The following is a 115,343-nucleotide window of genomic DNA, read 5'->3' on the forward strand; positions in this document are numbered from 1 at the left end:
CCCCGGTGCCACCGGTGACCAGCGCGCGTTTGCCGACTAGCGGAGGGATGACCATCCCGACTCCTGACTGAACGTTCATTCAATACGACGCCCTCAGGTAAGCACCGCTCACCCAAACTTGTCAAATGAACGTTCACTCAATACGCTGGGCACATGGCACCCCGAGACCCCGAGGCGAAGCGCCGCGCCCTGCTGGAGGCCGCACTGGCCGAGTTCGCCGAACACGGCATCGCCGGCGCGCGGGTCGACCGCCTCGCGGGCCGCGCCGGCTGCAGCGCAGGCCTCGTCTACACCTACTTCGGCAGCAAGGAAGAGCTCTTCGACGCCGTGTTCGACGAGGTCGTCGTGCGGACGACCGAGCAGGCCCCGATCACCCCGCACGACCTGCCGGAGTACGCGGGTGCCCTCTTCGACGGCCAGACCGCCCATCCCGAGGTGATGCGGCTCGCCACCTGGCACCGGCTGGAGCAGCAGGGAGGCCGGCCCGCGATCGAGGCCGTCACGCGGGCCAACCAGGCGAAGATCGACGCGATCCGGCAGGCCCAGGAGGAAGGCAGGCTCTCCACCCGCTTCACCGCCCCGGAGCTGCTGATGCTCACCATCAACACCGCCTCGATGTGGGCCCTGCAGAACCAGGAGATCAGCGACCTGGGCCCAAGCGACCACGCCGCCAGGCGGGCGACGGTCGTCGAAGCCGTGCGCCGGCTGGTCGAGCCGTAGCCGGACGCGTCGCTCACAAACCCAGGGCACTCACCAGCAGGGCGGCGACGGCGGCGCGGTGCTCGGGGCTGGTGCGCCACCGCAAGCGGCGTCCGGCCTCGACCACGACACCGAAACCGGCGTGCACCAGCACCCGCGCCTGGCGCGCGTCGAGATCCGGCCGCGCCTGCCGCAGGTACTGCTCCCACACGGCGATGTGCTCGCGCTGCGCGACGACCAGCGGACGGCGCAGGCCGGCCGGCAGCCCGACGATCTCGGCGTCGGCCACGCTGGTGAGAGCGTTGTGTTCGAAGCTGTACGCGACGTAGGTCGCCGTCAGCGCGGTCAAGGCGTCGTGCGGATCGGTCACGCCGCGGAGGTTGTGCTCGACCGCCTGGGCCAGCAGGCCCGCGGCCTGCAGGCACGCCGCGGCCAGGATGTCGGCCTTGCCCGGGAAGTACCGGTAGAGCCCGGACGGCGCCAGCCCCACGGCGTCGGCGATCATGCCGTTCGTCACGGCGGTGAACCCGTCGCGTTCGAACAGCGGGATGGCCGCCGCGAGGATTTCCGACCGCCGGGTGCGGGGTTGCGGCCGCGCGGGCAGTTCGACGACGCGTGCGTCCGCGACTGCGGCGGCGGGATCGGCCGCGGCCACGCGCAGAGCGGACGCCCGCAGCAGGTCCTCGACCCGGCGGCGGGCGATCGAGTTGTGGTGCATCGTGATCGAACCGATCGCGCCCAAGGCGGCCACGGCACGCAGGTGCTCGTCCGGCCACGGGTGTTCGCGCCGCGCCACTTCCGCCACCCGATCGACGACCTGCGCGAACTTCCCCTTGAGCACCCGGCGGTCCTCGCGGTTGAGATAGCGAGCCTCCCACCGGTACACACCGCCGGCCGTGCGGTGGGCCACGGTGACTCGCGTGACGGCGGCGAGGACCTCGGCCAGTGCCGCGCCGGGAGGCACCTCGCCGAGCGCCGCGACGAGCCGGTCGACCATGACGTTCGCGCACTCGGCGAACAGGGCGTACTTGTTCGGGAAGTGCCGGTACAGCGCGGCCGCGGTGATGCCCACGCCGGCCGCGATCTCCTCCATCGACGCCGCGTGGTACCCGCGCTCGCTGAAGACGGTGGCGCCCGCTTCGACGATGAGCTGCCTGCGGTTGCGCGGCCGGACGGCCGCGGCCGGCCCGGCGGTCACCGCGGCCGCCGGGAGGGGGTGCGCGGGAGCAAGGCCATGCGTGCCAGTCAACCACGAAGCGAGCCGGGGACTCGCGCGGCCGCGGCGGACCGATTCAGCCCGCCGAGCCCCTTGCCGACCCGCGACCGGCCTCGCTATGTTAATGAGGAATCTCCTCTTGCCCCTGCTCGGCTCATGCCTGATCGCCCGGTCCAAGCGTTGCTGTGACCAGGCCGATGCCTACCAAGGAAGCTAGGTAAGTAAATGAGCAATCTCAGTCGGAGGAACGTCCTTTCCCTGGGTGTCGCGCTGGGCCTGGCGAGCGCGACGGGTGTCGTCCCGGCCTGGGCGTCGACGGGCGCTGGCGCCGCCGGCACGGATCCCTGGTGGGTCTGGGACGACGAAGTCGACCGCCTGATGGCAGGCATCCTCGACACCGGTGGAGTCCCCGCGGTCAACACCGCGCTGCGGCCGTGGGTGAACAACGACGATGTGCTGCCGGCCGGCCTGCCCGCCGACCTCGCCGCGTACCTCCGGCAGGCCAACCGGCTGCCCTCCTGGGCCGACCCGGTCAAGCTGCGCCGCGCCGCGGACTTCAACCGGCGCAAGGACACCTACCTGTTCATGCTCTACGGCCTGGGCAGCGGCATCATGAGCACGGTGATCCCGCGGGAGGCCAAGTCGGTCTACTGGTCCGCGGGCGGGGCGAACATGCAGGACCGCGCGGCCAAGACGTTCACCTTCGGCTACGACCTGAGCGACCTGAACGCGTTCGAGCCGACGGGTCAGTTCGTCGTCACGGCCAACAAGACGAGGCTGGTGCACGCGGCGGTGCGCCACCTGCTGCCGCAGTCACCGCACTGGCGGGCGGTCGCCGACGAGCAGCTCCCGATCAGCAACGGCGACATCCTGGTGACGTTCCACAGCCTCGGCACGTTCGTCCACCGCAAGCTGCTCGAGTGGCGCGTCCCGATGTCGGCCGCGGACGAAGCGGCCTTCCTGCACCAGTGGCAGGTCGCCATCCACCTGCTCGGCGTGCGCGACGAGTTCATCCCCCAGACGTGGGCCGCGGCCGACGCGCAGTCGACGCAGGTCCTCACCCCGCTCCTGTCCCCCACGACCGAGGGCAAGGAACTGGCCGAGGACCTGCTCGGCCTGACCGCCCAGATCGACCTGGGCGTCACCCGAGGCTTCCTCAACGAGTTCGTCCGCTACGTCCTGAGCGACGCAATCGGCGACTGGCTCCGCTTGCCCCGGGATTACGCGGCCGCGGCCCTCGTCCGCACGGGCTGGCCCGCGTACATCGCATTCCGCGAGGGGCTTTTGCCGATAGCACCGGCGGGCTTCTACATGTTCGACCAGTTCGTGCGCGCGATCGCGATGCTGTTCCTCAACAAGGTCACGTCCCCGACGAGCACCCCGATCACGATCCCGACGGGGAACCGCCCTGGAGCCTGACCCTGCCGGTCGGCGCGGCGACACGCAAGCGGGTCGCCGCGCCACCGGGACCAGAGCCGCTAGTTGCGCGTCCAGCCGGCCGCGCCGACCCACAGCGTCTGGTTGTTGCGAGTGGGTACGACGTCGTCCCGGAAGACGTACCGGTAGTAGCCCGGCCCCTTGTTGCAGTAGACCGTGGCGTTGACGTGGTTGCGCTGACCGAGAGCGACCTTTCCGTAGACGAGGTCGTCACCCCAGTCCCAGTTGGTCGACCAGTAGTCGGTCGCCGCGACGATTCCGGTGACCTTGCCGCCGCTTTCGCAGTTGCCCAGCCACGTCGGGAACGAGATGTAGACCCAGCCGAACGTCGTCGCCTGCGCGGCACTTTGGCCGCCGAGCATGCCACCCAGCAGCATCACCAGTGCCGCACCGAAAACCGAGAGTCTTCGTTTCACATCAGATCCCTTCGCCGATTGCACACCCCACCAAAGACGACTGACCTGCCCCGGCTGTTACCGGCAAAGTTAATCAGTTCGAGTGATCGAGATATCGACTCAGCTGCAATTCGCCGTCCGTTGGCAAATTCGGAAAGCGGTTGACACGACAGAACGGTCGCGACACGTCTGCTGAGGCAGAAATGAGATCGGCCGTGCTTCTGATTCTCGCGCACGGCAGATTCACCGCAGTTCGCGAAGCTACTGAGCCGAGCGCCTCGCCGGGGACTCCCCGGAGGGGCAACCCGCCTCCGGGCGTGCGGACAACCCGTGGGCCACGGACGACAGCTTCTCCGGCTTGGCCACGATCCGCAGACCGGCGATCCGGCCGTTCTCGATCTCCACCGCCACCACGGCCAGCAGTGTTCCACCGGCCAGCGCGAGGATCGCCGTACCCGCGTTGACCTCGGCGAACCCGAACCTGACCGGCACCGCGATCCGCCGGAAGGCCGCGACGAGGAAACGGGCCACCTCCGCCCTTCCCGCGACCGGACGAGGCGCGGTGGCGACACGGCGGACACCATCCGCCCAGAGTGTGACGTCCTGCGCCAAAACCGCTTCGAGCGCACCCAGCTCCCCGGCTCTGATTGCGGCGAGGAACCGCCCGGACAGCCGCACGCGCTCGCCGCGGTCCGGTTGGCGGGGCGGCCTCCGGCTCGCCAGGTGCTGCGTCGTGCGGTGGTAGAGCTGGCGGCAGTTCCCCGGGGAGAGCTCCAGGATCTCCGCGATGGCGCGATACCGGTACCCGAAAGCGGTGCGCAGCACGAACACCGCGCGCTCGTGCGGCGTCCGGCGTTCGAGCAAGACCAGCACCGCGAGGGAGACCGAGTCCCGCTGCTCGGCCGTGGGCAGCGGGCCGAGCGCGTCGGTCAGGACCGGCGCAGGCAGCCACGGACCGCAGTAGCCTTCACGGCCGGCCCGGACGGCGCGCAGCCGGACGAGGCAGAGCCGCGTGACGACCGCCGTCAGCGATTCTCGCGCGTACGCAGTCACCTCGGAGCCCGGTCGTTTCCAGGACCGGTACGCGTCTTCGACCGCATCCTCGGCCTCGTCCGCGGCTCCCAGCAGCCGGTAGGCCAGGCCGAACAGCTGCTGTCGTCCCGCTCCGAGCTCCACGGCTGGGGTCACCCCGCGAGTATGGCGCACCGAGCCTGCCTCCTGGCCCTCCACCGGACCTGCCATCACTCGGGAGCGCCGGCGATCTCGGCGGTCAACTCCCGCACCGCGGCCGCGTCGAGGTTCCGCACGTGCGTGGCTTCGAGGTCGAACGCCGAGCCGTCCGCACGGGTGCCGGTGATCTTCACCGAGCCCGTCCGGTGCCGGATCCAGGTGACGAGCACCGTCGCGACCGCGGTCGCGACGCCGCCCGGCGCGAGCGCCACGGCCAGCGCCTCCGGAAGCCCGCCGGCGAGGGTGCCCGGCTCGCCGGCCGCGGCGAGCACGTGGACGCGGCCGCGGAGGTCCTCGTCGGCGGACAGCCAGTCGTTCAGGGAACCGAGTTCCGCGACGGCGTCGTCGGCGGTGATCCGGATGGTCAGGTCCACTTGGGCTCCTACTCTGTGTGGGCGACGTCGATCGTTTGCGGCGGCTTCCCGTCGGCGTACCGGACGATCCCGACCGCCTTGCGCGCCGGGACGCCGTGCGGGCCGAAGTCGAGGTCCTCTTCGGCTCCCGGCACCGACAACGGGCCGTGGAGGTTGCTCAGCTGGGCGGTCACGGCCGCCGGGCTCGCCGGTCCGGCCGGCCGCGTCGCGTAGACCGCGGTGACCAGCGTCATCAGGGCGTCGTGCGTCGACACGGCCTCTGCGGCCGCGGCGCCCGCCGGGTCGAACCCGGCCTCGGCGAAGTCGTCCCGGTACCGCTGATAGCGCGCCGGGTTCTCGGGTGCCGGCCCGGACGGCGCTGCCCACCCCGCCGGGATGAACGCGGTGACGGCGACACCCGCAGCCGCAAGCCGGGCGCGCCGGTCCCTGTCGAGGAGTACGTCTCCGGGTTCCACGGCGACCACTTCGATCGGGCCGCAGTCGAACGCCGCGACCGTGTCGAGGAAACCGGCGAGATCGCCCTGACTCCCGGTGAAGAACACCAGCTCGGGGCGAGTGTCGCAAAAGCCGCGCACGACATTGGGAAAGGTGGCCGACCTCGAGCCGTGCGAGCCGACGTAGCCGTGGACGGTCATCGACTCCACGGTGGGGCCGACCCGGTCCTTGAGGTCTTGCCGAAGCGACTGGGCGTAGAGGTTGCCGGAGTCGGTGTCGCCGACCAGCACGGCCTTGCCCCTGAAGTTCCGGTCCCGGATGTACCGGGCGATGACGGCGGCCAGCTGAGCGTTGGGCGGCCGGACCCGGAGCAGGTTCAACGGTTCCTCGTCGAAGTCGTCAGCCGTGACGAGCGAGGCCACCACGGGCACGCCCTTGCCCCCGAGCGCGCGGACACCCTGCAGGGTCTCCGGCGAGCTGACGCCCATGCCGATCACGCCCACCAGCGGCGCCGCGCCGGACGTCATCCCCGCCAGCCGGCCGGCCACCGGTTCCCACGCGCCTTCCGACGCGCCTTCGTTGGCCAGCACCAGCCGGACCTCAGGGGTGAGCCGATTGGCGGCCACCTGCGCGGCGTAGGCACCTTCCAGCTGGTGCCGGATCGAATCGAGGGAGAACACGCTGTTCCCGTTGCCCACCGGGAACGGGGCCATGAGGGCCACCGTGACCGCCGGGCCACCGCCGGACTCGACACGGGCGTTCTCCTCGGCGATCCGGTGCTCGACCGCGGCCAGCTCCGGCCGGAACACGTAGCTCCCGGCCGTCACGCCGACGCATTCGTCGCCGAAGGTGACACTGCTGGAGGACTGCAGGCCGGACGGACATCCCTCGCCGCGCACGGCAATTCCGTAGACCACCACCGAAGTGACGACGAGAACGGCCGCGGCGAGCGCGGACACCCGGCGGGACCGGCGCCGGCGGGCCGTGCTCGCCTCGAGGAACGCCCGTGACCGCGCGGGCAGCGGCGTGTCCCCCTGCTCGGCCAGCTCGGCGGCGACGGTCAGCTGGGTGCCCCGGTACAGCAGGCGCTGCCGCTGGTGCTCGTCGTGCCAGCGCTCGGCCGCCGTGGCCAGCCGGCGGCGCACCAGCAGCGACTGGCGGCTGTCCTCCAGCCACGTCCGCAGCCGCGGCCACGCCCGCAGGACGGCGGAATGCGCCAGGCCGACCGCGTCCCCGTCGGTCACGACCAGTCCGCTCGCGACCAGCGCGTCCAGGATGCCTTCGGCGACAGGCCGGGTGTCCGGCGCGACGTCGTCGACCAGCGTGTCCCGGGCCACCAGCTGGCGGGTGATGGCCATGCCCTGCTGCACCGCGGCCAGCCGCAGCGCGAGCGCGCGGAGCACCACGCGGCCCGGCTCGTCGAGGGCGTCGTGCACGCGCTCGGCCGAGGTCTCCACCGCGCGGGCGACCCGGCCGGAGTTCGCGTACCCGGTGACGGTCAGCAGGCTGCCCTGGCGGCGTTCCCACGTTTCCCGCAGTGCGTGCGAGAGCAGCGGAAGCACCTCGCCCTGCTGCAGGTCGAGCTCCGTGCCCTTGTCCGCCGCGAGGGCCTCGGCCTGGTCGTGCACGTCCTGGAGCACGATCTGCACCAGCCCGGCCTGCAGGGTCAGCCCGGCGGCCGCGGCGGGCGCCTGGACCGCGGTCGCGAGCTCGGCGCCGGAGAGCGGGCCGAGCAGTACCTGGCCGGTCTCCAGCGCGCGGCGCAGCCCGGAGTAGGTCAGGCAGTGGCGGTAGAAGTCCGCCCGCAGGCCGAGCAGTACGACGGCGTCGCCCAGCAGCCCCTCGCCCTCCGGCCCGGCGGTGAGGGCCGCGACGAAGCTGTCGCGTTCCTGGCGGTCGGCGCATTCGGTGAAGATCTCCTCGAGCTGGTCGACGACCAGCAGGATCGGCCCCGTTCCGCGGTCGGCCAAGGCTTCGTACAGAGCGCTCAGCGGCCGCGGCCCCGGGGTGAACACGATCGGGAGACGCGGTTCCACGGCGTGGGCGGCGCCGAACGCGACGCCGGCGCGCAGCAGCGAGGACTTGCCCACGCCCGACGGGCCGACCAGGGTGAGCGGCGGGTCGCCCGGTCGCGCCTTCGCGACCCGGTCGAGCAACGTGCGCGTCTCGTCGGCCCGGCCGAAGAACCACGCCGAGTCCCCGGTGTCGAACGCGGCGAGCCCGCGGTAGGGGCAGCTGTCCTCGCCGCCGGTGCCGGCCGGTTCGGTCCCGAGGTCGGCGTCGGTGAGCCGGAACGCCGGGTTGATCGCGAGGACGAACCCGTCGGCCGCCTCGGTCGCCAGGCGGCGAGGCCGCGGAAAGCCGCGCGCGGGCAGCATTTCCCGCAGGTGGGCGTACGCGTGCTGCAGGGTCAGCTCCCGCGGGCCGTCCGGGTCGCCTTCGGTCAGCAGCCGGATCAGCGCGCCGCCGAACGCGGTGTGCCGGTCCCCCGGCGGTGCGAGCGCGGCCTCGTTCGCGCCGGCGGCGGTCAGCACGTACCCGCCGTGGATGCGCGAGAGGCCGGTCGCCTCGGGCCCGGCCGTGTCCCCCAGCGTCGCGAAGGCGCGCCCGGAGTAGCAGCAGTCCAGGATGACGATCTTGACGCGCGCCGGGCTTTCCAGCACGGCGTCACGCACCTGCGCGTAGGCGACGGCGGTGTGCGTCAGGTACCCGGGACGGCTGTCAGTGGCGGCGGTGGCCAGGTAGAGGTTGCCGTCGAGGCTGACCAGCCCGTGACCGCAGAAGTAGATCAGCAGCGCGTCTTCCGCGCGCCGCGTCTCCTCGGCCAGCGCTTCCCCGACACCGAACGGCAGAGCCGGATCGAGGACGACCCGGACGTTGCCGGCGGTCATCCCGCACCGGTCGACGAGCGTGGTGGCGAGGTCGGTGACCGTCGCCGCAACGGCCGGGACACCGGCGAGGCCGGCCGCACCGGAACCCCCGGTCGCGCACCCGGTACCGATGAGAACCGCCCGCGAACCCGCCGCGCGCAGATCGGTCACGGCAGCTCACTGGGGGCAGGGCCGGTTTCGCTCACGGGCTTGAGTATCTGTAGCTCGGAAGCGGGCGTTACAGAGAACCGTCGATCGAGGCGGCTCATTGCCGCCCGCGCTCATTCGCGGGGTGCCTTGTCCGGTGATTCCTCGGGCGCATAGGTCAGCGAAACCTCAGGCTCGGCCTGATCCGCCGGTTCGTTCTGGAGCAGCAGCATCAACTTCGCGTTCCTGCGACGCTCCTGGTGGGTGGTTTGCGGCCGGCTCAGTCCGAGGTGCCGATACAACGCGAGCCGGTCGAGATCGATGATCGTCGACACGGCGGTCATGAACTCATCGGCTGCCGAGACCGCCGCACGATAGGCGACGTAAGCGAGCGTGTAAGGGATGAGTGCGAGCAAGAGCCACAACCCGTCCGTGAGCACGGCCGGCACCGTGATGACCGTGGCCAGCAGCGACACCGAGCACAGCCGGACCGCGAGATCGAGCTGCTCCCGCGAGTCCTGCAGGTACGCGACGTGGCTCTCGGGCGCGATGAGCGCGAGGTGCGGTGCCACGGTGATCGCGTCCAACCCGTACTGACGCCCCGCCCTGTCCTCCACGGCCCGCAATGCGTTCCCGAGCCGCGTCGGCATCATGCGGGCTCGTCCCGGGAACCGGCTCTTCGCCTTGGCGTAGACGTCCTCGGCGAGGGCGTGCGACAAAGCCTCTTCGTCTGCCTCCTCGAGGAGGTATTTGTCCATCTCGCGCTGCCACTCGTCGGTACTGAGTTTGTCGGCTCCCGCTCCGAGGTGGTCGATCAGCTTGTCCTGGAGACCGTCCCCGTGCTCCTCGAGCCGGTTTTCGATCCTCTGTGCCTTGCCCCGGTAATGCGCCGTGCGTAGTTTCACGGCGGCGCGAGCCAGCCGCGATGGACCCCAGTACCCTTCGAGCAGCTGCACCGTCGGGAACTGGAGCGGGTGGATGAACAGCCCCACCAGGACCGTGGCGAGCACCAGCCAGGCGGCTCCGGCCAGGGACCAGCCGGCGAAGGCGTCACGTAGCTTGCCGAGACTCGGCTCGTGGGTCCAGGCGCCGCTCGCGTACAGGGCGTAGACCCACAGGGTGAAGTACAGCGACGGCACCACGGTCACAACACTGAAGTTCCGGCCGATTTTGCCCGCGACACCGAGCGCCGCGTCAGGCAGCGAAGGTGTCGGCATTCACGCTCTCTTCGTTTCCGAGTAGTCGAGCACGCTGCCGCACTGGCGGCAGAGGAACTTGCCCTTCTCCTGGCCGGTCCGGGTGACGATGGAGTCGTCGTACCGGCAGCGGCGGGGCTTTCTCCGGACCCTTCCGGAGCCGGGAACACGACGTGAGCCGCCTCGGGTCATGTCACCACCCCTCCCCGTGGCCGAACCAACCATGGTAGGAGTGTCGATCGTTCCAGTCGATGGGAGATTGATGGGCACGCTGCGCCGGGCTGCCCGGTCGGTACTGGCGGTGGCGCTGCGGCGGCCGTGGTTGCCGCCCGGTTTCGCGGTCATGGTGGTCGCGGTCGGTGGTCAACTCGGCCGTGGCTGGCTGTACGTGGCCCTCGGCCTGGTGGTCGTCGGCGGATTGGGGCTGGTCGGCGGATTGTTGTGGGTGGGACGCGAGAACTCGTGATCCGGCGCGTGACCAACTGCTGACGAAGATCAAGTTTCCCGTGGAGCCACGGCGTCGTCGCGGGCTCGGCGCGACGGCACCCGCTGCCTTCTCCCCTAGCCTGTTGACATGGTGTCGAAGGCGTGGGCCGTCCAGGTCGTGGAGCGCCATCTGGCCGGGTGGCCGGCTGCGGGCGGGCCGAAGATGGTGGTCACGCACGTCGACCCACACCGGCTTGGCTGGGTGGTCAGCAGCCAAAGCGAGCGTTACGTGCGCACCCGGGCATTCCTCGACATGGTGGTGGGCCACGGGCCCTTCCTGGTCGATGGGGTGGACGGCAGCCTGCACATGGTGCACGCGACCATCGATCTCGAGGACGGCGAGTGGATCGAGGACTACCTCGAGCAGGTTCGCGGGCTCGATCGCGATGACCCGCTGCGGTCTCGGGTCGCCGAACTGCTCGATTCCGGTCATCGCCTCGACGCGCTCCGGCTGGTGCGGGCGGCCGCGCCCGATCTCGGAGCGCAAGGGGCCAAGGAGTACGTCGAGGCCGTAGCAGCCGGAGCGCCGGTTCCCGAGGGCGTACGCGCTCGCTTACCGCGACCGCCGGTCGGGCGCCGAGTGTGGCGGCGTCTGTCGGACTCGAACCCGGAGCCATGACTGCCCGGTCTGCGACAGGAGAGCGCGTTCGGGGTGGACCGGCGCTGGGCCTTCACGCGCCGCCGCCGTGGTCGACCGTCTTCAGTGCCAGCCGAGCTCGGCCAGGCGGCTCTCGGTTTGGCCCGGGGGCCAGACCGTCACCTTGTCCAGCCGGCCCGACGCCGTGCGGAATCCGAAAGCTCGGCCGAACGGGGCGCGCACCCACCACAGGCCGGTCACCTCGGCGCGGGCGATGCGGATCGGTTCGGCGCCGCGGACGCGCAGCTCGGCCTGGCCGCGGCTGACCAGCAGGCTGGCGTACGGCGACTTCACGTTGAGGAGGTTCACCTTGGCTCCGCACCGCAGGACGAGGTCGTAGTCCTCGTCCTGCAGCGCAGCGAACTGGCTTGCGTGGGCCGGGTCCGGCGGCGGGACCCGGCCGATGCGGGCGAACTTCTCGCGCCACCGGAACCTGATGAACACCATCACGACGCCGAGAGCCCCGAACACCATCAGGGCGATCCCCTCGCCAGGTCTCATCGACGTCCCTCCCCCATCACCGGCGAAGTATCCCACTCGAACGGGCCCGGCGGCCGGGGTTCCGGCGACTTTGCGTCGAGAACGGCGAGGTCGTGCCGCCGCAACCGGTCGCCGTGCATGGCATCGGAACGGACCGAGCGGCGCATCGAAGCCGCTCATTTACAGTGCCGTCATGACTTCATCGAACGACTCCGGCAGCCCGTCCCGGGTGAGCAAGTCTCCGAGCCGGGGGTCGCAGCCGCGAGAACGCCATTTTGGCGATCGCGCTGGAGCTGATCGGTGAGGTCGGTTTCGATCGCCTGAGTGTCGACGCGATCGCGGCCAGGGCTCGGGCTTCGAAGGAGACCATCTACAGCCGCCGGCGGTCCAAGGACGAGATCGTCGCCGAGGCCCTGCGGCGCCAGAACAACGGCGACGCGGCGGGACCGAATCTGCCACTCAGTGGCGAACGAAGGCTTCGGCCTCCTCCTTTTTCCACACGTCGAACCAGGCGAGCCAGTCCGGACTGCAGTTCAGCGTCGCGGCGAACCGGATGACGCAGGCTCCCAGCTCGTCACGACTCAGCGTCAGCTGCCCGGCCTTGTCCACTCGGGTGAGAGGGATCATGAGATCGCTGAACCCGGGTAAGCGAGAGCCGATCATGTGCCACGTGCCTGACCGGCTCTCACCGAGCCACGGGGCACGTTCGTAGGCGGCGAGCATCGTCGCCAGGAAGAGCAGGTAGAACCCGGTCGACGACGGGGAAGGTCCCGTCCGATCGGGAACTGGCGGCGCACGGCTGCCGGCTCGAACGGCGCCCGCTGCTCAAGCGCTGCGGGAGTCGTCTCGTCCGACACCTCGTCCGAGGCGAGCAGCTCGGCCAGCGCCGACTTGTCGTCGAACATGGGGCGCATCTCGGCCGACAGCGGGGTGATCTCGGATTCGGGCTCGCCGTGCCCGAACGATCCGGAGAGCGCGGATGCCTCGGACAGCCTGCCGATGTCGGCAAGCTCCATCAACACGAGCCAGCGGAGCGGGAGCACGTAGGCTGGCGACTCGGCGATCCGCGCGAGCATGTCATGGAGATCCGGATCGAGCTCACCGGCAGAGAAGAATCGCCGGAGCAGGTCCACCAGCGGACCTGGTGTCTCATCGGGCGTGCCGTGCAGCTGCACCGACAACAGCCCACGAGCTCCCATGGCTTCGACGTACCGCTCCATCGGCAACAGGTCACGACGGCACAGCTCAACGACCACGCCCGGATGGGAAGAGGCGATCCTCGGTGCGAGGCCGACCACGGTCCCGGCCAGCGCGTCCGGCTGGGACTCCAGGCGGCGAGCCAGTTCGGCGGGCACCGCTCCGTCGGCGACCACCTGGAACAACTCGTCGACGATGGCGGCGCCGCACTCGGCGTTCACGGCGACGTTCCCGGTCAGGATCGCCCGGCAACTCCGCCGAGCTGTCGGGAAGGTGTCCGGCGGACAGGAGAGCAGCAGCGCCAGCAGCTGGGTGTCCCTGGTTCTGGTGTAGAGCAGAATCGCGGCCGTGTAGAGCCGATCGAGCACTCTCGGGCTCGAGCGCATGAACCGCAGCGAACGCAGAGCGAACTCGACCTGGACGCGACGGTCGGCATCCGGCCGGTCGAGCACGAGCATCTCCAGACAGTCGTCGATGCCGTCGGCGCGTCGTGCGTCGAACTGCTGGATCGCAATCTGGGGCACCACTTCGCTGGTGTTGAACTGGATCAGCGGCCGGATCATGCCGATGATGTCGCGTGCACTGTTGCAGTGGCGGACGATGAAACACGCGGCGAAGTACTCGAGGAAAGTGCGGTGGGTGAATCCAAAGAGCCGTTCCCCGCGTTCGGAGGTTCCGGTCTGTGCCAGCAGCCAAGCCCGCCCGGCGCAGAAGTCCAGGAAGTCTTGAGCCTGTAGGGAAGCGGACTCGGCGTCGTCGACGACGTTGCGCTCGAAGTAGTCCTTGATGTTCTGTTTCAGCCTTCCTTCGGGAAGTCCGCTCTGCACGCTTCCCTGGTTGAAGAAGTTGTACGCGAGCTCTTGGATCAAGTACCGCGTCTTGGTGTTCGACTTGAACGAAATAGGTACGCGGCGCATCCGGTCCCATCGTTCGAAGAGCAGCTCGGCGCATTCTTCATACACCTGCGGCCGGTTTTCCGGGATGAATCCGTCGTACTCGTAGATCATGCACAGCAGCGACAACATCAGCGGGTTGGTCCGCAGGTCCTCGACGTGCACGCTGTCCTCGAGGAAGTTCCGCACCCGGTCGCCGGGCTCGAAGTGCCTCGGCTGAGCGACGATCCGAAACCAGCGCTGAACGTACAGTTCCAACTGCTCGTCCGTGAAGTCGGGGAGGTAGTAGACCGGGAAGAGCGCCGGGTCGAGACGGGCGCGGAGGTAGCCCTCCTCGCGGGAAGTCACCACTACCGTGACGAGCGGATAGCGTCGGCAGAACTCCTCGATCCCGGCGACCGTCGAACGCCGCATGTCGATGTCGGCGATCTCGTCGAGGCCGTCGAAAACGATCACGCCGAGTCCCAGGAAAAGGATGTCCCGGATGGTGTCGGCACCGAACTCGGCCTGCGCCACGACGCGCAGGGTGTCGGCCAAGATGGTGAGGTACGAGGTGGTCGGCGCCTGATGGTCCTTGAGTTCGACGACCATCGGCGCGATCGGCGTCTCGTCATCCTGGCGCGAGGCGACACGATGGAGCAGGTTGCGGATGAAGGTGCTCTTGCCGGCCCCGGGGTGGCCGACGACGACGAAACGCCGGTCTGCCATCTCGGACTCCGCCAGCGGCGCCAGGTCCTTCGCAGCTGCGGCCGCGAAGTCCTCGACGGCCTCTGCCGGGCCGCCGGTATCCGATCGTTCGTCTGCGCCGGGGCGCGCTCGACGGGACTTGACCATTCGGAAGTGGGGTCGCGGATTCAGCAAGCGGGCGACGTAGATCTGCTCGATGGGGACTCGGTGGTCATCACGCGAGTGCGGCATCACCATCATGGCGTATCGCGTTCGCATCGCCTGGCGGATCACGCGAACGGCGGCATGGGCAGCGGAAGCCCGTTGCCGCTGGCCCGAAAGAGCCCATCGCTCGGATACCGCGGACGCCAGTGAGGACTCGGCGGGCGGGCTCCCGCCGAGGTTGCGAAGGCTTGTCGCGTAGAGGAAATCATCGAAGGTGAAGACATTCTCTTCACGCAGTTCCTCGAGCTGCAGGCGCACGCAAGCGCACAGCTCAGACCAGAGCGAATCGGCGATCCGTTTTCCCTGCGCATCGGGAAGATCGAGCTTGTCCACGAGCTCCCGGACGAAGCTCTCCCCCAGCCGGGTGCACTCTTCCGCCGTGTCCGGGCCTTCTCCGGTCATCTCCAGATAGGCAAATATCTCCAGCAGGCCGGTGCACAGACGTCCTTGCAGGTACGTGGAGATCGCGGCCTGCTGGGCGCGCACGAGCTTGACATCTCGCCAGCTCACCGACTGCCTGACCGGCGCCGGAGCGGGACGGAGCCCCTTCGCCGCAGCTTTCCACGCGGGTGCCGACGCTCGGACCGCCATGCCGCCGACGGCTTTGGCTGCGGATTGCGCGATGAGAGTTGCCAGCACCGCCGAAGACATGTCCGCGATACTACCGGCTGGACAAGCCGGACACCGGGGATCGCACAGCGCTGTCCAGATCGACGACGCGTTGCTTCTTCACCGGCGGTACGAAACCTCCGACCCGGCAAGAATGAGAAGCGTCATATTGTGAACGATACTGCATCGAATGCGGCTGAATCCTGGTTTGACTGCCGAGTGGCGTGATAGCAGTCGTCGCCTCGGTAGCGGTATGGATGGATCTGAGGTAGCCGGGATCAATCGGATCCGACGGTGAAGCCATCATCGCGAACGGGACCTGAGTGACAGTCTCGATAGAATCGGCCGCACGGACCGCTTGACCGGCGACCCGCGACCTCGGTATCGCTTCGGCCACCGCAGTACTGGCCGGTTTGCCACAGAAGGGCGACGACCAACTCATGCCCATTGGACCTGGTCTACCGGCCAACGGCGCCCAGACCGGCGACGACAGGGGCCCCGCACAGGCACCGAAGGCGTTCATCTCCTACGCCCACGACTCGGAGGACCACAAAGACGCGGTGCTCACGCTGGCAGAACTACTCACCAGGAAGGGTATCGATGTCATCCTCGACCAGTGGGCCGACCCCGTCCGCAAGGACTGGGGCTCCTGGGCGCTCGGGCACATCATGAACAGCGACTTCGTGATCATCGTCGCGTCGCTCGACTACCAGCGGGTCGGCGATGGCCTGATCGCCACGACGAACAACCCGGGCGCGCAGTCCGAGGTCGTGGTGATCCGCGACCAGCTTCACCACGACCGCCCTGCCTGGACTCGCAAGCTGCTGCCTGTGGTGCTCCCCGGCCACAACATCGGCGAGATCCCCCTCTTCTTGCAGCCCTTCAGCGCCGACCACTACGTCATCAGCGAGTTGACCGACGTAGGCATCGACGATCTGCTGCGGACGCTTACCAGACAACCCCGCCGAGTCCGGCCGCCACTCGGCGCCGTGCCGAACCTTCCGCCGCTGCCATCCACGCTGCCGCCCTCGGCGTTCGCTCGGGCCGCCGAGCCGCCTGTGCCATCACCACACTGGTCGGTGTTGCCGCAGCCGATCGCCGTGACCTGGCGTGCGACCCTGCTCGGCGATCGTTGGGGCGCGCAGCGTGCCGCGATGGTGGAACTCCACATCGTGCCCGATGGTGGCGACCCGTTGCCGGCCGGCCGGCTCCGCCGAGTCGCCACCACACTGGCTTCGCTGGGCCGCGGCCACGGCCTGTTCGCCGACACCGACGGGGTGACTCCTCGATCGGACCAGACCGCAGTCGTTGCAACCACAGATGGCCTAGCGGGTTCTGGCGTAGCGGTACTCCGCAGCGGCCAATGCAGCGCATGGCTACCGTTGCCGAAAGCCAAGATCGGCTACGTCCTGGACGCGAACGACGCCGCAGGCCGCGTTACCGGATTGCTGGCCCTCCTCGCCGAATTGGACATACCCCACCCGCCGTACGTAGTGCCGACGATCGGTATCGAGCCGGCCACATTGGTCTGGGAAGGCTCCATTGGTGACACAAACCGCACCAGCGTGCAGACGTCGCCACACCAGCGGGATCGGATCCGGCTCCCGGCGGACGAACGGCTGCGCTGGGACGAGGTCGTCGGGCACCCCGACGTGGTCGCCGAGGAGCTGACGATCCGATTGCTCGAGGTCTTCCGCAACGGAAACCGCTGAACCGGACAGGTGCACACTGCGGCTCGGCGGGATCGTGCCAGGGGCTTTGGGCAGCTGCAGTCCGCGGCGGAAGTCCGGGGTCCCGCCCGACCCCATGCGGCGGCACTAGAATCGGTCGACGTGCCGCCCACGCGATGTCCCCGGGTGTTCGTCTCGTACGCCGGTGACTCTGGCGGACACACCGACACTTTCGTTCGGTTCGCTGAACAACTGCGCGGCGAACTGGGCATCGACGTGCGCCTGGATCTTTGGGAGCGCGATCAGCGGCGGGACTGGCTCGAATGGGCGGTGGACCAGATCGAGCACGGCGACTTCGTGCTCGCGATCGGCTCGCCCGAGTACAAGCGGTTGGCCACATCGGAGGACGGTCCGCACGACCACGCCCGGTTCCAACTCGCGATGCTGCGCGAGCACCTGGCCGCGGACCGGGCTCAGTGGCTGGCCAAGATCCTTCCGGTCGTACTACCCGGCTGCTCCGCTGACGACCTGCCGGCCTTCCTCCAGCCCTATTCCGCGACCCGATACGCAGTCCCTGAGCAACTCGACGAGTTGCTGCGGGTGCTGACCGGGCAGCCCCGCCGCATCCAGCCGGAACTGGGACCACTCGCCGATCCGGCGATCACGGAACGAGACGGGCTGTTCCGCTCGGCGGTGCTGAGCGCGGACCTGAGCCGAGTACTGGTCGAGGCCGCGGAGGGCCTCGCGGGCGCGGTCGCCGACTTGTGGCGAGGTGAGTCCAGGCGGCTCGGCCTGGACGACCCGCGCCCGCTCGCCGCCCGATGGCGCGCTGATGACGGCGAATTCGATCGGCTCGGACCGTTCTTCCGCCGGGACGTGCCGTCCCGGCGGCTGCTCGTGCTCGACCGCCCAGGATCCGGCAAGAGCGTATCGGCGATCCGGCTCGTGTCCGATCTGCTGGGCGGGCGGACCAGGGGCGACCCGGTGCCGGTGCTGGTCCCGGTCACCGACTGGCACCCAGGCGAGCTGCACGCGTTCGACTGGCTCGCTCGCCGACGGGCCCGCGACCACCGGCTGGGCCGGACCGTGCGTTGGGTCGACGGGACGCGCATCACGCTGGCGTCCGCGCTGCTGGAGGTGGGCCTGGTGCTGCCCGTCCTCGACGGCCTGGAGACGATCGCGGAGGACCTGAGGGCCGAGGCGATCGCGGCGCTCAACCGTCTCGGGTCGTCGATTCCGCTGATCGTCACGTGCGGCTTGGCCAAGTACCGCGAACTGGACACAGCGGGTATCGGGCTGGCGCGCGCCACCCATGCCGAACTGCTGCCGCTCGACCGCGAGGATGTCGAAGAGTACCTGGCCGAGACCGTGCCCCATGGCTCGTCCCGCTTGGCCCCGCTGTTCGCCCGGCTGCGTGCGGAGCCCGCACCGACACCGCTCGTGGTGTGGCTGATCCGCGTGATCCACCAGGAACTCGGCCGCGATCCCGGTGACCTGTGGGACCGGATGCGCTTCCCGGACTTGGACTCGATCGAGGCTCACTTGATGCAGCACCTCGTCCGCGGGGTCTATCCGGACTACCCCGGTCGCCGCCCCCACGTGGCCTTCGCCCGAGTGCACCACAGCACCGTGCAGCGCTGGCTGGAGCACCTCGCCCACACCCTCGCGTCGACCGGGGCAGCGGACATCGCATGGTGGCAGCTCGATCGTTCCCTCCCGTGGGTCGCTCCCACCTGTCGGGTCGTGGCGGGCGCCGTGCTGGGCTTCGGGCTGCTCAGCGCAGTCGGCGTCGTGCCCGGGTTGGCGGCCGCCGCTGCGGTCGGGCTGGTCGCCGGCAACTCGTGGTACCTGGCCTACTTCAACGTGGCCGACATCGAAACCCCGCACGCGTTCGACAGCTCAGCGCACAAGGTGCGCGCCGAATTGCGCGACTTCGTGAAAATGCTGGGGAGCACGCTCTTGCTCGTGGTCGGCGTACTCGCGCTGCTGATCGCCGGCCGGAGCATCGCGACCGGACTCGTGCTCAACCTCCGCGCGGCACTGACGCTGACGACGCTCGTACTCGGCGGCGGGTTTCTGGTCTGGTGGTCCGGACGCAGGCTGTGGCACCGGCAACGCCACGGCCGCAGCGACGGCATGGTGGTGCTCGCTGATCTCAAGCGTCCGACGAGCCCCGGCGGAACCTTCCACGCGGACCGGAAGGTGGTCCTGGCCGGGACCGGAACCATGCTCGCGATCGCGGCGGTGTTCGCCGTGCTGGGCTTCGCCTAAGCGGTCCGGATCGCCCTCGGTTATGCCGCCGCGTGGATGTTGTTCAGCGCGTACGCCAGATTCACCGTCACCCGGCTCGTGCTTGCCGCACGCGGCGAGCTGCCGTGGCGGCTGTTCAGGTTCCTGGACGATGCCCGCGACCGCGGCGTGCTGCCAGTACGGAGCGGTCTACCAGTTCCGGCACCAGCACCTGCAACGGAACCTGAACGACCCGGCGTAGCCGGCACCGCCCGTTCCTGGACACCACCTGCGTCCTTCCGCCCGCGAGTCTACCGAGCGTCACCGGGGGGAGGAACCGGCAAAGCCGCCGAAATCGCCCGGCGCCGGACGGTGCGCTCGAGGATTCCGAGCGTGGCCTTCAGCGCCGACTCGGGGACCACCGGGAAGGTGATGCGCTCCTTCCACTCCTCGCTGATTTCCGACCAGTCGTAGTACGACGTGACCAAGGTGCCGGTCTCGGCCGGCTCCAGCCGGTAGCCGTAGACGTGCCGGGCGTGCGGCCGGACGCGGCCTTCGACGGTCCAGGCGATCTCCTCGTCCGGAACGAGCTTGGTGATGACCACTTCGACGTCGTACTTGCCCAGGGGGACGTCGCCGAGGGCTTCCCGGTCCATGTGGACCAGGAACCGGTCGCCGGGCTGCTCGACCCGCTCCCCTTCGGCGTCGATGAGCATGCCCGACGCGTCGATGTCGACGTGGCCCTTGGGGTCCGTCAGCACCGCGAAGACGGCGTCGGCGGGAGCGGGGATGAGCCGGGAAACCTCGATCCGTTCGCGGTTTTCTTCCGTGCGAGGCGTTTCCGCCGTGGCGGTCAAGACCGCGCGGCCGAGGGTGTGCGAGGACATCGTGAAGCCGAGGAACGCCGGCGTGGCGTCGCGCGGGACCTCGACGGACTCGACGTCGAGGGCGTGCACCACGACGAAGTAGCGGTGCGGGCCGTGCCCGGCCGGCGGGGCGGCGCCGATGAAGCGGGCCGCGCGGGCGTCGTTGGGCAACTGGAAGGCACCCTCGGGCAGGCCCGAGCCGGTGTCGTCGCCGGCACCCTCGGGCAGTTCGGTGACGGTGGCGGGGATGCCGGCGACCGCCCAGTGCCAGAACCCGGATCCGGTGGGGGCGTCGGGGTCGTAGACGGTGACGGCGTAGCTCTTGGTGCCTTCCGGGGCGCCGCTCCAGGACAGCTGCGGGGAGGTGTCCTGCCCGCCGGGGACGCCGAAGATGCCGGAGAACTGCTCGGGTGGCCAAGCGGCGCCGTCGGTGACGGTCTTGCTGGTGACCGCGAAGGATGCCACCTCGGGGAGGCGGGCGAACGGGTCGTTGGCGCTCATCGCGTGCTTCCTTTCAAGCCGATCTGACAGATCGACGATAACATAGATAATCGATTATCTTCTCGATCGTCTATGCTGACACCATGCCCGAGCCGGCCCGCACCTCCCCCTCGTCGAAGAAGCAGATGCTCTCCGAGCAGGTCTACGAGCACCTGAAGGACGCGATCATGCGCGGCGACCACGAACCCGGCGAGGCGCTCAAACCGCAGGACCTCGCCGGGCGGCAGGGCGTGAGCCTGGCTGTCGTGCGCGAGGCGCTCGTGCGGATGGTCGGCGACGGCCTCGCCGACCGGCTGCCCAACCGCGGCTTCGCCGTCCCGGCCTTCTCCGACCGCCGGTGGCAGGAGGTCATGGAGGCGCGCCGGACCATCGAACCGGTCCTGCTGCGCCTGTCCGTCGACCGCGGCGACATCGACTGGGAAGCCCGCGTCCGCGCGGCCCACCACCGCCTGGCCCGCACTCCGCCGGTCGAGCCGGGCGAGGGCGCGTACTACAGCGCGGCCTGGTCGGAAGCCCACCGGGTCTTCCACCGCACGCTGCTGGAAGGGTGCGGCAACCCGGTCCTGCTGGAGACCTTCGACCGGATGTGGACCGCGAGCGAGCTGGCCCGCCGCTGGTCGGCGCACCGCACGCCCGGCCGCGACCACGCGGGCGAGCACCGCCGGCTGGAGGAAGCGGCGCTGGCCCGCGACGCCGACGCCGCGGCCGAGGCCCTGGTGCGGCACCTGACCCTGACCGCGGCCGGACTCACCCGGCACGAACCCTGAGGCCCCGCCCGCCGACCGGGCGAGTCAGCGGTCCGCGGCATCCGGGAACACGTAGTGGGTGCCGGAACCCCGCTCGAACAGGCGCCATTGCTCGATCGGACCACCGCAGGCCGGAAAGACCTCGATCACGACGGAACCGGTGAGCGTCAGCGTCACCATCCCTGCGCGCCCCAAGGTCGCCGTTTCGACGACGTACGCCACGGACCGGAAACGCTCGCTGACCTGACGCGCGCGTTTGTCGAACATCGTCTCGTTGGTCCGGTAGGCCTCGTCCGGATCGGCATCGGCCGTCGCGGGGTAAGCCATGTCCACCGTGCCGAACCAGGTCGCCTCGCCGCGGGTCACCCGGAACGGGCACTGCGCGTGCAGCCAGGTTTCGACGCCGTCGCGGGTGAAGCCGACTTCGGCGATGTTCACCGTCCTGCTGAAGGCCGTCACCCTGGCCGACACCAGCCCGGCGAGCCCGGCCTCCAGCTCATCGACCGTCGACATCGGACCGGCTCCCCCTTATTCGAACACTCCGTACCCCTCGACAGCGTGGGCCCGGACGCCGTCCATGTCGAGCTCCACCCCGATGCCGGGAGTGTCGGGGAGCGTGATGTACCCGTCCTTCACGATCGAGCCGCTGCCGTCGGGGGCGTGGACGTAGCTGTCCCACACCTCGCGCTCCTCGAGGGCGTGCCATTCCTGGACGAGGAAGTTGGGGATCGCTCCACATTGGTGTGAGGTGGCCATCGTGCCCAGTGGTGTCGACACCAGGTGTGGTGCGAACGGAATGTAGTGCAGCTCCGCGAGGTTGGCGATCTTTTTGGCCTCCGCGAGGCCACCGCACTTCGGCACGTCCGGCTCGATGACGTCCACCGCGCCGCGTTCGAGCAGCTCGCGGAATCCCCAGCGCAGGTAGAGGTTCTCGCCCGCGCAGATCGGCGTGCGGGTCTGCTCCCGCACCCGCACCAGCGCGTCCACGTTCTCCGCCGGCAGCGGTTCTTCCAGCCACATCAGGTGGAACGGCTCGAGCTCCTGCGCAATCCGGCACGCGCTCGGCACGTCGTAGCGGGCGTGCAGGTCGATGGCCAGGTCGACGTCCGGCCCGATCGCCTCCCGGACGGCGGCCACGCGCTCGACCATCGAACGCAGCTCCGCGGCGTTGATCGTGTGGTTGAAATCGTCGAACTTGGCCGGGTGGCGCAGGTTGTCGATGTCGAACTTGATGGCGGTGAAGCCTTCGGCGACCATCCGCTGGGCCCGGTCGACGCACCCGGCGATCGAGCCCGCCGGGTCGTCGCCGTCACCGCAGTCGGCGTAGAGGCGGATCCGGTCGCGGAACTTCCCGCCCAGCAACCGGTACACCGGCTGGCCCGCGGCCTTGCCCGCGAGGTCCCACAGCGCGAGCTCGATCCCGGACAGCGCGATCACGAACACGCCGCTCTGCGCACCCGCGAAGACCTTGCTGCGGCGCAGTTTCTCCCAGCACCGCTCGACGTTGCGCGGGTCTTCGCCGATCAGGAGCGGCGTCAGGGAGTCGATCATCCCGACGACGGCGCCCGCGCCGGCGTCGGGATTCGCTTCCCCGAACCCGCTGAGGCCCTCGTCGGTGTCGATCCGCACCAGCGTGGCCTGACCGTGGTAGGCCACCACCGCCGTCGTGACGTTCACGATCCGCATTGCTCTCCTGCCGCTGCGTAGTGCCGAAGAACGGGGTCTGTCGCGATGTCGAACTTGTCCTATAAGCTGATGACATGCCAAGGAGACAAGAGTCTCCGGACGCTGTCAAGGTCCGGACTCTTCCGGTGCAGGTGGCGGCCCACCTGACCCGGCGCATCGTCAACGGCGAAATCGAAGACGGCCGGGCGCCGTCGGAGCTCGAGATCTCCCAGGAGTTCGGCGTTTCCCGCGTGGTGGCGCGGGAAACGCTCAAGATCCTCGCCTCGCTCGACATCGTCGACGTCGCGCAGGGCCGCCGCGTCGTCGTGCGCCCCCGCGCGGAATGGGACTACCTGAACCCGTTGCTGATCGAGTGGCTGCCCACGGAGATCGTCGACGAGCTGCTGCAGGAACTGCACCAGATGCGCGTACTGCTCGAGCCCGAACTCGCCGCGATGGCCGCCACCGGCATCACCGACGAAACGCTGGCCCGGCTGGGGAAAGAGATCGAGCGGATGTCGGCGCTCGAGGCGGATCCCGAGGCCTACCTCGAGGTCGACCACGAGTTCCACATGGAGATCTGCCGGGCGGCCGACAACCGCATCCTCGACCGGATCATGTACTCCGCGCGCTGGCTGGGCACGGCGAGCCGGCGCCTCACCAACGAGGCCCCGGCCGGGTTGCACCGCGCCACCGCCCAGCACACGGAGATCTACGAAGCGCTCGTGGCGCGCGACCCTTCGGGCGCCCGCGCGGCGATGCGCAAGCACTTGAGCAACAACTACTCCACGCTCCTCGCGGAGAAGGAGCAGCGAAGCAAGCGGGCCGCCAAGCGGCGTTAGTACCTCCTGCACGACCGAGCTCCGGAACCGATGACGAGGACGGACGAGGCATGGCAGCATCCGCGATCCCGCCGATCCGGCTGGGGCTGATCGGCACCGGGCTCGCGGTGGAAAAGCTGCACTGGCCGGCGTTGCGCACGCTCACCGACCGGTTCACGGTCACCGCGTTCACCGACTCCGCCGCCGAGCAGAGCGCGAGGTTCGCCCGCTACAGCGGGACCGATCCGGCCCGGGCCGCCGCCGACCGGGCCGCGCTGCTGGCCCGCGACGACGTCGATGCCGTGCTGATTTCGGTGCCGATCCCGCACCTGTACGAGGTGGCGCGCGACGCGCTCGCGGCAGGCAAGGACGTGCTCTGCGAGAAGCCGGCCGGCGGCGACGCGGAGCAGGCCGCGGCCTTCCTCGCCCTGGCGGCCGGGCATCCGGACCGCACCTTCGTGATGGGTGAGAACTACTTCTACCGCGACGACCTGCGCTACGCCCGCGCCTTGCTCGACAGCGGTGCGATCGGCCGCCCGCACCTGATGGCGTGGCGGCACGCCGGCCGGGTGGTGCCCCGCGAGGGCGGGTTCAGCGGCACGCCGTGGCGGCACCGGCCGCAGTACCGCGGCGGGGTGCACCTCGACTTCGGCGTGCACCACATCGCCCAGATCCGGCTGCTCTGCGGCGACATCGCGCGGGTGCACGGCGCCGTGCAGACGGCCAACAGCACGATCGACGCACCGTCGGACCTCGCGCTCAACCTCGTCTTCACCGGAGGCGCCATCGGCAACTACACCGCGTCCTACCCCGAAATCCCGCTCCCGCCCGAACCCAACGACATGCGGCTGTACGGCACCGAGGGCGTCCTCGTGCTCGCCGGATCCGAGTCGGAGCGCAGCGTGACGCGCAGCGGTTCCGACGCCACCGCCCACACGACGGTCTTCCGCGGCAGCGACAACGGCTACCGCGCGGAGCTCGTCGACTTCGCCGATGCCGTGCAGTTCGGAGCGCGGCCGGTCGGCAGCGTCGCCCAGAGCGTGGCCAACGCGATGGTCGTCCAGCGGGCGCTCGACTCCGCGGAACGGGCGGCCGCACTGGCGCTCGACCCCGTGCCCGGCGCGGGCCCGGTACCGCTGTGGCGGCCCCGCGGCGCGACCGGGCTGTTCGACGGGCTGCCAGGCCAACGCATCAGCAGTACGGCGTCCTTCGCCGCATGAACGACCCGCAGCGTGGCACTCGCTTCGCTGTCCCCGCCGGTTGCACCGTCGCCCCGTCGGTACGAGGAGTTTGTCATGGAAGAGAAAACTGACCTGTCGAGGCGCACGTTCCTCGGGATGAGCGCGGGGGTGAGCGCGCTGGGCGTGCTCGGTCTCGCCGGGTGCGGGAGCGGCCCCGCACCGGCACCGCAGGTCGACGTCCAGGTGCCCAAGGCGTTGCTCGACCAGGCAGCCGCGCTCCGCGGCGGGTCGGCGGGGATGCTCTCGCAGAAGCTGTACTCGGAGGCCGCCAACAAGGCACTGGACAAGTCGCTGCAGGTGTTCGCGCAGGCCACCGGCACCACGATCCGCAACGACCTGGTCTCCGGCGACGCCGGGGACATGGTCGCGAAGATGGACGCCGAGGTGAAGGCGGGCACCAACCGCGATCTGGCGTTCCTGAGCGACCGGCGGTTCGTCGGCCAGCTCCACAACCTCGGCGCCCTGACCGACGTCACCGACGTCGTCAACGACATGAAAGCGCTTTACGGGGACCCCGCGACGGAGGCGAACAACTACTGCGTGTTCGACGGCCGCTGGTTCGCGATCCCCTACCACTTCATCGCGACCGGGATGTACCTGCGCAAGGACTGGTACCAGGAAAAAGGCCTCCCGCTCAAGCCGTACTACTCGTGGGAAGAGCTGCGCGACAACGCATTGGCGGTCTCCGACCCGGCGAAGCGGCGCTTCGGCTGGGGGCTCACGGTGAACCGCTCCGGCGACGCCAACGGCTTCATCACGAACGTCATCAACACCTACGGCGGGGCGATCGCGGACAACACCGGCACGAAGGTGACGTTCAACTCGCCGGAGACCGTCGAAGCCGTCGCGTTCATCGGCGACATCTACACGAACCCGAAGTACGCGCCGATGCTGCCACCCGGGATCGGCAGCTGGACCGACTCGAGCAACAACGAGAACTGGCTGGCCCAGATCCTCGGGCTCACGCTCAACCAGTTCAGCGTCTACGCCGACTCGAAGACCAAGAAGAACCCGGTCTACGCCAACACGCACGTGTTCAACGGCGCCAGCGGGCCGGCGCTCGAGCGGCCGCTCGCGTACGGCGAGTCCAACTCGTTCGTCGTGTTCAAGGGGGCGAAGAACCCCGACCTCGCCAAGCTGGTGGCGAAGTTCATGGCCGGCGGGACCGCGCTGCTCGGGGTCGCGAAGGAAGCCCCGTGCCTGGTCAATCCCTCGTGGGACAAGGTGTGGGACTCCGATCCGTACTACACCACCGGTGATCCGGCCTTCGCCGCGCTGCGCGAGCAGACCCGCGCGGTGCTCCCGGTGAAGACCAAGACCGGCTTCGCGTTCCCCCAGGCCCCGAGCCCCGGCGAGCAGGCCGCCGTCGCCGCCTACCTGCTGACCGACATGATGCAGTCGGTCATCCAGGGCACCAAGCCGGCCGAGGCCGTCGCCACGACCCACGCCCGGATCGTGCAGATCTTCGAGCAACAGGGCTACCGGCAATGACCGTCCTGCGTCCGAAGACGACACCGACGGCGCCGGCCCGCCCGGCGCCGGGCGGGTCGTCCTCGCTCACGCGCACGCAGCGGCGGCTCGGGCGCGACTGGCGCCTCGCCGCGCTGTTCATCGGGCCGACGCTGCTGCTGGTCGCCGGCCTGATCCTGGTCCCGATCATCAGCTCGATCTTCACCAGCGCCACCGAACGCCACGGCGCGGACACGGTCTTCGCCGGGCTGGGCAACTACACCGCGCTCATCGGCGACGCCCTGTTCCACAAGGGCGTGCTCAACTCGTTCGTCTTCACCGCGTACGCCGAGATCTTCAAGGTGGTCCTCGGGCTCATCGCGGCGTTGATGCTGCACCACATGCGCCGCGGCCGGGCGATCCTCGCCGGGATCATCCTGCTGCCGTGGGTGATCCCGACGGTCGTCACGGCGTTCACGTGGCGGTCGCTGCTCGACCCGATCTTCGGCAGCGTCAACGTCCTGCTCACCGACTCCGGGATCGGTCCGTTCCTCGCCACGATCGGGCTCGTCGACAAGTGGCCCGCGGAATGGCTGTCCGATCCCGCGCTCGCCATGCCGGCGGTCATCCTGGTCAACGTCTGGAAGGGCGTCCCGTTCTTCACGGTGACGTTCCTCGCCGGGCTCAAGGCCATCGACAGCGGGCTCCACGAGGCGGCGATGGTGGACGGCGCCTCGCCGTGGCAGCGCTTCGTGCACATCACGCTGCCGGGGCTGCGGCCGGTCATGATCGTGACGGTGCTGCTGTCGTCGATCTGGACGTTCAACAACTTCGACCTGATCTGGCTGATGACCCAGGGCGGGCCGGGGGACGCCACCGCCCCGTACGTGATGGTGGCCTACTCGAAGGCCATCCAGCAGCTGCAGCCGGGTGCGGGCGCCGCGGTCACGCTGGTGATGCTGCCGATCATCGCGATCCTCGTGGTGATCCTCGTGCGGATGATGCGGCGCAGCGACCAGCCGGGCGCCGCGGACCTGGGGCGTCGGCGGCTGACTCCCGCCCAGCGCCGGGCGATGCCGTGGGTGATCGTCGCGGGCTCGGTGCTCGTGCTGGTCTGGGCGTCACCGCACATCGTTTGGAAGGCCGCGCTCGTGCTGGGCGTGTTCGTGGTGCTCGCGGCCGTCGTCGGCCGGGTCGTCTCGGTGCTCGCCATCCGGGGCAACCGGCTGGCCGCCCGCGTGGTCGGCGCCACCGGCTCGGGGGTCGCGCTCGTGGCCCTGCTGGGCTTCGTGCTCGCCCCGCTCTACTGGATGACGGTCACGGCCTTCAAGTCCGACGACCAGATCGTCGCGCGCACCGACGACCTCTGGCCGACGCCCTGGAGCACCGAGCAGTTCACCAACCTGTTCGAGGGACGGGCGTTCGGCACCTGGTACGTAAACACGATCCTGGTGTCGGTGGCGTCCACCGTGATCGCCCTGGTCTGCGCGGCGCTGGCCGGCTACGCGCTGGCACGGCTGAAGTTCCGGGGTTCGGAAAGCTTCACGGTGACGATCCTGCTCACCTACGTGATGCCGGGCGCGCTGCTGTTCATCCCGCTGTACCAGCTGATGAGCGGGATCGGGCTCAACGACTCGCTCTGGTCGCTCGTGCTCGCCTACCCGACGTTCACCCTGCCCTTCGCGACGTGGCTGCTCGTCGGCTACTTCAAGTCGATCCCCGCCGACCTCGAGGAGGCCGCACTGGTCGACGGCTGCACGCGGTTCGGGGCGTTCCGCCGGATCGTGCTGCCGCTGGCCAAGCCGGGCCTGCTCGCGGTCGCGCTGTTCACGCTCACCAACGCGTGGAACGAGTTCCTGTTCGCCTTCGTGTTCATCACCAAGGACGAGTACAAGACGCTGCCCGTCGGCATGCAGTCGATGATCTTCGGTGACGTCGTGCCGCAGGGGCAGCTGGCCGCGGCCTCGCTGCTGGTCAGCATCCCGGTCGTGCTCATGTACGGGTTCGGGCAGCGGTTCCTGACCGAGGGCCTCACCGCGGGGGCGGTGAAGGGATGAGCGAGATCACGGAGGAGTACGTCGAGACGGCCTCGCGGCCGAGCAAGCTGCTCATCACCGACCTGCGGGTGGCCACCCTGGCCGGCGTGCCGTTCCGCTCGTCGCTCATCCGGATCGACACCAACCAGGGACTCGTCGGCTACGGGGAGGTGCGGGACGGGGCCAGCGCCACTTACGCGCTGATGCTCAAGAGCAGGCTGGTCGGCGAAAATCCGTGCAACCTCGACAAGATCTTCCGCAAGATCAAGCAGTTCGGGTTCCACGGCCGGCAGGGCGGCGGGGTCTCCGGTGTCGAGATGGCGTTGATGGACCTGGCCGGCAAGGCGTACGGCGTGCCCGCGTACGCGCTGATCGGAGGCCGGTTCCGGGACGAGATCCGCTGCTACGCCGACACGCCGTCGCTGCCGGACCCGCACGCGATGGGTGCTCGGCTGCTCGAGCGCAAGCAGCGCGGGTTCACGATGCTGAAGATGGACGTGGGCGTCGACCTGCTGTGGGACGTGCCGGGGGCGCTGATCGCGCCGCCGGGTGCCCGCGAGGACGTGACGACGATGCACCCGTTCACCGGCATCCAGGTCACCGCCAGGGGTGTCGACCACCTGGTGTCCTATGTGGACATCGTGCGCTCGGTCGTCGGCTACGACGTCGCGCTCGCCGCCGACCACTTCGGCCACATCGCCCTCGACTCGGGCATCCGGATCGGCCGCGCGCTGGAACCGTTCACCCTGGCGTGGATCGAGGACCTGATCCCCTGGCAGCTGACCGACCAGTGGCGGCGGCTCACCGAGGCCGTCGCCGTCCCGACGTGCACGGGCGAGGACATCTACCTGCTCGACGGCTTCCGGCCGCTGCTGGACGCCGGCGCCATCAGCGTCGTGCACCCCGACCCGGCGACGGCGGGCGGGATCGCGGAGACCAAGCGGCTCGGCGACTACGCGCAGGAGCGCGGGATCGCGATGGCACTGCACCTGGCGGCGTCACCGATCGCGACGATGGCGTGCGTGCACCTGGCCGCCGCCACGGAGAACTTCCTCGCCCTCGAACACCACGCGGCCGACGTGGAGTTCTGGAGCGACCTCGTCACCGCCCCGCTGATCCGGGACGGCCACATCACGGTGCCGGACACACCGGGCCTCGGGTTCGGGGAGGTCAACGAGGAGCTGCTGCGCCGCCACCTCGACCCGCGCGATCCCGCGTTCTTCGCCGAAACGACGCACTGGGACCGGGAGTCGAGCCACGACCGGCTGTGGAGCTGAAAGCGCTGTCAGGCGCGGTCCTGTTCCGCCCGCCACCGCTCGTACTCGGGCCGGGCCTCGTCCGACAGCGGGTAGTACCGCCGCAGGTCGCCGCCCTCGCTCAACCGGAGCCGGGAGAACTCCTCCCATTCCGCGTGTTCCCGGGCGTGCGCCACCAGGGCCGGGGCGAGCTTGACCGGCACCACGACCGCCCCGTCGTCGTCGGCGACGACGATGTCGCCGGGCTCGACGAGCGTGCCGCCGCACGCCACCGGCACGTTGACGGCGGCCGGGACGATGTCGGTCTGGACGTGGAAGTTCGGGGTGGCGCCGCGGATCCACAGCCCGAGGCCGAGCTGCTTGGCCTCGGCGGTGTCGCGCAGGCAGCCGTCGACCACCACACCGAGGCCGCCGCGGCCCTTGAAGTAGGTCAGCATCATCTCGCCGAACACCCCGCTGCCCATGTCGCCGCGCGCGTCGACGACGATCATGTCGCCGGGCTGGGCGTGGTACATGACGTGGCGGTGCAGCTGCTTTTCCGGTTCTTCGTATTCGTCGACGGGGTAGAGGTCTTCCCGCTTCGGCAGGAACTGCAGCGTCAGCGCCGGGCCGGCCACGCGCACGCCGGGCGTCACCGAAACCGGGCCGCGGATGAAGGCGCTGCGGATGCCCATGCGGCTGAGCTCGCCGCTGGCGGTCGCGCTGCCGACGGCCGCGAGAGCCGCGCTGAGTTCGGCAGGCGGGCGAACGATGTCGTGCGTCTCGACCACGTCGATGGCTCCCTGGGGTCCGCGCTGACCGTGAACTTCGATCTCGGTCCGAGCCTACCCGGACAAGCGGGCGCCGGTAACCATTGCGAGATCGAAGACGACTCACCGATGTGAGGAGGCCTCCATGCCGGACTCGGCCCTGGTGCCCGCGGCAGCCCCGGATTCGGTGCGCGAGCTGACCGTCGGTGCCCTGCTCCGCGAAGCAGCCGAGCGGGCGCCGTCGGCGACCGCGCTCGTTGAAGGCGTCCCCGATCCGCGGGCCCGGCGGCGCTGGACGTACGCGGATCTGCTGACCGAAGCGGAAGCCGCGGCCCGGGCCCTGCTCGGCCGGTTCCGGCCGGGCGAGCGCGTTGCCGTGTGGGCCCACAACATTCCGGAATGGGTGGTGCTGGAGCTGGCGGCCGCGCTCGCCGGGGTGACGCTGGTGACGGTGAACCCCGCCCTGCGGGAGAGCGAGCTCCGGCACGTCCTGAGCCAGTCGCGGGCCGCCGGGGTCTTCCTGGTGGCGGAGTACCGCGGCAGCCCGATGGCGGACCTGCTCGCCCGGGTGCGTCCCGGCCTCCCGCACCTGCGCGAGACGGTGCTGTTCGGAGACTGGCCGGCGTTCCGCGGATCCGGCTCCCCCACCGAGGTACTGCCGGCGGTGCGCCCGGACGACCCGGCGCAGATCCAGTACACCTCCGGCACGACCGGCACGCCCAAGGGCGCGGTCCTGCACCACCGCGGCATCACCAACAACGCGCTGCTGTCCTACGTGCGGACGCTGGACATGCGGCCCGGCGAGAGTTTCGTCAACCCGATGCCGCTGTTCCACACCGCGGGCTGCGTGCTGGCCACCCTGGCGCCGATCGCCTCGCTGGGCACCCAGGTCCTGCTGCCGTGGTTCGACCCCGGCCTGCAGCTGGAGCTGATCGAATCGGAACGCGGCGCCGTGTTCGGCGGGGTCCCCACCATGCTGCTGGCCCTGCTGGGCCACCCGCGGTTCCCCCGGACCGACCTCTCGTCGGTCCGCTACGCCCTCGCCGGCGGCGCGACGGTCCCGCCCGAGCTGGTCAGGCGCGTCGAGTCGGCACTGGGGGTGCCGATGAGCATCATCTACGCGCAGACGGAGGCCTCCCCCGGGATCACGATGACCCGCCTGGACGACAGTCCCGAAGACCGGGCGGAAACACTCGGGCGGCCGTTGCCCGCCTGCGCCGTCAAGATCACCGACCCCGCCACCGGCGCCGTGCGTGCCCGCGGGGAGATCGGCGAGGTGTGCACCCGCGGGTACCACGTGATGACCGGCTACTTCGACCGTCCCGACCAGACGGCCGAAGCGATCGACCCGGAGGGCTGGCTGCACACGGGCGACCTCGCGAGCATGGACGAGCGCGGCTACCTCCGCATCGAGGGGCGCGTCAAGGAGCTGATCATCCGCGGCGGCGAGAACATCTACCCCCGCGAGATCGAGCACGTCCTGCTCGACCACCCGGCCGTCCACGAGGTCGCGGTGGTCGGCGTCCCCGACCCGGACTGGGGCGAACAAGTGGCGGCCTTCGTCCGGCTCACGCCCGGCGAGACCGTGGGCGAAGCGGAACTCTTCGCCCACGTGCGCGAGAAACTCGCACCCCACAAGACACCGCGGGTCTGGCGCTTCGTCACCGAATTCCCGTTGACCGGCTCGGGGAAGATCAAGAAGCACGTGCTCCGGGACTCGCTGGCCGTTCCCTGAGGTTTCGTCGTGCTCCGCCGGAACGGCTCACGGCCACAGCAGAGCAGCACCGTGCCAGACAGCCCAGCCGATGAGTGCGGCCCAGGAAGCGATCCAGACGAAGCCGGGGATGAAGGTGAGTGCCGCCAGGCCGGCCGCGTCATCCTTCAGCTCGCCAGCGCTCTGCCGGGCGACGACGAGGTGAGCGAGCCCAGCGGCCTCGCTGGTCAGCAACAGCCACGCCTCCGCGGTCCCGACCCAGGTTTGCAGCCGGCCCGGCGCCCACAACAACGTCGCGAAGGCAACCACCCCGACCGCGAGTACCGCCACCGCGGTGATCGGGTCCCACGCCAGCAAGAGGATCATCAGCATCACGATCACCGTGCTGGCCAGGACCGCCGGCGAGTGGCCACGGCCGACCAGCGACGCGGCCGCGAGACCCGCCAGGGGCAGGGCAGCGTAGCCGGCCGCGGTCGTCGCCACGGCGGAGAACCATCCGCGGATGTCGCTCCGGGTCACCCCGGACTCGGCGGTATCGATCTCGATGACGAACACGCCACCGCCGGTGAGCACGCACACCGCGGCGTGCCCGGCCTCGTGGATCGCGGTCCCCAGCACGTTGAGGTTGACCAGGAAACTCCGAGACCCGGCGACCAGCAGCGCGAACGAAGACGCGCTCACCGCGAGCGCGAGCAGTCCGCTGGCGGTCACCAGCCATCCCGACGCAACCGGGCTGGTCGCGGTGACCAGCCCGCCCAGTCCTCCCAGCCGCATGACTCGAACCAAGCACAGCGGCCTTCGCCGGGGCAGCCGCTGCTCGTGTGATGCTCACGACCGGTTCAAGCCCCACACCCGCATCGAGCGGCCCCTCGGGTACTTGACGCAACCCTGACGAGCACCCCGGCGTTTTTGACGAAATCCCTACGCCACGCCCCGGATCTTGATGTTTTCCCTACGCCGCACCCGGGGTGCCCGGGAGACGCTTCCGTACGTGCCGGCACCCACCTCTTCGCTCAAACGGCTGGTAGTCGGCCGGCCGTTCCGCAGCGACACCCTCGGCGAGACCCTGCTGCCCAAGTGGCTCGCCCTGCCCGTCTTCGCCAGCGATCCGCTGTCCTCGGTCGCCTACGCGACCCAGGAGATCCTGCTCATCCTCAGCATCGGCGGCCTGGCCTACCTCACGCTGGCGCCGTGGATCGGGCTGGCCGTCGCGGTGCTGCTGACCGTCGTGGTCGTGTCCTACCGGCAGGTGGTGCGGGCCTATCCCAGCGGCGGCGGCTCGTACGAGGTGGCGTCGAAGAACCTGGGCAGCTCCGCCGGGCTCGTCGTCGCCGGGGCGCTGATGGTCGACTACATCATGACCGTCGCGGTCTCGGTCGCCTCCGGCGTCGACAACATCATCTCCGCCGTGCCCCAGCTCAACGGCCACCGCATCGGCCTCGACATCGGCTTCATCGTGCTGCTGACGGCGATGAACCTGCGCGGCATCCGCGAGTCCGGCCGCACGTTCGCGATCCCGACCTACCTGTTCATCGGCGGGGTCATGCTGATGATCGTGCTCGGGTTCGGGCAGCTCGCCGCCGGGCACGCCCCGGTCGCCGAGAGCGCCGGCTACGACGTCCGGCCCGAACAGGCCGGGCTGACCGGCCTGGCGCTGGTCTTCCTGCTGCTGCGGTCCTTCTCCTCCGGCTGCACCGCCCTCACCGGCGTCGAGGCCATCTCCAACGGCGTCCCCGCGTTCCGCAAACCCAAGAGCGCCAACGCCGCCCGGACGATGACCGCGATGGGCGCCATCGCCGTCGTCATGTTCGGCGGCATCACCGCGCTCGCGATGGTCTCCGGGGTCAAGATCGCCGAGAACACCTGCGACCTCACCGGTTTCCGCGGCAACTGCGCCAGTGCCCCGCAGCGGACCGTGATCAGCCAGATCGCCGCGGCCGTCTTCGGCGGCGACCACGCCGTCCTGTTCTACTTCCTGCAGGCCACCACCGCGCTGATCCTCATCCTGGCGGCCAACACCGCGTTCAACGGGTTCCCGTTGCTGGCCTCGATCCTCGCCCAGGACCGCTTCCTGCCCCGCCAGCTGCACACCCGCGGCGACCGGCTCGCGTTCTCCAACGGCATCATCGCCCTCGCGCTGGTCGCCGGGATCCTGATCTTCGCCTTCGACGGCTCGACGACCCGGCTGATCCAGCTCTACATCCTCGGCGTGTTCACCTCGTTCACGCTCTGCCAGGCGGGCATGGTCCGGCACTGGAACCGCGAGCTGGCCACCGCGGCCGAAGCCCGGCAGCGCCGGTTGATCCGGCGGTCCCGGCTGATCAACGCCCTCGGCGCGGTGCTCACCGCGATCGTCCTGGTCGTCGTCCTGATCACGAAGTTCACCCACGGCGCCTACCTGGTCGTCATCGCGATCCCGGTGCTGTGGGTGATGATGCGCGCGATCCACCGCCACTACCGCCACGTCCGCGAAGAGCTCCAGGCCGACGACGAGAGCGAGCTGCTGCCCAGCCGCGTCCACGCCGTCGTGCTGGTGTCCACTTTGCACAAACCCGGCCAGCGGGCGATCGCGTTCGCCCGCGCCACCCGGCCCGACACCCTGGCCGCGATCACGGTGAACGTCGACGACGCCGACACCCGGGCCCTGCAACGGCAGTGGGAGCAGCGGGACATGAAGATCCCGCTCAAGGTGCTCGAGTCCCCGTACCGCGAGATCACCCGGCCCGTGGTGGCCCACGTCAAGAACCTGCGGCGCGCCGGCCCCCGCGACGTCGTGTGCGTCTACATCCCCGAGTACGTCGTCGGGCGCTGGTGGGAGAACCTCCTGCACAACCAGAGCTCCCTGCGGCTGAAGGGCCGGCTGCTGTTCGAACCCGGCGTGATGGTCACCAGCGTCCCCTGGCAGCTGCACTCGACCGGCCGCCGCGACCTCCAGCGCGTCCGCCCGCTCCCGGGCGACACCCGCCGCGGCATCACTCGAGGCCGGCGTGCTCCAGATCCAGCAGACGCTGGATGCGGCGGCGAGTTCCGTCGGTGATCTCACCGGCTTCGAAGAGCCGGGTCAGCTCGGCGGCTTCGACGTCGATCAGCTCCCGGCGCAGTGACCGGTAGTCGATCCTCCTCTTCAGGTCCGTGGTGGCTTCGGCGGCGTCGTTCTCGATGCGCTCGAGCCGCGCCTGCCAGCCCGTCCGCAGCTGGTCGACGACGAACTCCGGCGCCGATTCCGTTTCGGACAGGTGCTGCAGGTGGCTCAGCCCGGCCTCGGCGAGCTTCCGGCGGGCCGCGCTGTACTCGGTGCGCAGGTCGGCCGGGTCCAGCGCGATCCCGGCGCGCCGGACCAGCGGCGCGAGCGTGAACCCCTGCACCACCAGCGTCAGCACGATCACCGCGGTCGTCAGCAGCAGCACCAGATCCCGCGCCGGCAGCGCGGAGCCGTCCAGGGTGAGCACCGGCAGCGACAGCGCCGCGGCCAGCGGCACCACCCCGCGCGCGCCGGCCCAGGAGACGACCGCGGGCACCTGCCAGGAGATCCGCTCGCCGCCGCGGCGCTGCCGGATCGCCGAAAGCACGAACACGAGCACCAGCCGGGCCAGGACCAGCGTCGCGGCGATGGCCAGCGCCTGCAGCAGCCACCACGCCCCGCTCCCGGCGAGGCGCCGCACCAGGGCGGGCAGCTGCAGGCCGATCAGGCCGAACACGACGCTTTCCAGCAGGAACACCACGGTCTGGTACACCGCGCCGACCTGCAGCCGGATCCGCGCGGTCGTCAGCCGTTCGGCCTGGGTCCCCAGGAGCACGCTCGCCACGACGACCGCCGTCACGCCCGACCCACCCACCGATTCGGCCACGACGTAGCCGGCGTAGGGCGTGACGAGCGAGATCACCGTCTCCAGGATCGGGTCTTCGGTGCGCCGCCGGATCAGGAACGCGCCGAGCGCCGTCAGCACGCCGACCGCGAGGCCGCCGCCGGCCAGCACCGCGAACTCCCCCAAGGTCCGGCCCCACGACGCCGCTCCGCCCGCGACGGCCAGGAACAGCGCCACCCGGAACAGCAGCAAGCTGGTCGCGTCGTTGAACAGGCTCTCCGCCTGGATCAGCGCCTGCACCCGCGGCGGGAGCGCCAGCCTCCGCGCCAGCGCCGTCACCGCGACCGGGTCCGTGCTGGCCAGGATCGCGCCGAGCACGAAGGCCATCCCGGCCGGCAGCGGCGTCACGAGGACAGCCGTCCCGATCACCGCGGCGGCCGAGAGCAGCACCAGCCCGACCGAGAGCACGGCGACCGGCCGCCCGACGGCACGCAGGTCCCGCCAGGGCAGCTCCTCCCCCGCGGCGAACAACAGCGGCGGCAGCACGACCAGGCTGATCACTTCGGGCGTCACCTGCACCGCGGCGACCCCGGGCAGCAGCCCGACGGCGACCCCGGCCACGACCAGGAGAGACGGCGCGGGCACCCGCAGCCGATTCGCGAAGGTGGCGACGACGGTCGCGACGATCACCAGGAACAGTACGGTTTCGACGCCGCGCATCGGCCGGTCCTCCCCATCCCGAATCCGGATGCCGACCAGACTTCCCGGCGCGCCGCGGTCAGCCTACGCGACGCGCCCGCCCGCCGGGGGTGAACAGCTCCCGCTCGCCCCGGGTCCCGATAATCTGAGGTCCGTGACCGTCGAGCTGACCCTGCTGACCCGGGTCGCCTTCCGCGGCCGGGAGCTCACCGGCGCCCGGCCGGGGTCGCTGCTGGCCCTGCTCGCGGACAGCCTGCGCACGGGGTGCGGAGCGGAACGGCTGATCGCCGGGCTGTGGCCGGGCGAACGGCCCGAGCATCCCGCGAAGGCGTTGCAGATCCTGGTGTCGCGGACCCGGGCGCGGCTCGGCCCGGACGTCATCGTGACCACCCCCACCGGCTACCGCCTCGCGCTGGCCGAAGAGCAGGTCGACACGTCCGCCGTCCTGCTCCACGCGGCGGCGGCCGAGCGAGCCGCCCGCGCCGGCGACCACGCGGGCGCCCTCGAGCACGCCGAAGCGGGGCTGACGCTTTACAACGGCCCCGCGGACACCGCCCTCGACGACCCGCTGTCCGCCCTGCGGGCCGCCCGCGCCACGACCTACCGGAGCCTGACCCGCTCCCGGGCACTCGCCCTGGCCCGGCTCGGCCGGTACGCCGAGGCCGCCATCCCCCTCGGCGAAGCCCGGCAGGACCGGCCGGCGGACGAAGAAGTCCTGCTGGAACTGCTGCGCTGCGAGGCTTCGACCGCCGGCCCGGCCGCGGCCCTGACCCGCTACGAGGACTACCGGCGGACCCTGCGCGACGACCTGGGCAGCGACCCCGGACCCGCGCTCCGGGCACTGCACCGCGAACTGCTGCTCGGCGACGCCCCCGCGCGGCGGCACGGCGTCCACCACGAACCGAACCCGTTGCTGGGCCGGGAGCAGGACATCGCCGCGGTGACCGCGCTGCTGCGCACCTCGCGGGTCGTGTCGATCACCGGCCCCGGCGGCCTGGGCAAGACCCGGCTCGCGCACGCCGTCGGCCGCCGGGCCGGCCAGCGGGTCGTGCACTTCATCGAACTGGCCGCGCTCACCGCGGACAGCGACGTCGCGGCGGCGGTCGCGGCCGAGTTCGGCGTGCGCGGCCCCGCGGCACTCGCCGACGTCGTCGAAGCCATCGGCACGGACCCCGTGCTGCTGGTGCTGGACAACTGCGAGCACGTCGTCCGGGGCGCGGCGGACCTGGCGCACGGCCTGGTGTCGCTGAGCGGCGGACTGCGGGTGCTCACCACCAGCCGCGCCCCGCTCGGCGTCTCTTCCGAAGCCGTTTACGCACTTCCCGAGCTGGACCTGCCGACGGCCGCCGAGCTGTTCACCCAGCGGGCCCGGGCGGCCCGGCCCGGCGCCGACCTGCCGGCTGAAGCCGTCCGGAACCTCTGCGAGCGGCTGGACGGGCTGCCGCTCGCCGTCGAGCTCGCCGCGGCCCGGATCCGCGTCCTGTCCGTCGCCGAGATCGCCGCCCGGCTGGCGGATCGGTTCGCCGTGCTGCGCGGGCCCACCCGCGACGCGCCCGACCGGCACCGGACGCTGCACGCCGTCATCGACTGGAGCTGGCACCTGCTCGACGACCGCGGCCAGGCCGCCATGCGCACGCTCTCGGTGTTCCCCGGCGGCTTCACCGCCGACGCCGCCCGCCGGCTGCTCGGGGACGACGGCGTTCTCGAGCAGCTGGTCGACCAGTCGCTGCTCAAACCGGCCGACGCCATCGCGGGCACCCGGTTCCGGATGCTGGAGACCGTGCGCGAGTTCAGCGGAGCACGCCGCGACGAGATCGACGGCGAAACCGACCGGGTGATCGGGGATTTTCTTTCCTGGGCCCGGGATTTCGGGATGGCGCACCACGACTCGGTGGTCGGTCCCGACCTCGTCCAGGCGGTCGGCCGGATCCGGGTCGAGGAGGACAACCTGGCGCTGGCCCTGCACCACGGGCTCGAGCGCGAAGACGGGGCGGCCGTCGCCGCGATCGCGGCGGTCCTGGGCAGCCTGTGGGTCACCGAGTCGGACTTCACGCGGCTCACCGCACTGGCCGAGGACACCGCCTGGCTGCTGTCGCACTACCGCCCGGCACCCGGTCTTCTCGAAGCCACCCGCACCGCGGCCGTGCTGGGTGCGCTGATCAGCCTGCTCATGCGCACCGCGTCGGCCCGCCGCACGCTGGTCACCCTGCGCCGGCTGCCCGCCGCGCCGCCGGACGACCCCGTCCGGGCCATCCAGGCGGCGCTGTGCGCCCCCGACGGTGCCGCGCTGCACCGGCTCTGCGACAGCGACCGGCCGATCCTCGCCGGCATGGCCTGCTACATCGCCAGCTACGCCAGGGAAAGCGCCAACGATCTCGAAGGCGCGCTGCGGGCGGCCCGCCGGATGCTCGCGCGGCTCGAGCACGACGGCACGCCGCTGCCGGTGGCGCTCGCGCACGCCCGCGTCGGCGAGCTGTGCCTGCAGGTGGATCCCGGCGACGAAGCCCTCCGGCACATCGACGTCGCCCTGTCGCTGCTCGAAGAGCTCGGTGCGCGCTCCACGTCCACCCGGGCCCGCTGGGCCAAGGTGCTGGCCAACCTGCAGCGCGGCGCGTTCGACGAGGCCGAACGGGGCCTGCAGCCGGCGGCCGAAGACGACGAGACGATCGCCCTGCCGATGTTCGACGTCTGCTCCCGCGCCGAGATCCTGCTCAGCCGCGGTGACGTCGACGGTGGCCTGCGCCGGTGGCGGCAGGCCGCCGAGCACCTCCGGACGACGGCCGGCACCGGGCTCTGGAAGTGGGAGGTGCAGGCCGTCGCCGTGGTCACCCACGCCCGCCACGGCCGGACGGACCTCGTCGCAGACCTCGTCGAGACCCTGCCGGGACCACTGTCCACAATGGTCGCCTCGGCGCCGGTCGTGGAATTCCCGGCCTGCGGGTCACTCCTGGTGGCCTTGGCCGTCTCCGACCTCGACCGCGGGCTCGCGGCGCCGGGTGCGCGGCTGATCGCCCTGGCGGAACGGTTCGGGCTGCAGCGGTCGTTCCAGCCGGCGATGTCGCTCACGCGGTTGCGGGACGTGGCAAGGCAAGCCGACCCGGTGGCGTACGCCGAGGCCGTCTCGGCGTACGCCGGCCTGGACCACGACGGCCTTCGCGCCGCGGCATCGGCCGAGCTGGGCTCCCGGGCTCAGCTCGGGTCTCGCTTGAACAGTGCCCGCGCCCAGAAGTAGCCGGCCAGCGCGAGACCCGCGCACCAGCCGACGGCGAGCAGGCCGTACCCGGTCACCGGGGTGCCCAGCAGCAGGCCGCGCACGGCGTCGGTGATCGGGGTGAACGGCTCGTGCGCCGCGAACCAGCGGACCGCGCCCGACATCGCGTCCGGGGACACGAACGCGCTGCTGAGGAACGGCAGCAGCTGGACGGCGAAGGTGAACGGCGCGATGCCCTCGGCGGTCTTGGCGGCCAGCCCGACCGCGACGCCGAGCCAGGTGAGGGCCAGCGTGAGCAGGGCGACGATCCCGAAGGCACCCAGCCACCGCAGCGGATCCCCGCCCGGCCGGAACCCCAGCAGCAGCGCGACCGCGACCACGAGGACGGCGCTGACCAGAGTGCGGACGGTCGAGCCGACGACGTGGCCGGTCAGCACCGACGCGCGGGAGATCGCCATCGTGCGGAACCGGGCGATGATGCCCGCGGTCATGTCCCGGTTGACCGCCATCGCCGTCGTGGTGGCGCCGTAGCCGACGGTCATCAGGAGGATCCCGGCGACGAGGTAGTCGAGGTAGCCGCGCCCCTGCGTCGCCGTCCCGAGTCCGGTGGTCAGCGCGCCGCCGAACACGCCGACGAACAACAGCAGGAGCACGACCGGGAGCGCGATCGTCATGATCATCGCCCCCGGGTTGCGGAGCGTGTGGCGGAAGTTCCGCCGCACCATGGTCGTCGCGTCGCTCATCGGGCCGTCTCCTTCGCGGTGGTCGAGTGGCCGGTGAGGGCGAAGAAGACGTCGTCGAGGTCGGGCGTGTGCACGGACAGCTCCTCGGGCTCGATCCCGGCGTCTTCCAGGCGGTCCAGCACGGCCCGCAGCGCGCGGACACCGCCGTCGCCCGGGACCTGGAGGGCCACGGTCTCCTCGTCCCGGCGCCCTTCGCCGAACGCCTGCGCGGCCGCGTCGAGGTCGGCGGCGTCGCGGAACTGCAGGCGCACGTGACCGCCGGGGACGCTGCGCTTGAGCTCCTTCGCGGTCCCGGCCGCCATGATCCCGCCGCGGTCGAGGACCGCGATCCGGTCGGCCAGCTCGTCGGCCTCGTCCAGGTACTGCGTGGTGAGGAAGATCGTGACGCCGCCGGCCACCAGCTCCCGGATGATCTGCCACATCGTGCGGCGGCTGCGCGGGTCGAGCCCGGTCGTCGGCTCGTCCAGGAAGATCACCCGCGGGTCGCCCACCAGCGTCATCGCCAGGTCGAGGCGCCGGCGCATGCCCCCGGAGTACGTCGAAGCGAGCTTCGCGGACGCGCCGGTGAGATCGAAGCGGGCGAGCAGGCCGGTGACCCGGCGTCGTCCTTCCGCGCGGCCGAGGTGGTGCAGGTCCGCCATCAGGACCAGGTTCTCCTCGCCGGTCAGCAGATCGTCCACCGCCGAGAACTGGCCGGTGACCCCGATCGCCGCCCGGACCGCGTCCGGTTCGGCGGCGAGGTCGTGCCCGGCGATCCGGGCCTGCCCGCCGTCCGCGCGGATCAGGGTGGAGAGGATCCGGACCGCGGTGGTCTTCCCGGCCCCGTTCGGCCCCAGCAGCGCGAACGTGGTCCCGGCCGGCACGTCGAGGTCGATGCCGTCGAGCACGACCTGGTCACCGAACGACTTGCGCAGCCCGGTCACCGCGATCGCGGATGCAGCGCTGTCCATGCGCCCCCTTCCGTCGGCGTGGCCCGGTCGGCCACGACACGAAGAGGATGCGGGCGGCGGGATTCACGACGGTTTCACCGCGGTTTCCGCCGGTCTCACCACTACTTCGTGCTACCGTGTAGTGGTACTCGGTATGACTTAGTACCCGGAGAGGATCCGCGATGGACGATCTGACGGAAATGCTGAAGGGCACGCTCGAGGGCTGCGTGCTGGAAATCATCGGCAGCGAGGAGACCTACGGGTACGCCATCACCCGCCGGCTCAACGAACTCGGCTTCGCCGACGTCGTCGAGGGGACGGTGTACACCATCCTGCTGCGGCTGGAGAAGAACGGGCTCGTGCAGGTGACGAAACGACCGTCCGGACAAGGCCCGCCACGCAAGTTCTACGCGCTCAACGACGCCGGACGCGCCGAGCTCGCGACGTTCTGGGCGAAATGGGAGTACGTCACGGCACGGATCGACAAGCTCAAGGAGGGCGGGAGATGAACTTCCGGGAGACCATCACGGGCAGCGATCTCACCAGGGAATTCAAGGTGTTCGAAGGCCGGGCCGCGGCATTGCCCGCCGATTACCGCGCGGCGTGGGAAGAGATCAAGGGCCACCTCTTTCCCTACAGTGACTTCACCGGCCGGAACCTGATGCCGATTCTCGACGGTGTGCTGGGGCTGCTCGAAGAGACGGCGGCCGACGGGCAGAGCGTGCGCGAGGTGCTGGGGGACGACATCCGGGGTTTCTGCGCGGCGCTGGCCGGCGAAGAAGGGGCGCGGAGCCACCGCGACCGGTGGCGTGAGCAGCTGAACCGGAACGTCGCGAGAAAACTGGCCCGGCTGGGAGACTGACGTGGGTATTCAAGACATCATCGAGGGCAAGAAGCAGTGGCGGGCGCACGTGGCGCGGGTCAAGGCGCTCCCACCCGACTACGAGATCGTCTACAAGGAGATTCAGCGGTACCTCTTCAAGGTCGGGCCGATCGACCTGGCCGACGGGTCCCTGCTCGCCGGGATCGTCGATTTCTTCGAGGAGGGCGTCGCGGCCGGAAAGGGAGTCCTGCAGCTCATCGGTGACGACGTCGCCGCGTTCTGCGACGAGCTGATCAAGGACTCACGCACCTACGCGGACGCCTATCAGGAGTCCCTCGGCGGGGAACGCGGCACGGCCGGGAAGTAACACGGCAGGGTGCCGAGTCCGGTGGCCCGTCCCGGCTCGGCACCCCGGGAATTCCCCTCGGCTACTCCGAACAGACCAGGCCGAAAGCGCTTCCGGGCAAAAAATCGCGGCCGCGCGTGCAACTTGCAGATTCGCGTTGCCGCCTGGCACCATTCCCGGATTCACCGTGGCTTCTTCCCCGCGGATCCGATTCATCTCAGACACACAGGACAGCAGCTCATTTGATCCGAGCTGCAACCGGGAGGGAGAAATTTCCCTGCGAAGACCGGCGTGTATACACTCCACAGAGGAGCGCGGAATTCATGCGCTCACATACTGGTACATACCGCCTCAAGGAGCAGGAATGGCCCAGAAGGTCCTCGTCGAGATGCTCGACGACATCGACGGAACCCCCGCCGCCCACACCATCCCGTTTTCCCTCGACGGCGTCACCTACGAGATCGATCTCTCCGAAGAGAACGCGGCATCCCTGCGCGACGGGCTCGCCCGCTACATCGGCGCCGGCCGCCGCACCGGTGGCCGCAAGGTCCGCGTCGCCACCGGCCAGCCGACCACGACGGCGTCCGACCGCGAACGCAACCAGCAGATCCGCGCCTGGGCCAACGCCAACGGCTACGAAGTCTCCGAACGCGGCCGGCTCTCCTCCGAAGTGATCGCCGCCTTCGACGCCGCCCAGGCGCAGGAAGCCGAGCCCGCCAAGGCGACCCGCAAGCGCACGCCCCGCAAGAAAGTCGCCGCCGCCCGGAAGTGACCCACGACCGTTGAGCGGTACGCGCCACCGCACGCGTGCCGCACGATGAGGCGGTGGAGGTCCAGCCTGTTCCCTACCCCTTCGCGCCCGCGGTGGCGCTGCGGCTCCACCCGCGGTTCGCCGAGCTGCGCAGGTCCGAAGCACCGGTCCGCGTCACGATGCCCTACGGCGGCGACGCCTGGCTGGTGACGCGGTACGAGCAGGCGCGGTTCGTGCTGTCGGACCCCCGGTTCTCGCGCGCCGCCGCGGCCGGGGCGGACGTGCCGCGCGGACGTCCCGGCTTCGAACCGGCGGGCAACCTGCTGGCCATGGACCCGCCCGAGCACAACGGATCCGGGCGCTGGTGGCCAAGGCGTTCACCGTCCGCCGGGTGGAGCTGCTCCAGCCCCGGATCCAGGAGATCGTCGACGCGCTCCTCGACGGCATCGCCCCGCCCGCCGACTTCGCCTCGGCGGTGGCGTGGGAGCTGCCCGTGCAGGTGATCGGCGAGCTGCTCGGCGTGCCGCCGGAGGAGCGCCGGATGGTGCGCGAGTGCACCGAAACGCTGGTCGCCTCGGGCGGAACCGTCACCGCCGCGGACGTCGCCGAAGCACGCGGAAAGCTGGCGGGCGCGCTGAACACGCTGATCGCGCAGCGCCGGGCGGAGCCTGCCGACGACCTGCTGACCGCGCTCGTCGCGGCCCGCGACGACGGAGACCGCCTGACGGACAACGAACTGCTCATGCTCGGCGTGGCACTGCTGGCCGGCGGGCACGAGACCACGGCGAACCTGACCGGCAGCTTCCTGGTGGAGCTGCTGGCCGACCGCGAACGGTGGACGGCGCTCGTCGCGCGTCCCGGGCTGATCCCGTCGGCGGTGGAGGAGCTGTTGCGGTTCGTGCCACTGGTGACGGTCGCGGATCTCGCGCGGATCGCCCAGGAGGACCTCGAGATCGGCGGTCAGGCCATCCGGGCCGGCGACGCGGTCCTGGTCCAGCTGGACTCGGCCAACCGCGACGAATCGGTGTTCGCCTCCGCCGGGGAGCTGGACTTCGGCCGCGAGGTCAACCACCACGTCGCGTTCGGCTTCGGCGTGCACCACTGCGTCGGTGCGCCACTGGCGAGGCTGGAGCTGCGTGTCCTGCTGACGACGCTGGTCCGCCGCCTGCCGGACCTGCGCCTCGCGGTCTCCGCGAAGGACCTCGAATGGCGCCGCGGCGGATTGATGCGTGGCGTCACGAGCCTGCCCGTCACCTGGTAGCGGGCCTCTGGGCGAGGAGTGCGTGACACGCCTGCGAGGCCAGCCAGGCGCCGGCTCGTTCCCAGGACCAGCCACGCGCGCGGAGGTCGCGCCACGGGCGGAACCCGAAATGGAACCAGAGGATGTCCGACGCGGTCGCGACGTCGATCCCGTCGCGGAGCTCGCCCAACGCCGCCACGCGGGCCGCGGCTTCGGCGAGCCGGTCCGCGTACGCGGCCTCGGCGTTTTCGACTGCCTCCGTGAGCAGCGGTTCGGTGCCCGCGTTGTCGTACAGCGCACCGAGTAGCCAGGCGCGGTCCCGGAACACCGCCGCGGTGCCCTGCGCGACTTCGGCGACGACCTCTCGCCCGGACCGGGCGGAGTTCACCTTCCGCAGCGAGTCGTCGATCTGGTCGTTGTTCGCGGCTTCACGGATCAGCTCGATCAGCAGCTGCGGCTTCCCGCCGACGCTCGTGTAGACGGTGTTGACCGCCACCTCCGCGCGCGTGGCGATCTCCGCCAGCGTCGCCCCGACGTAACCCCGCTCTTCGAAGAGAGCGAGCGCGGCCGCGAGCACCGCACGGCGGGTTTCCGCCGCCGCGGACGTCCGCCGGACGGACTTGTAGGGGCGCGTCACGTCGCTCAGCGTACTTCATCGTCACGCATCACATTGACAGTAATGCATTACTATCATTATATGGAGATACGCCGGATCCAGTGCGGTCCGGTCCGAGGAGGGAACCGTGAACACCAGCACCGAGCTGCAGTCCGCGATCGACGTCTTCCAGGTCCTGGTGACCGGCGACCCCGAGCTCGCGCGATCGGTGGCCGCACCGACGTTCACCAACCGGGAGGCCGCGGTCGCCCCGCCCGCCTGCGCGGTCCCCGGGCCGGGCGGCCTGCTCGCCTCGAGCGCCTGGATGCGCGCCGCCTTCGACGACCTGCGGTTCCCGGTGATCGACGCGGGGTACGACAGCGGAGTCGCCTGGGTCCGGCTGCGGATGCAGGGGGTGCAGAACCGGCCGTTCGTCCGGTTCCGGGACGGCAAGCCCGACAAGATCCTGCCGGCCACCGGCCGGGCCATCGACTTCGAGCAGATCCACGTACTGCGCGTCGGCACCGACGGCGTGACGACCCACGAGGCGGTGCGCGACGACGTGACGATGCTCGGCCAGCTCGGCGCGTTCCCGCCGAAGCCGGCGGTGCTCTTGGCAATGGCGCGCGGGAAGCTGACGGGTTCGTCCCGCCGCGCGGCGGATTCGGTGACCCGCGCCGCGGCGGAAGCCGCCCGGCTGGCCTGAGGTCACCGCGAGAAGCCGGACGGGCAGATCCGCGGACGCGTGCCCGCACCGCCCTGCGAATCACCGCCCGGTCAGCCGGATGCGTGCCCGCTGCGCTTCTTCCGTTACGTCGAGCCAACTCCGCCGCCGGGTGGTGGCGGCGGAATTCTCACCGACCATGTCCGCCACCTCGAACCCGTCCCGCAGGATCCGGAACCGACCGCCGAAGTGAATCGGTTCCTGTCCCCGGCCGACCACGCGTAGCCGGCCACCAGCTCACGGAGCGCCGCTCAAGCGTCGAAGCGCAAGTACAGCGTCCGGTGGTGATCCCCCGCGCCGGTGTTCGGGCGGCTCTCCGGGCCCAGCGACGCGACTCCGTGGAACTTGTTGCCGATCGGCGCTATGCCGTCCAGGAAGGAGATCCCGCCGGCCGGGTAGGTGACCACCGCGTTCTGCGGATCGGGCCCCACCGCCGGGGTGAACAGCCGCAGGTACAAGCCCTCTTCCGCGGCCACCACCGTGACCGCGCCTTCGGTCGTTTCCAGCACCGCCCAGCACGTCCGCGCGTGGTAGCCCTTGAACTCCGGGTAGGCGAACGCGCTCGCCCCGGTCGCCGTGTCGTTGTACGGCTTGCTCCAGACGTCGGGAGACACGCCGCGCAGCCGGTTCTTGTAGACGCGGTACGGCCCGTCGCCGAGCCACGTCAGGCCCCGGACGTTCGCCTCCGGGTAGTCGAAGTTCACCCCGAGGTGGTCGTGGTCGCCGGTGGCGCGGTAGCGGTACTCCAGCCGCAGCCAGCCGTTGGCGTCCAGGCGCCAGCGCACGGACGTCAGATCTCCGCTGTAGTCGCACTGCACGACCCAGCCGGTGCCGTCGCGGAAGTGGCTGAACGCCGTGAGCGTCGCCGTCCCGCCGGCCGGCGTGGGCCCGTTGGCCAGCGACACCGGGGCGCCGCCGCGGCGCACGCCGATCAGCCGTCCGTCGGATTTGCCGATGGTGACCCGGGTGGCGCCGGCGACGAGCGTGACGTCGGTGGCGGTCTCGGCCGCGGTGACACTGCCCGTGGTCGCCGGCTTCACCAGCCGGGCGGCGAAGTCCGGTGCCTTGCGGATGCGCCACGTCCAGCCGGCGACCTCCCGGCCGGTCGGGTCGGTCACGCTCAGCCGCAGCGCGTCGGCGCCGGTCCAGTCGGCGGGCAGGCCGAGCGTCACCGCGCCGGTGGCCCCCGGCGCGACGTCCGGCGCGCCGGCTTGCCCCTGAGACAGGACCTGGTGGCCGGTTTCCGCGCCCGGCAACGGGAAAGCCAGCAGCTGCCAGGCGAACCGGCACTCCCGAAGGTTCGTGAAGTCGTACCGGTTGACCAGCTTCACGGTCTTGTCGAACGACGCCGGGAAAACCGAGTCGTAGTAGCCGGGACTGGCCAGCTGGACCGGTGACCAGATGTCCTTGATCGTGAAGAAGCTGCCTTCCTTTTCGCGGTACGGCCCGAGGATCCCGTCGGGCGCCCGGCTGCCGTTGGTGTCGAGGGCGCCGCCGCGGTCGTCGCGCGCGACGCTTTCGTCGACCAGCGCCCAGATGAACCCGCCCGCCGAGCGCTGCGCGCCGCCCATGAGCTTCCAGTAGTCGTTCAGGCCGGCCCCGGCGCCGCCGTCGTAGAGCCCGTGCAGGAACTCGGTCGGCATGAAGATCGTGGTACCGGCGGCCTTGCTCGCCGTGCTGCTGTAGGTCTGGTAGTGGCTGGTGTCGATGCCGCCGAACGTCGTCCACGGGTGCAGCACCGCGCGCCGCTGGGGGTCGTACCGCCCGAAGTCGTCGTCCAGCGCGGTGTTCCAGCCGCCTTCGTTCCCGTTGTCCCAGAACAGGATCGACGGGTGGTTGACGTCGCGCTGCACCAGCGCCTCGACCAGCGGGGCGCCGACGCCCTCGTCGTAGTGGCGCTGCCAGCCGGTCAGCTCGTCCAGGACGTAGAGCCCGAGCTCGTCGCACAGGTCGAGGAAGAACGCGTCCGGCGGGTAGTGCGACATCCGGACGGCGTTCATGTTCATGTCCTTCATCAGCCCGATGTCCAGCCGGGCGAGGCGCGGACTGGACGCCCGGCCGGACGTCGGCCAGAAGGTGTGCCGGTTCGCTCCTTTGAGGACGATCCGCTTCCCGTTGACGTAGACGCCGTCACCGGTCCGGACCTCGATCGTGCGGAAGCCGAAGCGTTCGGCGGTGCTGTGCCAGGGCACGCCGGCGGCACTCGCGAGGGTCAGCTCGACCCGGTACAGGTTCGGCGTTTCGGCCGTCCACAGCAAGGGTTGTGCCGCGGTGGTGGTCAAGGTCGCGCCGGTGGCGCCGCTCGCCACGGCGACCGAAAAGGCCCCGCCGACGGCCGTGCCGTCGAGCCGGCGCAGCTGCGCGGTCAGCCGGGCCGCCGCGGTCAGCCCCGCGAGCGTGACCTGGGCGGTGAAAGTCCCGTCCGCGCGGGCGTCGATCGCGACTCGGTCGATCCGGGCGGCCGGGTACGCCGCCAGCGACACCGGCCGGAAGAGCCCGCCGAAGTTCCAGAAGTCGCCGCGGCGCTCGGCGTCGTTCACCGAATCGTCCGCCGATTCCTTGCTGACGGTCACTTCGAGCAGGTTCGGCTCACCAAGCCGCAGCAAGGCCGTGACGTCGTAGCGGAAGCGGTAGAAGCCACCCTGGTGCACCGGGCCCGCCGAGACGCTGTTGACCCGCACGTCGGCGTCGGTCATGGCGGCCTCGAACACCAGGAAGATCCGGCGCCCGGCCCAGGACGCGGGCGGCGTGAACGTGTGGCGGTAGTGGCCTTTCTCCGCCGGGACGAGGTCGCCGCCGTAGTGGTAGCTGCCGAAGCCGTGGCACTCCCAGTTCGACGGCGTAGGGATCGTCGCCTGCTCCCCCGCGCGCCGGCCGGCCGTGACCTGGAAGTCCCAGTCGACGGTGTGGTCGGCGTCGGCGCCGGTGAGCAGCACGGTCTCGGTCACCGGCCCGGTTCCGGCCGCCGCAGCGATTCCAGGCGCCGGCAGTCCGGCGGCGGCGACCCCGGCCGCGCTGATCGCCAGCGCCTGACGACGGGTGAGTTCCACCAGGCCTCCCGAGGTCCAATCTGATATATGACACACCGTACAACGACAATCGCCGACCAACCGGACAAGCAGGCGGACAAGTCTTGACGTCCCGGTCGCGGGCCCACGACAGTGGTGCGGCACTCCGCCCCCTCGCCGCGGTCTCCGGCCGATCCACCGTGAAAGGTGGGAGAATGCTCCCCTCGAACCTCCGTCGCAGACTGCGCCTCGGCGTCCTGACCGCGGTGGTCGCCGCCGCCGCACTGGTCGCGCCCACGGCCACCACCGCGACCGCCGCCACCGGCTCGACCGTGGTCGGCGTGGCCTCCGGGCGCTGCTTGGACGTCGTCGGCAACAGCACGGCGTCGAAGACACGCGTGAACATCTACGACTGCATCGGGCAGGCCAACCAGGCGTGGACGTTCACCGCGGCGGGCGAACTGCGGGTGTACGACGGCACGATGTGCCTCGACGTCGCGGGCGCGAGCACCACCTCCCCGGCCGACGCGCAGATCTACCCGTGCAACGGCGGCGGCAACCAGAAGTGGCGGATCACCGCCGACGGCACGATCGTCGGCGTGCAGTCGGGACTCTGCCTGGACGTCACCGGGGCGGGCACCGCGAACAGCACCCTGGTCGGCTTGTACACCTGCACCGGCGCGGGCAACCAGAAGTGGCGCACCGCCCTCGGCGACGCCCAGCCGCCGAGCGTGCCGGGCAACCCGCGGGTGAGCGACCTCGTCTGCGACGCCGTGACGTTCTCGTGGAACGCCGCCACCGACAACGTGGGTGTCGCGTTCTACGACGTCTACCACGACGGCCAGCTGATGAAGTCGGTGAGCGGGAGCACGCTGTCGACGAGCCTCACCGTGGTCGGCGGCGTCACCTGGGGCCTGTACGTCAACGCGCGGGACGCCGCGGGCAACGTCTCGCAGGCCAGTGCAACGGTGCCGGTCACGCCGCCGCAGTGCCAGCCGGACACCCAGGCACCGAGCGCGCCCACCGGGCTCACCGGCAGCGCGTCCGGCACCACGGTGACCCTGAACTGGACCGCGGCGACGGACAACATCGGCGTGCGGGCGTACGACGTCTACCGCGGCGGCGCCAAGGTCGGGTCGGTCACCGGGACCGCGACCGCGCCGCCCGCGACGACGTTCGTGGACAGCGGGCTGGCGCCGAACACGAGCTACTCGTACTACGTGGTGGCCCGTGACGCGCAGGCGAACGTGTCGCCGCCCAGCGCGTCGAAGACCGTGATCACCGGCGCGGCCTGCGGCGACTCGGTGTGCGCGGTGACGCAGATCGCCCGCGACACCGACATCCCGTGGGGCCTGGTGACGCTGCCGGACGGCACGATCCTCTACAACCGGCGCGACGCCCACGACATCGTCCACCTGAACCCCGCCACCGGAGCCAAGACGAGCGTGGGCACGGTCCCCGGCGTGGACAACACCGACGGCGAAGGCGGGCTGCTCGGCCTGGCCATCGCGAGCAGTTTCGCCGGCGACCACTGGCTCTACATCATGCACACGTCGCCGTCGGACAACCGGATCGTGCGGATCAAGCTGGCGAACGACAAGCTCGACACGGCGTCGGAGCAGGTCCTGCTCAGCGGGTTGCTGCGCAACAAGTTCCACAACGGCGGGCGGTTGCGCTTCGGGCCCGACGGCAAGCTCTACGCGAGCACCGGCGACGCCCAGAACGGCGACAACGCGCAGAACAAGACCAGCCTCAACGGCAAGATCCTGCGGATCAACCCCGACGGCAGCGTGCCTTCGGACAACCCGTTCGGCAACCAGGTGTGGAGCTACGGCCACCGCAACCCGCAGGGCCTGGCGTTCGACTCGCAGGGCCGGTTGTGGGAGCAGGAGTTCGGCAACGCGGTGATGGACGAGACCAACCTGATCACCAAGGGCGGCAACTACGGCTGGCCGGCGTGCGAAGGCACGTCCGGGACGTGCGGCACCGCGGGTTTCCTCGCGCCCAAGCGAACGTATTCGACGGCGGAAGGGTCCTGTTCCGGCATCGCCATCGTCCGCGACGTGCTGTACGTCGCTTGCGAACGCGGAACCCGGATGTACCGCGAAGTGATCAGCGGCAGCGAACTGACCGACGTCCAGGCGTACTTCAACGGCACGTACGGCCGCCTGCGCACGGTGGAACCCGCCCCCGACGGAGGCCTGTGGCTGACGACGACCAACAACGGGGACAAGGACAGCATCCCGGACAACAGCGACGAGAAGATCTTCCACGTGGCGCTGGGCGGGTGACGCGGGCGTTCCCGGGCTGACCACCCGTCCCGGTGATTATTCCCGCCCCCGGCGCCGTCCCAGCAGCTGGCCGCTTCCGCCCGGATCGCGGAATCCGGCGCACACTGCGGAGACGGGCCGACAGGAGGGAACGCCGGGATGGCTTCAGGAACCGGACCACGGATCGCCGTCGCGCTGGACGGGGCGGGGTGGCACCCCGCCGCGTGGCGTGACCCCGCCGCACGGCCGCGCGAGCTGCTCACCGCCGGCTACTGGGCCGACCTCGTGCGCGAGGCCGAGGCCGGCAAGCTGGACTTCGTCACCATCGAAGACTCCCTGGCCCTGCAGACGGTGAGCTACCTCGACCGGCCGGGCGAGCGGGCCGACATCGTGCAGGGCCGGCTCGACGCGGTGCTCATCGCCGCCCGCGTCGCGCCGCTGACCTCGCACATCGGGCTCGTGCCGACCGCCGTGGTCACCCACACCGAGCCGTTCCACCTCTCCAAGGCGATCGCCACGCTCGACTACGTCAGCGGCGGCCGGGCGGGCGTCCGGGTGCAGGTCGCCGGCCGGGCCGACGACAACCGGCACTTCGGGCGCCGTGAGTTCGGCGAGTTCCGGCTCGAGGACTCCGCCGAACCGGACCAGGCGAGCCCCCTGGCCGACCTGTTCGACGAGGCCGCGGACTACGTCGAGGTCCTGCGCCGGCTCTGGGACAGCTGGGAGGACGACGCCGAGATCCGCGACGTCGCCACCGGCCGGTTCGTCGATCGCGACAAGCTGCACTACATCGACTTCAGCGGACGCTGGTTCTCGGTCAAGGGCCCGTCCATCACGCCACGGCCGCCCCAGGGCCAGCCCCCGGTGACGTCGCTGGCGCACGCCGCGGTCCCCTATCGGCTCGCTGCCCGCTCGGCCGACGTCGTCCACGTGACGCCCTTCGACCGCACCCAGGCCGCCACGATCGTCGACGCCGTCCGGGACGAGCAGGAGCGGGCCGGCCGCGGCGGGGAGACGCTGCACGTCTTCGGCGACGTCGTCGTGTTCCTCGGCGAGACCGAGCAGGCCGCCGCGGACCGCAAAGCGCGGCTCGACGAGCTGTCGGGTGCGGACTACACCTCCGACGCGCACGTCTTCACCGGCACCCCGGGCGGGCTGGCCGACCTGCTGCTCGACTGGCACCGCGCCGGGCTCTCGGGCTTCCGGCTGCGCCCGGGCGCCGTGCCGCACGACCTGACCGCGATCACCCGCGGCCTGGTCCCCGAACTGCGGTCGCGCGGAGCGTTCCGCACCGAGTACGAGGCCGGCACCCTGCGCGGGCTGCTCGGCCTTCCCCGTCCCGCCAACCGCTACGCCGCCGTCTGAGGAGGCCCCGAGATGACCCGCAAGCAGATCCACCTCGCGGCGCACTTCCCCGGCGTCAACAACACGACCGTGTGGAGCGACCCCGAAGCAGGCAGCCACATCGAGTTCAGCTCGTTCGTCAAGCTCGCGCAGACGGCCGAGCGCGCGAAGTTCGACTTCTTCTTCCTCGCCGAGGGCCTGCGGCTGCGCGAACAGAACGGGCAGATCTACGACCTCGACGTCGTCGGCCGCCCCGACACCTTCACCGTCCTGTCCGCGCTGGCCGCGGTCACCGACCGGCTCGGCCTGGCCGGCACCATCAACTCGACGTTCAACGAACCGTTCGAGGTGGCCCGCCAGTTCGCCTCCCTCGACCACCTCTCGGCGGGGCGAGCCGCGTGGAACGTCGTCACGTCGTGGGACGCCTTCACCGGCGAGAACTTCCGCCGCGGCGGGTTCCTCCCGCAGGATCAGCGCTACGACCGCGCCGAGACGTTCCTGCGCACCGCGTGGGAGCTGTTCGACTCGTGGCGCGGCGACGAGATCGCCGCCGACGCCGAGACCGGCGTGTTCCTGCGCGATCCCGAGGCGGGCGCCTTCGCCCACCACGACGCGCACTTCGACATCGAAGGCCGCTTCCCGGTGCCGCGCAGCCCGCAGGGCCGCCCGGTGATCATCCAGGCCGGCGACTCCGAGGAGGGCCGCGAGTTCGCCGCGGCCACCGCCGACGCGATCTTCAGCCGGTACGGCACCCTCGAAGCCGGGCAGGCGTTCTACTCCGACGTGAAGGGCCGGCTGGCGAAGTACGGCCGGACCCCGGACCAGCTGGTGATCCTGCCCGCGGCGACGTTCGTCCTCGGCGACACCGACGCCGACGCCCACGAGCGCGCCCACGTCGTGCGGCGCCAGCAGGTCAGCGCGCAGACCGCGATCAAGTTCCTGGAGCAGGTCTGGAACACCGATCTCACCGAGCACGACCCGGACGGCCCGCTGCCGTCGACGGATCCCGTGGTCGACGGGTCCACGATCGCGCCCGGCCGCGCCAGCGTCCGCATGTACCGCGACCCGCTGGCCACCGCCCGCGAATGGCGGCAGCTGGCCGAGGCGAAGAACCTCTCCACGCGCGACCTGATCGTCGAGGTCACCGGCAGGCAGACGTTCATCGGCTCCCCCGCGACCGTGGCGGCGGCGATCGACGACCTGGTCCAGGCCGACGCGAGCGACGGGTTCATCCTGGTCCCGCACGTCACGCCGGGCGGCCTGGACGAGTTCGCGGACAAGGTCGTCCCGCTGCTGCAGGAGCGCGGCTCGTTCCGCACCGAGTACACCGGGACGACCCTGCGCGACCACCTCGGCCTGGGCAGCTCGGTCTAGTCCCCCGGGACGGCACAGGGCTTGCCCGCCGCCAGCGAGCGGCTGGACGTCACGATGATGGCGTCCAGCCGCTCTCGCGTCGCCGTCATCTCGTGGACGCGCTCCTGGATGCGGTCGCGTTCGGCGGTCAGCCGGTCCAGCAGCTCCGGGGTGACCTCGCCGGTCACCACGCACGGCAGGATGCCCAGGATCGTCCGGCTCGACAGGCCCGCCGCGTAGAGCTGCTGGATCAGCTCGACGCGGCCGACCGCGGCGGCCGGGTACAGCCGCTGGCCGCTGGGGCTGCGCTCCGAAACCAGCAGGTCCTGCTCCTCGTAGTACCGCAGCGCCCGGACGCTCACGCCCGTCTCCGCGGCCAGCTCCCCGATCCGCATGGCGGTCAACCCTTGCCTCTGACGTCAACGTCAGGTTTTAGCGTACCCGGTATGACCGAACCGCACGGAACCCACGATCCCCGCTTCGCCCCCGTCCACGACGCGCTGCGGCGCAACCTCGCCTCGGGCGCGGAGCTGGGCGCGTCCCTCGTCGTCGACATCGACGGCGAGGTCGTGCTCGACCTGTGGGGCGGCTTCCGCGACGAAGCACGCACCACGCCCTGGGACCGGGACACCATCACCACCGTCTGGTCGACCACCAAGACCGTCGTCAGCCTGGCGGCCCTGATGCTCGTGGACCGCGGCGAGCTCGACGTCCACGCGCCGGTCGCCCGGTACTGGCCCGAATTCGCCGCGAACGGCAAGGAGCACGTCGAGGTCCGCCACCTGCTCTCCCACACGTCCGGGGTGTCCGGGCTGGAGCAGCCCGCCGCGCTGGAGGACCTCTACGACTGGGACAAGACGACGGCCCGGCTGGCCGCGCAGGCCCCGTGGTGGGCACCCGGCACCGCTTCGGGCTACCACGCCACGAACTTCGGCCACCTGGCCGGCGAGGTGATCCGGCGGGTCAGCGGCAAGACCGTCAAGGACTTCGTCGCCGAGGAGATCGCCGGCCCGCTGGACGCCGACTTCCGGATCGGCGCCGCGGAAGCGGACTGGCCCCGGATCGCGCACATCGTGCCGCCTCCGCCCGCGCAGTTCGACCCCGAGCCGGGCAGCGTCATGGCCAGGACCCTGGCCGGCCCGGCCGTCGACGCGGCCCTCGCCAACACGGCGGCGTGGCGCCACGCGGACATCGGCGCGGTGAACGGCCACGGCAACGCCCGCTCGGTGGCCCGGATGCTCTCGGCGCTCGCCCTCGGCGGCACGGTCGGCGGCGTCCGCCTGCTCGGCCCGGACACGATCGACCTCGTCTTCGCCGAGCAGGCGGACGGGACCGACCTCGGCCTGGGCATCCCGCTGCGCTGGGGCATCGGCTACGCACTCCCCCGGCCCGACGCGCTGCCGTGGGTCCCGGACGGCAAGGTCTGCTTCTGGGGCGGCTGGGGCGGTTCGGTGATCATCACGAACCTCGACCGCCGCCTGACGATCGCCTACGTGATGAACAAGATGGCGCCCGGCATCATCGGCTCAGACCGCAGCACCACCTACGTCGACGCGATCTACCGCGCACTCCGCTGAACCGCCTCCGCATTTCGTCGGCCGCGCCAGGCCCGGGCCGGGCGCTGCACCGCGGCTCGGCGCGGACGGCGATCCCGCCGGGATCCGGCAGGCAGAACCGGCGGCCCCTGCTCGGACGCGAGCCGGCCGACAGCGACGCCCCCGCGCGGTGGCCCCGGCCCCGGCGCGGTGGCGGGCGGCCTCCGGCGCGGGCCGCGCCATAACGCCCGGCCCGGCCGCGGACCACCGGCGGCTCGATCACCACAGCCGCGATCGGGGGCGCACGATTCACCCGTTTGCCCCCGCGTTGTACGTTGTGATCAAGCCGTCAGTGCCGATGGGACACCCTTCGGCGCACGCGGCCAGGAGGCATTGTGCTGGAAGCACTGGGCATGACTCCCGACGAAGAACGGGTCTACCGCGTGATCGTCGGCGGGTACCGGACCGCCCCCGGGGAGATCGCGGGACAGGCCGGCGTGAGCCGCGGCGACGTCGACCCGATCCTGGAGGTCCTGCTGGCGAAGGGGCTCGTCAGCAAGGCCGGCGAGCACTACATGTCCGCGCCGCCGGACGTTTCGCTCGGTCCGCTGCTCGTGCACGGCCAGGAGCAGCTGGAGGCCGCCCGGGCCGCCGTGACCCAGCTCGCCGAGGAGTACCGCGGCAGCGCGCGGCGGCGGGACTCCGCGCAGCTCGTCGAGGTCATCACCGGCGTCGACGCGATCCGGCGGCAGGCGCTGGCCATCCAGCGCGGCGCCCGCGAAGAGTCGCTGTGGTTCTGCCTGGAGGGCAACGTCGCGATGGCGGCGTCGGAGAACGTCGAGGAGGCGCTGGCGCAGGCCCGCGGCGTGCAGTACCGCGTGATCTACGAGACCGGCCTGCTCGAAGAACCCGGCCGGATCGTCAACGTCCTGGAGGGGATCGAGGGCGGCGAAATCGCCCGCTCGATCTCGAAACTGCCGGTGCGCCTGGCCATCTCCGACCGCCGGGTGGCCCTGTGCCCGCTGGTCAGCCACGACAGCACCGGCGAGCCCACCGCCGCGCTCGTCCGGGAAAGCAGCCTGCTGTCCGCGCTGGTCGCGTTGTTCGAGGTCTACTGGGAACGCGCGTCGCCGCTGCGGATCGGCGACACCGCGCCCACGAGCCACCTCGACCCCGACGAGCGGCGGCTGCTGTCGCTGCTCATCGGCGGGGTCAGCGACAAGTCCATCGCGACGCAGCTCGACGTCAGCTACCGGACCGTCCAGCGGCGCCTGCAGGACCTGATGCGCCGGGTCAACGTCCGCACCCGGATGCAGCTGGCCTGGCAGGCCAGCAAACTCGGCTGGCTGGACGAGCCGAGCCCCGGGCGCCTCCTGCCGCGTGACGGCGGAAGGCACCCGGAGCCCGTGCGCGACGCTATTTGAGCCCGTACGCCCGGAGCACCGTCTGGTCGACGGAGTTCCCCGCGTTGTCGGTGGCCTGCACCCGCAGCGCGACGTACTTGTTCGTGGCCCCGAGCGACGGGTGGTCGATCGTGGCCTCGTAGGACTTCCCGGCGCGCTTGACGTCGGCCGTGCGCCAGGTCTTGCCGTCGTCGTAGGACACCCAGGCCTTCACCGCGCGCACCTCCGGCCCGGCCATCCCGTCCTGGAACCGCGCGGTCAGGCCGATCTCGGCCTTGCGCCCGGCCGGCAGCCGGTTGCCGGTGTCGGCGTCCACCGCGTAGTCCAGCTGCAGCAACGGAAGCAGCGCCGATGACGCCGACCGGGCCGAGCGGAACGTCCACGACGTCTGCGTGCTGGTGCCGAACAGCCACTCCGGCGAATCGCGCCGCACCGACAGGTCGAGCCGGTAGGTCGCCGGGTCCGCGCCGGCCGGGAACGTGCCGTACGCGTAGGGCTGTTCCGACACGAGCTTGCCGTCACGGAACAGTTTCGCCGACGTGGTGGCCGGAGCGGCCTGGTCGTCGCCTTCGTTGAACCCGTAGTGCCCGGCCTGGCTGTCGACGAACTCCGGGATCCGGATCCGCAGGTTGTCGCCTTCGCGGGTCGAGTCCATGCCCGGCACGCCCCGCGGGATGGCGGGCCGCACGACCGGCGCGAACCAGTCCTCGGTCAGGTTTTCCTTGCCCGTGTAGGTGCGCGGTGCCGTGGTCATGCCGCCGTCGAGCGGTGACATGTCATCCCAGATCAGTCCGTGCTTGACCCGGTGCTGCCACCGGACGTCCCCCGAACTGACGTACTCCTCGCGGGTCGACGGCGTCGCCACGTACCGCTGGTACTCGTTGACGGCGAAGTCCTGCCACGGCTTCCACGCGAACCGCTGTTCCTTGGCCTCCCCGCCGCTGCCGGTCTGGCGGTAGTTCGTGGTGACGGTCGCGGTGTTCGCCGCGGTGACCCGGTGGACGGGCTTCTCCGGGATCCGGTCGCGTTCGGTCTGCACGACGTCGTAGAGGTACGGGCTGACCGCGATCCCGTGCAGGCTCAGCAAAGCCGGGAAGCGCTTGATCCGGTCGAGCAGTGCCACGCCCTCGTCCCGGTCGAGCTGGACGGTCGGGATCGGCAGGAACGGCGCCGCGCTGACCGACGGCACCGACGCGGTGCCCCAGCCGTCCGGCACGACGATGAAGACCACCGCCGCCCCGGCCTCCGCGGCGGCCCGGGAGACCTCGTCGCGGTTGTAGTCCGCCGGGTCCGGGTCGACGATCGCGGCCTTCCCGCGCACGTTCGCCTTCTTGAAGTCCGCCGGTTTGCCGGTACCCGCGGAAACGGCCTGCAGCAGCCGCCAGCCGTCCAGTTTGGGCGACCCGGCCAGGTAGCGGGTCGTGAGCGGACCGCGGCCGCCCAGGACGTTCGCCGTCAGCGGCGGCGCGATCCTCGACCAGCGGGAGCCGAACTCGAAGGCCCCGGTCGTCACCTTCGGCGTCGGGGTGACCCAGAGTTCGCGGGTGTAGTCGAACTGCATGGCGTAGTTCGCGATCTTGCGCGGGCCGAGCTCCCGGTAGGTGTAGTAGCTCCAGATCCCGGCCTGTTCCGACGGTTTCGGCGTCTCGATCTCGACCTTCACCGCCTTGCGGGCGTCGAGCACGATGTTCGTGTCGCCGGTGATCCGGATCTCCGGCTGGACGACCTGGTAGGCGGCGAGGCTGTTGTCGCCGCCGTCGACCTGCGCGGTCAGGTAGTACACGCCCGCGCCGACCTCGACCGTCAGGCTGCCGCCGCCCAGCCAGGTGTTCACGTCGAAGCGGTAGTCCTCGCCGTACATCAGCAGCCACGGCGCCATGGTGGGTTTGCCGTGCAGGTCGAGGGCGCTGAGGGTGACCTTGTGCTTCGGCGCGGTCTTGTCCGCGCCGAGCGCGGTGTGCACGACCACGCCGTTCGCGGTCGCGGTGAGCCGCCCGCTGTAGGTGCCCGCCGCCAGTTTCGCCGGGTCGCCGGTGAGCGTGACGCTCGCCCGGCCACCGGCCGGGACGTCCACAGTGGACTTGCCGAGCCGGATCCCGTCGGCGGCGGGGACACCGGCGAGGGACTTGGCGTCGAGGGCGAGCTTCAGGGAAACCGGCGTGGTGCCGGCGTTGGTGTAAGTGACCTCTTTGGACACCGCCGGCTTGCCGTCCTCGACGGCGCCGAGGTTGAGCGTGCCGGTGCCGAACACCTTCTGCTTCACCGCGCGCGCCACGTCGACCCGGCCGCCGCCCTGCTCGAACACCGAAAGTCCGTTGGCGGTCAGGGACGTGCTGGCCAGCGCGTCCTTGAGCTGGCTGCCCGTCCAGTCGGGGTGCTGCTGGGCGAGGATCGCCACCGCGCCCGCGACGTGCGGCGTGGCCATCGAGGTGCCGGAAGCGGCGGTGTAGTGGTCGTCGACGACGTCGCCCATGGCGGTCCCCGCGGCGCGCGCGGCGACGATGCCGACGCCGGGCGCGGTGATGTCGGGCTTGACGGCGTTGTCGCCCAGGCGCGGGCCCCGGCTGGAGAACGGCGCCAGGCTCTCGTCCCGGCCGACGGCGCCGACGGTCAGCGCGGCTTCGGCGGTGCCCGGCGAGCCGATCGTGTACGCGCCCAGTTCGCCGTCGTTGCCGCCGGCCACCACGAAGAGCGTGCCGGTCTGCGCGCTGAGCGCTTCGAGACCGAGGCTGAGCTCGTCGGTGCCGTCGGTCGGGCCGCCGCCGAGGCTCATGTTGACGGCCTTGGCGCCGGAGTGCGCCGCCCACTCCATCCCGGCGAGGACCCAGGACTCGTAGCCGAAGCCGTCGTCGTCGAGCACCTTGCCGACGAGCAGTTTCGCGCCGGGTGCGACACCCTTGAGCCGCCCGCCCGAAGCGGCGCCGGAGCCCGCGATCGTCGAGGCGACGTGCGTGCCGTGGCCGAAGTGGTCGGTGGTGTCGGGGCTGGTCGTGAAGTTGACCGCCTCGCTCACGCGACCGGCCAGGTCGGGGTGAGTGGGGTCGTACCCGGTGTCGAGCACGGCGACCGTGGTGCCGGTGCCGTCGTAGCCCGCGGCCCACGCCTCGGGGGCGCCGATCTGCGGGACGCTCCGGTCGAGGGAGGCGCGGACCTTGCGGTCCAGGGAGATCCGCTCGATCGTGCCGCCCGCCGACGAGGTCCAGAACGCGCCGGCGTTGGCCTTGCTGGCCCGCGCGGAACGGCCGTTGACGCTGGTCAGCGTCGCGCCCAGCTCCGCTGCCTTCGGAGCGGCCTCGGCGGCGCGGAGGTCGGCGCCCTTGCGGTAGGTGAGGATCAGCGGGAGGGTCTTCGACTGCTCGTCGGCGTACCCCTCGGCGATCAGCTCGGTGACGTCGAACAGGGTCCGGTCGACCTGCTTCGAGCCCAGCCGTGGGGCGACGTCCTCGGGGAAGACGCTCAGGTGGCCGTCGACCTCCTGCTGGTGGAACCGGATGTTCTCCCGGCCGGGCGCGGGCTGGACGGTGGCGGCCTGCTTGCCGCCGGGCTGCCGTTCGACCTGGACGACGTCCCCGGTGAGCAGGGTGACCGAATGACGTTCGACAGCCGCGGACGAGGGTGCCGCTTGCGGGCCGGGGGCCGCGTCCGCGACTCCGGCCGTGCCCGCGGCCAGGGTGCCGGCGCAGGCCAGGACCAGAACACGTGATCTCCAGTGCATCGCACCAGGCTCGCGCCGGCACCGCCATCCGTCACTAGGGCAGGCACGTCCGAATCACGACACGTCGCATCTTCGTCACCGGGCCAGGATCACGACCTTCCCGCGGAGGTCGCCCGCCTCGCTCCGGCGGTGCACGTCGGCGAGCCCGTCGAGGGGGTGGGTCTCGGTGACGTCGACGGTCACGACACCCGCGTCCACGAGGTCGACCAGCTCGGTCAGCTGCGCGGGGTCGTAGCGGACGACCACGTGCGCCGAGGTCACCCCGGGCGGCGCGGGCACCGGCGCAGCCGCGGAGATGATCGCGCCGCCGCGGCGGACGGGCGGGGTCCACGGCGGCGGGGCGCCGACCAGGTGGATCAGCACGTCGACGGGCTCGACCGCGGACGCGACGGACTCGCTGGTGTAGTCGACGATCTCATCGGCGCCGTGCCGCCGGACGGCGTCGACGCTGCGCGCGCTCGCGGTGGCGACGACGTGGGCGCCGGCGCGTTTCGCCAGCTGGACGGCGAACCCGCCGATCCCGCCGCCCGCGCCGTTGACCAGGACGCGCTGCCCGGCGGAGACGTGCGGGAAGACGACCTGCCACGCGGTGAGCCCGGCGAGCGGGATGGCCGCGGCGTCGGCGAGCGGGATGCCCGTGGGAGCGGGGACCAGCCGGCCGGCCGGTGCGACGGCGTACTCCGCGGCCGCGCCCCGCTCGAGCCAGCCGATGACCGGGCGGCCGGCCACCGTGCCCGCGACGTCCCAGCCGAGGGCGGCGGGCAGGTCGATCGGGAACAGTTCCTGCAGGGCCCCGGAACGCAAGGCGGTTTCGGTCGGGTTGAACGACGTCGCCGCGACCTCGACCAGTACCTCACCCTCACCGGGAACCGGCCGCGGGACGTCGTCGATCCGGATGACGGACGGGTCGCCGTGCCGGTGGATCCGTGCGCTTCTCATGAAAAGGACCCTATGCTCGACTGAAGAGACGCTCCATGCGCGCAGATCCTCGTTTCCTGTCCGATCGTCTCGCGGGAGAGATCATGGATGTGCTGAGCGACGTGCTCGCCGTGATGCGCACGGGTGAGCCGCGCTCGGCCCGGGTGGTGTGGACCGCGCCCTGGGCGCAGTGGTTCGCGCCGGTGCCGGGGGCCGCCGGGTTCCAGGTGGTCCTGCACGGGACCTGCTGGCTCCTGCGCGCGGACGCGGAACCGCTGCCGCTGACCGCCGGCGACGTCGTCTTCCTGCCCCACGGGCAGGGCCACGCACTGGCCGACAACCCGGCGACGCCGGTGGACACGCAGGCGTGCGACCCGGACGACCCCGAGTTCGCCGAGCGCTACGCGAACCGGCCGGCGACCGGCACGGGCCCGCAGACGGTGACGCTCTGCGGTGCGTACCGGCTGGATCCGGCGCGGATGCACCCGTTGCTGTCGAGCCTGCCCGAAGTCGTGCACCTGCCCGCCCGGCTCGACCGTGACCTGCGGGCCGTGGTCGACCTGCTCGGCGCCGAGCTGGAACGCCCGCGGCTCGGCACGGACGCGCTGATCCCGGCCCTGCTGGACGCGCTGCTGCTGTACATCCTGCGCGCCTGGTTCGACGAGCGCGCCACGACGGACGAGACCGGCTGGGCCGCGGCGTTGCGGGACCCCGCGATCACCGCCGCCCTGCACGCGATCCACCGCGACCCGGCCCACCCCTGGACCGTCGCGAGCCTCGCGAGCCGGGCGGGGCTGTCCCGGGCGCCGTTCGCCCGGAGGTTCACCGAGAAGATCGGGCGGCCGCCACTCACCTACCTGACGTGGTGGCGACTGACCCTCGCCGCCCGGCTGCTGCGCGACACCGACGACCCGCTGCGCGTCATCGCGGGAAAGAGCGGCTACACCTCGGAGTTCGCCTTCGCCAAGGCCTTCAAACGACACCACGGCACCGCGCCCGGCCGACTCCGGCGGGCCTGAACCGGGCACCGGTTCGCCCACCTCGGCCGATCCGTCCACTGTGGATCGGCGGGTTCGCCGCGCGCCGCTGCCCCTGATCACTCCCGGGGCGCGCGGGCGGCCGTGAGGCCGAGGTCCGCCGGATCACCCTCTTGCCCGGCAGACGCCCTACATGCGATGCTACTTATCGCGAACAGGCTGTTCGTATAACGAACTCGCTCGGAGCCGCACTCAGCAACGGAGATCGCGCATGTTCCAGCAGCTGCTGAAGTCGTCCCGCCCGCCCGTGGTCGGCACGTTCGTCAAGATCCCCGCGCTGGAGGTCGCCGAGATCATCGGGGCCGCGGGGTTCGACTTCGTCGTGATCGACACCGAACACGCCCTGCTCTCGGTCCGCGACGTGTACGCGCTGATCGTCGTGTACTCCCGGATCGGCGTCGCGCCGCTGGTGCGGATCACCGACCACGGTTACGGCGACGCCCAGCGCTACCTCGACGCGGGCGCCGCCGGCGTCCTCGTGCCGCACGTCTCCGACGCCGCGCAGGCGAAGGCGGTCATGCGGCAGTTCCTGTTCCCGCCCGCCGGCACCCGCGGCATGGGCTACGCCGCCCGCGCCGGGGTGTGGGGCGGCCTCGACGGCGGCGTCGCCGAATACGTGCGTGCGGGCCAGGAGGACGTCGCCCGCATCGCGATGATCGAGGAACGGGAAGCGGTCGAGGACATCGAAGGCATCTTGGCCGCACCCGGCCTCGACGCCGTGTTCGTCGGGCCCGGCGACCTGTCGCTCAGCCTGGGCGTTTCCCCCGGCTCCCCGGCCGTGCACGACGCCGTGACGCGGTCGATCGAGGCCGCGGTCCGCGCCGGCGTCCCGGCCGGGACCGTGGTCCAGGGCGAGGACCAGCTCCGCCTGCGGGCCGGGCAGGGCTGCCGCTTCCTGCTCGTCGGCAACGACACCGGCATGATCTCCGGTGCCGCCCGCCGGGCGGTCGCCCAAGCGCGCGAAGCGCTGGCCCAGCCGGTGAGCGCGTCGTGATCGACAAGATCCGGGCGGGCGCCGCCGCTGCCCTGGAAACAGTCCACAGTGGAGCCTCGGTCGTGATCGGCGGCTTCGGCCGGACCGGCGTGCCGGTCGACCTGATCGACGCGCTCTGCGCCCGCGACGTCCGCGAGCTGCACGTCATCGCCAACAACGGCGGCCAGGGACTGCCCGGCGAGCGCGGTATCGGGCGGCTGCTCGCCGAGAACCGGGTGAAGAAGTTCTCCTGCTCCTTCCCGGTGAACCCCGCCTTCTTCCGGCGGTATTTCGACGGGGAGGTCGAGATCGAGCTCGTGCCGCAGGGGACGCTGGCCGAACGCCTGCGCGCGGGCGGCTCGGGCCTCGGCGGCTTCTACACGCCCACCGCCGCGGGCACGATCCTCGCCGACGGCGGCTTCGTCATGCGCCACGGCACCCCGGAGAAAACGCTTCCCCCGAAGGAGCAGCGCGTCATCGACGGCCGGACCTACGTGCTCGAATTCCCGCTGCGGCCCGACTTCGCGCTGGTGAAGGCCGATCGGGCGGACCGGTACGGCAACCTCCGGTTCCGGCTCGGCGCGCGCAACTTCAACCCGCTGGCCGCGATGGCCGCGCGGACGACCGTCGTGCAGGCCGACCACATCGGCTCCCTGGCGCCGGACGACATCCACCTGCCGGGCCCGTTCGTGGACCACCTGGTGCGGACCGAACCGGAGGCGGCCTGATGCCCCTGCTCAGGACGGAACTCGCCCGGCGCGTGGCCGGCGACCTCGAAGACGGCTGGTGCGTCAACGTCGGCATCGGCGCGCCGCTGCTGCTGCCGGGACAGCCCACGCCCGGCAAGGAGATCCTCTACCACTGCGAACACGGCCTGCTCGGCGTCGGCCCGCCCCCGGAGGGCGAGCCGGACCCGGACATCACCGACGCCGGCAAGAACCCGGTCACGCTGCTGGCGGGCGCGGCGGCGTTCGACTCGTCGGTGTCCTTCGCGATCGCCCGGGGCGGGCGGCTCGACCTGTGCGTGCTGGGCGCGTTGCAGGTCGGCGAGCACGGCGACCTGGCGAACTGGCTGGTCCCCGGCGGCAATCCCGGGGTGGGCGGCGCGATGGACCTGGCGGTCGGCGCCCGGCGCGTCTGGGTGATGATGAACCACGTCGACAAGCAGGGGAACGCCAAGCTGCGCAAGGCCTGCACGTTCCCGCTGACCGGCGTGGGCGTGGTCGACCGCGTCTACACCGACCTGGCCGTGTTCGAGTTCACCGGCGGCGCGCTGACCCTGCGGGAACGCGCCCCCGGGGTCGGGCTCGAGGAGATCGCCGCGCGGACCGAAGCCACCTACACCGTCGACCTCTGGAACCGAGGAGCAGCCGCATGAGCAGGCAGGTGACCGCGCGCATCGCCGGTGCCTTCGAGCACCCGCAGCGCAAGATCCCCGGCAAGACCGTGCCCCAGGTGCTCGCCGAAGTCGCGTACGGCGCACTCGCCGACGCCGGGCTGAGCCTGTCCGACGTGGACGGCTTCTTCTGCTCGGAAGTCCCCGGGCTCGGCTCGATCGCGATGGCCGACTACCTCGGCCTCACCGAGTTGTCCTATGTGGACGTCACCGAGGGCGGCGGCGCGTCCTACGTGATGCACGCCGGGCACGCCGCGGCGGCGGTGGCGGCGGGCAAGTGCCGGGTCGCGCTGCTGGCGATGGCCGGGCTCCCGTTGTCCGGCGCGCGCTCCGGCGGCGGCGAGCGCGGCCCGGACCACCCGTACGAATCGGCTTACGGCGTCACCGTTCCCGCCGGGTACGCGCTGGCGGCGCAGCGGCACATGCACGAGTTCGGCACCACGTCCGAACAGCTCGCGGAGGTCAAGGTCGCGGCCGCGCACCACGCGCAGTTCAACCCGCACGCCGTGCTGCGCAAGCCCGTCACGATCGCCGACGTCGTCGAGTCGCCGCTGATCTCCGATCCCCTGCACCGGCTCGACTGCTGCATCACCAGTGACGGCGGCGCCGCGCTGGTGATCGTCGCCGAAGACGTCGCGCGCTCGCTGCCCGGCCGCACGGTGAAGATCCTGGGCCACGGCGAAGCGATCAAGCACAGCGCGGCCGGCAGCATCGACCTGACCTGCACCGGTGCCGCGCTCTCCGGCCCGCGGGCGTTCGCGGAGGCGGGCCTGACCCCGCGCGACGTCGACTACGTCTCGATCTACGACTCCTTCACCATCACGGTGCTGATGAGCCTGGAGGACCTCGGCTTCTGCGAGAAGGGCAAGGGCGGGGCGTTCGTCACGGACGGCACCCTGCGAGGCCCGGACGGACGGCTGCCGTTCAACACCGACGGCGGCGGCCTGTGCAACAACCACCCGGACTTCCGCGGCGGCATGGTCCGCACCGTCGAGGCCGTCCGCCAGCTGCGCGGCGAGGCCACGCCGGAGGTCCAGGTGCCCGGCGCCCGGATCGGGCTCGTCCAGGCCCACGGCGGCAGCCTCGGCTTCCGCACCGCCGCCGCCACCCTGCTGCTCGGAACGGAGGACGCATGACCGTCGAAGACCCCGTGCTCGCCCGCTTCACCGAAGCGCTGTCCGCCGGACGGCTCGACCTCCCCCGCTGCACCGGCTGCGGCGCGCTGGTCTGGTACCCGCGTGCCCGCTGCCCGCACTGCATGGCCGACCACCTCGAATGGGAAGCGCTTTCCGGCGCCGGCACGGTCTACTCCTACACCGTCAACCGGCGCGGCCAGGGCAAGTACACCGGCGCCGACCCCTTCGTCATCGCCTACGTCGAACTGGCCGAAGGACCCCGCGTCCTGGCCCGGCTGGACGGGACACCGGACATCGGGCTGCCGGTCCGGTTCACCCGCGGCCTCGACGACGAGGGCCAGGTGCGGCTGACGTTCGAGCGCGACCCCCGTGTGAAGGAGAGCTCATGACCTACGCCAAGGACGACCTCCGCTCCGCCCTGACGACCAGCGCCGCCGCCCGGCCCTCCGGCGCGGTCGCCGCGCCCGAGTTCCTCGACTTCTCCGTCACCGCACCCGACGTCGTCACGCCCGCGGGGAGCCGGCAGTGGATCGTGCGGGGCCAGAACTTCGTGCTGATCCACACCGAACCCGTGCCCGGCGACGTCATCTTCTCGGGTGAACTGCGGTCCGAGCAGGTCGTCCTGGTGATCGACGAGAGCAGCGGGATCTCGGCCGGGGAGCACGCGGTCACCGGACCGGCCCTCGTCGTGGTCCCGCCCGGTGCCGCCGAGCTCGTCAGCACCGGCAGCGGCCAGCTCACCCAGCTGATCCAGTCCGACGAACTCGAGTGGGCGGCCAAAGCGTCCAATGCGGACAGCTACGCCCACCCGCACCCGCACGTCGCGCCGCTGGAGCTGTGGCCGGAGCCGGTCGGCGGCTACCGGTGGCGGACCTACCGGATGGCCGACGTACCCGACGACCCGAAGCGCTTCGGGCGCATCTTCCGCACCCGGGCCTTCATGGTCAACTTCCTGAAGGCCAACCAGGGCCCGCGGAACCCGCACAAGCTGTCGCCGCACTTCCACGACGACTTCGAGCAGTGCAGCCTGATCGTCGCCGGCACCTACGTGCACCACATCCAGACGCCGTGGGGCACCGACGCCGACGACTGGCGGCCCGAAGACCACGCCCGCGTGGGCAGCCCGTCGGCGACCGTGATCCCGCCGCCGACGGTGCACACGTCGCAGGCCATCGGCTCCGGCGCCAACCACCTGATCGACATCTTCTCCGGTCCCCGCCACGACTTCTCGGCCCAGCCCGGCTGGGTCCTCAACGCCGGCGACTACCCCGCACCACCCGCCTGAGCTCCACCTTCAGCGTCGAAGGGAACGTCCATGTCCTCCAGTACCGGCGAAGTCGCGGCCACTTCGCTCGATCCTGCCTTCACCGCACGCAGACGCCGGGCGATCACGAGCGCCTGGGCGGGCTTCGCGATCGACTCGTATTCCATCTACGTGGCTTCGACGTCGCTGCTGCCGGCGATGGTCTACTTCCAGGCGCACCTGTCGGCCGGCCAGCTTTCGGTGTTCGTGGGCATGACCTTCGCCGCGACCCTGCTCGGCCGGCCGATCGGCGCCCTGCTGTTCGGGCACTTCGCCGACCGCATCGGCCGGCGCCGCGTCGGCTCCATCACGATCTACGGCTTCGGCACGATCTCGCTGTTCATCGCGATGCTGCCGGGCGCCGAGCAGGTGGGCGCGGGGGCCGCCACCGCGCTGCTGCTGGGGTTGCGGTTCATCGAGGGCATCTTCCTCGGCGGCGAATACACCGCCGCGACGCCGCTGGCCCTCGAGTACGCCACGCGCGGCCGCCGCGGGTTCACCGGCGCGCTCATCCAGTGCTCGGCCAGCGGTGGCCCGTTCGTCGTCGCCGTGCTGACCTCGCTGGTGCTGGTGTTCGCGCCCAACGCGGGCCTGCACTCGCCGTACGTCCAGTGGGGCTGGCGGATCCCGTTCGTCATCGGCGCGTTCCTGGCCTGGTTCGTCGCCTGGTTCCTGCGGCGGCGGGTCGAGGACTCCGACACCTGGAAGGAGACCACCCGGAGCAAGTCTCCCCTGCGGGACATGCTGAAGGGCTCCTCCGGGCGCGCCTTCCTCCAGTCCTACGTCATCATGACCGGCGTCTTCTTCGCGGTGAACATGCTCGGCAGCGTCATGCCGCAGCTGCTGCTGTCCAACAAGGGGTTCACCGCCTCCGACCTCGCGCACACCCAGCTCGTCAACGCGTGGCCGGGGATCGCGACGTACCTGTTCTTCGGCTGGCTCAGCGACCGCATCGGGCGCAAGCGCGCGCTGTACATCGCCGCGACCATCACGATCGTCTTCACCCCGATCACCTACACCTTGATGGCCAACGGATCCGTGCACGGCTGGGCGAACCTCACCCTGCTCGCCGCGTCGACCAACGTGGTCACGCTGGGCGCGCTCGGGGTGCTGCCGGCCTACATCAACGAGCGCTTCGCCACCGCCGTCCGGTCTTCGGGCTGGGGCGTCGCCTACAGCACCGCCGTCGTCATCCCGGCGTTCTTCTCCTACTACCAGCTGGGGCTGGCGCACCTGGTGCCCGCCGCGTTCACCCCGGGCATCCTCGCCGCGTTCGGGGGCGTGCTCATCCTGTTCGCCGTCATGGCCGGCCCGGAGACGCGCGGGAGCGACCTGCACACCGTGGGCGAGGCCGGGTCATGACCCTCCGCACGAAGGCCAGGTATGCGCACCGACCACCCGACCACGCGTGTCGCCCTCGCCATCTTCGTCCTGCAGACCGCGGGCAGCGGAGTGGCGGTCTACGGCATTCCGATCTACATCGCGGCGTTCCTGCGCTCGGGCACGGTGAACCCCGCGGAGCTGTCCCTGGCGAGCACGGCGTTCTTCCTGGCGGGTGCGCTGGCCGGGCCGGCGATGAGCGGGGCCGGGCAGCGTTCGCCGAACGGGGTGCTGCTGGGCTCGGTCCTCGGCGCCGCGGCGGCGATCACGGCACTGGCCGTGGACCCGGCGGGCCCGGTCGTGATCGCGGCCTTCTGCGTCCTGGGCGCGACCTTCAACGGCGGGCTCGTGGTCGTGGGCACGACCGTGCTGGTGCGGGTCTTCGACGGCAGGCCGACGTCCGGGATGGCACTGGCGACTTCCGGGTCTTCGGCGGGCGGCATCCTGGTTTCCCCGCTGCTGGCACTGCTGCTGACCACGCAGGCGGTCACGGCGGGCTCGTTCCTGGCGGTGGCAGCGGGATTCCTGGTCGTCAGCGGGCTCGCGCTCACGCTGATCCGGCGGGTCTCCGCGCGGCCGGCCCGGGTCGAAGCGCCCACGGCGGCGGCCGGCCGGCTCAGCGCGCACTGGCCGCTCGTGCTCGCGTTCAGCCTGGTCAGCGCGTCCCAGCTGGGCGCGACGGCGTACCTCGTGGCGACCGGGCTCGCCCGGGACTTCACCGGCGCCCGCCTGGCCGTCTCGGTCGCCACCGCGGCGGCGGTCGCCTCCCGCTGGCTCGGCAGCGCCGGGATCCGGCGGCTCGGCCTGGGCCGCTGGACGATGACCAGCTTCGGCGCGCAGGCGGCCGGCGTCGCGCTGGTCGGGCTGGCGCCGGCCGGGTGGGTGCTGTTCCTCGGGGCCGCGCTGATCGGGCAGAGCCTCGGCAACACGATCCTCATCCGCTCGCAGGTCGTCGTCGAGCTGTTCGGGGTCGGCGACTTCGCGGGCAAGTTCGCCCGGTTCCAGACCTGGACGTCGCTGGGGTCGGCGGCCGGGCCGTTCGTGCTCGGGCAGCTGTTTTCCCTGACGCACGACTACGTCCTCGCCTACCTGGCGCTGGCCGTGCTCAACGTCCTCGCCGTGCCGCTCCTGCGGCCCTGGCTGAGACAGTCGAGACGGAGGGTCGATGAGCTCCAGCACGGTTCCGCGGTATGACGAACTCCGCCACCGCACCGACGCCCCGCCCGGCTCGTCCTGGCACCTGTTCGGGCCGGACGACCAGCTCGGCACGCTCAACTTCCTCACCGGGCAGAGCGCGCTCGACGGCGCGGCGCTGGTCAAGCGCGGCCGGACGTTCAACCTGGACTACCCGCTGAACACGTTCGTGCCCAGCCTCGCCGGGACCCGCCCCGCGACCGAACACCACATCTTCTCCAACAACCCGAACCACCGCGACGACTGGCTGGACTCCTTCTACCTCCAGTCGACGTCCCAAGTGGACGGTCTGCGCCACATCCGCCACCCGCGGCACGGGTTCTACGGCGGGGTGCCGGACGAGCGCGTGGCCGTCGGCGAACCCGCGCTGGGCATCCAGCTGCTCGCCGAGAAGGGCTTGGTGGGCCGGGGCATCCTGCTCGACGCCGTCCGGTACTTCGACCACCTCGGCGAACCGCTCGCGCCGGACGCTCCTCGCGGGATCACCCCGGCCGAGCTGGACGCCATGGCGGCGCACTTCGGCGTGGCGGTACGGCCCGGAGACATCCTGCTGCTGCGCACCGGGTTCGCCGAGCACTGGCTCTCCTCGACACCGGAACAGCGCGCGAAGCGCACCGGCGGCCCCGGCCTGCACCAGTCCGAAGAGATGCTCGCCTGGCTGTGGGACCACCGGATCTCGCTCGCGGCGGCGGACAACGGCGGCCTCGAAGCGTTCCCCGTCGATCCGGCCTCGGGCTGGGTGGACCCGGACGAGCCGCCGCCACCGCGTGGCCCGTCGCACAACGGGATGCTGCACCGCCCGCTGATCGCCCTGCTCGGGCTGATCATCGGCGAACTCTGGAAGCTCGACGAACTGGCCGAGGACTGCGCCGCCGACGGGGTCTGCGAGTTCCTGCTGACCGCCAAGCCGCTCAACCTCGTGGGCGGGGTCGGCTCGCCGCCGAACGCCCTGGCCGTCAAGTAACCCGACAAGGGAGGACCTTCTCGTGACGCAGACGATCAGTGAGCTCTGGGACCCGGTGCTGGACGCCGACCGGCAGCAGGCGGACCCGGAAGCCGACGAACTCCTGCAGGGTGCCGTCGACCTGCACACCCACCCCGGGCCCAGCCCGTTCCCCCGCCGGATGTCCATCCTCGACGCCGCGACCGACGCCGCGACGGTCGGGTTCCGCGCCCTGGTGGCGAAATCCCACCACCACAGCATGCAGACCGACATCCTGGCGCTCGAGACGGCCGGGCTGCAGGACGTGCCGGTCAAGGTCTACGGCGGCGTCGCGCTCAACCGCACGGTCGGCGGCCTCAACCCCTACGCCGTCGAGCTGGCGTTGCGGATGGGCGGCCGGATCGTGTGGTTCCCGACCATCTCCTCCCCCGCGCACCTGGAGTTCCACGCGCACAACCACAGCAGCGGCTTCCCGGTCGCGGGCATCCCGCTGCGCGAGAACGAGCCGATCAGCGTGCTCGACGAAGCCGGCGCGCTGAAGACGGCCGCGCGGGACGTCCTCGACGTCATCGCGGCGGAGTCGGCGATCCTCAACTGCGGGCACCTGCCCGCGGCCGAGATCGACGTGCTGATCCCGGGCGCGCTCGAAGCCGGCGTGACGCGGATCGTGGTGAGCCACCCCGAATTCGTCCTCGGCGCCGGGCCGGACCGGATCGGGCGGTGGGCGCGCCAGGGCGTGTTCGTCGAGCACTGCCTGGCGATGCTCGTCGGGCGGGAGCCGAAGCCCCAGCCGGTCGCGAAGATCGCCGAGTTCTACCAGGCGGCCGGGCCCGGCCAGACGATCTTCTCGTCCGACCTCGGCCAGAAGGGCAACCCGTTGCCGGTCACGGCCTACCGCCGGATGGTGCGGGCCCTGCTGGACTCCGGCGTCGTCCCCGCCGACATCAAGGCGATGACGGGGGGCAACGCCGGCGGGCTGCTGGCCGGCTGAACCGGGGGCCGGGGCTCGGTATAGTCCGGCACGGGCGGAGCGAATCGAGGAGCGGACCTTTGGCGAACGGCGGCGGCACCGGTGACATCCAGGCAGTGCACCGGGTCGCGGAGATCCTGAAGTTGTTCACGCTGACCAGCCCGCGGGTCACCGTCGCCGAGGCCGCCGCCACGCTCGGCCTGAACCGGACCACCACGCACCGGTACTTCAGCTCGCTCGTGCTGGACGAGATCCTGGAACGCTCGCCCGACGACGCGACGACGTACACGCCGGGGCGGCTGCTGCTGCAGGTCGGCGCGGTCGCCCAGGGGCAGCGGCGGGTGCTGGACGTCGCGCCGCGGCACATGGGTGAGCTGTCGGTCGAAACCGGGCTGACCGTGGTGCTGTCGCTCTGGGGCGCGTCCGGGCCCGTGGTGTCGCTGGTCTCCGAAGCCGGCACCCACCCGATCCTGATCACGGTCCGGATCGGGTCGATGCTCGGCTGGGACTCGGCGCAGACGCGGCTGTACCTGGCGCTGTCGCAGGACGCGAGCCGCGGCGAGCGCTACCTGGACCGGCTGTCGCCCGAGCAGCGAACCGAGCTGGAAAGCCGGCTCCCGGCCTGCCGGGCCCGTGGGCTCTGCCGGATCCCGGTGCCGCCGATCGACGGCGTGGTGCTGGCGGCGGCCGTGTTCGACGAGCACGACGTCGCGGCCACGGTGGCCTTGGTGGGCACCACGTCATCCCTGCCGGAGAAGGCGGACACGATGGAGTCGGCGCTGCTGGACACCGTTTCCGCGATCACCGCGGAGCTGGGCGGCACCGGCCTGCGCGACGCCGTCCTCACCGGCCGGGTGTAGCGGCTCAGCGCGCCAGGCACCGGCGGCCGGCGGGCGGGCGGCGCGCGAACGCGGGCGCTCGCTCCGGCCGGAACCCCACGCCCACCAGGTACACCGCCGCCAGCCGGCTGAAGGGCAGCCACCGCGAGGCTCGGAGGGCCGGGCCCACCAGCCCGGCGGTCTTCCCCGACCGCAGGGGCCCGGCCAGGTCGGCGTGCATGACCCGCTGCAGGGCCTGGACCAGCACGGTCGGCAGGAAGCGGCGGCGGCGAACCCGGTCCAGGTCCGCGTCGCGCACCGCACCCCGGCGCAACGGCCCGGCCAGCACGCGGGCCGCGGCCACCGCGTCCTGCACGGCCAGGTTGATCCCCATCCCGCCGACCGGGGACATCGCGTGCGCGGCGTCGCCGAGGCACAGCAACCCCGCGACGTGCCACCGGCGCAACCGGTTGAGCCGCACGTCGAGGTGCTTGACGTCGTCCATCGTGGTCAGTTCGCCGACCCGGTCCGCGTACTCCGGCAGCAGCTCCGCGACGTCGGCCCGGAACGCCTCGACCCCGCGGGCGCGCAGCCGCGCGTCGGTGCCCTTGCTCGCGACGTACCCGACCTGGAAGTAGCCCTCCCGCGGGATGACGATGGCGAACCGGCCCCGGCCGGGCCGGCGGGTCAGCTCGCCGATCTGCTCGCCGTCGCGGCGGGAGAGCCGGAACCACCACGTGTCGAACGGGACGCCGGACTCCGCCACCGCGAGACCGGACTCCGCGCGCAGAATCGAGTCACGCCCGTCGCACGCCACGGTCAGGTCGGCCCGGAGCTCGCCCTCGACGGGCTCCCCCGCGGCGTCGACCGTGCGGTGCCGGACACCGGTCACCCGGCCGTCTTCGGTCAGCAGCGAGGTCACCGTCACGCCTTGGCGCAACCGGAACCCCGGCTCCTCGCGGGCCGCGTCGGCGAGGAGGTTCAGCAGGTCCCACTGCGGGACGATGGTCAGGTAGGGGTGCCGCACGCCCCAGTGCCGCAACGCCCCGAAGTCGCCGATCCGCCGGGTGCCCCCGCGGGCGTCGGGCAGCACCACCTCGGTGACCCGTGACTGGGGCAGCTCCGCGAACCGCTCGCCCAGCCCGAGGTCGTCGAGCAGGTCGAGGGTGGCGGGGTGGACGGTGTCCCCGCGGAAGTCGTCCAGGAAGTCGCCGTGCTTCTCCAGCACGGTCACGTCCACGCCGGCCCGGGCGAGCAGCAGGCCGAGCATCATCCCCGCCGGGCCCCCGCCGACGACGCAGCACGTCGTCCGGTCGACGACCGGCTCGAAATCGCTCATCTACCGTCTTTCCCTTGGCTCAGCCAGGTTCCCTTGTCGGCGAACCCGGTGATGTGGGCGTAGGCGACGGCGTGGGTGCGGTCGCGCAGGCCGAGCTTGCGCAGGATGCCGGACACGTGGGTCTTCACCGTCTCCTCACCGACGTGCAGCTCCCGGGCGATCTCCGCGTTGGTGTGGGCGCGCGAAAGCAGTTGCAGCACATCGCGTTCGCGGGCGGTCAGCCGGTCGATGTCGTCGGCGCCGGGCGGGCGGCTCAGCGTGTCGGTGAAGCGGGCGACGTGCCGCTTGAGGATGGACGGATCGATCAGGACGTCGTCGCGGGCCGCGACCCGCACGGCGGCGATCATCTCCTCGGGCGGCATCGACTTGAGCAGGAAACCGCGCGCGCCGGCCCGCATCGCGCGGTGCACGTACTCGTCGGTGTCGTGGGTGGTCAGGACGACCACCCGGGTGCGGTTGCCGGGCACGGCGAGGATCGCCGACGCCGCGCCCAGGCCGTCCCGGCGCGGCATGCGGATGTCGAGGACGGCCACGTCGGGACGCAGCCGGAGCACGGCTTCGACGGCCTGTTCCCCGTCCCCGGCTTCCGCGACGACCTCGATGTCGTCCTCCATGTCGAGGATGGCGCGCAAGCCCGAGCGGAAGACCGCGTGGTCGTCGGCGACCAGGACGGTGATGGGCGACGGCTCGGTCATGCCGGCTCTCCGAGGTTTTCGAGGTTTCCGAGGTCGAAGGAAACGGCGGTCCGCCAGGTGCGGCCGTCCGGGCGGGGACCGCTGGCCGGCCGGCCCGCGAACGCTTGCGCCCGGGCGCGGATGCCGGTCAGCCCGCGTCCCTCGGCCGTCGCCTCGCCGGTCGCCGGGAACGGGTTGACGGTCTCCACCTCGAGCCGGCCGGCCGAGTGGCGGATCGCCACGTCGATCGGGCCGCCGCTGCCGTGCCGCAGCGCGTTGGTCAGCATCTCCTGGACGATCCGGAACAGCGCGGCGTCGAGGGGACCGGGCAGCGCGGGCGGTGTCCCGGTGGTGTCCAGCCGGACCGCGATGCCCGTCGACCGCAGGCTTTCCAGCAGCTCCCCCACGTCGTCCAGACCGGGGTCGCGCCGCGCTTTCGGCCGCTGCCCGAGCAGCAGGTCGAGCATGTGCCGCAGATCGTGCAAGGCCGACCGGCTGGAGTTCTCGACCGAGCACACCGACGCGAGCGCGGACTGGTCGCCGCCGGTCCGGGTGAGCCGCAGCCGCGCCGCCCCGGCGTGCACGCTGATCGCGCTGACGTGGTGGGTGACGACGTCGTGCAGGTCACGGGCGATCGCCGCGCGGTCTTCGGTGACGGCCCGGTCGACCTCGGCCTGCGCTTCGCGCTTCTCCTGCTCGGCCTGCCGCCGCATCTCCTCCAGGTAGGCCCGGCGTGCGGTCGTGTAGCGGCCGACGAGCCACGAGACGAGGCCGATCTTCGCGGCGGCCACCGCAACGTGCCAGTCGAGCGTGTACCCGCGAGCGAGGTGCGCGAACACGAGACCGCCGATCACCGCGCCCAGCGTGGCGACGGCCTGCGTGCCCCGCAGCCACGCGCCCGAACGGTACGACGCGACCAGCACGCCCGCTTCGTTGAGCCGGAGGTCGGCCGGCCCGCCGAGCAGCACGGCGGCGCCCACGTTCACGGCCACCGCGGCGACCGCGGTGACGCCCGACCACTTCGTCGGGGTGGCGAGCGCGGCGTCGGCGGCGACGACGGCGAGCAGGGCCACGGTCCAGGCGAAGCTCCCGGCCGGCAGGTCCTGGGTCACGAACGACAGCACGTCGGCGCCCACGCAGACGACCGCGACCAGCAGGGACTGGCGCTGCAGGCTGGTCCGGGCCCGGGCGAGCATGGTCGGCGGAGGGCCTTTCGTCATGCGGTGACAATGGCAGGTCCCCTCGGCCGCGGCTTCCCTCGTGCGAGGGAAGACGAGCGGCTCCGCGGGGGGAAGATCGGCAGCACCCGGATTCCTACGGTACCGGCATGGCATCGTTCAAGCTCCGGCCCCGCGTGGCCGCTTTCGCGGTCACCGGCGGGATTCTCTTCACCCTACTCGCGTCAGCCTGGTGGCCGGCCCGAGGCCTGACCGTCCCGAGTGGAGCCACCGCGGGCTCGCTGACCACCCGGCCCTGCGACTTCGACACCGAAGCGGGGAGCCTCGCCGCGGACTGCGGAACGCTCGTGGTGCCGGAGAACCGCCGCGACCCGGCCTCCGAGCTGATCGCGCTGCCGGTGACCAGGATCCGGGCCGCCGCGGCCGATCCCCGGGAGCCGATCTTCCGGCTCGGCGGCGGACCGGGCGCCACGAACATGACCTTCCCCGAAGCGAGCCGGCTCACCGAGCACCACGACGTCGTCCTCGTCGGCTACCGCGGTGTCGACGGTTCGCGGCGGCTGGACTGTCCCGAGGTCGCCGGCGCGATGCACGCTCCGGACGAGCTCACCGGCGCGAAGGCCCTGCCCGCCACCACCAAGGCGTTCGAACTGTGCGCCCGCCGGCTGACCGGCGACGGCGTCGATCTCACCGGGTACTCCGTCGCCCAGCGGGTCGATGACCTGGAGGCCGCGCGCACCGCACTGGGCTACGGGCGGATCGACCTGCTCAGTTCCAGCGCCGGGACGCGCACGGCGATGGTCTACTCCTGGCGCCATCCCGGATCCCTGTTGCGGTCCACCATGGTCTCGGTGAACCCGCCCGGGCACCTGTTCTGGAACCCGCGGGTCACCGATTCCCAGTTCGGCCAGTACGCCGAACTCTGCCGCGCCGACGCCGCCTGCGCCGCCCGCACCCCCGACCTCGCCGCCTCGATCCGGGACACCGCCGCCCACCTCCCGAGCGGCTGGGGCCCGCTGACCATCAAGGACACCAACGTCCGGGTGCTGAGCCAGTACGCCATGCACCACAACGGAAGTACGTCGGCCCCGAACAACGCGCCGACGGTCATCGACGCGTACCTGAGCCAGGATCCCGGCGCGCTGTGGGCGATGTCCGTGCTCGCCGACGTCACCCTGCCGGAGTCGATCGTCTGGGGTGAGTTCGCGTCGTTCTCGATGATCGACGCCCCGGCGGCGGAGCGCTACTACGCCGAGGGCGGCGATCCGGGATCGATCCTGGGCAACGCCTCGACCGACTTCCTGTGGGCCGGGCCGTCCGGCGTGGCCACGGTCTGGCCGGACAGCCCGGACAACGCCGAGTACCGCACCCCGCGGCCCACGGACGTCGAAACCCTGCTCGTCGGCGGCGAAGTCGACTTCTCGACGCCCGCCCGGAACGCGACCGAGGAGGTGCTGCCCACGTTGCGCCACGGACAGCAGGTGATCCTGCCCGGGCTGGGGCACACCGCCGACTTCTGGGAACGCGCCGACGCGAGCAAGCACCTGCTGACCACGTTCTTCGACACCGGCAAGGTCGACAGTTCGCGGTTCGACCGCCGTCCGATCGCGTTCGCCGACGTCCCGCTGAGCATGTCCACGCTCGCCCGGCTCCTCATCGGCGTAGCCGTCACCGGAGCAGTGGCCGGCTTGGCGACGCTCGGCTTGCTCGCCCGCGCATCCCACCGCCGCGGCGGCTTCGGCCCCCGGCGGAGTGCGTGGCTCCGGATCCTGACGGCCCTCCCCCTCGGCCTCGGCGGGTGGTTCCTCGGAGTACTGGTGGTCTGGACGATCAACCCGGACGACTTCGTGTTCAGCGCAACGGTGGTGGTTCCGGGAACAAGCCTGCTCATCGGCCTCGGCGCGTATCTGGCGTGGACGCACCGAGACCGCACTTCCCCGAGCCGCCACCGGGCGGTGGTCATGGCTGTGGGTGGAGCGCTCGCAGGCGCGTTCCTCGGCTGCAGCGCGCTGCCCGGCTTCGCCGCACCGGCGGCAGCGATGGCGGGAGCAGCAGCGGCGGCGAACCTCGCACTGCTGTGCGTCGACATCCCCTGGCGGCGCCGTCACATCCCGGCCACGGGGAAGGCGTCTGACCTGCGCATTTTATGAATCTGCTGACTTTTCGCCGCATCGCGGGCGGATCGTCCTCAGGCAGAGCGGTCCATCGGCGGATGACCCGAAACCCAACGAATGTGGGGAAAAAATGATGACGACGAAATCGGGTAAGGCGATCGCGCGCGGTCTGACGGTGGCGGTGGCCGCGGCAGCCGCGTTCACCGTGACAGCCGCCGGGCCCGCTCAGGCCAGCTCGGCGAAATGCCAGGAGTCGCTGCGCCAGCACCACTACACGGTGGGCCCGAAGGTGCGGGCCGCCTGCAACGCCGGCCAGACCGGCGGCGCGGGCATCCTGGCCTGCTACGTCTCGTTGCTCGCGATCGACGTCAAACCCGACGACGCCGCGGTCGCCTGCAACGCCGCGGACGACTAGCGCATCGTATCCGGCGCGACCGGCGGACCGAGCCTGAAGATCGCCCCTTACCCGGCTAGCCGGGCGCACCGGGAAACCGGACGCCGATGTCGTCCAGTGCCGCGGCGATCCGCTCGTCGTCCGCCTCGTCCGCGGCCGTCCAGACGTGCCCGTCCGGGCGGACCAGCACCACCGCCGCGGTGGTCCACGGAAGCGGCGCCGTGACGACGTCGAATCCCCACTTCGCCGCGGCCGCCGTAGCCGCCGGGATCGGCGCGGCCGTGGCCACGAGGACGGCAGGCCGGGCGTGCCGCGACGGCGGGACGGGCACTCGCTTGCCGACCAGCGGGTGGTCGCCGGCCGCGTAGGCGACGTCCAGTGCCGACAGCTTTCGCGCCAGCGCCAGCGACAGCTCGGGCACCTCCGCGATCAAGCGGCTCAGCACCGCCCGCAGCGCGATCCCGTCCGGGGCCGTGGCGGTGATGAGCGCCGACTGGCCCAGGGTGTGCTCGACGAGCTGCTCCCCGACCGGGTGACGTTCGTCGTGGTAGGCGTCCAGCAGCGCCGGGTCCGCGTCACCCCGGGCGACCGCCGCCAGGCGCCAGCCCAGGTTCATCGCGTCCTGGACGCCGACGTTGAGCCCGACACCCCCGGCCGGCAGGTGCCGGTGCGCCGCGTCGCCGGCGAGCAGCACCCGGCCGTGGCGGTACCGTTCGGCGAGCTTCGCGGCGTCGCCGAACCGGGTGAGCCAGCTGGGGTCGTGCATCCCGAAATCGCTCCCGGCGACGCGGATGGTGCTCTCGCGCAAGGCATCCAGGGTCAGCGGACCAGGCAGGTGACCGGTCAGCTTGTCCACCCCGGAGATCCGGTACCGGCCGTCGCGCAGGGGCACCGACAGCATCGCGCCGTGCTCGTTGTGGGCGCCGCGCACCGGTTCCGACGTCACGCGCACCTCGCCGAGGTAGCCGTAGAACGTCGTTTCGGTGCCCTCGAACGCGATCCCGGCCGAGGTGCGCACCACGCTGCCGACGCCGTCGGCCCCGACGACGTAACGCGCGAAACGGGTGTAAGGACCGTCCGGCCCGGACACCTCCAGCCGGACGCCGTGCTCGTCCTGCGTCAGGTTCGTGACGCGGTGGCCGCGCAGGATCCGCGCCCCGGCCGCGAGTGCGTGCTCTTCGAGCAGCTCCTCGGTGCGGCGCTGGGGAATGGCGAGCATGAACGGGTAGGGCGTGTCGAGCACGCTGAGGTCGACCGGGCTCTCCAGCATGCCGAAGTGCCACCGCGGCAGGGGGACGCCCTCGGCCAGGAACCGCTCGGCCAGCCCGCGCATCGCCAGCACCTCCAGGGTGCGCGGGTGCACGCCCAGCGCCTTGGAGTGCGGGCTGCGCTCGTCCGCCCGCTCCAGGACGACGGCGGGAACGCCGCCCAGGCCCAGTTCCGCCGCGGTCCACAGGCCCACCGGGCCCGCGCCGACGACCACGACGTCGTCGTGACCGGATTCAGTTGACTGCATGCTCCCCATATTCATAGTAATGACCCTACTCTCAATGTAGGGAGGTAGCATCGACCCCATGGCCGGACGTGACTACCGGTCGTCGGTGCGGGAACGGCACGCCCAGGACACCCGCCGGACGATCCTCGACGCCGCCGCCGCGCTGTTCGCCGAGCGGGGGTACGCCCGCACGAGCGTCGCCGCGGTCGCGGAGGCCGCCGGCGTGGCGGTGAACACCGTCTACACCAGCGTGGGCGGCAAGCCGGCCCTGGTGACCGCCCTGACCGAGGACGGCGCCCGGGACGAGGAGGCCGTGGAAGCGGCGCGAGCCGTGACCGAGTGCGCGGACGTCCGCGCGGTGGTGCGACTGGTGGCCGAGGGCACGGGCTCCGTGCAACGCCGCCGGCAGCGCATCTTGGCGATCCTCCTGGACAACCGCACCGCCGACCAGGACGTAGCCGCGGCGGCCGACCTGGCCGTGCGCGCCACCCGGACGCGCCTCGACATCGCCGCGGGACGCCTCGTCGAGATCGGCGGATTGCGCGCCGGCCTGGACCGGGAACGGATCGGGCAGATCCTGTGGTTCTACTTCGGCTTCGAGTCGTGGCGCACGATGTGGAGCTTCGGCTGGAGCCTGGAGCAGGCGGCCGGCTGGCTGGCCGAGCAGGCGGAATCGGCACTCGTAGAAGCGCGACCGTGACGGCACGACGGTTCCGGAGTCAGCCTCACGCACTCCGGTTTGGCTGCGGGGCCGAGCCGTGGGTCGCCCTGGTTGGATAGCGGCATGAACGGTACTCAGTCCATAGACCGGCCGTGGGGTGCCTCGGTGTTCGGCGCGGCGAGCGTGGATGCCACCCCGGATCTGGCCCGGCTACGGGTGGAGATCAAGCAGACCAGGCCGAAGCCCGCCGAGGCGTTCGAGGTCACCCGCGCCGCGGTCAACCAGGTCCGAGAGGTGCTACGCGGACACGCGATCCCCGACACGGCGGTATCCACCTCGCGGCTGAACCTGAAATCGAGTTGGAACTTCACCGGCAACGAGCGCAAGTTCCTCGGCTATGAGTGTGCCGCCTCCTTCGTCATCGAGCTGCGCGAGCTCGAAATCCTGGAGACGGTCCTGGTCGACGTGGTCGAGGCCGGGGCGAACCAGGTCGACGGGGTCGAGTTCGACGTCAGTGGCAAGAAGCAGCTGCGTGCGCAGGCACGCGAGGCCGCGGTAATCGCCGGCCGGGAGAAGGCGGATCTGTACGCACGCGCCGCAGGAGTACGGCTCGGCCCGGTCATCCACATCCAGGACGTCGACTCCGAGCAGATGCCGAACACCTACCGCGGCCATGCCCAATCCGCGGCAGGGGGTGGCGAGGGGGACCTGACCCCCGGCAAGATCACCGTCTCGGCGGGTGTGGTCATCGGATTCTCCCTCATCGGGGACTGATCGGACGGCAACCGGCTGCGCGCACGGCGCGGTACCGTGGCCGCCGTCGATCGGCGCGACGACTGTCCCGTCATCGGCGGCTCCGCGTTGACCGTCGGCTGGCGGATGGTCATTGCCGCGCCACTACCCAAAGGTTCACCCAAGTGCCGGCAGCCGAGACTAATCCCCGGAAAGCAACCGGGACTTCAACTGGTCGAATTCGGCGCGATTTATCAGGCCGCGATCCAGCAACTTCGAGGCCGCGCTGAGCTGATCAATGGCGGATGCAGCGTCCGAACTCGGCTTGAATTGACTTTCATCGCCGGCCGAGGTGAGAACTTCCCTGATTTTGCCGAGAACCGGCGACAAGTCGATTCGCAGTTGGCCGGGCTCAGTCAGGGTGTACAGGAAGAATAATTCCGACTTGGTGGTGCGCACGGCCAGAACGGTTTTGATGGTAGTACGGGTACCGGCTGCTTTCAAGACCGCCGAGACCAGGCTGTCCACCGCACCCGAGAAGTTGTCGCTGATGCCGACCTGAGTGGCTTTGATGGCCGTGCCGATGATCTTCCCGGCCGAGTCGACGAAGGGGTTGATCGACTGAGTCTCACCTGGTCCGCCTATTTGAATATTCGTGAATTCGCCATAGGGTAGCGTGCCGACGACTTGCCGCGTTCCCACTCCGAGCACCTTGAGGCTGTCATCCGTGAATCGCACGTCGTAGGACGACTTTGCTCTCAGGTTTCCGCATTTTGCGTAGTCGCCCCCCAGGAAGATCGCCGGAGTGAGCAGAAACCGCGTCTCACGTTCGAGCTCTTTGCGAAGTTCGTGATCGTCCGTTCGATTCCGGTAGGCAGCTTCATTGCGCTCAACAGCTTTGCAGCATCTTTCGAATTCGCGCAGGTCGAGATCCGCGAGGACCCGCCAGGCGTCGAGCCATCCCTCTTCCATAATGGGGAAATACTCCGAGACGATCTTATCGAAGCCGCTTGCCGAGCGTTTGGCGACAACCAATCCGGGACCACCCTTCCTCGGTGGCCGATCCCGAAGGAAGACGAAATATTTACCACCCGGACCACTATAACTGAGGAGGCGCGACAACTCCGCAAAACCTACCGCCGGATAGAGCGGCATTCGGACGTCAGCGGAGTAATTTGCACTGCTTTCACGGCTCGATCCATCGGCTTTTACCGTGATCACCTCCACATGCTCACGCCCTCGCAGCTTGCGAGCCCGCGAAGTCTACCGCATGTCCGGCACGGGAGACGCACACAGCGAGAATCGCAACCCATGAGGGATAATCTCAAGCTCGACCGCAGTCTCGAAACCGATCATCCTGCGCCGAGGCCGAGCGCGAGTGTGCAATGTCGGGCCCGGCGGGCGGGTGTCCTCATCCGCCCGCCGGAATGACCGGGGTATGCGGCATACCGTTCATCCAGGACCAACCTCGACGGTACGGCGCCCTCCATTCTGCCGGCCGACTCGTGCGCACAGGTGCTCTCGACCGATTCGACGACACAGACGGAGCCGGCCCGAATAACGGACGAACGTCGTCTCACGCCGCATTGAGCGCGGAATTCCGCGAGTCCTGCATAGTGGCGACCATCGTCCGTCGAGGCACCTGGCCGGCCTACCTGCGCTGGGCAACGGACCAAGCCCCTTGGGCGGGCTCATACCGATGAGCGGACTGCCGAAGTTCGGCGCCTGCCATGCCGCCTTTCTCGGCGAAGCCTCGGGCCGTTCGTTCTTCGTGTACGACGAGGGACCTGAGTTGACGGACCACAACGCGAAGCTCCTGCCGGTCCGAGGACCGTCGGGGCCGAGATCGTCCCGTCAGCCCGCCCGACGGGACAACAGCTGGGCCAGGCAAGCGATGGCCGCGCAGAAGAACCCGATCGCCACGTACTGCAAGTAGGCCAGCCCGGCGGTCGCCGCGATGACCGCGCATACCACGGCGACCAGCGCCAAGAGCCCGCTGACGAGATACGTCCTCTTCCGGTTCGCCGACACTGCGGCCCCTCCCCGATCGATGGTCGGTCACCGGGCTACTTGGCCGAACTGGTGACGCCGAAGAGCGGACGACCTCACTCCGACGCCTCCGCCGCGGCATGGGCAGGTCTTCCGGGTACAGCATCCCCCGTATCGGGCCGCCACGCCACGTCACGAAAAGGTCCACACCCTTACCTTGCCCAAGCAGGCCCAGCCTCGCACCCCGATTTCGCGGCCCTTCCCACCCGGCAGACGGGCAGACAGTTCGGTACGAAATCAGATCTTGCCCGCCGCCACGTCGGCGAGGGTCACGCGGGAGGACTTGTAGTTCACCACGTAATGCTTGACCGGTTCCGCCGACGTGATCTCCTCGCGGATCGGCAAGCCGTTGTCGGCGTTGATGATGAGGACGTCCGCACTGCCGCCCAGGATCGCGGGGGGCACCGTGAGGCTCAGCGCGGCCTGGCCGTCGACGCTCGTCTTGCCGACGATCATGTCCGGGATGGTCGCGTACAGCTTCAGCACGCCCGCGCGGACCTCCGCATCGGCCGCGTTCGCGAACAGCGCGTGTTCGGCGTTGCTCCACAAGTGGTTGTTGATCAGGTTCTCCAGGTCCTTGCCCGTCGGACGCGGCTTGGGGGCGGGAACCGGTTTGCCGATCTTGCGGAACAACTCCGCGGTCTCCGCTTGAGCGTCCGCCCAGGCCTTGTCGGCCTCCTCGGGGCTCAGGCCGACCCCCAGCGCATTGCTGGACGCGGTGATCATCGCGATCCTGGCCTTGTCGACGTCGCCGTTCGCGGCGAGACGGGCCGCCGCCATCGCGTTCTTGTCGTACTGCTGAGCAGGCTCGGCGTCGCCCTTGGCGACCGCGTGCGCCAGGGTCTTCATCGAATCGCCCGTGAACTGCTGGCCCTTGTCGGTGTAGAGGGTGTAGGAGAGGTCCGGTTTGCCGTCCAGCCCGAACTTCGTGTTGATGATCAGCGACGCGTCTCCGGGCTGCGTGCCGGCTGCTTTGACCGCGGAGGCCAGCTTCACCAGCGGCGCCTCGACCGCCGGCTGGGCCTCGACCGCCCGAGGGGCGGGGCCGGCCGGGACGCTGCCGCCCGACGTCCCCAGCACCACAGCCGCCGCGACGGCTGCCGCGCCCACGGCGGCGACGCCGGCTTTGGGCCAGGAGAACCAGCGCTTCGGCCGCACGACCGTGGCCACGGGTTCCCCCATCGCCGCCTGCAGTGCCGTACGGGCACGGTCATAGGCCTCGGGACCGGGGGACGGCACGTCACGCAGATTCTTCATGAGATCCATTTCATCCATGGGCTTGTCTTTCACGTAGTCGGGACTTGCAGCAGCGCGACCACTTCGGGAGCTTCACGCAACGCCTTGCGCGCCTGGTGCAACAGGCGGCGGGCCGTGCCGGCCGGGATGTCGAGCACCCGCCCGGCCTCGGCGACGGTCAGGTCCTCCCAGGCGACCAGGCCCAGCACTTCCCGCTCTTCCGGTTTGAGCCGAGCCAGTGCCCTGCTCAGCAGTGCCTGCGTGTCCACGCGGGCATCCACCGCCGGCCAGGGATCCCAGTCACTCGCCACGCCGCTCAGGTCCGGCGCCGGCTCCTCGGCCGACGCGGACCGCCAGTGCCGGCGCAGCCTGTTCAGCGCGACGCCGTACAACCACGGCCTGGCTTCGGGATACGAACGGTCGTAGTTCGCACGGGACTCGTAAGCCGCCACCCAGACATCGCCGAGCACGTCCTCGGCCGCCTGCCGCCCCACTCGGCGCGCCAGGTAGTTCCCGAGCGCGGTCTCGTGCCGGCTGATCACTTCCACGAAGGCATCGGTGTCTCCGCGCAGCGACCTACCGATCAGTTCCGCGTCTGACGACATGAAGCTCCTCGGGTTTCGCTTCGCCCTGACACCCCGTCATTGCCAACGCCCGCCCAAAGCGTTCAGATTAAGTCACCCGACGACGAACACCGCAGGTCAGGCGACGTGAGCCAGGATCGCGCGTGAACTCGAACCGACCCACGGCACAGGAGAGCGTGATGACAGCACACGGTCGACCACCACTGTTCCCGTTCGAAGCAGCACCCTCGACCGACCCGGCCGCCGAGGCCATCCGGATGCTGCACACCGACCCGGTGCCCCTGGTCCGGCTGGCCGGCGGGCACGAGGTCCGGCTGGTCACCCGCTACGACGACGTCCAGCGCGCGATGGCCGATCCCAGGATGAGCCGCGCCGCCCTGGCGACACCGGACGCACCCACCATCATCCCCGGCCTGCAGTCACCGGACATGATGCCGAACATGGACCCACCCGACCACACGAGACTGCGTCGCCTGGTGGCCAAGGCGTTCACCATCCGCAACGTGGAACTCCTGCGGCCGAGAGTGGAGACGGTCGCGGCCGGCCTGCTGGACCGGATGCTGGCCGCCGGACCGCCGGCGGACCTGGTCGGCGCGCTGGCCGAACCACTGCCCGGCATCGTGATCTGCGAACTGCTCGGCATCGCCCACGACGAGCGCGAACCCCTGCTCGCCTTCATCGAAGCCATGTCCATCACCACCACGTTCGATCAAGAGGCGTTCGCCGCGACCGGCGCCGTCGCCGCGTCGCACCTGCTCGGGTTGATCGAGCACAAGCGTCACCACCCCGGCGACGACCTGCTCTCCGGACTGACCCAGGTGCACGACGAAGACGGCGATCGGCTCAGCGAAGGCGAACTGCTGATCACCGTGATGCTGCTGATCGGCGCCGGCCAGGAAACCACCATGGCCCAGCTCGCGAAATCCGTGCTCTTGCTGTCCCACCACCCGGACCAGTGGGCACGCCTCGTGGCGGAACCGGACCTTGTGCCGAACGCGGTCGAAGAACTGCTCCGGGTCGTCGCCCTGGGACACGCCGGGCAGCCGCGAATGACCCGCGCGGACATGGAATTCTCCGGCCGGACCGTCGAAGCGGGCACCGCGGTGTTCCCGGTCGTCAACGCGGCCAACCGCGACCCCGCCGTCTTCTCCGATCCGGACCGGTTCGACGTGGCCCGCCCCGAGGCGGCCCACCACCTGTCGTTCGGCCGGGGCGCGCATTTCTGCCTCGGCGCGCCGCTGGCCAGGATGGAACTGCAGGTCGCGTTGCACGCCCTCGTGACCAGAACGCCCGGCCTGAAGGTAGCCGAGCGCGACGACGAGCTGGCGTGGCAGCCCGAGAGCCTGACCCGGGGACTGCGACGGCTCCTGATCACGTGGTGAGCGCTCAACGTTCCGAGAGCTCCGGGTCGGGAGGCACGGCGTCCAGCTCTGTTCCGGGCCACACCTGCGGGGCGGGGCCGAACGCGCGCCGGGCGGCTCGGACCGCCAGGGCGGCGACGGTGGCGTTGGCGCCACCGCCGATCACCGCGCCGATGCCGAAGGGAGCCACCCGGCCGAGCACGATGACGCCCTGCTTGGTGCCGTACTTGGTGACGAAGTTCTTGCCCAGGACGCTGTTGATCTGGTTCAGCGTCGTCATGGGCACCTTGCTGACGAGCTGGCGGGCCCAGTGCTGACCGGTACGCTCGGCGGCCTTGCCGACGATGGTCGAGGAACCGGACTGGCCGAGCAGGATCCCCATGACCAGCGTCCGCCGGCGTTCGATCTCGTCCAGCCGGACCCCGTGGACCTCGGCAACCGAGAGCACGAACAAGGTGCTCAGTTCGAGCGAGGAGAAAGCCTCGCCCGCCGACAGCGCCAGTGCCACCCCGGTGCCTACCGCGGGCGCGGCCGCGGTGGCCCCGACCGCGGCTCCGGTGCCGGCCAAGGCGCTGACGAACATTCGCTCCAGGGTGCGCACGACCTCCGCCGGTGTCGCCTCCGGGTTGCGCTGACGGGCCCGGGCGATGTTCTTGCGCACCATCGGTGCCTGCAGGCCGATGGCCTTGTCCAGCAGCGCAAGGACCGGCTGCCCCGGCCCGCTCGACGCCGGCACCGGTCCTTCAAGGGCGTTAGAGGCCATCGTGAGCTCCTTCACGTCGTCGAGTTGCCGCCCAGTCTCGCAGCCGCACGGCCGGAGTCCGTCGAACACCCACGCCCGCCGCGTCGTCAGTTCACGCGTTTGCCGCATGTTTCAGCCGGGCCTGGATCTCCGCGGTCTGCGGGGCACCGAGTTCCTCGCAGATCGCCAGTGCCTGACGCCAGCATTCGACCGCCGTGTCGAGGTTGCCGAGGATCTTCGCGATGTCACCGATCGAGGTGAGGCTCCTCGCTTCGCTCCAGCGGTCGCCGACCTCGCGCCACATCCCGAGCGCCTGCCGGTAGTGCTCTTCGGCCTTGTCGAGTTCGTCGAGGTCCCGGTAGGTGTCCCCGAGGCTTTTGAGGATCTGGGATTCACCGCCCGGGTCGCCGCTCCCACGTCGCAACTGCAGTGCCTGCCGGAGGTAGTCGATCGCCTCGACGTACCGTCCGAGACCGCGGCAGGCGTCGCCGAAGCAGTGCAGGGCCTGGCTCTCGCCGTATGCGCTGCCCACCGCGCGAAACAGGGTGAGGGCCTCCTGGGAGCAGGTCAAGGCATCGGTGAACCGCTCCAGCTCCCACAAGGCGATGCTCAGGCTTCCCAGGGTCCACGCCTCGGCGTAACGGTCGCCCAGTTCGCGCCAGACACCGAGGGCGCGCTCGAAGCTGTCGATCGCATCGTCGTACCGGCGGAGGTTGCGGTAGGCGATTCCCAGACCCGCGAGCAGCCAGGCGTATCCGCTCCGGTCGGCCTTCTGCTCGGCCGCGGCGAGCCCGATGCGGTAGGCGATGATCCAGTCGACCCAGGGAGTCCGCAGGGTGAAATAACCCCACAACGCGGTCGGGAGCTGCCAAGCGATGTCCAGGTGCGACTCGGCCGAGGCCTGCCGGGTCGCGGCGACGAGGTTGAGGCGTTCCGCCTCGCACCACTGCCAAGCCCGCCCCTGGGTTTCGAAGGTCAGCGGACGGCAGCCGGCGGGTGGTTCGCCGAGCGGGGCATGTCGTCGACGTGGTGCGAGTTCACGATCGGCGGCGTCGGCGGAATGCAGGTACCACGTCAGCAGACGCAGTTTGGCGGCACTGCGGTCGGCTTCGCTTTCGTCCTCGCCGGCGCGTTCCGCAGCGTACAACCGAAGCAAGTCGTGGAGGCGGTAGCGGTTGTGGTCGACCTCCTCCACGAGGTGCACGCTGGCGAGAGCGTCGAGGTAGCGCTGGGTGTGCTCGGTGGTGAGGTTGGTCAGCGCCGCGGCAGCCGGGATCGAGATGTCCGGGCCGGAGTGCAAGCCGAGCAAGCGGAACACGTGGGAAACGGCCGGCGGCAGCGCCCGGTAGGACCAGGAGAACACGACGCGCACGGCGGTGCTCTCGTCGTCGTCCGCGGCCAGCAGGTCGAGCCGGTCGCGTTCGCCGGACAGCTGGCGAGCGAGTTCGGCGAGGGTGAGTCTGGGGTGCGCGGCGACGCGTTCGGCGGCGATGCACAGCGCGAGCGGAAGGTACGCGCATGCGCGCGTGATCTCGGCGGCCGCAGCACCCTCGACGGCGACCCGGTCCTCACCGACGATTTGCTCGAGGAGGGAGTACGCCTCCGTCGGGTGAAGCGGATCGAGGGTCAACCGGGCGGCGCCCTCTCGGGCGACCAGGCCCGACATCCGGTGGCGGCTGGTGATCAGCACCCGGCACGTGGCCGACCCGGGGAGCAACGGGCGGACTTGCTCCGGTGTGGCGGCGTTGTCGAGAACGATCAGGACCCGGCGGTCGGCCAGCAATGAGCGGTAGAGCGCCGTCTGTCCCTCGAGGTCCGCCGGCATGTTCCGGGTGGTGACACCCAGTGCTCTGAGCACCCGTTCCAGGATTTGCTCGAGCGGTGCGGGCACGACCGGGTCGTAGCCGTGGAGATCGATGTAGAGGTCGCCGTCGGTGAACTGGCTTCTCACCGCGTGTGCCCAGTGAACGGCCAGCGCGGTTTTGCCCATCCCGGCAGCGCCGACGATCAGGAATATCGTGGTTTCCCCGGGCCCGCTCGCCCCGGGCTCGACGAGCAACGAGTCGAGCTTGGCGATGTCGGCGAGGCGGCCGGTGTAGTGAGCGGTGCTCGCCGGGAGATGCCGGGGTACCGGTAGCACACGGCGTTCGGCGCTCGCTGCGGGGCTCGGTTGCCTCGCTGGGTCGACGACGTCGCTGTAGGGGTTGTCCGGCAGGGCGATCCACGCCGAAGTAACAGTTTCTTTGGCTGAGACAGTCACCTTTCGGTAAGTGCCCGGCCTGGCGGTGATGCTGTGCCGCACCACCTCGTCGAAGAACCAGTTCGACGTGATGAGTGCGAGGATGCCCTGCGATCCCGCCAGAGCGGCCCTCGACTCGGAAGAGTTCGCGAGGCGAAACGTCAGGTTCACCGACGCGGCTGTGACGCCGTGGTCGTCGTAGTTGATTTCTCCTGCGTGCACCGCGAGCCGCAACCTGATGTGGGCTTCGGGCCCGTGCAGGTGGTTGTGCTCCGCGAGTGCGTCCACCACCCGGGCGGGAAGTGCCTCCACGAAGAGGCTTTTCGGCACTTCCGGCGGCGCGAGGACGAAGACGCCGTCACCGCGGTCTTCCGTTTCACAGGATTCCCAAGGGATGCCGGCTCTCTCGAAGGAGGTCCGCAGGCAGTTGTAGAGCCCGCGCCGGACCGCGAGCTGGTGGTGATTCGTCCGTTGCCATGCGCCGAACCCCTCGACGTCGACCACGACGATCGTACGGTGAACCGCTGCCGTCGATTTCGCCATCACCACGCCCCCCGCCGGTCCCCATTCGGACAATGATGAACGTGCTGCAAACTCCAATGGGCTGTTCTCACTCGAATGGCCGCTTCCCACTGGACAAGACAAGGACAGACCACTGCGCATATCGGGTGTAGGCGGTCAAGGTCCACGAGGTCGATAGGTGGACGACGCGTCAGTGCGAACAGCGCTTCTGGTGGCGAGGACGGCCGAGTCCCGCGGTTTCCTGCGGCCCGGCGACTGGCCGGACGTCGCGGTCAGCCTGCTGTTGGAAGGCGCCGAAGATCCCGCGATCGCCGAACTCGCCGGACTGAACCGGCAGGCGAACGGGTGGGACACCGAACCACGCCTCCTGGCCGGGCTCGCGCCCCCCGACTTCGAGTCGGACCTGGCCGGCCGATGCTTCACCGCGGCGGAGTACCTGGACTGCGGCTGTGCCGAGGCCGACCTCGGTTTCGAGGCGGAACTGCAGTCGATGCCGACGCTGGGGCTGTCCGCACCCGTCACCCAGGCACTCGCACGACCACTGCGTTCAACGCTCCCCACGACTCAACCCGCATACGGACACCACGAACACTGATCGCGCGAGGTCCGGCACCGACAACGGGGACGCCGCCTGCTGCCGCCGACGCACTCTGCGCCCGGACTTCGTGGTTGCCGAGGACGAAGTGCGGCTGTCCGAACAAGCTCACCCTGGTCGGGACCGATGGGGAGGACCGCGATGAACTCCGGTGTGTCTCGTTGTGCGGCAGGGGAAACCCGGTGACCGCGGTGCTGTGGGTGACGCTCGGCCTGGCCTGGGTCGCGTTCGTCGGCACCACCACGCTCACGCTGCACCTGGTGCGGCGAAGCCGGCGCGGGGATACGGGAGCCGGCATGGTCCTGCTCGCCCTGGCACCCTTGCTGTTCGTCGACTTCGTGCTCTCCGTGCTGGGCGGAGTTGCGGGCGGTTGGCTCGCCCTTCGGCTCGACGGTCTCGGCGCCCGGCTGGTCGCCGGCAGCGGGGCCGCGGTGCTGCTGGCCCGCATCGCGCTCGGGGCGGCGCAGGCGTGGCGGTCTCGGCCGGCCGGGTGACTCACCTCGCGGGCGGTGCAGGGCAAATGTCACCGCGGCACCGTTCGGCGCCACCGTCGGCCGGACCAGTCGTGAATCAGCCACCGAATGCTGCACCGGCGCAAGATTCCAGGCCCCGATGAATGCCCTCTCGAGCCGCGGGCCCCATTCCCGGGATCCGACGGTGCTGCGAGCCTGCTGCCAGGTTGACCGGGGAGGTTGTACGCTTGCTGCGTGGTGGTCTGTCGGGTGTTGGGGCCGACGGAGGTGGAATCCGGCGGCGCCGGTGTGGATCTTGGGGGGCCGCTGCCGCGGCGGCTGTTCACCGCGTTGGTGATGGCCAAGGGGGAACCGGTTTCCGACGGGCGGCTGGCCGAAGCCGTGTGGGGTCCGGAATCGCCGTCTCGGGCGGCGGCCGCGCTGCAGGTTTATGTTTCCCGGCTCCGCGGGGCGTTCGGCAGCGGCGGCCGGGATCTGTTGGAGCGCACCGGATCGGGATACCGGTTGCGAGTGCCGCCGGGGGCCGTCGACGCGGATCGTTTCGTGCAGCAGGTCGAGCGGGGGCGGCGGTTGCTCGCCGAGGACAACGCCGCACCGGCGCTGCACGCGTTCACCGAGGCGTTGACCTGGTGGCATGGTGAACCGTATGCGGATCTGCTGGCCGGTCCCGATGTGCTGGCCGCCCGCAGCCGGCTGGTCGAGCTGCGCGAGGTGGCGATCGAGGAACGGCTGGCCGCGCGACTGTCGACCGGGGACGCACCGGGTGCGGTGGCCGAGTTGGACGCGGCGGCGCAGGCCGCGCCGTACCGCGAGCGAAGGTGGGCGCTGCTCATCCTCGGGCTGTACCGCTGTGGCCGGCAAGGCGACGCGCTCGCCGCGCTGCGCCGCGTGCGTGCGCTGCTCGCCGGCGAGCTCGGCGTCGACCCCGGCCCGGAGCTGCAGCGGCTGGAGCGGCTCGTGCTGGCCCAGGATCTTCGGCTGCTGCTGCCCGAAACGCCCTCGACGGCCCCGCCCGCACCGGCCGGCGGCATGGCCGTGGCGCGCCGCTTCAGGCGGCCGCTGTCCTCGTTCCTCGGCCGCGACCGTGAGCTGACCACCGTGGCCCGGCTGCTGGCCGAGCACCGGCTGGTCACCCTGGTGGGCCCGGCCGGGGTGGGCAAGACCCGGCTGGTCGTCGAGCACGCCACCACCCTGCCCGACGCCGACGGTCCGTGGCTGGTCCGGTTGGCCGACGTCGGCCAGCCCGAGGTGATCGCCCACGCGATCGCCGACGCCGTCGGCTTGGCGCAGGTGGCCGATGAGCCTCGGCGTGCCCTGCGCGATGCGCTCGCCGGCCGGGCCGGGCTGCTCGTGCTGGACAACTGCGAGCACCTCGTCGACGCCACCGCCGAGCTCACCATCGAACTGCTCGCCGCCTGCCCGATGCTGCGGGTCTTGGCCACCAGCCGGGAACCGCTGGGTATCGACGGCGAGGCCACCCTCACGGTGCACCCGCTACCGCTGCGATCCGACGACGGCAGCGCGGACGGCTCGGCGATGACGCTGCTGCTGGACCGGATCCGGGCGGTGCGTCCCGGCTGGACACCCTCGGATGAGGAACGGGCACAGGCCCGGCAGGTATGCGCAGCGCTGGACGGCCTGCCCTTGGCCGTCGAACTGGCCGCCGCCCGCGCGCGGCTGCTCGGGCTCGGGGAGATCGCCGAGCACCTGCACGATCGGTTCACCCTGCTCGGACCGGTCGCCCGCGGGTCGCTGACCCCGCACGCCACGCTGCAGGCGGCGATCGCCTGGAGCGTCGAGTTGCTGTCCGACGACGACCGCGGTCTGCTGCTTCGGCTCTGGCCGTTCGAGGGCGGATTCCCGCTGGAGGCGGCCGAATCGGTTCGCCCAGTGGGCTCGGCCGGCACCTCGGCGTTGGAGTCGTTGTCGTCGTTGGTCACCCGGTCGGTGGTCAGCGCGGACACCACCGTGGTACCCACCCGTTACCGGCTGCTGGAGACCGTCCGGGCCTACTGCCAGGCCATCGACCCCGATCCGGGCGGCACCCGGAAGGCGCACGCGGTCTGGGTGCGCGACCTGGCCGCCCAGTGCTCGGCGGACGTCCGCGGACAACGACACGGCGGCCGGGCCTTGCGCATCCTCGACCGGGAGCTGCCGAACCTGCGCGCGGGCGTCGCGCACGACTTGGCCCACCAGCCGGAACACGCCCTGCGCACCGTCGGCCTGCTCGACTGGTTCTGGCTGCGGGGCGGTCACTCGGCCGAGGGCCGCAGGCTCATCGACGCCGCCCTGCGCGCCGCACCCCACGCAGCACACGCCAACCGCGCCCGCGCCTACCTGGCCCGCGTGATCAGCGCGGCCCTCTTCGCCGACGAGGCCGAGGCGCGGCGGATGTTCGACGAAGCCCGTCTCGCGATCGGCGAGCCGGCCGACGACGAACACCGTGCGCTGTACGCGAGCCTGCAGTACTACTGCGCCATGTTCTGGCAGACCACCGGCCAAGTCCAGGCCGCACACGACGCTGCCGACGAGGCTGCCACCATCGGCACCCGGCTGGGGCTGGACTGGATCCGGATCGCCGGGCTCAGGACCCGCAACGCCGCGCTCATCCGTCTCGGACACGTCGCCGCCGGCGAAGCCGGACTCATCGACACCATCGAGCAGGCCCAGCAAGCCGGACAGCTCTGGTCGGCCGGCTGGTCGGAGCTCGCACTCGCCCTGTCCTACCTCGACCGCGCAACCGCGCACGCCGACCCGAGCAGCCTTGCGGCCCGCGGCATCGACGCGCTGTGCCGCGCCCTGGCACGGTTTCGCCACCAAGAGGACAGCGTCTTCACCCTCGCCGTGCTCTACACCGGCGTCCATGCCCTGGTCCTCGCCGGCCGCCCGCGCGAGGCGGGACAGCTGCGCGCCGCCGTCCACCACCACGCCATCCAGCTGGGCTTTCGCCCCGACCTGTTGCGGCGCTTCAGCTCTCCCGACAGCGACCGGATGGTCGACACCGCACTCAGCCCTGGCGACCGCGACACCGCTGCCGCCGAAGGGGCCGACCTGAGCTGGCTCGACATGATCACCCTGCTCACCTCGGCGCGAACCGTCACCGGCTGAACACACCCACCACACGGTCACGTTTCGAGAAGACCTATGCGGCGGCTGTGGTGAGCAGCGCGGTGATGGCGGGGTTGCGGCGAAGGCGGGCCAGGCAGCGTTGCCGGGTCGGTCCGATGGCGCCGACGGGTATGCGAAGCGTCGTGCTGATCCGGGCGTAGGGGGTGGGCGGGTCGCAGAAGAGCATCGACAGCAGGTGCCGATCCCGGTCCGGCAGCGTCGCGATGGCTTGCTGCAGTGCGGTTCGCCGCTCCAGCTGCAGAAGCCGCGCATCGGGCTGCGGTCGGGTGTCGGCGATGTCCCATTCGTCGTGGCAGGTCTGACGAGTGTGGTGGCGCAGCAGGGCGAGGCATTCCCGCCGGGTGGTGACGGACAGCCAGCCGGGCAGTGCGGCGGGCGTGCGCAGGTCGGCCAGGTGGGTCACCAGCCGCAGCCAGACCACGCCGGCCACGTCGTCGGTATCCGCGGCGGCCAAGCCGTGCCGGCGGCACACCGACCGCACCAGCGGGGTGTAGCGCCGCACGATTTCCTGCCAGCTGGACGGGTTGCCGCGCACCGCATCGTGCACCAGACGCACCACGAGATCGTCGTTGTCCGGCATGGTGTCTCCATCGGTGAGGATCCGGTCGCCTTTCCGGCCGGAATCGGTGCCCACCTTTCTAAGCGGTCCGGCCTGCAGGCCGCCTGCAATACACCTGCAGGAGCGGCGCCCGGTCCACGTCTGCCGCAAGTCGGCCGACGAGTGCGCCGGGCCCGCTGGGCGGGACCGGCCGCACCACGGACGGCTCAGGGGGTCGTCGAGGCCAGCTCGGTGATCGACCGGACCAGCTCGGCCAGCAGCTGCTCCGGGAAGCCCGTGCCGAAGCGGCTCGTGTCGGCCGTTACGTGCACGCTCAACCCCTGGTCGTTCAGGGCCTCCACCCGGATCGGGAGGCTCGTGTGGTCGCGCATGTCCTCCTCTTCGGTGATCAGGCCGGCCGCCAGCAGCTCGTCGCGCGGGTGGAAGTGGACGTAGTTGAACATCACCTCGAACGGGTCGCCCGCCAGCAGCTTGCGCACCGCCGAATGCGGGAAGCGGCGGTGGGCCAGCAGCTCGTTCTCCGCGGCGAGGCACCGGCGGGCCGCCGCTCGCCAGTCGCCGTGCGGGACGCCGGGGCGGACCGGGAGCTGGTTGAGGAACAGCCCGAGCGTCACGTCCGCGCCCGTCTGCTCGGGACGGCCGTTGAGGAGCAGGCCCACCACCGGGTCCTCGGTACGCCGGACAACGCCGACCGCCGCGCAGTTCGCGGCCAGCAGCAGGCTCTTCAACGGCACTCCCCAGTCCACCGACAGCTCCTCGAGCCGGGCGCTGTCCGCCGGGGAAATCCGGGCGCTCACCTTGCGGTGCACCGGCGGCGCGTCGCTCGGGGCCGGTGACGGCGGCAGTGTGTCCCGCAGCCCTTCGGCGAACCGGACCGCCTCGGGATCGGCCGCCGCCTCCCGTTCCAGCCGGACGAACTCGCGGTACGGGGCTGGGGCGGGCAGCTCCGGGACCACCCCGTCGAGGAGGCCGGCGTAGGTGCGCACCAGCTCGTTGAAGAACACCGCCTCGCTCCAGCCGTCGAAGATCGCGTGGTGGAACGCATACGCCAGGACGAAGGAGTCCGCGCCGGCCGCCGCGTGCACCCTCAGCAACGGCGGCCGCTCGACGTCGAACGGGCGCGCGAGCTCGGCCATGACCTCTTCGTACCGCTCCGCGCGCGCCGACTCGGCGAGGCCGGTCCAGTCGGAGACGGCGAGCGGGATCGCCGCCTCGGCTTCGACGACCTGCATCGGCTCGCTGAACGTCGTCAGGTCGAACCGGGTCCGCAGCACCGGGTGCCGGGCGGACAGGCGGGCCAGCGCGGCGGTCAGCACCGCCGGGTCCAGCGGCCGGGTCACGGTCCGCGCCACGACGTCCAGGTACGCCGTCCCCTGGCTGACCAGCCCCTCGAAGATGAGCCCCAGCTGCAGCCGGGCCGCCGGGTAGACGTCCTCGACGCCGTCGGGGACCCGGGCCCGGTCGAGCGGCGAAAGCAGGTCCGCGGCCGGGCCGTCGCCCGCTTCGGGCGTCCGCAGGGCCGTGCACGCGCCCCGCGGCGTCGGGTTCCGGAACAGGTCGATCAGGGACAGCCCCAGCCCCACCTGCTCGGCCTCGCCGATCACCTTGAGCGCGAGCAGGGAATCGCCGCCGAGCGAGAAGAAGTCGTCGTCCGGCCCCACCTTCTCCACCCGCAGGATCCGCTCCCAGATCTCCGCCAGCACCGTCTCCGCGTCGGCCACGTTCTTCCCTTCCGCCTTCACCACTCCCCCAGTTCCGTCGCCGGCACGGTGTGCCGGTCCCCGTCCGCGAACTCGAACCGGTACCGCAGCGTCGAATCCACCTTCGCGATCACCGGTCCCAGCCCGGTCACGTCCGCCGTCTCGCCCATCACGATGTCCAGCTCCAGCGTCTGCACCCCGCCGGGGTACGGCGTGCCGGGCCGGGCGTACGGCCGGTACAGCGTCACGCCCGGGAGGTCCCGCACGACGTCGGCTCCCTCGATCCCGGCCACCGTCACCGCCCGGCGCGGCGCCGGGTGGCACAGCTGGAAGTACGCGCGCCCGGCGTAGAAGTCGGGCACCTCGACCCGCTCGCCGAGCGCGATCCGCCCGGCGACCTCGACCAGGCTGAGCCCGAAGCCCCGGCCGGCCAGTTCGTTGATGCCGCCGCCGAGCCGGCCGTTGACCTCGATCAGCCGCGGCCCGTCCGGGGTCAGCTTGACCTCGGTGTGGGTGAGCCCCGTCCGGACGCCGACCGCGGCGACCGCCGCCCCGGCCAGCTCCCGCACGGCGGCCGTCTCCTCGGGATCGAGCGGCGACGGCCAGAACCGCCCGGTCTCCCGGAACGGCGTGACCATCGGGAACTTGCCGGTCACCGACAGGTCGGCGATCTCGCCGTCCTGGACGACGCTGTCGACCGACACGTAGTCGCCGAACGGCCCGCAGTCCCGCCCGGGCAGGTACTCCTCCAGCACGAGCGTGCCGCCGTCGACCAGCCCGGGCGCGGACTCGCCGAGCAGCTGCCGGACGAGCCGCCTGCCGGTTTCCTCGTCCGGGACGGGGAAGGTGTTGCGGCTGCCGCCGCCGTTCGCCGGCTTCAGCACCGCCGGCAGCCCGGTCTCGGCGACCGCGGCCGGCCAGTCGGCCTCGGTCTCGATGCGGCGGCACCGCACCGCGTCCACGCCGGCCGCCCGCAGGGCCGCCCGCTGGTGCCACTTGTCCGTCAGGCGCAGCAACGTCGCCTCGTCGTGGAAGGGCAGGCCCAGGAGCACGGCCAGCTCCGCCGCCATACCGAGGCCGCGCTCGGCGTAGGTGACGATCCCGCCGGGCCGGTACCGCGCCAGTTCGGCGGCGACGTCGGCCGCCCGCTCGGCGACGACGACCGTGCCGATCCGGGCGAGCAGCGGTTCCATCTCGCGGGTGTGCGCGTTCGGGGGCACGACGAAGACGCAGCGGGCCCAGTCCCCCAGGCCGACGGCGATGTCGCCGGGGTGGGCCGCGCCGTCGTCGTACACGACCACCAAGGTGGGTTTCATCGGGTCACCTCCAGACCGGCGGCGGCGCGCGCCGGTGTCAGCCGTTCACGGATCGCCCGGCCGAACGCCTCGAGCCGGTCGCGGTAGTAGAAGTGGCCCCCGTCGAACACGCGGGAGCCGAACGGGCCGGTGGTCCACCGGCCCCAGCCGGCCAGGTGCGCCGGGGTGACCCACGGGTCGTCCCGGCCGCCGAGCGCCAGCAGCCCGGCCCGGATCGCGCGCCGCCCGGCCGGGGCGTAGCGGGCGAGCAGCAGGTAGTCCGCGCGCAGCACCGGGATCATCAGGTCCGCGACGCCGGCCAGCTCCGCGTCCGACACGTCGACGTGCCCGCCCGAGGCGACCTCGGCGAGCCACTCGTCCCGGCTCATCGCAAGCACCGTGCCGGCGTCGAGCCGCTGGTCGTCCGGGGCCCGGGCCGCGGACGCGGCCAGCAGCTCCACGTCCGCACCGAGCTCCTCGAGCGCGAGCGCGATCTCGTAGCCGACGACCCCGCCCAGGCTGTGCCCGACGACGACGAGGGGACCCGGGCAGCAGGCGTGGATCGCCGCGGCGCACTGCGCGGCCAGCCGGGGCAGCTCGGTGGCGTGCGGTTCGAGGTGACGCGGCCCGCGGCCCGGGTACTGGACGGCGACCGCGGCTTCCCCCGGCCGCACCAGGTCCCCGGCCCACTCGGCGACGGCGTAGGCACTGCCGCCGCCGAAGGGAGCGAACACGAACGTGCGCGCCGCCCCGGCCGGCTCGGTCTCCCCCAGCTGCCACAGCTCGGGGCACAGCCGCTGCCGGTTCACGTCCGCTCCGATTCCCGCTCGCGCCGGATGCTTGCCGGGCGGATGTCGGTCCACACCTCGGAAATCCGGTCGAGGCAGTCCTGCCTGCTGCCGCGGACGGCGGCCGCGCGCCACCCCGCCGGCACCGGCGTCGATTCCGGCAGCAGGGAATGGCGGTCTTCGGCGTCGACCACGATCACGTAGTCCATGGGTCGGTTCCTCCGGTTCAGAGTTCGACGACGCTGACGGCGGGCTCGGCCGCGGGGACGGCCCCGCCGTCGAGCGCGGCGGCCAGCTCGGCGGCCGTGGCGTGCTGGTAGAGCTGCGTGATCACCAGGTCCGGGTAGGACTTCCGCAGGCGGGCGAAGACGGTCAGCGCCTTGAAGGAGTCGCCGCCGATCTCCAGGAACCGGTCCGCACGGCCGATTCCCGGCCGGCCGAGCACGTCCGCCCAGACGTCCAGCACCAGCCGTTCGGTGGCCGACCGCGCGGGTTCGCGCTCGATGTCGGTCGCCCGGACGGCCGCGCTCCGCAACGCGGCGAAGTCGGTCTTGCCGTTGAGGTTCACCGGGATCGCGGCGACGAAGTGCACCCGGCTGGGCACGAGCGCGGACGGCAGGACCTCCCGCAGCGCCCGGCTCAGTTCGGCCGGCTCGCCGGTTCCGGTGACGTAGGCGACGAGCTCCACCGGACCACCGGCCGCCGGCTCCTCACCGGTCACCACGGCTTGGCGGATGCCGGGCCTGGCCAGCAGCGCGGCCTCGACCTCGCCCGGCTCGACGCGGTTCCCGCGGACCTTGAGCTGGCGGTCCGCCCGGCCGAGGTAGTCGAGTTCGCCGCCGGGGCCGGCGATGACGACGTCGTCGGTGCAGTAGAACGTCCCGTCGCCCAGCTCGACGAACTTCGCCGCGGTCAGCTCCGGTTCGCCGAGGTAGCCGTCGGCGAGGCAGTCGCCGCCGAGGTACAGCACGCCCGCCTCGCCGGGCGTGACCGGGCGGCCGTCTCCATCGAGCACCCGTGCCCGCACGCCCGCCAGCGGCGTGCCGACCGGGACCCGGGGCAGGTCGGCGTCGTCGGGCCGGACCCGGTGCGCCGTTGCGAGGATCGTCGCTTCCGAAGGCCCGTAACCGTTCTGCACCTCCAGGCCGGGCCGGACGGCGAAGATCGCGCGGGCCAGCCGGGGCGGGAAGGCCTCCCCCGCCACGACGAGCAAGCGAGTGGGCAGCAGTGCGGCCAGGTCACCCTCGGCGGCCAGCGCCTCCAGCTGGGACGGGGTGTAGGTGAGGCAGTCGGCCGGGTGGTCCCGGAGGTCGGCGGCGAGCGCACGCGGGTCGAGCGTGGTGTCGCGGCTGTAGACGTCCAGCCGGGCGCCCGAAAGCAGCGCGCCGTAGACCGACACCTTGCCGAGGTCGGCCGCGAACGTCGTGGTGAGGCCGAAGCTCGCGAGGCCGGTGGCGGCCACCCGCTCGAAGAAGGCCGCGGTGTAGTTGAGCACCGCCCGGTGGCTGACGACGACCGCCTTCGGCACCCCCGTGGACCCGGAGGTGCAGACCAGGTAGGCGACGTCCTCGGGGGCCACCCCGGGCGCGACGCGGTAGGGCGCCGACGCGGTCTCGTCGACGACGGCGGCCGGGGGCGCTCCGGCGGGCAGCCGGCCGCGGTTGCGGTCGTCGGTGAAGACCGCCCGCGCGCCGGTCGTGGCCAGCAGCGAGGCGATCCGCGGGTCCGGGTCGGTCGTCTCGATGTGCACGTACGCCGCGCCGACCGCCCAGGCCGCGAGCACGGCGATCATCGAGCGGTGGGACCGGTCGAGCAGGGTGGCGACGACGTCGCCGCGGCCGACCCCCTGCGCGCGCAGCCAGTCCGCGGCGGCACCCGCGGCACCGGCCAGCTCCGGGTAGCCGAGCACCTCGGCGCCCTGCCGCAGCGCGGGACGGTCGCCGGCGTCCGCGGCAGCCGCCGCGAACGCGTGCGCTCCGGTCGGGAACCGGCGCAGCGAGCCGGACATGGGTGCTCCTTCGGTCGGGCCCGCGGTCATCGGATCGGACCGGGACGGGCGGCGGCGGTGAGCTCGGCGAGCGCACCCACCGATTCGGTGGCCAGGTAGGTCTTGAGGACGAGCCGGACCCCGAAGGCGTCCTCCACCGCGGTGAACAGGCGCAGGGCGGTGTGGCTGCTCCAGCCCGGCAGCTCGGCGAAGCGGCGCTCCGGCGTGATCTCGGCGGACGGCACGTCGGTCACCGTGGCGACCAGCCGGGCCAGTTCGGGGGCGACGTCCAGGACGGTTTCAGGCATGAGCGGTGGTCCGTTCTTCGAAGTGCAGCGTGAGCCACGGGGGCGCGAGCGGGCGCTCCCGCGGCAGGGACAAGGACGGCCGGGCGCCCGGCGTGAACCCGGCGTCGGTGAGGAACTTCTCCGCCGGCCCGTTGCGGCCGGTCGGGCGGAACTCGGCTTCGAGCCGGTCCGCGCCGGCGGCCGTGGCCAGGTCGGCGACGGTCTGCAGCACGGCGAACTCGATCCCGCGCGCGAAGACGCGGCAGCTCATCACCATGTTCTCGATCAGCCAGCGCCCTTCGCCCGCGGCGACCCACACCGCGCCGACGACCCCTTCGTCGCCGAAGCGGTCCGCGACTTCGAAGGCGAGCACGAGCCCGTCCGGTGCCGCGGCGAGCTCCCGGGTCCGCTGCTCGGAGTGCGCGTGGCCGGTGAAGGTGAACTGGTTGGTGCGGGCACCCAGCTGCACGACGCGCAGCAGCTGGTACTCGTCGGCCGGCCGCACGCGCACCACCAGCTCCAGGCCGGCCAGGTAGTCCTCTGTGGACGGACGGCTCTCCTGCCAGCGGTGCCGTTGCTCCCGCGCCTGGTAGAGCTCGGTGCGCCGCTTGTCCGTGTCGGTCGTCGCGAGCACGTCGAAGTGCCCGCCGGCCAGCAGGGTGCCGACGTGGTCCGCCGGATCGCCGTCCAGCCGGACCACCGCCACCTCCGGCAGCGCGCCGCGGACCAGCTCGCACTCGAACGGCGAGTCGTCCGCGAAGACGAAGCTGTCGAGCCCGAGGTTCAGCTCGGCCGCGATCTCCGCGAGGCTGCCGTCCTTGGCGTCCCAGCCCGCCTTGACGGCCACGAAGTCGCCGCGCCGCAGGAGCAGCGCGGGGTGCTCGGCGAAGACCCGCTCCACCAGGTCCGGGTCGTTCTTGCTGGCGACGGCCAGCAGGATTCCCTGGCGCCGCAGGGAAAGCGCGGCCCGTTGCACCGCGGCGAAGGCGTTGCCCGGGTACAACGGGCCGACCTCGATGTTCTCCGGGCCGTCGTCGCCGAGCACCCCGCCCCACACGGTGTTGTCGAGATCCAGCACGAGGCATTTGCGCGACGTCCCGGCGACCGCCCGGGCGTATCCCGCGGCTTCCCTGGCGTAGAACCATTCGAGCGCCGGCGACCACGCCATGCCGGCGAAGCGGTGCAGCCGCTCGTCACGCAGCGGCACCGGCGCGCTCGCCAGCAGCGTCTCCAGGTCGAGCACGTCGACGCGGCCGCCCGGCTCGGCCAGGTCCAGCAGGCCGAGGTTCAGCTCCCGCCAGAGCCGGCCGAGCGTCGCGCGGTCCCGGTGCGCGATGAGGGTTCTCGGCCGCCCGGCCGGCAGCGGCACGGTGTGGACGAGGACCCGGCCGGTGCCGTGCCGGGCGAACGTCCGGACGGCGTCGGCGAAGCGGGCCAGGCGGTCCCGGGTCTGCGTCCGGGTGTCGTCCAGGTCCTCCGGGCTGGACTCGTCCGGGAGGAACAGCCGCTCGTCGGTGAGGCACAGCGTGAGATCGGGGGCGAAGCGGGCGAGCGCGGAGTCGCCGGCTTCCAGCTGCAGGAGCAGCCGGTCCGGCGGCGTGAGCTCGATCCGGGCGTCGACGCCCGCCGCGAGCAGGGCGACCTTCAGCAGCGGCACGACGCCGTCCGCGGTGAAGGAGGCCGCGACCGCGACCCGGAGCGCACGCGGCGTGCGTCCGGCCGGCAGCAGCAGCGCCGGGTCGGTGCCGGCCAGCAGCCGGGCCGCTTCGCGGACCCGGGCGACGTCGCCGGTCCGGGTCAGCAGCCCCGGCAGGCCGGGATCGGGTGCGGCGCCCGGCTCGGCCAGGCGGCGCACTCGGGCGAGCAGTTCTTCCACGGTCATCCTTGTCCTCGCTCGGGAACGGGTTCAGATCCGCAGCAGCGTGCACGCCCAGTGCATGCCGCTGCCCGTGCTCAGCAGGGCGACCACGTCGCCGGGGACGAGCTCCCCGCCGGACAGCAGCCGCTCCAGGCTGATCAGCTGGTCCGCCGGGCCGCAGTGGCCGTGCGCCAGGGCCTGCTCGAAGTTGGTGCGGTCGAGCGGGACCCCCAGCTCCTTGGCCAGCGCTTCGAAGGCGGGCAGCGTGTCGTGCAGGTAGAGCACACGTTCCAGCGCGCCGACCGGGATCCCGGCGCGGTCGCAGGCCCGCTGGAGCACCTCGCGGGTCCGCGCGCCGAGCGCGTCGGCGAAGGCCAGTGCGGCCCGGCCGTCGCCGTCGAAGAACCGGTCCATGCGCTCGGCCATCGGCGCGAGGCCCACCGGGTCCGTCCCGGTGAACGGCGCGGCCGCGCCGCCCGCCTCCATCCGCATGAAGCCGGCGTACCGGCCGTCGCTGATCGTCTCGGTCACCAGCCACCGGCCGTCCGGGTGGTCGCGGCGCAGCACCGCCGCGGCCGCGCCGTCCGAGCCGAGCGACGCTCCCGTTTCGACGCGGTCCCAGTAGGGCTCGACGATCCGGTTCGCCGCCGCGACCAGCGCGGTGCGGTAGCCGGGGTGGGTGGCGAACCGCCCGGCCACGGTGTCGAAGGCGGTCACCCCGCCACCGCAGGCCTGGGTCAGCAGCACGGCTTCGGCGCGGTCCGCGCCGAGCCGGTGCTGCACCGCCGCGGCGGGGTCCCAGTACAGGTACTCGGCGATGTCCGTGATGGCCAGGACGACGAGGTCCACCTCCGCGGCGGCCACGCCGGCCCGCCGGAGCGCGGCCTCGCCCGCCTGGACGGCCAGGTCCGTCAGGCCCACCCCGGGTTCGGCGCGGTGCAGCCGCCGGTACCCCCAGTTCCGCAGCTTGGCGCCGTCGGCGCCGGGCAGGCCGGCGGGGTCGCCGGGGGTGCCCAGCGCCTGGCCGAGCGCGACGATCCCCAGCCCCGGAAGTCCGTTGCCGGCCGGGATGCCGGGCCCCGCGGACGTGCCGGGGCCCGGGTCTCCCGGCGAGGGCTCAGCCCACGCCGTTGACATCGGCGGTGCTCACCGCGAACCGGCCGATCGCCCACGCCATCGAGCGGCCGTTCTGGTCGAAGATGGTCTTGTTGACGTTGTCCAGGGTGTCGCACGCCTGGTGGTAGCAGTGGTCGAGCATCTCCCCTTCGGTGCCGCCGAAGAGCTTCACCCACTCCGCGGACTTGATCGTGTCGGCACCGGCGTTCACCCCGCCGGCGGCGATGCCGGCGTTGACGAACGCGCTGTGGTCGGACCGGCCGTCGAGCTGCAGCCCGACCGTCGGCAGGTTCCGGTCGGCGAAGAAACCGTTCACCAGCCGCGAAATCTGCTCGGACCCGGCGGGTGCGGGCCCGGTCGCGGTCTGTCCGTTGTAGACCTGGCGGGCGAAGTTCGGGGACCCGATCATCTCGAGGTTCAGGTACAACGCGGTCTGGCTGCGCTGCTGCGTGGTCAGCTGGTCGACGTAGTACTGCGAGCCCGCGAGCCCCTTCTCCTCGGCCGACCACCAGGCGAACCGGACCCGGTTGCGCACCTCGGCCGCGTGCGGGGCCAGGCGCAGCGCGGTCTCCAGCAGCATCGCCGCCGCCGCGCCGTTGTCGTTGATCCCCGGCGCGGTGTCGACGCTGTCGAGGTGCGCGCCCATCACGACGGTGTTGTCCGCGCGGCCGGTCGGCGTGTCCGCGATGAGGTTGTACGTGGTGGTGGTGATCCCGCCGCCGCGCAGGTCGATGTGCAGCGTCACCGGCGCGGCCGCAACGTCCGCCACGAGCTGCTCGGCTTCGCCGCGGGGCAGGGTGGCGGTGGGGATGCGGGCGTCCTCCGGCGGCACCATGCGGTAGCGCAGGTTGAGGTCCGGGTTGGGCGAGTCGGCGTTCATCAGCATCGCCGACGCGCCCGCCGCCGCGGCCACGAGCTGCTTCTGGGTGATGAAGCAGTCGCCGACGCGGACCAGGACGATCTTGCCCCGGACGTCGGTGCCGGCGTAGTCGTCCGCCGTGCAGCCGGTGTCCTTTCCGGACGGAACGGCCGCCGTCGCGGTGAGCCCGCCGTCCGGGGTGGACACCGTGAACCGGGCGATCTGCGGGTGCAGCGTCCGGGACTGCGGTGCGGTCTCCGCGGCCGTCTCGGCGTCGATCCGGTAGTCGGGGAAGCTGAACTGCTGGCGCTGGACCACGTACCCGGCGCGCTTCAGCGTCTTGGTCAGGTAGTCCGCCGAGGCCTCGTACCCCGGGGACCCGGAGACCCGGTGCCCGCCGTTGGCCGCGGTGAGGTCGGCCAGTGTGGCCAGGTGGTGCCACGCGTTCGCGCCGGTCACCTCCTCGGCCATCCGGTCGGCCAGTGACCGGCCCCCGGCCCCCGCAGGACTCGCCGCGCTCGCCGCAGCGAGCGAAAGCAGGGTCGCCGCGGCCGTCAGGACGACCAGTGGCTTGCTCGGTGTTCTCTTCACGGGTTTTCGACTCCTTCGTTTTCTCCGGACGGGGACAGGCGCTCGAGCGCCGCCCCGAAGTGCTCGGCGAGCTGCCGGACCGAGTCCTCGGCCAGCAGGTCGCCGCTGTAGCGCCACCGCACGCGGAGGCGGTCGCCGGCCACGCTCGGGTAGACCTCCAGGCCGCAGGGGCGGGGCATGTCGTGCGGACGGTCCCGGCCGACGAGGTCGGTGCGCACGGCACCGAGCGTCGCGGCCGGATCGTCCCGGCCCGTCGCGAGGAACGCCGGGGCGCCCCAGAACGAGAAGAGCAGGGCCGGTGCGGGAATCGCAGCCAGCCGGCCACGGACTCCCGGGTCGGGGTGCAGCCGCAGCGCGGGCTCGAAGTCGAAGCCGCCGCGCGGCACCGAACGCAGCTCCGCCGCGACCGCGGCCGTGTGGGCCCCGGCCGGGCGGCGGCCGGGCAGGCTCAGCGCGAAGGGGTGGGTCGCGTTGAAGTAGCCGACGGTCCGCCCGAGGTCGACGTCGCCCGCGAGGTCCTCCCGGCCGTGCCCGACCAGCTGGATCGCGACCTCGCCGCCGCGCACGCCGAGCCAGTGCTGCAGCGCGGTGCCGAGCCCGGCCAGCAGCTGCTCGTACCGCGTGACGCCGGCGGTGACCGCGGCGAGCGGGTACTCGCTGTCCAGCTCCCGGGTCGTCGCTTCGACGCCGAAACCGCCGGCCGGCAAGGGACTCAGCTGCGCGCTCCACGACCGGTCCAGCCAGTAGCCGGCGTCCAGCCGGTCCGGCTCCTCCCGGACCGTGCGGGCCAGCCGCCGCGTCCAGCTCAGGAAGTCCGGGCCCGGCGGCGGCAGCGGCCGGCCGTCGAGCAGTGCCGCCAGCTCCTCGGACAGGACGTTCCACGAGTACAGGTCCACCATCGCGTGGTGGACGGCGAGCACGAGGTCGTCCGGGCCGTCACCGCCCCTGCGGAACACGCCCGCGCGGCAGACCGGCCCGTCGGCGAGGCTCAGCGTCTCGTGCAGCCCGGTCGCGAGGTCGTCCACCGCGGCCGTCCACCGCTCCGGCGGGACGTCGCGCAGGGCGAACTCGGTCGCCGACGGCGGTTCCGGCGCCACGGTCTGCACCCAGCCGTCCCCGTCCGGGCGCAGCCGCGCGCGGAGCACGGGATGGCGCTCGGCGAGCGTTTCCAGCGCCCGGTCCAGCTCGTCCGTGCCGACCGAGCGCCGGAGGGCGTAGCCGACGCCGTGGTTCCAGTAGTCGGGCCGGGGCACCTGCCGGGCGAGGAACTCCAGCTGAGCCGGCGACGCACCGACGTCGGAGTCGTCCTCCTCGCTGATGTGCTCCGCGGCCGGCTCGGGGTCCAATTCCGTGGTGACCCGCGCGATGGCTTCGATCGTCCGGTGGTCGAGGATGTGCTTGGGCCGCAGGGAAAGCCCGGCCTCCGCCGCGGCGGAGGCCAGCGCGATCGCCGTCATCGAGTCCCCGCCCGCTTCGAGGAAGTCGTCGAGGACCCCGATGCGGCCGAACCGCTCGCCCCAGAGGGCAACGAGCCGCTCCTCCATCGGTGTGCGCGGCGGCACGTGGCCCGGCCGGCCCACGACGGGCTGCGGCTCGGTGCGCGCGACCGCCGTCCCGGCGACGGCTTCGATGAGGAACCCGGCGTCCTCGGCCACGACCCGGCCGAGGAGCCCGAGGTAGCTGTCGAGCCACTCGCGGGCGGTGGCGGCTGTGAAGGAGCCGGTGTCGTACTGCAGGCGGCCGCGCAGCTCGTCGCCGTACTCCAGCAGCACGAGCCCGACCGGGAACGCCTGCCCGCCCTGGCCGACGTCGAGCAGTTCGACGGCCGGGCCGTCCGCGCCCAGCCGCGTCAGCGGTGCGACGTCGGTGGAGAGGCTGAACATCGTGGCGGCCAGCGGGTCGGCCGAGCCCGGGCGGGCGATCCGCCGCAGCCGGTCGGTGGGCAGCCCCTGGTGCCCGACGGCCCGCAGCGACGCCGTCCGGACCGCGTCGACCAGGGCGCTGAACGGCTCTTCCGGCCGGACCAGCACCCGCACCACCAGCGTGGTCGCGTAGTTGCCGACCACCGGCTCGTCCTCCGGCCGTCGGCCGGCGGCCGGGACCGCGACGCACACGTCCGGGTCACCGGTGAGCTGCCACAGCAGCACCGCCCAGGCGGCGAGCAGCACCATGTTCGGCGTCCGGCGCGAGCGCCGGGACAGCTCCCGCAGCCCGGCGGCCAGGTCCGGGGCCAGCCCGAAGGCGACCTCGTCGTGGCCGGTGCCGGTGGCGGACGCGTCGGCCGGGAGCGGGACGTACCGGCTGCCGGCCAGGTAGTCCTGCCAGAACCGGGCCAGGTCCGTCCCTTCCGGACTGTCCAAAGTGGAGCACTGATCGGTGACGTGCGCGAAGTAGTGCCGGTCGGGAGCTGTTCGCGTGCCGGCCAGGTCGTCGAACAGCAGCCGCCACGACCAGCCGTCGACGAACAGGTGGTGGAACGTCAACAGCAGGACATCCCGGGTCCGGTCGGCGAACCGGGCCCGCACGACTTCGTAGCGGCCGGGCTCGGCGTACGGCGACAACGGCACGGCGACGAGGCTGCGCAGCCCGCGCAGCAACGCCTGGCGCGCTTCGGGCTCGCCCTCGGCGAACGCGGTCAGGTCCAGTTCGGTGAGAACCGGGCGCACCGGTCCCGCGGGCGCGATCACCTGCTCGGGCGTGCCGTCGCGGCCGTCCTCGAGGAACGCCCGCACCATCGGATGCCGGGCGGCGAGGCCGGTGAGCAGGGCGCTCAGCGCGGGCAGATCGGCATCGGCCGCGAGCAGGAGCGCCGCGGGCAGGTGGTAGGTGGCCGCTTCCGGCTCGAGCCGGTACCCGGCCCAGATCGCGAGCTGCTCGCCCGACAACGGGCTCCGCTCGGCAACGACCGGAACCGCGGCCGGCTCGGGAGCGGCGTGGTCGAGCACCGCGACATCGGTGCCGAAACCCGCGGCCAGCTCGGGCAGGGACTGGTCCGCCTGCTCGCCGACCGCCGCCGCGAACGAAGCGAGGTCGGCGTGGTCGAACAGGTCGAGCACCTCGACGTCGGTGCCGAACCGCTCGTTGATCCGGGCCACCAGCTGCGTGCCGTTGAGGGAGTTGCCGCCGACGTCGAAGAAGTCGTCGTCGAGACCCAGCTCGGGTTCCTTGAGCACTTCCCGCGCGAACCCGAGCACCACCGCCGCAACATCGTCGTCCTCGGATTGCTCGGCCGGAACCGGCTCTGCAACTGAAAGCGCTTCCCCAGGCGGCGCGAGCACGGGCCAGCAGTGCTCTTCAGCGAGCGGAGCCAACGGCAACCGGAGCCGCCGGCGCGGATGCCGCCCGCGCAGGCCTCGCCAGTCGAGGTCGTGACCGGCCAGGTAGAGCACGCGCACGGCGTCGAGCAGGCCGGCCGCCGCCGGTCCGGGCAGCGCAGCGGACAGCGCGCTGCCGGGGGCGAGGTCGAGGACGCACGGGGCGTCGAGTCCGGCCAAGGCCCGCTCGAGCGCCGCCCGGTCCGGCAAAGCAGGCGCCGAATCCGCCCTCAACGCGTCGGCCGTCGACTGCGCACCCCGCAGCACACGGGCGGCAGCCGCGCCGATCCCGTGCGCCAGCACCAAAGCCGGACGCACCCCCGCCCCGGTCAGCACGCGGTGCGCGCCGAGCAGCCAGACCAGCCCGCGCTGGGCCGACGTCCACTCCGTCTCGGGGACGGCAGCCGAGGCCTCCGCGACGACGTCGGCGAACCCGGCGAACTCCGCGACCGCCGCCCGAAGCCGGCGGGCCGGCACGTCAGACGGCTCGCCGAGGACCACGACGACGGGCCGCACCCGGCTCTCCGCCTCGTGCACCGGCCAGGCCGCGGCGAGCTGGTCCATCAGGTCCTTGACATCGGACGTCACCCAGGCCGACCGGTACCCGAAATGCTCGCGCCCGGTCCCAAGAACCTCAGCCGCGGCAGCCAGGTCGAAGCCGGACACGTCCTCGGCGATCCGGTCGCGCAGCGCGCCGGCCGCTTGCCGCAGGCCGTCGGCGGTGCGGGCCGAAAGCACGACCAGTTGCTCGTCGGCCGTCTCGCTCGACGGGCTCGCCACCGCGGGCCCTTCCTCGACGATCACGTGCACGTTCGTGCCACTGAGGCCGAACCCGCTGATCCCCGCGCACCGGGGCCCGCCGTCGTTCGGCCAGGGTTCACGACCCGCGGCGATCCGGACCGGTGCCTCCGGCAGCAGTGGGTTCGGCGCCGCGAAGTGCGCGGTCGGGAAGATCTCGCCCGCGCGGAACTGGGCGAGGATCCGCACGAGGCCCGCGAAGCCGGCCATGCAGCCGAGGTGCCCGAAGGACCCCTTCACCGACGACACCACCGGCGTTCCCCGGCCGTACGGGGCGAACGCGGCCGCGAGCCCTTCGATCTCGATCGGGTCGCCGATCTTCGTGCCGGTCCCGTGCGCTTCCACGTAGCCGATCTCCGCCGGCGTCCGCGCCGCGTCCCGCAGTGCGGCCGCGACGACCTCGGCCTGCGCGGCCGGGCTCGGCACGGTCAGCCCGGTGCTGCGGCGCGCGTCCTGGTTCACCGCGCTGCCCCGCACCACCGCGTGCACGGTGTCGCCGTCGGCAAGTGCGGCGTCGAGCCGCTTGAGGACCACGAACCCGCCGCCCTCGCCGTAGGCCGTCCCATCGGCGGCACGGTCGAACGGGCGGCAGCGGTCCGACGCGGACAGCACGCCGAGCCCGTCGGCACCCGGAGTGCGCCGCGGCAGCTCGCCCAGGACGAGTTCGTAGCCGCCGACGAGCGCGACGTCGCTTTCTCCCCGGACCAGCTTCCAGCGTGCCTCGTGCAACGCGGTGAGGAACGACGAACACGACGTGTCGAGCACCTGCGCCGCACCGCGCAGGTCGAGGTGGTAGGCGATGCGGCCGGCCGCGTAGGCGTGCAGGCTGCCAGTGGCGGCCGGGCCGGTGGCGCGCGCTTCCGGCGTCAGCAGGTCCGCGAGGCTGGGGTGCGGTCCGCCGTAGCCGCCGACGAGCACCGCGGCGTTCGTCCCGGCGAGTTCGCCCGGCGCGTACCCGGCGTCGCCGACCGCGGCCACGGCCAGCTGCAGCATGCGCCGCTGCCGCGGGTCGATCAGCTCCGCTTCGGCGCGCGAAAGGCCGAAATAACGGTGGTCGAACTCCGTGACGTCGTCGACCCAGCCGCCTTCCCGGTCGGTTTCCGACGTGGTGACGCCTGTGCGCTCGGCCCGGCGCGCCGGCAGCGGCCGCATCGCGTCGCGACCGGCGGCGAGCACCTCGGTCAAGGTTTCCCAGTCGGCGCAGCCCGGAAGGTCGAAGGCGACGCCGATCACCGCTACAGCCGTGCTTGTCATGCCTGTCCCCCGTTCGAAGGAGTGCCGGTGATGGAGCGCACCTCCGGGACCGCGATGATCGCCAGGTTCACCACGGCGACCAGCGCGGCCATCGCGATCAGCGGTGCGGCGACGCCGGTGAGCGCGGCGATCGGGGCCGCGATCGCGAGCCCGAGCGGCCGCGCCGCGAAGGAGAGCAACGCGTCGTACGAATCCGCCCTCGCCAAGGCGGTGGGCGGGAAGTGCCGTTGCATGGTGGTCTGCCAGACCGTGTTCAGGGTGCCGATGCCGAGCATGCCGATCCCGTAGGCGACCGCCTCGACCCACGGCGCCAGCGGCACCGCGAACGCGAGCAGCGGCAACGCGAACAGGGCCCCGCACACCGACGTCGCGACCAGCGGCCGGCCGAACCGCAGCCGTGGCGCGGCCAGCGCGCCCACCACCAGGCCGGCCATCCCGGCCTGGTAGATGACCACCCAGCTCACCTCGCCGCCGAGCGAGCGCACGGCGATCAGCGGGCCGAGCGTCATGAGCACACCCGCGGCCAGGTTCGACACGCCGTGTCCCACCAGGTTCGTCCAGAACCACGACCGGATCCGCACCTCGCGCCAGCCGTCGGCCAGCTCGCGGAAGAACGACGTCCCCCGCGCGGCCGGGTCCGGCCGTTCGGTGCGCACGCCGCCGAGGGTGGCGGCGGCCGCGGCGAACAGCGCCGCGGTCGCCACGAACGACCAGCCCGCGCCGACGGTGACCACCAGGACGCCCGCGATCCCCGGCCCGGCGACCAGCGCGATCCCGCGGGCGACACCGAGGTGGCCGTTCGCGGCCAGCCGGGCGTCCCCCGGCACGACCGCCGACACCAGGGGCGACATCGTGGGCGTGCCGAACGCGATGCCGACGCCGGTCACCGCCGAAAGCACGACCAGGTCGGTGATCCGGACGAACCCCAGCAGCAGCTCGATCCCGATGCCCAGCTGGGCGACGCCGCGCAGCAGGTCGGCGGCGAACGCCACCCGCTGCGCCGGGAACCGGTCCGCCAGCACGCCGCCGACGGGCAGCAACACGAGCTGCGGCACCAGCTCCGCGGCCAGCACCAGCCCGAGGTCCCCCGCGTTGCCGGTCGCGTCGAGCACGGCGAGCGTCAACGCGGTCGGCACCAGGGCGGTCGCCAGGAACGACAGGCTCCGGCCGGTCAGCAGCCGGCGGAAGCCGGGAAGCCGGAAGACGGGGACGGCCACTCGGGTCACCGGGACACCGTCGCCCCGAACGGCTCGGCCAGCCGCTCTTGCAGCTGCGGCGGCGCGTTCAGGAAGTCGTAGTGACCGCCTTCGACGACCGGAAAGTCGACGCGGTCGGCGTAGTGGCTCCAGCCCCGCAGCTCCTCCTGGGTCACCTCCGGGTCCTCCGACCAGTGCAGCACGGTGATCGCGAACGGTACGGTGCGCTCCGGCACCGGGCGCCGGTAGTCGCGGTTCGCCGCCAGGTCCTCGCGCAGGATCGCCAAGCCGAGCTCGACCAGCGGCGGGTACACCTCCCCGCCGCGGCTCAACGTCAGGAATTCGATTTCCTTGCGAAGCTCGTCGTCGCCGAGGTCGAGGAACCGGTCGTGCGGGCAGTCGTGCGGGGCGACCTGAGCGGAGACGAACAGCGTCTCCGGCACCGGATCGCCGCGGTCGGCGAGCAGCGCGGCCGTCTCGAAGGCCGGCAGCGCGCCGGCGCAGTGCCCGAAGAACGCGAACGGCCGGTCGAGGTGCGGCAGCAGCGCCTCGGCCAGCGAGGCGGCCAGCTCCGCGTAGGTGCCGTAGTGCCCTTCGCGGATGCGGTTCTCCCGGCCGGGCAGCTGGATCGGGCACACCTCGACGTCGCCGATCGAGCGGGGCCAGCCGTTGAACATCGACGCGCCCACGCCGGAGTACGGGAAGCAGAAGAGCCGCGCGGCCGACGTGGCGGCGGGGGTGCGCAGGAGCCAGCGGCCGGGTTTGCCGGCTGCGGTGGCGGCGTTCGAGCTCACGACGGGGTGTCCTCCGGGTTCGGCGGGGTTCGGTGGTCTGGTCACCTGGTGCGGACGGGAAGGCTGGTGAGGCCCGCGATGAACACCGAGGCCAGGTGCCGCGGTGCCCCGGTCACCTCGATGGTGCGGAACCGCCGGAAGAACTCGGTGAAGAGGATCCGGAAGGTCAGGCGCGCCAGTGTGGCACCGAGGCAGTAGTGCGGCCCGTGCCCGAAGGCGATGTGCCGGTTCTCCGTGCGGGTCACGTCGAACCGGTAGGGATCGGCGAACACGGACTCGTCCCGGTTCGCCGAGCCGATCCAGACCGCGACGGCCTCGCCCGCCTCGACCCGGCCGCCGCTCAGCTCGGTGTCGGCGACCGCGTACCGGAGGAAGCTGTTCGCCGCCGACGTCCAGCGGAGCCCTTCCTCGACGAGCTGCGGGACCAGGCCCGGGTCGTCGAGCACGCGCCGGAGCTGGGCGTCGTGCTCGGCGAGCGCGAGGAGCGTTCCCGAGACTGTGTGCGGCGTCGTCGCGTTCGCGCCGAGCAGGATGCTGTAGCAGTTGTAGACGACCTCTTCGTCGGTGAGCGGCGCGCCGCCCGCCGTCATGGTCATCAGGTGGCCGATCAGGTCGGCCCGCGCCGGGTCGTCGTCCCGGCGGAGCTTGACCTGCGCGCCGAAGTACTCGAACAGCTGGTGGTGCGCGATCGCGAGGGTCGCGCCACTGCTGCGGATCCGGAACCGGCTGTCGTCCGGCGCGGCCGCCATCGCCGTCCAGCGCACGAGCTCGTCCCAGTCGTCTTCGGGGATGCCGAGCAGCGACCCGGCCACCGTCATCGGCAGCGCGTAGGCCCGCTCGGCGACGTCCCATTCGCCGCCGTCGAGCGCCGGCTCCAGGAACCGCAGCACGGCGCGGCGGATCCGATCGTCCCACGCGGCGAGCGTGCGGGCCGACAGCCGGGCGTTGAGCGGGCGGCGCAGTTCGCCGTGGCGCGGCGGGTCGCTCGAGACCAGCATGTGCCCGGCGGAGGTGTCGTCGACCCCGAGCTGGGTCAGCACGCTGCCCCGCTCCGACGTGAACGCGCGGTGGTCACCGAGCACCCGGCAGGCGTCGTGGAAGCGGGTGACCGACCGGAAGGACCGGCCGTCCGGCAGGACCTGGCGGTGCAACGGGGCCCTCGCGCGCATCTCCGCCCACACCGGGTGCGGGTCGCCTTCGGCGAAGAAGGCGGCGTCGAAAAGATCCACAGTGGACAGATTGACGGCAGCGACCGGACCGGCACTGATCCTCATGCCGAGAGCGCTTTCTCGATGACCTGCGCAAGACCGGCCGGGGTCGGCTCGAGGTAGAAGTCCATCGGCGAGACCTCGACGCCGAACCGGCCGGCGAGCTCGCCGATGACCCGCACGCCGAGCAGCGAGTGGCCGCCGAGCTCGAAGAAGTCGTCGTCGGCGCCGATGCCGTCGATGCCGAGGTGGTCGGTCCACACCGTCGCCACGGCGTCCGCCACCTCGCCGTCGGGTGCCCGGTACTCGGCACTCAGCTCCGGCCGGTCCGAGGACGTTTCGCGCGCCAGCGCGGCCCGGTCGACCTTGCCGTTCGCCGTCAGCGGCAGCTCGTCCGCCAGCCGGATGCGAGCGGGCAGGGCGTAGGCGGGCAGGACGTCACCGAGCTGCCTTCGGATGTCCAAAGTGGACAACCGAGTGCCGGGCGTGGCGACGACCCAGGCCACGAGCCTGCTCCCGGCCTCGACGACGGCGACCGCGTCGGCGACACCGGGCACCTCGGCCAGCGCGGCTTCGACCGCACCGAGCTCGATCCGGAAGCCCCGGATCTTGACCTGCTGGTCGGCCCGGCCGTGGTAGAGCAGGACACCGTCCGGCCGGCGCTCGACGAGGTCACCGGTGCGGTACATCCGCTGCCCCGGCACCCCGCTCACGGTGTCGGGCAGGAAGCGTTCGGCCGTCAGCTCGGGGCTCCCCCAGTACCCGTGGGCGAGGCCGGCACCCGTGGCGTACAGCTCGCCGATCGTCCCGTCCGGCACCGGGGCGAGGTGCTCGTCGAGCACGTGCACGCCGGTGCCGCGGATCGGCCGCCCGATGGGCACCGAGTCGTGCGGCGGCTCGGTCACCCGGTGGCAGCAGGTGAAGGTGGTGTTTTCGGTGGGCCCGTAGCCGTTGACCACGGCGGTTCCCGGGAGCGCCGCCAGCGCCCGCCGCACGTGGGCCGGGGACAGCACGTCGCCGCCGGCGATGAGGTAGCGCAGGCCGCGCAGGTCGTCCAGCCCCGTTTCGACGGCCTGGTGGAACAGCCCCGCGGTCAGCCACAGCACGGTGACCCCGTGCCGCCCGGCGAACTTCGTCAGCTCGGTGATCGAGAGGTCGTGCGCGGGGGCGAGCACGAGGCGGGCGCCGTTGAGCAGCGGGCCCCAGATCTCCAGCGTCGAAGCGTCGAACGCGGCGGGGGCGAAGTGCAGGAAGACGTCGTCGGCGCCGATCGGCAGGAAGTCCGTGTCCACGACCAGCCGGCAGACGGCCCGGTGCGGCACGCACACGCCCTTCGGGGCGCCCGTCGAACCCGAGGTGTACGCGAGGTAGGCGACGTCTTCGGCGTGCACGCCGGGGCCGCGAAAGCCGAGGTCGGGGTGCTCGACGTCCGAGCGAACGGCCCGCACGCCCGCGACCGCCCGGTCGTCCGGGACGAGGAGCACCTCGGCGCCGGCGTCCCGGAGGACGAGTTCCCGGTGCCGC

Annotated in this window: 94 protein-coding genes and 1 pseudogene (2 of these 95 only partly in view); 47 read left to right on the forward strand and 48 right to left on the reverse strand. The window is 71.5% G+C overall.

From position 1 onward, the window contains the following. A protein-coding gene (locus tag QSK39_RS46265) for an oxidoreductase (protein WP_285484184.1) crosses the window boundary here: on the reverse strand, positions 1-55 show its 5' end (the start). It extends 842 nt beyond the left edge of the window; only the first 55 of its 897 coding nucleotides appear in the window; the start codon lies at positions 53-55; its stop codon lies beyond the left edge, outside the window. 98 nt (positions 56-153) lie between these two features. Here QSK39_RS46265 and QSK39_RS46270 point away from each other — a divergent pair, with 98 nt between their 5' ends. After that, the gene (locus QSK39_RS46270; RefSeq protein ID WP_285484185.1) at positions 154-720 is read left to right on the forward strand and encodes a TetR/AcrR family transcriptional regulator; all 567 of its coding nucleotides are present in this window, start codon (positions 154-156) and stop codon (positions 718-720) included. A gap of 13 nt (positions 721-733) precedes the next feature. On the opposite strand, the gene QSK39_RS46275 is transcribed toward QSK39_RS46270, so the two are convergent. Beyond that, complete coding sequence (locus QSK39_RS46275; RefSeq protein WP_285484186.1) at positions 734-1,897, reverse strand: TetR/AcrR family transcriptional regulator; 1,164 nt, start codon at positions 1,895-1,897, stop codon at positions 734-736. Positions 1,898-2,140: 243 nt separating this feature from the next. Between QSK39_RS46275 and QSK39_RS46280 the strand changes: the two genes are divergently transcribed. Next, the gene (locus tag QSK39_RS46280; RefSeq protein ID WP_285484187.1) at positions 2,141-3,334 is read left to right on the forward strand and encodes an oxygenase MpaB family protein; all 1,194 of its coding nucleotides are present in this window, start codon (positions 2,141-2,143) and stop codon (positions 3,332-3,334) included. 59 nt (positions 3,335-3,393) lie between these two features. Here QSK39_RS46280 and QSK39_RS46285 read toward each other — a convergent pair whose 3' ends face one another. The 5 genes from QSK39_RS46285 to QSK39_RS46305 all read right to left on the reverse strand — a co-directional run bounded on the left by QSK39_RS46285 (position 3,394) and on the right by QSK39_RS46305 (position 10,020). After that, positions 3,394-3,768 carry a hypothetical protein gene (locus tag QSK39_RS46285; RefSeq protein WP_285484188.1) on the reverse strand — a complete coding sequence of 125 codons (375 nt, stop codon included), beginning with the start codon at positions 3,766-3,768 and terminating at the stop codon, positions 3,394-3,396. 240 nt (positions 3,769-4,008) lie between these two features. Next, positions 4,009-4,935, reverse strand: coding sequence for a sigma factor-like helix-turn-helix DNA-binding protein (locus QSK39_RS46290; protein ID WP_285484189.1), 927 nt, complete (start codon positions 4,933-4,935; stop codon positions 4,009-4,011). Positions 4,936-4,988: 53 nt separating this feature from the next. Continuing rightward, a complete protein-coding gene (locus QSK39_RS46295) occupies positions 4,989-5,351 on the reverse strand; it encodes an effector-associated constant component EACC1 (protein ID WP_285484190.1) in 363 nt (120 codons plus the stop codon). Positions 5,352-5,359: 8 nt separating this feature from the next. Next, the gene (locus QSK39_RS46300; RefSeq protein ID WP_285484191.1) at positions 5,360-8,827 is read right to left on the reverse strand and encodes a caspase, EACC1-associated type; all 3,468 of its coding nucleotides are present in this window, start codon (positions 8,825-8,827) and stop codon (positions 5,360-5,362) included. Between the two features lie 110 nt (positions 8,828-8,937). Next, positions 8,938-10,020 carry a hypothetical protein gene (locus tag QSK39_RS46305; protein WP_285484192.1) on the reverse strand — a complete coding sequence of 361 codons (1,083 nt, stop codon included), beginning with the start codon at positions 10,018-10,020 and terminating at the stop codon, positions 8,938-8,940. A gap of 241 nt (positions 10,021-10,261) precedes the next feature. On the opposite strand from QSK39_RS46305, the gene QSK39_RS46310 reads away from it, so the two are divergent. After that, positions 10,262-10,465 carry a hypothetical protein gene (locus QSK39_RS46310; RefSeq protein ID WP_285484193.1) on the forward strand — a complete coding sequence of 68 codons (204 nt, stop codon included), beginning with the start codon at positions 10,262-10,264 and terminating at the stop codon, positions 10,463-10,465. A 108-nt stretch (positions 10,466-10,573) separates the two neighbouring features. Continuing rightward, a complete protein-coding gene (locus tag QSK39_RS46315) occupies positions 10,574-11,104 on the forward strand; it encodes a YrhB domain-containing protein (protein ID WP_285484194.1) in 531 nt (176 codons plus the stop codon). Positions 11,105-11,185: 81 nt separating this feature from the next. Here QSK39_RS46315 and QSK39_RS46320 read toward each other — a convergent pair whose 3' ends face one another. Continuing rightward, the gene (locus tag QSK39_RS46320; protein WP_285484195.1) at positions 11,186-11,623 is read right to left on the reverse strand and encodes a hypothetical protein; all 438 of its coding nucleotides are present in this window, start codon (positions 11,621-11,623) and stop codon (positions 11,186-11,188) included. Between the two features lie 254 nt (positions 11,624-11,877). Between QSK39_RS46320 and QSK39_RS53210 the strand changes: the two are divergent. Beyond that, a pseudogene (locus tag QSK39_RS53210) lies at positions 11,878-12,003 on the forward strand (helix-turn-helix domain-containing protein); the annotation flags it as partial. A 58-nt stretch (positions 12,004-12,061) separates the two neighbouring features. Here QSK39_RS53210 and QSK39_RS46325 read toward each other — a convergent pair. Together QSK39_RS46325 and QSK39_RS46330 are read right to left on the reverse strand one after the other, a co-directional pair. Then, entirely contained in the window at positions 12,062-12,229 is a 168-nt protein-coding gene (locus QSK39_RS46325) for a hypothetical protein (RefSeq protein ID WP_285484196.1), read from the reverse strand. 32 nt (positions 12,230-12,261) lie between these two features. Continuing rightward, positions 12,262-15,234, reverse strand: coding sequence for an NACHT domain-containing protein (locus QSK39_RS46330; protein ID WP_285484197.1), 2,973 nt, complete (start codon positions 15,232-15,234; stop codon positions 12,262-12,264). 398 nt (positions 15,235-15,632) lie between these two features. Between QSK39_RS46330 and QSK39_RS46335 the strand changes: the two genes are divergently transcribed. Both QSK39_RS46335 and QSK39_RS46340 read left to right on the forward strand, forming a co-directional pair. Continuing rightward, the gene (locus QSK39_RS46335) at positions 15,633-16,904 is read left to right on the forward strand and encodes an SEFIR domain-containing protein (protein WP_285484198.1); all 1,272 of its coding nucleotides are present in this window, start codon (positions 15,633-15,635) and stop codon (positions 16,902-16,904) included. A 144-nt stretch (positions 16,905-17,048) separates the two neighbouring features. Further along, a complete protein-coding gene (locus QSK39_RS46340; protein ID WP_285484199.1) occupies positions 17,049-19,133 on the forward strand; it encodes an SEFIR domain-containing protein in 2,085 nt (694 codons plus the stop codon). A gap of 269 nt (positions 19,134-19,402) precedes the next feature. On the opposite strand, the gene QSK39_RS46345 is transcribed toward QSK39_RS46340, so the two are convergent. Beyond that, a complete protein-coding gene (locus tag QSK39_RS46345; RefSeq protein WP_285484200.1) occupies positions 19,403-20,458 on the reverse strand; it encodes a YbhB/YbcL family Raf kinase inhibitor-like protein in 1,056 nt (351 codons plus the stop codon). 125 nt (positions 20,459-20,583) lie between these two features. On the opposite strand from QSK39_RS46345, the gene QSK39_RS46350 reads away from it, so the two are divergent. Next, positions 20,584-21,225 (forward strand): GntR family transcriptional regulator, encoded by a 642-nt coding sequence (locus QSK39_RS46350; protein WP_285484358.1) that lies wholly within the window; start codon positions 20,584-20,586, stop codon positions 21,223-21,225. Positions 21,226-21,249: 24 nt separating this feature from the next. Here QSK39_RS46350 and QSK39_RS46355 read toward each other — a convergent pair whose 3' ends face one another. Together QSK39_RS46355 and QSK39_RS46360 are read right to left on the reverse strand one after the other, a co-directional pair. Continuing rightward, positions 21,250-21,642, reverse strand: coding sequence for a hypothetical protein (locus tag QSK39_RS46355; protein ID WP_285484201.1), 393 nt, complete (start codon positions 21,640-21,642; stop codon positions 21,250-21,252). Between the two features lie 90 nt (positions 21,643-21,732). Further along, positions 21,733-22,890 carry a mandelate racemase/muconate lactonizing enzyme family protein gene (locus tag QSK39_RS46360; protein WP_285484202.1) on the reverse strand — a complete coding sequence of 386 codons (1,158 nt, stop codon included), beginning with the start codon at positions 22,888-22,890 and terminating at the stop codon, positions 21,733-21,735. A gap of 74 nt (positions 22,891-22,964) precedes the next feature. Here QSK39_RS46360 and QSK39_RS46365 point away from each other — a divergent pair, with 74 nt between their 5' ends. The 5 genes from QSK39_RS46365 to QSK39_RS46385 all read left to right on the forward strand — a co-directional run bounded on the left by QSK39_RS46365 (position 22,965) and on the right by QSK39_RS46385 (position 29,693). Continuing rightward, positions 22,965-23,711, forward strand: a complete 747-nt coding sequence (locus QSK39_RS46365) for a FadR/GntR family transcriptional regulator (protein ID WP_285484203.1) — start codon at positions 22,965-22,967, stop codon at positions 23,709-23,711. A gap of 50 nt (positions 23,712-23,761) precedes the next feature. After that, the gene (locus QSK39_RS46370; protein WP_285484204.1) at positions 23,762-24,910 is read left to right on the forward strand and encodes a Gfo/Idh/MocA family protein; all 1,149 of its coding nucleotides are present in this window, start codon (positions 23,762-23,764) and stop codon (positions 24,908-24,910) included. Between the two features lie 75 nt (positions 24,911-24,985). Beyond that, positions 24,986-26,422 (forward strand): extracellular solute-binding protein, encoded by a 1,437-nt coding sequence (locus QSK39_RS46375; protein ID WP_285484205.1) that lies wholly within the window; start codon positions 24,986-24,988, stop codon positions 26,420-26,422. Further along, positions 26,419-28,437, forward strand: coding sequence for an ABC transporter permease (locus QSK39_RS46380; protein WP_285484206.1), 2,019 nt, complete (start codon positions 26,419-26,421; stop codon positions 28,435-28,437). The genes QSK39_RS46375 and QSK39_RS46380 overlap by 4 nt, the downstream gene beginning before the upstream one ends. Beyond that, positions 28,434-29,693: a mandelate racemase/muconate lactonizing enzyme family protein gene (locus QSK39_RS46385; protein WP_285484207.1), complete on the forward strand. Its 1,260-nt coding sequence runs from the start codon at positions 28,434-28,436 to the stop codon at positions 29,691-29,693. The genes QSK39_RS46380 and QSK39_RS46385 overlap by 4 nt, the downstream gene beginning before the upstream one ends. Positions 29,694-29,701: 8 nt before the next feature. On the opposite strand, the gene QSK39_RS46390 is transcribed toward QSK39_RS46385, so the two are convergent. Then, positions 29,702-30,442 (reverse strand): ribonuclease activity regulator RraA, encoded by a 741-nt coding sequence (locus QSK39_RS46390; RefSeq protein ID WP_285484208.1) that lies wholly within the window; start codon positions 30,440-30,442, stop codon positions 29,702-29,704. Between the two features lie 124 nt (positions 30,443-30,566). Here QSK39_RS46390 and QSK39_RS46395 point away from each other — a divergent pair, with 124 nt between their 5' ends. Next, on the forward strand, positions 30,567-32,156 hold the full coding sequence (locus tag QSK39_RS46395) for an AMP-binding protein (RefSeq protein ID WP_285484209.1): 1,590 nt from the start codon (positions 30,567-30,569) through the stop codon (positions 32,154-32,156). 27 nt (positions 32,157-32,183) lie between these two features. Here QSK39_RS46395 and QSK39_RS46400 read toward each other — a convergent pair whose 3' ends face one another. Beyond that, positions 32,184-32,909 carry a M50 family metallopeptidase gene (locus tag QSK39_RS46400; protein ID WP_285484210.1) on the reverse strand — a complete coding sequence of 242 codons (726 nt, stop codon included), beginning with the start codon at positions 32,907-32,909 and terminating at the stop codon, positions 32,184-32,186. Positions 32,910-33,126: 217 nt separating this feature from the next. Here QSK39_RS46400 and QSK39_RS46405 point away from each other — a divergent pair, with 217 nt between their 5' ends. Continuing rightward, positions 33,127-35,172, forward strand: coding sequence for an APC family permease (locus tag QSK39_RS46405; protein ID WP_285484211.1), 2,046 nt, complete (start codon positions 33,127-33,129; stop codon positions 35,170-35,172). On the opposite strand, the gene QSK39_RS46410 is transcribed toward QSK39_RS46405, so the two are convergent. Continuing rightward, positions 35,108-36,661 carry a Na+/H+ antiporter gene (locus tag QSK39_RS46410; protein ID WP_285484212.1) on the reverse strand — a complete coding sequence of 518 codons (1,554 nt, stop codon included), beginning with the start codon at positions 36,659-36,661 and terminating at the stop codon, positions 35,108-35,110. The two genes, QSK39_RS46405 and QSK39_RS46410, sit on opposite strands and share 65 nt — an antisense overlap. Before the next feature lie 133 nt (positions 36,662-36,794). Between QSK39_RS46410 and QSK39_RS46415 the strand changes: the two genes are divergently transcribed. Further along, positions 36,795-39,872, forward strand: a complete 3,078-nt coding sequence (locus QSK39_RS46415; RefSeq protein WP_285484213.1) for an ATP-binding protein — start codon at positions 36,795-36,797, stop codon at positions 39,870-39,872. On the opposite strand, the gene QSK39_RS46420 is transcribed toward QSK39_RS46415, so the two are convergent. Then, positions 39,830-40,594, reverse strand: coding sequence for an ABC transporter permease (locus tag QSK39_RS46420; RefSeq protein ID WP_285484214.1), 765 nt, complete (start codon positions 40,592-40,594; stop codon positions 39,830-39,832). The genes QSK39_RS46415 and QSK39_RS46420 overlap by 43 nt on opposite strands. Continuing rightward, positions 40,591-41,544, reverse strand: a complete 954-nt coding sequence (locus QSK39_RS46425; protein ID WP_285484215.1) for an ATP-binding cassette domain-containing protein — start codon at positions 41,542-41,544, stop codon at positions 40,591-40,593. Before QSK39_RS46425 ends, QSK39_RS46420 begins: the two co-directional genes overlap by 4 nt. A gap of 161 nt (positions 41,545-41,705) precedes the next feature. Between QSK39_RS46425 and QSK39_RS46430 the strand changes: the two genes are divergently transcribed. The 5 genes from QSK39_RS46430 (at position 41,706) to QSK39_RS46450 (ending at position 44,704) form a co-directional block, all read left to right on the forward strand. Next, a complete protein-coding gene (locus QSK39_RS46430) occupies positions 41,706-42,032 on the forward strand; it encodes a PadR family transcriptional regulator (RefSeq protein ID WP_285484216.1) in 327 nt (108 codons plus the stop codon). Next, positions 42,029-42,385 (forward strand): DUF1048 domain-containing protein, encoded by a 357-nt coding sequence (locus QSK39_RS46435; protein WP_285484217.1) that lies wholly within the window; start codon positions 42,029-42,031, stop codon positions 42,383-42,385. The genes QSK39_RS46430 and QSK39_RS46435 overlap by 4 nt, the downstream gene beginning before the upstream one ends. A gap of 1 nt (position 42,386) precedes the next feature. Then, positions 42,387-42,713 (forward strand): DUF1048 domain-containing protein, encoded by a 327-nt coding sequence (locus QSK39_RS46440; protein ID WP_285484218.1) that lies wholly within the window; start codon positions 42,387-42,389, stop codon positions 42,711-42,713. A gap of 343 nt (positions 42,714-43,056) precedes the next feature. Continuing rightward, positions 43,057-43,464, forward strand: coding sequence for a histone-like nucleoid-structuring protein Lsr2 (locus QSK39_RS46445; protein ID WP_285484219.1), 408 nt, complete (start codon positions 43,057-43,059; stop codon positions 43,462-43,464). Between the two features lie 343 nt (positions 43,465-43,807). Beyond that, the gene (locus tag QSK39_RS46450; protein ID WP_285484220.1) at positions 43,808-44,704 is read left to right on the forward strand and encodes a cytochrome P450; all 897 of its coding nucleotides are present in this window, start codon (positions 43,808-43,810) and stop codon (positions 44,702-44,704) included. Here the strand turns inward: QSK39_RS46450 and QSK39_RS46455 are convergent. After that, positions 44,694-45,320 carry a TetR/AcrR family transcriptional regulator gene (locus QSK39_RS46455; RefSeq protein WP_285484221.1) on the reverse strand — a complete coding sequence of 209 codons (627 nt, stop codon included), beginning with the start codon at positions 45,318-45,320 and terminating at the stop codon, positions 44,694-44,696. The genes QSK39_RS46450 and QSK39_RS46455 overlap by 11 nt on opposite strands. A 106-nt stretch (positions 45,321-45,426) precedes the next feature. Here QSK39_RS46455 and QSK39_RS46460 point away from each other — a divergent pair, with 106 nt between their 5' ends. Beyond that, positions 45,427-45,984, forward strand: a complete 558-nt coding sequence (locus tag QSK39_RS46460) for an ester cyclase (RefSeq protein ID WP_285484222.1) — start codon at positions 45,427-45,429, stop codon at positions 45,982-45,984. A gap of 269 nt (positions 45,985-46,253) precedes the next feature. On the opposite strand, the gene QSK39_RS46465 is transcribed toward QSK39_RS46460, so the two are convergent. Further along, complete coding sequence (locus QSK39_RS46465; RefSeq protein WP_285484223.1) at positions 46,254-49,052, reverse strand: glycoside hydrolase family 2 TIM barrel-domain containing protein; 2,799 nt, start codon at positions 49,050-49,052, stop codon at positions 46,254-46,256. Between the two features lie 173 nt (positions 49,053-49,225). On the opposite strand from QSK39_RS46465, the gene QSK39_RS46470 reads away from it, so the two are divergent. The 3 genes from QSK39_RS46470 (at position 49,226) to QSK39_RS46480 (ending at position 53,998) form a co-directional block, all read left to right on the forward strand. Then, positions 49,226-51,301, forward strand: coding sequence for a PQQ-dependent sugar dehydrogenase (locus QSK39_RS46470; RefSeq protein WP_285484224.1), 2,076 nt, complete (start codon positions 49,226-49,228; stop codon positions 51,299-51,301). Between the two features lie 138 nt (positions 51,302-51,439). Beyond that, positions 51,440-52,645, forward strand: a complete 1,206-nt coding sequence (locus QSK39_RS46475) for an LLM class flavin-dependent oxidoreductase (protein WP_285484225.1) — start codon at positions 51,440-51,442, stop codon at positions 52,643-52,645. Between the two features lie 12 nt (positions 52,646-52,657). After that, positions 52,658-53,998, forward strand: a complete 1,341-nt coding sequence (locus QSK39_RS46480) for an NtaA/DmoA family FMN-dependent monooxygenase (RefSeq protein WP_285484226.1) — start codon at positions 52,658-52,660, stop codon at positions 53,996-53,998. Here QSK39_RS46480 and QSK39_RS46485 read toward each other — a convergent pair. After that, positions 53,995-54,372 (reverse strand): MerR family transcriptional regulator, encoded by a 378-nt coding sequence (locus QSK39_RS46485; protein WP_285484227.1) that lies wholly within the window; start codon positions 54,370-54,372, stop codon positions 53,995-53,997. The genes QSK39_RS46480 and QSK39_RS46485 overlap by 4 nt on opposite strands. A 51-nt stretch (positions 54,373-54,423) precedes the next feature. On the opposite strand from QSK39_RS46485, the gene QSK39_RS46490 reads away from it, so the two are divergent. Further along, on the forward strand, positions 54,424-55,554 hold the full coding sequence (locus QSK39_RS46490; protein ID WP_285484228.1) for a serine hydrolase domain-containing protein: 1,131 nt from the start codon (positions 54,424-54,426) through the stop codon (positions 55,552-55,554). Positions 55,555-55,925: 371 nt separating this feature from the next. Next, positions 55,926-56,936, forward strand: coding sequence for a helix-turn-helix domain-containing protein (locus QSK39_RS46495; protein ID WP_285484229.1), 1,011 nt, complete (start codon positions 55,926-55,928; stop codon positions 56,934-56,936). Here QSK39_RS46495 and QSK39_RS46500 read toward each other — a convergent pair. Together QSK39_RS46500 and QSK39_RS46505 are read right to left on the reverse strand one after the other, a co-directional pair. Beyond that, entirely contained in the window at positions 56,929-60,630 is a 3,702-nt protein-coding gene (locus QSK39_RS46500; protein ID WP_285484230.1) for a S8 family serine peptidase, read from the reverse strand. The two genes, QSK39_RS46495 and QSK39_RS46500, sit on opposite strands and share 8 nt — an antisense overlap. Positions 60,631-60,705: 75 nt before the next feature. After that, positions 60,706-61,569: an NADP-dependent oxidoreductase gene (locus QSK39_RS46505; RefSeq protein WP_285484231.1), complete on the reverse strand. Its 864-nt coding sequence runs from the start codon at positions 61,567-61,569 to the stop codon at positions 60,706-60,708. Positions 61,570-61,652: 83 nt separating this feature from the next. Between QSK39_RS46505 and QSK39_RS46510 the strand changes: the two genes are divergently transcribed. From QSK39_RS46510 to QSK39_RS46565, 12 genes are all read left to right on the forward strand, one after another. Further along, the gene (locus QSK39_RS46510; RefSeq protein ID WP_285484232.1) at positions 61,653-62,567 is read left to right on the forward strand and encodes an AraC family transcriptional regulator; all 915 of its coding nucleotides are present in this window, start codon (positions 61,653-61,655) and stop codon (positions 62,565-62,567) included. A 229-nt stretch (positions 62,568-62,796) separates the two neighbouring features. Further along, the gene (locus tag QSK39_RS46515; protein WP_285484233.1) at positions 62,797-63,579 is read left to right on the forward strand and encodes an HpcH/HpaI aldolase family protein; all 783 of its coding nucleotides are present in this window, start codon (positions 62,797-62,799) and stop codon (positions 63,577-63,579) included. Beyond that, positions 63,576-64,286, forward strand: coding sequence for a CoA transferase subunit A (locus QSK39_RS46520; protein WP_285484234.1), 711 nt, complete (start codon positions 63,576-63,578; stop codon positions 64,284-64,286). The genes QSK39_RS46515 and QSK39_RS46520 overlap by 4 nt, the downstream gene beginning before the upstream one ends. Next, on the forward strand, positions 64,286-64,936 hold the full coding sequence (locus QSK39_RS46525; protein WP_285484235.1) for a 3-oxoacid CoA-transferase subunit B: 651 nt from the start codon (positions 64,286-64,288) through the stop codon (positions 64,934-64,936). Before QSK39_RS46520 ends, QSK39_RS46525 begins: the two co-directional genes overlap by 1 nt. Continuing rightward, positions 64,933-66,090 carry a thiolase domain-containing protein gene (locus QSK39_RS46530; RefSeq protein ID WP_285484236.1) on the forward strand — a complete coding sequence of 386 codons (1,158 nt, stop codon included), beginning with the start codon at positions 64,933-64,935 and terminating at the stop codon, positions 66,088-66,090. Before QSK39_RS46525 ends, QSK39_RS46530 begins: the two co-directional genes overlap by 4 nt. Then, positions 66,087-66,479 (forward strand): Zn-ribbon domain-containing OB-fold protein, encoded by a 393-nt coding sequence (locus QSK39_RS46535; protein WP_285484237.1) that lies wholly within the window; start codon positions 66,087-66,089, stop codon positions 66,477-66,479. Before QSK39_RS46530 ends, QSK39_RS46535 begins: the two co-directional genes overlap by 4 nt. Beyond that, the gene (locus QSK39_RS46540; RefSeq protein WP_285484238.1) at positions 66,476-67,375 is read left to right on the forward strand and encodes a cupin domain-containing protein; all 900 of its coding nucleotides are present in this window, start codon (positions 66,476-66,478) and stop codon (positions 67,373-67,375) included. Before QSK39_RS46535 ends, QSK39_RS46540 begins: the two co-directional genes overlap by 4 nt. A 30-nt stretch (positions 67,376-67,405) precedes the next feature. Beyond that, complete coding sequence (locus tag QSK39_RS46545) at positions 67,406-68,755, forward strand: MFS transporter (RefSeq protein ID WP_285484239.1); 1,350 nt, start codon at positions 67,406-67,408, stop codon at positions 68,753-68,755. A 21-nt stretch (positions 68,756-68,776) separates the two neighbouring features. After that, complete coding sequence (locus QSK39_RS46550; protein ID WP_285484240.1) at positions 68,777-69,967, forward strand: MFS transporter; 1,191 nt, start codon at positions 68,777-68,779, stop codon at positions 69,965-69,967. Then, positions 69,939-70,931, forward strand: a complete 993-nt coding sequence (locus QSK39_RS46555) for a cyclase family protein (protein WP_285484241.1) — start codon at positions 69,939-69,941, stop codon at positions 70,929-70,931. The genes QSK39_RS46550 and QSK39_RS46555 overlap by 29 nt, the downstream gene beginning before the upstream one ends. A 22-nt stretch (positions 70,932-70,953) precedes the next feature. Next, positions 70,954-71,901: a DUF6282 family protein gene (locus QSK39_RS46560; RefSeq protein ID WP_285484242.1), complete on the forward strand. Its 948-nt coding sequence runs from the start codon at positions 70,954-70,956 to the stop codon at positions 71,899-71,901. Between the two features lie 59 nt (positions 71,902-71,960). Next, a complete protein-coding gene (locus QSK39_RS46565; RefSeq protein WP_285484243.1) occupies positions 71,961-72,740 on the forward strand; it encodes an IclR family transcriptional regulator in 780 nt (259 codons plus the stop codon). A gap of 4 nt (positions 72,741-72,744) precedes the next feature. Here the strand turns inward: QSK39_RS46565 and QSK39_RS46570 are convergent, their stop codons facing one another. The 3 genes from QSK39_RS46570 to QSK39_RS46580 are packed head-to-tail and all read right to left on the reverse strand — an operon-like array spanning position 72,745 to position 75,931. Next, positions 72,745-74,037, reverse strand: coding sequence for an FAD-dependent oxidoreductase (locus QSK39_RS46570; RefSeq protein WP_285484244.1), 1,293 nt, complete (start codon positions 74,035-74,037; stop codon positions 72,745-72,747). Then, positions 74,034-74,732: a response regulator gene (locus tag QSK39_RS46575; protein WP_285484245.1), complete on the reverse strand. Its 699-nt coding sequence runs from the start codon at positions 74,730-74,732 to the stop codon at positions 74,034-74,036. The genes QSK39_RS46570 and QSK39_RS46575 overlap by 4 nt, the downstream gene beginning before the upstream one ends. After that, entirely contained in the window at positions 74,729-75,931 is a 1,203-nt protein-coding gene (locus QSK39_RS46580; protein WP_285484246.1) for a sensor histidine kinase, read from the reverse strand. Before QSK39_RS46580 ends, QSK39_RS46575 begins: the two co-directional genes overlap by 4 nt. Positions 75,932-76,038: 107 nt before the next feature. On the opposite strand from QSK39_RS46580, the gene QSK39_RS46585 reads away from it, so the two are divergent. Both QSK39_RS46585 and QSK39_RS46590 read left to right on the forward strand, forming a co-directional pair. After that, positions 76,039-78,039, forward strand: a complete 2,001-nt coding sequence (locus QSK39_RS46585; RefSeq protein WP_285484247.1) for an alpha/beta hydrolase — start codon at positions 76,039-76,041, stop codon at positions 78,037-78,039. A gap of 97 nt (positions 78,040-78,136) precedes the next feature. Next, positions 78,137-78,418 carry a hypothetical protein gene (locus tag QSK39_RS46590; protein ID WP_285484248.1) on the forward strand — a complete coding sequence of 94 codons (282 nt, stop codon included), beginning with the start codon at positions 78,137-78,139 and terminating at the stop codon, positions 78,416-78,418. Positions 78,419-78,473: 55 nt separating this feature from the next. On the opposite strand, the gene QSK39_RS46595 is transcribed toward QSK39_RS46590, so the two are convergent. Beyond that, positions 78,474-79,913 carry an FAD-dependent monooxygenase gene (locus QSK39_RS46595; RefSeq protein ID WP_285484249.1) on the reverse strand — a complete coding sequence of 480 codons (1,440 nt, stop codon included), beginning with the start codon at positions 79,911-79,913 and terminating at the stop codon, positions 78,474-78,476. Positions 79,914-79,971: 58 nt separating this feature from the next. On the opposite strand from QSK39_RS46595, the gene QSK39_RS46600 reads away from it, so the two are divergent. Further along, positions 79,972-80,592 (forward strand): TetR/AcrR family transcriptional regulator, encoded by a 621-nt coding sequence (locus QSK39_RS46600; RefSeq protein ID WP_285484250.1) that lies wholly within the window; start codon positions 79,972-79,974, stop codon positions 80,590-80,592. An 84-nt stretch (positions 80,593-80,676) separates the two neighbouring features. Beyond that, entirely contained in the window at positions 80,677-81,327 is a 651-nt protein-coding gene (locus tag QSK39_RS46605) for an SIMPL domain-containing protein (protein WP_285484251.1), read from the forward strand. A gap of 159 nt (positions 81,328-81,486) precedes the next feature. Here QSK39_RS46605 and QSK39_RS46610 read toward each other — a convergent pair whose 3' ends face one another. From QSK39_RS46610 to QSK39_RS46625, 4 genes are all read right to left on the reverse strand, one after another. Beyond that, a complete protein-coding gene (locus QSK39_RS46610; protein ID WP_285484252.1) occupies positions 81,487-82,512 on the reverse strand; it encodes an SHOCT domain-containing protein in 1,026 nt (341 codons plus the stop codon). Between the two features lie 627 nt (positions 82,513-83,139). Next, positions 83,140-83,316, reverse strand: a complete 177-nt coding sequence (locus tag QSK39_RS46615; RefSeq protein ID WP_285484253.1) for a hypothetical protein — start codon at positions 83,314-83,316, stop codon at positions 83,140-83,142. 255 nt (positions 83,317-83,571) lie between these two features. Continuing rightward, positions 83,572-84,591 (reverse strand): hypothetical protein, encoded by a 1,020-nt coding sequence (locus QSK39_RS46620; RefSeq protein ID WP_285484254.1) that lies wholly within the window; start codon positions 84,589-84,591, stop codon positions 83,572-83,574. A gap of 29 nt (positions 84,592-84,620) precedes the next feature. Further along, complete coding sequence (locus tag QSK39_RS46625; protein WP_285484255.1) at positions 84,621-85,175, reverse strand: RNA polymerase sigma factor; 555 nt, start codon at positions 85,173-85,175, stop codon at positions 84,621-84,623. 158 nt (positions 85,176-85,333) lie between these two features. On the opposite strand from QSK39_RS46625, the gene QSK39_RS46630 reads away from it, so the two are divergent. After that, positions 85,334-86,536, forward strand: coding sequence for a cytochrome P450 (locus tag QSK39_RS46630; RefSeq protein WP_285484256.1), 1,203 nt, complete (start codon positions 85,334-85,336; stop codon positions 86,534-86,536). 4 nt (positions 86,537-86,540) lie between these two features. Here the strand turns inward: QSK39_RS46630 and QSK39_RS46635 are convergent, their stop codons facing one another. Both QSK39_RS46635 and QSK39_RS46640 read right to left on the reverse strand, forming a co-directional pair. Next, positions 86,541-87,278 (reverse strand): hypothetical protein, encoded by a 738-nt coding sequence (locus tag QSK39_RS46635; RefSeq protein ID WP_285484257.1) that lies wholly within the window; start codon positions 87,276-87,278, stop codon positions 86,541-86,543. 91 nt (positions 87,279-87,369) lie between these two features. Further along, complete coding sequence (locus tag QSK39_RS46640) at positions 87,370-90,039, reverse strand: ATP-binding protein (protein WP_285484258.1); 2,670 nt, start codon at positions 90,037-90,039, stop codon at positions 87,370-87,372. 157 nt (positions 90,040-90,196) lie between these two features. On the opposite strand from QSK39_RS46640, the gene QSK39_RS46645 reads away from it, so the two are divergent. The 3 genes from QSK39_RS46645 (at position 90,197) to QSK39_RS46655 (ending at position 94,194) form a co-directional block, all read left to right on the forward strand. Continuing rightward, positions 90,197-90,613 carry a hypothetical protein gene (locus tag QSK39_RS46645; protein ID WP_285484259.1) on the forward strand — a complete coding sequence of 139 codons (417 nt, stop codon included), beginning with the start codon at positions 90,197-90,199 and terminating at the stop codon, positions 90,611-90,613. A gap of 182 nt (positions 90,614-90,795) precedes the next feature. Next, a complete protein-coding gene (locus tag QSK39_RS46650) occupies positions 90,796-91,107 on the forward strand; it encodes a hypothetical protein (protein ID WP_285484260.1) in 312 nt (103 codons plus the stop codon). A gap of 267 nt (positions 91,108-91,374) precedes the next feature. Continuing rightward, complete coding sequence (locus QSK39_RS46655) at positions 91,375-94,194, forward strand: AfsR/SARP family transcriptional regulator (protein ID WP_285484261.1); 2,820 nt, start codon at positions 91,375-91,377, stop codon at positions 94,192-94,194. Between the two features lie 34 nt (positions 94,195-94,228). On the opposite strand, the gene QSK39_RS46660 is transcribed toward QSK39_RS46655, so the two are convergent. The 15 genes from QSK39_RS46660 to QSK39_RS46730 all read right to left on the reverse strand — a co-directional run. Next, positions 94,229-94,795: an RNA polymerase sigma factor gene (locus QSK39_RS46660; protein ID WP_285484262.1), complete on the reverse strand. Its 567-nt coding sequence runs from the start codon at positions 94,793-94,795 to the stop codon at positions 94,229-94,231. 185 nt (positions 94,796-94,980) lie between these two features. Beyond that, positions 94,981-96,516, reverse strand: coding sequence for a condensation domain-containing protein (locus QSK39_RS46665; RefSeq protein WP_285484263.1), 1,536 nt, complete (start codon positions 96,514-96,516; stop codon positions 94,981-94,983). Further along, on the reverse strand, positions 96,513-97,790 hold the full coding sequence (locus QSK39_RS46670; protein ID WP_285484264.1) for an ATP-grasp domain-containing protein: 1,278 nt from the start codon (positions 97,788-97,790) through the stop codon (positions 96,513-96,515). The genes QSK39_RS46665 and QSK39_RS46670 overlap by 4 nt, the downstream gene beginning before the upstream one ends. Beyond that, positions 97,787-98,578, reverse strand: a complete 792-nt coding sequence (locus QSK39_RS46675) for a thioesterase II family protein (RefSeq protein WP_285484265.1) — start codon at positions 98,576-98,578, stop codon at positions 97,787-97,789. The genes QSK39_RS46670 and QSK39_RS46675 overlap by 4 nt, the downstream gene beginning before the upstream one ends. Next, positions 98,575-98,766: an MbtH family protein gene (locus tag QSK39_RS46680; protein ID WP_285484266.1), complete on the reverse strand. Its 192-nt coding sequence runs from the start codon at positions 98,764-98,766 to the stop codon at positions 98,575-98,577. Before QSK39_RS46680 ends, QSK39_RS46675 begins: the two co-directional genes overlap by 4 nt. A gap of 17 nt (positions 98,767-98,783) precedes the next feature. Beyond that, the gene (locus tag QSK39_RS46685) at positions 98,784-100,565 is read right to left on the reverse strand and encodes a non-ribosomal peptide synthetase (protein WP_285484267.1); all 1,782 of its coding nucleotides are present in this window, start codon (positions 100,563-100,565) and stop codon (positions 98,784-98,786) included. Positions 100,566-100,591: 26 nt separating this feature from the next. Then, complete coding sequence (locus QSK39_RS46690) at positions 100,592-100,852, reverse strand: acyl carrier protein (RefSeq protein WP_285484268.1); 261 nt, start codon at positions 100,850-100,852, stop codon at positions 100,592-100,594. Further along, the gene (locus tag QSK39_RS46695; protein ID WP_285484269.1) at positions 100,845-102,713 is read right to left on the reverse strand and encodes an HAD-IIIC family phosphatase; all 1,869 of its coding nucleotides are present in this window, start codon (positions 102,711-102,713) and stop codon (positions 100,845-100,847) included. Before QSK39_RS46695 ends, QSK39_RS46690 begins: the two co-directional genes overlap by 8 nt. 24 nt (positions 102,714-102,737) lie before the next feature. Further along, positions 102,738-103,826 (reverse strand): 3-oxoacyl-ACP synthase III family protein, encoded by a 1,089-nt coding sequence (locus QSK39_RS46700; RefSeq protein WP_285484270.1) that lies wholly within the window; start codon positions 103,824-103,826, stop codon positions 102,738-102,740. Continuing rightward, positions 103,807-105,255, reverse strand: a complete 1,449-nt coding sequence (locus QSK39_RS46705) for a M28 family peptidase (protein WP_285484271.1) — start codon at positions 105,253-105,255, stop codon at positions 103,807-103,809. Before QSK39_RS46705 ends, QSK39_RS46700 begins: the two co-directional genes overlap by 20 nt. After that, a complete protein-coding gene (locus QSK39_RS46710; protein WP_285484272.1) occupies positions 105,252-110,621 on the reverse strand; it encodes a condensation domain-containing protein in 5,370 nt (1,789 codons plus the stop codon). Before QSK39_RS46710 ends, QSK39_RS46705 begins: the two co-directional genes overlap by 4 nt. Next, complete coding sequence (locus QSK39_RS46715; RefSeq protein ID WP_285484273.1) at positions 110,618-111,847, reverse strand: MFS transporter; 1,230 nt, start codon at positions 111,845-111,847, stop codon at positions 110,618-110,620. The genes QSK39_RS46710 and QSK39_RS46715 overlap by 4 nt, the downstream gene beginning before the upstream one ends. Continuing rightward, positions 111,844-112,611, reverse strand: coding sequence for a thioesterase II family protein (locus QSK39_RS46720; RefSeq protein WP_285484274.1), 768 nt, complete (start codon positions 112,609-112,611; stop codon positions 111,844-111,846). The genes QSK39_RS46715 and QSK39_RS46720 overlap by 4 nt, the downstream gene beginning before the upstream one ends. A gap of 41 nt (positions 112,612-112,652) precedes the next feature. Then, positions 112,653-113,840: a cytochrome P450 gene (locus QSK39_RS46725; protein ID WP_285484275.1), complete on the reverse strand. Its 1,188-nt coding sequence runs from the start codon at positions 113,838-113,840 to the stop codon at positions 112,653-112,655. A 41-nt stretch (positions 113,841-113,881) separates the two neighbouring features. Beyond that, a protein-coding gene (locus QSK39_RS46730) for a non-ribosomal peptide synthetase (RefSeq protein WP_285484276.1) crosses the window boundary here: on the reverse strand, positions 113,882-115,343 show its 3' portion. 287 nt of this gene lie beyond the right edge of the window; 1,462 of the gene's 1,749 nt are visible here — the last part of the coding sequence; the start codon falls outside the window, past its right edge — the gene reads right to left on this strand; it ends in the stop codon at positions 113,882-113,884.

The sequence above is a fragment of the Amycolatopsis sp. NBRC 101858 genome (genome assembly GCF_030269325.1).
In the GTDB taxonomy this organism is placed as follows: domain Bacteria; phylum Actinomycetota; class Actinomycetes; order Mycobacteriales; family Pseudonocardiaceae; genus Amycolatopsis; species Amycolatopsis ponsaeliensis.

Coding starts and splice junctions, on each gene's coding strand:
- QSK39_RS46540 (WP_285484238.1), top strand. CDS start 66,476: ATGACCTACGCCAAGGACGACCTCCGCTCCGCCCTGACGACCAGCGCC.
- QSK39_RS46630 (WP_285484256.1), top strand. CDS start 85,334: ATGACAGCACACGGTCGACCACCACTGTTCCCGTTCGAAGCAGCACCC.
- QSK39_RS46585 (WP_285484247.1), top strand. CDS start 76,039: ATGGCATCGTTCAAGCTCCGGCCCCGCGTGGCCGCTTTCGCGGTCACC.
- QSK39_RS46710 (WP_285484272.1), bottom strand. CDS start 110,621: ATGACAAGCACGGCTGTAGCGGTGATCGGCGTCGCCTTCGACCTTCCG.
- QSK39_RS46570 (WP_285484244.1), bottom strand. CDS start 74,037: ATGAGCGATTTCGAGCCGGTCGTCGACCGGACGACGTGCTGCGTCGTC.
- QSK39_RS46475 (WP_285484225.1), top strand. CDS start 51,440: ATGGCTTCAGGAACCGGACCACGGATCGCCGTCGCGCTGGACGGGGCG.
- QSK39_RS46500 (WP_285484230.1), bottom strand. CDS start 60,630: ATGCACTGGAGATCACGTGTTCTGGTCCTGGCCTGCGCCGGCACCCTG.
- QSK39_RS46325 (WP_285484196.1), bottom strand. CDS start 12,229: ATGATCCCTCTCACCCGAGTGGACAAGGCCGGGCAGCTGACGCTGAGT.
- QSK39_RS46595 (WP_285484249.1), bottom strand. CDS start 79,913: ATGCAGTCAACTGAATCCGGTCACGACGACGTCGTGGTCGTCGGCGCG.
- QSK39_RS46535 (WP_285484237.1), top strand. CDS start 66,087: ATGACCGTCGAAGACCCCGTGCTCGCCCGCTTCACCGAAGCGCTGTCC.
- QSK39_RS46375 (WP_285484205.1), top strand. CDS start 24,986: ATGGAAGAGAAAACTGACCTGTCGAGGCGCACGTTCCTCGGGATGAGC.
- QSK39_RS46420 (WP_285484214.1), bottom strand. CDS start 40,594: ATGAGCGACGCGACGACCATGGTGCGGCGGAACTTCCGCCACACGCTC.
- QSK39_RS46470 (WP_285484224.1), top strand. CDS start 49,226: ATGCTCCCCTCGAACCTCCGTCGCAGACTGCGCCTCGGCGTCCTGACC.
- QSK39_RS46635 (WP_285484257.1), bottom strand. CDS start 87,278: ATGGCCTCTAACGCCCTTGAAGGACCGGTGCCGGCGTCGAGCGGGCCG.
- QSK39_RS46590 (WP_285484248.1), top strand. CDS start 78,137: ATGACGACGAAATCGGGTAAGGCGATCGCGCGCGGTCTGACGGTGGCG.
- QSK39_RS46660 (WP_285484262.1), bottom strand. CDS start 94,795: ATGCCGGACAACGACGATCTCGTGGTGCGTCTGGTGCACGATGCGGTG.
- QSK39_RS46625 (WP_285484255.1), bottom strand. CDS start 85,175: ATGTCGTCAGACGCGGAACTGATCGGTAGGTCGCTGCGCGGAGACACC.
- QSK39_RS46400 (WP_285484210.1), bottom strand. CDS start 32,909: ATGCGGCTGGGAGGACTGGGCGGGCTGGTCACCGCGACCAGCCCGGTT.
- QSK39_RS46270 (WP_285484185.1), top strand. CDS start 154: ATGGCACCCCGAGACCCCGAGGCGAAGCGCCGCGCCCTGCTGGAGGCC.
- QSK39_RS46380 (WP_285484206.1), top strand. CDS start 26,419: ATGACCGTCCTGCGTCCGAAGACGACACCGACGGCGCCGGCCCGCCCG.
- QSK39_RS46495 (WP_285484229.1), top strand. CDS start 55,926: ATGACTCCCGACGAAGAACGGGTCTACCGCGTGATCGTCGGCGGGTAC.
- QSK39_RS46545 (WP_285484239.1), top strand. CDS start 67,406: ATGTCCTCCAGTACCGGCGAAGTCGCGGCCACTTCGCTCGATCCTGCC.
- QSK39_RS46530 (WP_285484236.1), top strand. CDS start 64,933: ATGAGCAGGCAGGTGACCGCGCGCATCGCCGGTGCCTTCGAGCACCCG.
- QSK39_RS46365 (WP_285484203.1), top strand. CDS start 22,965: ATGCCAAGGAGACAAGAGTCTCCGGACGCTGTCAAGGTCCGGACTCTT.
- QSK39_RS46330 (WP_285484197.1), bottom strand. CDS start 15,234: ATGTCTTCGGCGGTGCTGGCAACTCTCATCGCGCAATCCGCAGCCAAA.
- QSK39_RS46305 (WP_285484192.1), bottom strand. CDS start 10,020: ATGCCGACACCTTCGCTGCCTGACGCGGCGCTCGGTGTCGCGGGCAAA.
- QSK39_RS46385 (WP_285484207.1), top strand. CDS start 28,434: ATGAGCGAGATCACGGAGGAGTACGTCGAGACGGCCTCGCGGCCGAGC.
- QSK39_RS46510 (WP_285484232.1), top strand. CDS start 61,653: ATGGATGTGCTGAGCGACGTGCTCGCCGTGATGCGCACGGGTGAGCCG.
- QSK39_RS46445 (WP_285484219.1), top strand. CDS start 43,057: ATGGCCCAGAAGGTCCTCGTCGAGATGCTCGACGACATCGACGGAACC.
- QSK39_RS46700 (WP_285484270.1), bottom strand. CDS start 103,826: ATGTCAACGGCGTGGGCTGAGCCCTCGCCGGGAGACCCGGGCCCCGGC.
- QSK39_RS46605 (WP_285484251.1), top strand. CDS start 80,677: ATGAACGGTACTCAGTCCATAGACCGGCCGTGGGGTGCCTCGGTGTTC.
- QSK39_RS46320 (WP_285484195.1), bottom strand. CDS start 11,623: ATGAGACCTGGCGAGGGGATCGCCCTGATGGTGTTCGGGGCTCTCGGC.
- QSK39_RS46490 (WP_285484228.1), top strand. CDS start 54,424: ATGACCGAACCGCACGGAACCCACGATCCCCGCTTCGCCCCCGTCCAC.
- QSK39_RS46395 (WP_285484209.1), top strand. CDS start 30,567: ATGCCGGACTCGGCCCTGGTGCCCGCGGCAGCCCCGGATTCGGTGCGC.
- QSK39_RS46550 (WP_285484240.1), top strand. CDS start 68,777: ATGCGCACCGACCACCCGACCACGCGTGTCGCCCTCGCCATCTTCGTC.
- QSK39_RS46310 (WP_285484193.1), top strand. CDS start 10,262: ATGGGCACGCTGCGCCGGGCTGCCCGGTCGGTACTGGCGGTGGCGCTG.
- QSK39_RS46695 (WP_285484269.1), bottom strand. CDS start 102,713: ATGACCGTGGAAGAACTGCTCGCCCGAGTGCGCCGCCTGGCCGAGCCG.
- QSK39_RS46600 (WP_285484250.1), top strand. CDS start 79,972: ATGGCCGGACGTGACTACCGGTCGTCGGTGCGGGAACGGCACGCCCAG.
- QSK39_RS46430 (WP_285484216.1), top strand. CDS start 41,706: ATGGACGATCTGACGGAAATGCTGAAGGGCACGCTCGAGGGCTGCGTG.
- QSK39_RS46670 (WP_285484264.1), bottom strand. CDS start 97,790: ATGAAACCCACCTTGGTGGTCGTGTACGACGACGGCGCGGCCCACCCC.
- QSK39_RS46315 (WP_285484194.1), top strand. CDS start 10,574: ATGGTGTCGAAGGCGTGGGCCGTCCAGGTCGTGGAGCGCCATCTGGCC.
- QSK39_RS46515 (WP_285484233.1), top strand. CDS start 62,797: ATGTTCCAGCAGCTGCTGAAGTCGTCCCGCCCGCCCGTGGTCGGCACG.
- QSK39_RS46480 (WP_285484226.1), top strand. CDS start 52,658: ATGACCCGCAAGCAGATCCACCTCGCGGCGCACTTCCCCGGCGTCAAC.
- QSK39_RS46505 (WP_285484231.1), bottom strand. CDS start 61,569: ATGAGAAGCGCACGGATCCACCGGCACGGCGACCCGTCCGTCATCCGG.
- QSK39_RS46350 (WP_285484358.1), top strand. CDS start 20,584: ATGCTCTCCGAGCAGGTCTACGAGCACCTGAAGGACGCGATCATGCGC.
- QSK39_RS46555 (WP_285484241.1), top strand. CDS start 69,939: ATGAGCTCCAGCACGGTTCCGCGGTATGACGAACTCCGCCACCGCACC.
- QSK39_RS46410 (WP_285484212.1), bottom strand. CDS start 36,661: ATGCGCGGCGTCGAAACCGTACTGTTCCTGGTGATCGTCGCGACCGTC.
- QSK39_RS46370 (WP_285484204.1), top strand. CDS start 23,762: ATGGCAGCATCCGCGATCCCGCCGATCCGGCTGGGGCTGATCGGCACC.
- QSK39_RS46345 (WP_285484200.1), bottom strand. CDS start 20,458: ATGAGCGCCAACGACCCGTTCGCCCGCCTCCCCGAGGTGGCATCCTTC.
- QSK39_RS46525 (WP_285484235.1), top strand. CDS start 64,286: ATGCCCCTGCTCAGGACGGAACTCGCCCGGCGCGTGGCCGGCGACCTC.
- QSK39_RS46485 (WP_285484227.1), bottom strand. CDS start 54,372: ATGCGGATCGGGGAGCTGGCCGCGGAGACGGGCGTGAGCGTCCGGGCG.
- QSK39_RS46640 (WP_285484258.1), bottom strand. CDS start 90,039: ATGGCGAAATCGACGGCAGCGGTTCACCGTACGATCGTCGTGGTCGAC.
- QSK39_RS46425 (WP_285484215.1), bottom strand. CDS start 41,544: ATGGACAGCGCTGCATCCGCGATCGCGGTGACCGGGCTGCGCAAGTCG.
- QSK39_RS46580 (WP_285484246.1), bottom strand. CDS start 75,931: ATGACGAAAGGCCCTCCGCCGACCATGCTCGCCCGGGCCCGGACCAGC.
- QSK39_RS46575 (WP_285484245.1), bottom strand. CDS start 74,732: ATGACCGAGCCGTCGCCCATCACCGTCCTGGTCGCCGACGACCACGCG.
- QSK39_RS46690 (WP_285484268.1), bottom strand. CDS start 100,852: ATGCCTGAAACCGTCCTGGACGTCGCCCCCGAACTGGCCCGGCTGGTC.
- QSK39_RS46435 (WP_285484217.1), top strand. CDS start 42,029: ATGAACTTCCGGGAGACCATCACGGGCAGCGATCTCACCAGGGAATTC.
- QSK39_RS46685 (WP_285484267.1), bottom strand. CDS start 100,565: ATGTCCGGCTCGCTGCGCCGGTTCCCGACCGGAGCGCACGCGTTCGCG.
- QSK39_RS46280 (WP_285484187.1), top strand. CDS start 2,141: ATGAGCAATCTCAGTCGGAGGAACGTCCTTTCCCTGGGTGTCGCGCTG.
- QSK39_RS46335 (WP_285484198.1), top strand. CDS start 15,633: ATGCCCATTGGACCTGGTCTACCGGCCAACGGCGCCCAGACCGGCGAC.
- QSK39_RS46360 (WP_285484202.1), bottom strand. CDS start 22,890: ATGCGGATCGTGAACGTCACGACGGCGGTGGTGGCCTACCACGGTCAG.
- QSK39_RS46620 (WP_285484254.1), bottom strand. CDS start 84,591: ATGAAGAATCTGCGTGACGTGCCGTCCCCCGGTCCCGAGGCCTATGAC.
- QSK39_RS46680 (WP_285484266.1), bottom strand. CDS start 98,766: ATGGACTACGTGATCGTGGTCGACGCCGAAGACCGCCATTCCCTGCTG.